The organism is Streptomyces mauvecolor (assembly GCF_039532965.1).
GTDB lineage: Bacteria > Actinomycetota > Actinomycetes > Streptomycetales > Streptomycetaceae > Streptomyces > Streptomyces violascens.
The window spans coordinates 55,598-168,933 of sequence record NZ_BAAASQ010000019.1 but is presented as its reverse complement, the minus strand read 5'-3'; the positions used below and the strand labels follow the sequence as shown (position 1 = coordinate 168,933).

The 113,336-nt window shown below is 70.1% G+C and carries 106 protein-coding genes, 2 tRNA genes and 2 pseudogenes (2 of these 110 running past the window's edge); 43 read left to right on the top strand and 67 right to left on the bottom strand.

The window, feature by feature from the left end; translation table 11 throughout:
* Both ABD346_RS25340 and ABD346_RS25335 read left to right on the top strand, forming a co-directional pair.
* Window positions 1-410, top strand: the end of a protein-coding gene (locus ABD346_RS25340; protein ID WP_344377947.1) for a cytochrome P450. 655 nt of this gene lie to the left of the window's left edge; the window shows 410 of its 1,065 coding nt (coding positions 656-1,065); its start codon lies beyond the left edge, outside the window; the stop codon is at window positions 408-410.
* A gap of 60 nt (window positions 411-470) precedes the next feature.
* Window positions 471-1,013, top strand: coding sequence for a cupin domain-containing protein (locus ABD346_RS25335; RefSeq protein WP_344377944.1), 543 nt, complete (start codon window positions 471-473; stop codon window positions 1,011-1,013).
* A 62-nt stretch (window positions 1,014-1,075) separates the two neighbouring features.
* On the opposite strand, the gene ABD346_RS25330 is transcribed toward ABD346_RS25335, so the two are convergent.
* Both ABD346_RS25330 and ABD346_RS25325 read right to left on the bottom strand, forming a co-directional pair.
* Window positions 1,076-1,510, bottom strand: a complete 435-nt coding sequence (locus ABD346_RS25330) for a VOC family protein (RefSeq protein WP_344377943.1) — start codon at window positions 1,508-1,510, stop codon at window positions 1,076-1,078.
* A gap of 451 nt (window positions 1,511-1,961) precedes the next feature.
* The gene (locus ABD346_RS25325) at window positions 1,962-2,741 is read right to left on the bottom strand and encodes an ATP nucleotide 3'-pyrophosphokinase (RefSeq protein ID WP_344377941.1); all 780 of its coding nucleotides are present in this window, start codon (window positions 2,739-2,741) and stop codon (window positions 1,962-1,964) included.
* 480 nt (window positions 2,742-3,221) lie between these two features.
* Here ABD346_RS25325 and ABD346_RS25320 point away from each other — a divergent pair, with 480 nt between their 5' ends.
* The gene (locus ABD346_RS25320) at window positions 3,222-4,181 is read left to right on the top strand and encodes a glycoside hydrolase family 183 protein (RefSeq protein ID WP_344377940.1); all 960 of its coding nucleotides are present in this window, start codon (window positions 3,222-3,224) and stop codon (window positions 4,179-4,181) included.
* Between the two features lie 27 nt (window positions 4,182-4,208).
* On the opposite strand, the gene ABD346_RS25315 is transcribed toward ABD346_RS25320, so the two are convergent.
* The 3 genes from ABD346_RS25315 to ABD346_RS25305 all read right to left on the bottom strand — a co-directional run bounded on the left by ABD346_RS25315 (window position 4,209) and on the right by ABD346_RS25305 (window position 6,016).
* Window positions 4,209-4,970, bottom strand: a complete 762-nt coding sequence (locus ABD346_RS25315; protein WP_344377939.1) for an endonuclease/exonuclease/phosphatase family protein — start codon at window positions 4,968-4,970, stop codon at window positions 4,209-4,211.
* A gap of 111 nt (window positions 4,971-5,081) precedes the next feature.
* Window positions 5,082-5,360, bottom strand: coding sequence for a hypothetical protein (locus ABD346_RS25310; RefSeq protein WP_344377938.1), 279 nt, complete (start codon window positions 5,358-5,360; stop codon window positions 5,082-5,084).
* A complete protein-coding gene (locus tag ABD346_RS25305; RefSeq protein WP_344377937.1) occupies window positions 5,360-6,016 on the bottom strand; it encodes a GmrSD restriction endonuclease domain-containing protein in 657 nt (218 codons plus the stop codon). The genes ABD346_RS25310 and ABD346_RS25305 overlap by 1 nt, the downstream gene beginning before the upstream one ends.
* Before the next feature lie 384 nt (window positions 6,017-6,400).
* Here ABD346_RS25305 and ABD346_RS25300 point away from each other — a divergent pair, with 384 nt between their 5' ends.
* A complete protein-coding gene (locus ABD346_RS25300) occupies window positions 6,401-7,072 on the top strand; it encodes a DUF4232 domain-containing protein (RefSeq protein ID WP_344377936.1) in 672 nt (223 codons plus the stop codon).
* Window positions 7,073-7,137: 65 nt separating this feature from the next.
* Here the strand turns inward: ABD346_RS25300 and ABD346_RS25295 are convergent, their stop codons facing one another.
* On the bottom strand, window positions 7,138-7,509 hold the full coding sequence (locus ABD346_RS25295; protein WP_344377935.1) for a winged helix-turn-helix transcriptional regulator: 372 nt from the start codon (window positions 7,507-7,509) through the stop codon (window positions 7,138-7,140).
* A 92-nt stretch (window positions 7,510-7,601) separates the two neighbouring features.
* Here ABD346_RS25295 and ABD346_RS25290 point away from each other — a divergent pair, with 92 nt between their 5' ends.
* The 7 genes and pseudogenes from ABD346_RS25290 to ABD346_RS25260 all read left to right on the top strand — a co-directional run bounded on the left by ABD346_RS25290 (window position 7,602) and on the right by ABD346_RS25260 (window position 15,221).
* Complete coding sequence (locus ABD346_RS25290; protein WP_344377933.1) at window positions 7,602-8,441, top strand: SDR family oxidoreductase; 840 nt, start codon at window positions 7,602-7,604, stop codon at window positions 8,439-8,441.
* 229 nt (window positions 8,442-8,670) lie between these two features.
* A pseudogene (locus tag ABD346_RS25285) lies at window positions 8,671-8,733 on the top strand (DUF6086 family protein); the annotation flags it as partial.
* A gap of 268 nt (window positions 8,734-9,001) precedes the next feature.
* A complete protein-coding gene (locus ABD346_RS25280) occupies window positions 9,002-11,764 on the top strand; it encodes an AAA family ATPase (protein WP_344377930.1) in 2,763 nt (920 codons plus the stop codon).
* Between the two features lie 189 nt (window positions 11,765-11,953).
* Complete coding sequence (locus ABD346_RS25275) at window positions 11,954-12,481, top strand: hypothetical protein (RefSeq protein WP_344377928.1); 528 nt, start codon at window positions 11,954-11,956, stop codon at window positions 12,479-12,481.
* Between the two features lie 229 nt (window positions 12,482-12,710).
* Window positions 12,711-13,265, top strand: coding sequence for a LemA family protein (locus ABD346_RS25270; RefSeq protein ID WP_344377925.1), 555 nt, complete (start codon window positions 12,711-12,713; stop codon window positions 13,263-13,265).
* On the top strand, window positions 13,262-14,773 hold the full coding sequence (locus ABD346_RS25265) for a DUF2207 family protein (RefSeq protein WP_344377923.1): 1,512 nt from the start codon (window positions 13,262-13,264) through the stop codon (window positions 14,771-14,773). Before ABD346_RS25270 ends, ABD346_RS25265 begins: the two co-directional genes overlap by 4 nt.
* A 253-nt stretch (window positions 14,774-15,026) precedes the next feature.
* Complete coding sequence (locus ABD346_RS25260; RefSeq protein ID WP_344377922.1) at window positions 15,027-15,221, top strand: superinfection immunity protein; 195 nt, start codon at window positions 15,027-15,029, stop codon at window positions 15,219-15,221.
* 567 nt (window positions 15,222-15,788) lie between these two features.
* On the opposite strand, the gene ABD346_RS25255 is transcribed toward ABD346_RS25260, so the two are convergent.
* Together ABD346_RS25255 and ABD346_RS25250 are read right to left on the bottom strand one after the other, a co-directional pair.
* A complete protein-coding gene (locus ABD346_RS25255) occupies window positions 15,789-16,364 on the bottom strand; it encodes a hypothetical protein (RefSeq protein WP_344377920.1) in 576 nt (191 codons plus the stop codon).
* A 1,060-nt stretch (window positions 16,365-17,424) separates the two neighbouring features.
* The gene (locus ABD346_RS25250; protein WP_344377918.1) at window positions 17,425-17,760 is read right to left on the bottom strand and encodes a hypothetical protein; all 336 of its coding nucleotides are present in this window, start codon (window positions 17,758-17,760) and stop codon (window positions 17,425-17,427) included.
* A 634-nt stretch (window positions 17,761-18,394) separates the two neighbouring features.
* Here ABD346_RS25250 and ABD346_RS25245 point away from each other — a divergent pair.
* Window positions 18,395-19,042 carry a hypothetical protein gene (locus tag ABD346_RS25245; protein ID WP_344377916.1) on the top strand — a complete coding sequence of 216 codons (648 nt, stop codon included), beginning with the start codon at window positions 18,395-18,397 and terminating at the stop codon, window positions 19,040-19,042.
* A gap of 191 nt (window positions 19,043-19,233) precedes the next feature.
* Here the strand turns inward: ABD346_RS25245 and ABD346_RS25240 are convergent, their stop codons facing one another.
* From ABD346_RS25240 to ABD346_RS25230, 3 genes are all read right to left on the bottom strand, one after another.
* Complete coding sequence (locus ABD346_RS25240) at window positions 19,234-19,785, bottom strand: DUF3995 domain-containing protein (protein WP_425583029.1); 552 nt, start codon at window positions 19,783-19,785, stop codon at window positions 19,234-19,236.
* Between the two features lie 394 nt (window positions 19,786-20,179).
* Window positions 20,180-20,731 carry a hypothetical protein gene (locus tag ABD346_RS25235; RefSeq protein WP_344377914.1) on the bottom strand — a complete coding sequence of 184 codons (552 nt, stop codon included), beginning with the start codon at window positions 20,729-20,731 and terminating at the stop codon, window positions 20,180-20,182.
* A 531-nt stretch (window positions 20,732-21,262) separates the two neighbouring features.
* Complete coding sequence (locus ABD346_RS25230; RefSeq protein ID WP_344377912.1) at window positions 21,263-22,372, bottom strand: FAD-dependent oxidoreductase; 1,110 nt, start codon at window positions 22,370-22,372, stop codon at window positions 21,263-21,265.
* A 108-nt stretch (window positions 22,373-22,480) separates the two neighbouring features.
* Between ABD346_RS25230 and ABD346_RS25225 the strand changes: the two genes are divergently transcribed.
* Window positions 22,481-23,161 (top strand): TetR/AcrR family transcriptional regulator, encoded by a 681-nt coding sequence (locus ABD346_RS25225; protein WP_344377911.1) that lies wholly within the window; start codon window positions 22,481-22,483, stop codon window positions 23,159-23,161.
* Between the two features lie 111 nt (window positions 23,162-23,272).
* On the opposite strand, the gene ABD346_RS25220 is transcribed toward ABD346_RS25225, so the two are convergent.
* The gene (locus ABD346_RS25220) at window positions 23,273-23,938 is read right to left on the bottom strand and encodes a nitroreductase (protein ID WP_344377909.1); all 666 of its coding nucleotides are present in this window, start codon (window positions 23,936-23,938) and stop codon (window positions 23,273-23,275) included.
* Between the two features lie 224 nt (window positions 23,939-24,162).
* Between ABD346_RS25220 and ABD346_RS25215 the strand changes: the two genes are divergently transcribed.
* Complete coding sequence (locus ABD346_RS25215; protein WP_344377906.1) at window positions 24,163-24,660, top strand: GNAT family N-acetyltransferase; 498 nt, start codon at window positions 24,163-24,165, stop codon at window positions 24,658-24,660.
* Here ABD346_RS25215 and ABD346_RS25210 read toward each other — a convergent pair.
* The 5 genes and pseudogenes from ABD346_RS25210 to ABD346_RS25190 form a co-directional block, all read right to left on the bottom strand.
* Window positions 24,630-24,845, bottom strand: a complete 216-nt coding sequence (locus ABD346_RS25210) for an acyl-CoA carboxylase subunit epsilon (protein ID WP_344377984.1) — start codon at window positions 24,843-24,845, stop codon at window positions 24,630-24,632. The genes ABD346_RS25215 and ABD346_RS25210 overlap by 31 nt on opposite strands.
* 174 nt (window positions 24,846-25,019) lie before the next feature.
* A pseudogene (locus tag ABD346_RS25205) lies at window positions 25,020-25,274 on the bottom strand (carboxyl transferase domain-containing protein); the annotation flags it as partial.
* Window positions 25,275-25,381: 107 nt separating this feature from the next.
* Window positions 25,382-25,777, bottom strand: a complete 396-nt coding sequence (locus ABD346_RS25200) for a hypothetical protein (RefSeq protein WP_344377905.1) — start codon at window positions 25,775-25,777, stop codon at window positions 25,382-25,384.
* Window positions 25,778-26,523: 746 nt separating this feature from the next.
* On the bottom strand, window positions 26,524-27,357 hold the full coding sequence (locus ABD346_RS25195; protein ID WP_344377903.1) for a hypothetical protein: 834 nt from the start codon (window positions 27,355-27,357) through the stop codon (window positions 26,524-26,526).
* Between the two features lie 223 nt (window positions 27,358-27,580).
* On the bottom strand, window positions 27,581-28,507 hold the full coding sequence (locus ABD346_RS25190; protein WP_344377902.1) for a LysR family transcriptional regulator: 927 nt from the start codon (window positions 28,505-28,507) through the stop codon (window positions 27,581-27,583).
* 71 nt (window positions 28,508-28,578) lie between these two features.
* On the opposite strand from ABD346_RS25190, the gene ABD346_RS25185 reads away from it, so the two are divergent.
* Entirely contained in the window at window positions 28,579-29,325 is a 747-nt protein-coding gene (locus ABD346_RS25185; protein WP_344377900.1) for an SDR family oxidoreductase, read from the top strand.
* Between the two features lie 63 nt (window positions 29,326-29,388).
* On the opposite strand, the gene ABD346_RS25180 is transcribed toward ABD346_RS25185, so the two are convergent.
* Window positions 29,389-30,669, bottom strand: a complete 1,281-nt coding sequence (locus tag ABD346_RS25180) for an MFS transporter (RefSeq protein ID WP_344377899.1) — start codon at window positions 30,667-30,669, stop codon at window positions 29,389-29,391.
* A gap of 85 nt (window positions 30,670-30,754) precedes the next feature.
* Between ABD346_RS25180 and ABD346_RS25175 the strand changes: the two genes are divergently transcribed.
* From ABD346_RS25175 to ABD346_RS25165, 3 genes are all read left to right on the top strand, one after another.
* On the top strand, window positions 30,755-31,099 hold the full coding sequence (locus ABD346_RS25175) for an ArsR/SmtB family transcription factor (protein WP_344377897.1): 345 nt from the start codon (window positions 30,755-30,757) through the stop codon (window positions 31,097-31,099).
* 651 nt (window positions 31,100-31,750) lie between these two features.
* Window positions 31,751-32,434, top strand: a complete 684-nt coding sequence (locus tag ABD346_RS25170) for a DUF899 family protein (protein ID WP_344377896.1) — start codon at window positions 31,751-31,753, stop codon at window positions 32,432-32,434.
* Between the two features lie 404 nt (window positions 32,435-32,838).
* Window positions 32,839-33,279 carry a VOC family protein gene (locus tag ABD346_RS25165; protein ID WP_344377894.1) on the top strand — a complete coding sequence of 147 codons (441 nt, stop codon included), beginning with the start codon at window positions 32,839-32,841 and terminating at the stop codon, window positions 33,277-33,279.
* A gap of 337 nt (window positions 33,280-33,616) precedes the next feature.
* Here ABD346_RS25165 and ABD346_RS25160 read toward each other — a convergent pair whose 3' ends face one another.
* The 3 genes from ABD346_RS25160 to ABD346_RS25150 all read right to left on the bottom strand — a co-directional run bounded on the left by ABD346_RS25160 (window position 33,617) and on the right by ABD346_RS25150 (window position 36,072).
* A complete protein-coding gene (locus ABD346_RS25160; protein ID WP_344377893.1) occupies window positions 33,617-33,898 on the bottom strand; it encodes a hypothetical protein in 282 nt (93 codons plus the stop codon).
* Window positions 33,899-34,461: 563 nt separating this feature from the next.
* Window positions 34,462-35,013: a YceI family protein gene (locus tag ABD346_RS25155; RefSeq protein ID WP_344377890.1), complete on the bottom strand. Its 552-nt coding sequence runs from the start codon at window positions 35,011-35,013 to the stop codon at window positions 34,462-34,464.
* Between the two features lie 261 nt (window positions 35,014-35,274).
* Window positions 35,275-36,072: an NAD(P)-binding domain-containing protein gene (locus ABD346_RS25150; RefSeq protein WP_344377888.1), complete on the bottom strand. Its 798-nt coding sequence runs from the start codon at window positions 36,070-36,072 to the stop codon at window positions 35,275-35,277.
* A 1,045-nt stretch (window positions 36,073-37,117) separates the two neighbouring features.
* Here ABD346_RS25150 and ABD346_RS25145 point away from each other — a divergent pair.
* Together ABD346_RS25145 and ABD346_RS25140 are read left to right on the top strand one after the other, a co-directional pair.
* A complete protein-coding gene (locus ABD346_RS25145) occupies window positions 37,118-37,459 on the top strand; it encodes a hypothetical protein (protein WP_344377886.1) in 342 nt (113 codons plus the stop codon).
* Window positions 37,460-38,043: 584 nt separating this feature from the next.
* Window positions 38,044-39,285, top strand: a complete 1,242-nt coding sequence (locus tag ABD346_RS25140) for a serine hydrolase domain-containing protein (RefSeq protein WP_344377885.1) — start codon at window positions 38,044-38,046, stop codon at window positions 39,283-39,285.
* Here the strand turns inward: ABD346_RS25140 and ABD346_RS25135 are convergent.
* A complete protein-coding gene (locus ABD346_RS25135) occupies window positions 39,213-39,392 on the bottom strand; it encodes a S1 domain-containing protein (RefSeq protein ID WP_381229476.1) in 180 nt (59 codons plus the stop codon). The two genes, ABD346_RS25140 and ABD346_RS25135, sit on opposite strands and share 73 nt — an antisense overlap.
* Window positions 39,393-39,502: 110 nt before the next feature.
* Here ABD346_RS25135 and ABD346_RS38670 point away from each other — a divergent pair, with 110 nt between their 5' ends.
* The 3 genes from ABD346_RS38670 to ABD346_RS25115 all read left to right on the top strand — a co-directional run bounded on the left by ABD346_RS38670 (window position 39,503) and on the right by ABD346_RS25115 (window position 41,097).
* Entirely contained in the window at window positions 39,503-39,811 is a 309-nt protein-coding gene (locus ABD346_RS38670) for a carboxymuconolactone decarboxylase family protein (RefSeq protein ID WP_381229527.1), read from the top strand.
* Window positions 39,812-39,867: 56 nt separating this feature from the next.
* Window positions 39,868-39,941, top strand: a tRNA-Met gene (locus tag ABD346_RS25125).
* A 973-nt stretch (window positions 39,942-40,914) separates the two neighbouring features.
* Entirely contained in the window at window positions 40,915-41,097 is a 183-nt protein-coding gene (locus ABD346_RS25115) for a hypothetical protein (RefSeq protein WP_344377882.1), read from the top strand.
* Between the two features lie 134 nt (window positions 41,098-41,231).
* Here the strand turns inward: ABD346_RS25115 and ABD346_RS25110 are convergent, their stop codons facing one another.
* From ABD346_RS25110 to rpmG, 7 genes are all read right to left on the bottom strand, one after another.
* On the bottom strand, window positions 41,232-41,816 hold the full coding sequence (locus ABD346_RS25110) for a TerD family protein (protein ID WP_344377881.1): 585 nt from the start codon (window positions 41,814-41,816) through the stop codon (window positions 41,232-41,234).
* Between the two features lie 336 nt (window positions 41,817-42,152).
* Entirely contained in the window at window positions 42,153-42,848 is a 696-nt protein-coding gene (locus tag ABD346_RS25105; protein WP_344377879.1) for a class I SAM-dependent methyltransferase, read from the bottom strand.
* Window positions 42,849-43,164: 316 nt separating this feature from the next.
* Entirely contained in the window at window positions 43,165-43,353 is a 189-nt protein-coding gene (locus ABD346_RS25100) for a helix-turn-helix transcriptional regulator (RefSeq protein WP_344377878.1), read from the bottom strand.
* Window positions 43,354-44,183: 830 nt separating this feature from the next.
* Window positions 44,184-44,426, bottom strand: a complete 243-nt coding sequence (gene rpsR, locus ABD346_RS25095) for a 30S ribosomal protein S18 (RefSeq protein ID WP_344377876.1) — start codon at window positions 44,424-44,426, stop codon at window positions 44,184-44,186.
* Window positions 44,427-44,482: 56 nt separating this feature from the next.
* Entirely contained in the window at window positions 44,483-45,634 is a 1,152-nt protein-coding gene (locus tag ABD346_RS25090; RefSeq protein WP_344377874.1) for a CobW family GTP-binding protein, read from the bottom strand.
* Window positions 45,634-45,888, bottom strand: coding sequence for a type B 50S ribosomal protein L31 (locus ABD346_RS25085; RefSeq protein WP_344377872.1), 255 nt, complete (start codon window positions 45,886-45,888; stop codon window positions 45,634-45,636). The genes ABD346_RS25090 and ABD346_RS25085 overlap by 1 nt, the downstream gene beginning before the upstream one ends.
* Window positions 45,889-45,935: 47 nt before the next feature.
* On the bottom strand, window positions 45,936-46,100 hold the full coding sequence (gene rpmG, locus ABD346_RS25080) for a 50S ribosomal protein L33 (RefSeq protein WP_226599269.1): 165 nt from the start codon (window positions 46,098-46,100) through the stop codon (window positions 45,936-45,938).
* Between the two features lie 79 nt (window positions 46,101-46,179).
* On the opposite strand from rpmG, the gene rpmB reads away from it, so the two are divergent.
* Together rpmB and rpsN are read left to right on the top strand one after the other, a co-directional pair.
* Window positions 46,180-46,416, top strand: coding sequence for a 50S ribosomal protein L28 (gene rpmB, locus ABD346_RS25075; protein WP_344377871.1), 237 nt, complete (start codon window positions 46,180-46,182; stop codon window positions 46,414-46,416).
* Window positions 46,416-46,721 (top strand): 30S ribosomal protein S14, encoded by a 306-nt coding sequence (gene rpsN, locus ABD346_RS25070; protein ID WP_226599267.1) that lies wholly within the window; start codon window positions 46,416-46,418, stop codon window positions 46,719-46,721. Before rpmB ends, rpsN begins: the two co-directional genes overlap by 1 nt.
* A gap of 220 nt (window positions 46,722-46,941) precedes the next feature.
* Here the strand turns inward: rpsN and ABD346_RS25065 are convergent, their stop codons facing one another.
* The 7 genes from ABD346_RS25065 to ABD346_RS25035 all read right to left on the bottom strand — a co-directional run bounded on the left by ABD346_RS25065 (window position 46,942) and on the right by ABD346_RS25035 (window position 55,198).
* Window positions 46,942-47,298, bottom strand: coding sequence for a hypothetical protein (locus ABD346_RS25065; protein ID WP_344377868.1), 357 nt, complete (start codon window positions 47,296-47,298; stop codon window positions 46,942-46,944).
* A gap of 676 nt (window positions 47,299-47,974) precedes the next feature.
* Window positions 47,975-48,193 (bottom strand): hypothetical protein, encoded by a 219-nt coding sequence (locus tag ABD346_RS25060; protein WP_344377866.1) that lies wholly within the window; start codon window positions 48,191-48,193, stop codon window positions 47,975-47,977.
* Between the two features lie 371 nt (window positions 48,194-48,564).
* A complete protein-coding gene (locus ABD346_RS25055; protein ID WP_344377865.1) occupies window positions 48,565-49,146 on the bottom strand; it encodes a M23 family metallopeptidase in 582 nt (193 codons plus the stop codon).
* A 572-nt stretch (window positions 49,147-49,718) separates the two neighbouring features.
* Window positions 49,719-50,741, bottom strand: a complete 1,023-nt coding sequence (locus tag ABD346_RS25050) for a helix-turn-helix domain-containing protein (RefSeq protein ID WP_344377863.1) — start codon at window positions 50,739-50,741, stop codon at window positions 49,719-49,721.
* Between the two features lie 90 nt (window positions 50,742-50,831).
* Window positions 50,832-51,875, bottom strand: a complete 1,044-nt coding sequence (locus tag ABD346_RS25045) for a YVTN family beta-propeller repeat protein (protein WP_344377861.1) — start codon at window positions 51,873-51,875, stop codon at window positions 50,832-50,834.
* Window positions 51,876-52,071: 196 nt separating this feature from the next.
* Window positions 52,072-53,256: a hypothetical protein gene (locus ABD346_RS25040; protein ID WP_344377859.1), complete on the bottom strand. Its 1,185-nt coding sequence runs from the start codon at window positions 53,254-53,256 to the stop codon at window positions 52,072-52,074.
* Between the two features lie 421 nt (window positions 53,257-53,677).
* Complete coding sequence (locus tag ABD346_RS25035) at window positions 53,678-55,198, bottom strand: immunity 49 family protein (RefSeq protein ID WP_344377858.1); 1,521 nt, start codon at window positions 55,196-55,198, stop codon at window positions 53,678-53,680.
* A 352-nt stretch (window positions 55,199-55,550) separates the two neighbouring features.
* Between ABD346_RS25035 and ABD346_RS25030 the strand changes: the two genes are divergently transcribed.
* Window positions 55,551-56,267: a Pr6Pr family membrane protein gene (locus tag ABD346_RS25030; RefSeq protein ID WP_344377856.1), complete on the top strand. Its 717-nt coding sequence runs from the start codon at window positions 55,551-55,553 to the stop codon at window positions 56,265-56,267.
* Between the two features lie 157 nt (window positions 56,268-56,424).
* Here the strand turns inward: ABD346_RS25030 and ABD346_RS25025 are convergent, their stop codons facing one another.
* From ABD346_RS25025 to ABD346_RS25010, 4 genes are all read right to left on the bottom strand, one after another.
* Window positions 56,425-57,468 carry an alpha/beta hydrolase gene (locus ABD346_RS25025; protein WP_344377854.1) on the bottom strand — a complete coding sequence of 348 codons (1,044 nt, stop codon included), beginning with the start codon at window positions 57,466-57,468 and terminating at the stop codon, window positions 56,425-56,427.
* A 202-nt stretch (window positions 57,469-57,670) separates the two neighbouring features.
* On the bottom strand, window positions 57,671-57,901 hold the full coding sequence (locus ABD346_RS25020) for a hypothetical protein (RefSeq protein WP_344377853.1): 231 nt from the start codon (window positions 57,899-57,901) through the stop codon (window positions 57,671-57,673).
* A gap of 18 nt (window positions 57,902-57,919) precedes the next feature.
* Complete coding sequence (locus tag ABD346_RS25015) at window positions 57,920-58,291, bottom strand: hypothetical protein (RefSeq protein WP_344377851.1); 372 nt, start codon at window positions 58,289-58,291, stop codon at window positions 57,920-57,922.
* Entirely contained in the window at window positions 58,248-58,472 is a 225-nt protein-coding gene (locus tag ABD346_RS25010) for a hypothetical protein (RefSeq protein WP_344377850.1), read from the bottom strand. The genes ABD346_RS25015 and ABD346_RS25010 overlap by 44 nt, the downstream gene beginning before the upstream one ends.
* Window positions 58,473-59,166: 694 nt before the next feature.
* Between ABD346_RS25010 and ABD346_RS25005 the strand changes: the two genes are divergently transcribed.
* Window positions 59,167-59,847, top strand: coding sequence for a phosphatase PAP2 family protein (locus tag ABD346_RS25005; protein ID WP_344377848.1), 681 nt, complete (start codon window positions 59,167-59,169; stop codon window positions 59,845-59,847).
* Window positions 59,848-59,854: 7 nt separating this feature from the next.
* On the opposite strand, the gene ABD346_RS25000 is transcribed toward ABD346_RS25005, so the two are convergent.
* The 22 genes from ABD346_RS25000 to ABD346_RS24895 form a co-directional block, all read right to left on the bottom strand.
* The gene (locus ABD346_RS25000; RefSeq protein WP_344377847.1) at window positions 59,855-61,180 is read right to left on the bottom strand and encodes a glutamate-1-semialdehyde 2,1-aminomutase; all 1,326 of its coding nucleotides are present in this window, start codon (window positions 61,178-61,180) and stop codon (window positions 59,855-59,857) included.
* 7 nt (window positions 61,181-61,187) lie between these two features.
* Window positions 61,188-61,751, bottom strand: coding sequence for a dTDP-4-dehydrorhamnose 3,5-epimerase (gene rfbC / locus ABD346_RS24995; RefSeq protein WP_344377845.1), 564 nt, complete (start codon window positions 61,749-61,751; stop codon window positions 61,188-61,190).
* On the bottom strand, window positions 61,748-62,968 hold the full coding sequence (locus tag ABD346_RS24990) for a polysaccharide pyruvyl transferase family protein (RefSeq protein WP_344377844.1): 1,221 nt from the start codon (window positions 62,966-62,968) through the stop codon (window positions 61,748-61,750). The genes rfbC and ABD346_RS24990 overlap by 4 nt, the downstream gene beginning before the upstream one ends.
* Window positions 62,965-63,921, bottom strand: coding sequence for a glycosyltransferase family 2 protein (locus tag ABD346_RS24985; protein ID WP_344377842.1), 957 nt, complete (start codon window positions 63,919-63,921; stop codon window positions 62,965-62,967). The genes ABD346_RS24990 and ABD346_RS24985 overlap by 4 nt, the downstream gene beginning before the upstream one ends.
* On the bottom strand, window positions 63,918-65,237 hold the full coding sequence (locus tag ABD346_RS24980; protein ID WP_381229457.1) for an MATE family efflux transporter: 1,320 nt from the start codon (window positions 65,235-65,237) through the stop codon (window positions 63,918-63,920). The genes ABD346_RS24985 and ABD346_RS24980 overlap by 4 nt, the downstream gene beginning before the upstream one ends.
* On the bottom strand, window positions 65,234-66,532 hold the full coding sequence (locus ABD346_RS24975) for a DUF4910 domain-containing protein (RefSeq protein WP_344377841.1): 1,299 nt from the start codon (window positions 66,530-66,532) through the stop codon (window positions 65,234-65,236). The genes ABD346_RS24980 and ABD346_RS24975 overlap by 4 nt, the downstream gene beginning before the upstream one ends.
* The gene (locus ABD346_RS24970) at window positions 66,529-67,554 is read right to left on the bottom strand and encodes an NAD-dependent epimerase/dehydratase family protein (RefSeq protein ID WP_344377839.1); all 1,026 of its coding nucleotides are present in this window, start codon (window positions 67,552-67,554) and stop codon (window positions 66,529-66,531) included. Before ABD346_RS24970 ends, ABD346_RS24975 begins: the two co-directional genes overlap by 4 nt.
* Window positions 67,555-67,557: 3 nt before the next feature.
* Window positions 67,558-68,205, bottom strand: a complete 648-nt coding sequence (locus tag ABD346_RS24965; protein ID WP_344377837.1) for a PIG-L deacetylase family protein — start codon at window positions 68,203-68,205, stop codon at window positions 67,558-67,560.
* The gene (locus tag ABD346_RS24960; RefSeq protein WP_344377835.1) at window positions 68,202-68,996 is read right to left on the bottom strand and encodes a glycosyltransferase family protein; all 795 of its coding nucleotides are present in this window, start codon (window positions 68,994-68,996) and stop codon (window positions 68,202-68,204) included. Before ABD346_RS24960 ends, ABD346_RS24965 begins: the two co-directional genes overlap by 4 nt.
* Window positions 68,993-70,228, bottom strand: coding sequence for a class I SAM-dependent methyltransferase (locus ABD346_RS24955; RefSeq protein WP_344377833.1), 1,236 nt, complete (start codon window positions 70,226-70,228; stop codon window positions 68,993-68,995). The genes ABD346_RS24960 and ABD346_RS24955 overlap by 4 nt, the downstream gene beginning before the upstream one ends.
* Window positions 70,225-71,466: a glycosyltransferase gene (locus ABD346_RS24950; RefSeq protein ID WP_344377832.1), complete on the bottom strand. Its 1,242-nt coding sequence runs from the start codon at window positions 71,464-71,466 to the stop codon at window positions 70,225-70,227. The genes ABD346_RS24955 and ABD346_RS24950 overlap by 4 nt, the downstream gene beginning before the upstream one ends.
* Window positions 71,467-71,469: 3 nt before the next feature.
* Window positions 71,470-72,774 carry an O-antigen ligase domain-containing protein gene (locus ABD346_RS24945; RefSeq protein ID WP_344377830.1) on the bottom strand — a complete coding sequence of 435 codons (1,305 nt, stop codon included), beginning with the start codon at window positions 72,772-72,774 and terminating at the stop codon, window positions 71,470-71,472.
* Between the two features lies 1 nt (window position 72,775).
* A complete protein-coding gene (locus tag ABD346_RS24940; RefSeq protein ID WP_344377829.1) occupies window positions 72,776-74,314 on the bottom strand; it encodes a right-handed parallel beta-helix repeat-containing protein in 1,539 nt (512 codons plus the stop codon).
* Window positions 74,315-74,322: 8 nt separating this feature from the next.
* Window positions 74,323-76,290, bottom strand: coding sequence for a heparinase II/III family protein (locus ABD346_RS24935; RefSeq protein ID WP_344377827.1), 1,968 nt, complete (start codon window positions 76,288-76,290; stop codon window positions 74,323-74,325).
* Window positions 76,287-78,458: a bi-domain-containing oxidoreductase gene (locus ABD346_RS24930; RefSeq protein ID WP_344377825.1), complete on the bottom strand. Its 2,172-nt coding sequence runs from the start codon at window positions 78,456-78,458 to the stop codon at window positions 76,287-76,289. The genes ABD346_RS24935 and ABD346_RS24930 overlap by 4 nt, the downstream gene beginning before the upstream one ends.
* 18 nt (window positions 78,459-78,476) lie before the next feature.
* Window positions 78,477-80,411, bottom strand: a complete 1,935-nt coding sequence (gene asnB / locus ABD346_RS24925) for an asparagine synthase (glutamine-hydrolyzing) (protein ID WP_344377824.1) — start codon at window positions 80,409-80,411, stop codon at window positions 78,477-78,479.
* 3 nt (window positions 80,412-80,414) lie between these two features.
* On the bottom strand, window positions 80,415-82,070 hold the full coding sequence (locus tag ABD346_RS24920) for a Wzz/FepE/Etk N-terminal domain-containing protein (protein ID WP_344377822.1): 1,656 nt from the start codon (window positions 82,068-82,070) through the stop codon (window positions 80,415-80,417).
* The gene (locus ABD346_RS24915) at window positions 82,067-83,434 is read right to left on the bottom strand and encodes a Wzz/FepE/Etk N-terminal domain-containing protein (protein WP_344377821.1); all 1,368 of its coding nucleotides are present in this window, start codon (window positions 83,432-83,434) and stop codon (window positions 82,067-82,069) included. Before ABD346_RS24915 ends, ABD346_RS24920 begins: the two co-directional genes overlap by 4 nt.
* Window positions 83,431-84,711 carry a glycosyltransferase family 4 protein gene (locus ABD346_RS24910; protein ID WP_344377819.1) on the bottom strand — a complete coding sequence of 427 codons (1,281 nt, stop codon included), beginning with the start codon at window positions 84,709-84,711 and terminating at the stop codon, window positions 83,431-83,433. Before ABD346_RS24910 ends, ABD346_RS24915 begins: the two co-directional genes overlap by 4 nt.
* Window positions 84,701-86,017, bottom strand: a complete 1,317-nt coding sequence (locus tag ABD346_RS24905; RefSeq protein ID WP_344377818.1) for a nucleotide sugar dehydrogenase — start codon at window positions 86,015-86,017, stop codon at window positions 84,701-84,703. The genes ABD346_RS24910 and ABD346_RS24905 overlap by 11 nt, the downstream gene beginning before the upstream one ends.
* Before the next feature lie 73 nt (window positions 86,018-86,090).
* Window positions 86,091-87,569, bottom strand: a complete 1,479-nt coding sequence (locus tag ABD346_RS24900) for a sugar transferase (RefSeq protein WP_344377816.1) — start codon at window positions 87,567-87,569, stop codon at window positions 86,091-86,093.
* Between the two features lie 881 nt (window positions 87,570-88,450).
* Window positions 88,451-89,185: an Ig-like domain-containing protein gene (locus ABD346_RS24895; RefSeq protein WP_344377980.1), complete on the bottom strand. Its 735-nt coding sequence runs from the start codon at window positions 89,183-89,185 to the stop codon at window positions 88,451-88,453.
* On the opposite strand from ABD346_RS24895, the gene ABD346_RS24890 reads away from it, so the two are divergent.
* Entirely contained in the window at window positions 89,118-89,297 is a 180-nt protein-coding gene (locus ABD346_RS24890; RefSeq protein ID WP_344377990.1) for a hypothetical protein, read from the top strand. The two genes, ABD346_RS24895 and ABD346_RS24890, sit on opposite strands and share 68 nt — an antisense overlap.
* Window positions 89,298-89,514: 217 nt before the next feature.
* Here ABD346_RS24890 and ABD346_RS24885 read toward each other — a convergent pair whose 3' ends face one another.
* Window positions 89,515-90,492, bottom strand: a complete 978-nt coding sequence (locus tag ABD346_RS24885) for a MarR family transcriptional regulator (RefSeq protein ID WP_344377815.1) — start codon at window positions 90,490-90,492, stop codon at window positions 89,515-89,517.
* A gap of 234 nt (window positions 90,493-90,726) precedes the next feature.
* Here ABD346_RS24885 and ABD346_RS24880 point away from each other — a divergent pair, with 234 nt between their 5' ends.
* The gene (locus ABD346_RS24880; protein WP_344377814.1) at window positions 90,727-91,311 is read left to right on the top strand and encodes a hypothetical protein; all 585 of its coding nucleotides are present in this window, start codon (window positions 90,727-90,729) and stop codon (window positions 91,309-91,311) included.
* 192 nt (window positions 91,312-91,503) lie between these two features.
* On the opposite strand, the gene ABD346_RS24875 is transcribed toward ABD346_RS24880, so the two are convergent.
* Window positions 91,504-91,577, bottom strand: a tRNA-Met gene (locus tag ABD346_RS24875).
* A 220-nt stretch (window positions 91,578-91,797) separates the two neighbouring features.
* Window positions 91,798-92,376 carry a TetR/AcrR family transcriptional regulator gene (locus ABD346_RS24870; RefSeq protein WP_344377812.1) on the bottom strand — a complete coding sequence of 193 codons (579 nt, stop codon included), beginning with the start codon at window positions 92,374-92,376 and terminating at the stop codon, window positions 91,798-91,800.
* 90 nt (window positions 92,377-92,466) lie between these two features.
* Here ABD346_RS24870 and ABD346_RS24865 point away from each other — a divergent pair, with 90 nt between their 5' ends.
* The 5 genes from ABD346_RS24865 (at window position 92,467) to ABD346_RS24845 (ending at window position 95,589) form a co-directional block, all read left to right on the top strand.
* Entirely contained in the window at window positions 92,467-92,913 is a 447-nt protein-coding gene (locus tag ABD346_RS24865; protein WP_344377810.1) for an anthrone oxygenase family protein, read from the top strand.
* A 212-nt stretch (window positions 92,914-93,125) separates the two neighbouring features.
* The gene (locus ABD346_RS24860) at window positions 93,126-93,482 is read left to right on the top strand and encodes an antibiotic biosynthesis monooxygenase family protein (protein WP_344377808.1); all 357 of its coding nucleotides are present in this window, start codon (window positions 93,126-93,128) and stop codon (window positions 93,480-93,482) included.
* 142 nt (window positions 93,483-93,624) lie between these two features.
* A complete protein-coding gene (locus ABD346_RS24855) occupies window positions 93,625-94,098 on the top strand; it encodes a DUF4267 domain-containing protein (RefSeq protein ID WP_344377807.1) in 474 nt (157 codons plus the stop codon).
* A 235-nt stretch (window positions 94,099-94,333) separates the two neighbouring features.
* Window positions 94,334-94,912, top strand: coding sequence for an RNA polymerase sigma factor (locus tag ABD346_RS24850; RefSeq protein WP_344377806.1), 579 nt, complete (start codon window positions 94,334-94,336; stop codon window positions 94,910-94,912).
* Entirely contained in the window at window positions 94,909-95,589 is a 681-nt protein-coding gene (locus ABD346_RS24845) for a hypothetical protein (RefSeq protein ID WP_344377805.1), read from the top strand. Before ABD346_RS24850 ends, ABD346_RS24845 begins: the two co-directional genes overlap by 4 nt.
* Before the next feature lie 56 nt (window positions 95,590-95,645).
* Here the strand turns inward: ABD346_RS24845 and ABD346_RS24840 are convergent, their stop codons facing one another.
* Window positions 95,646-96,566, bottom strand: coding sequence for an alpha/beta fold hydrolase (locus ABD346_RS24840; RefSeq protein WP_344377803.1), 921 nt, complete (start codon window positions 96,564-96,566; stop codon window positions 95,646-95,648).
* A 101-nt stretch (window positions 96,567-96,667) separates the two neighbouring features.
* On the opposite strand from ABD346_RS24840, the gene ABD346_RS24835 reads away from it, so the two are divergent.
* Entirely contained in the window at window positions 96,668-97,246 is a 579-nt protein-coding gene (locus ABD346_RS24835; RefSeq protein WP_344377802.1) for a CGNR zinc finger domain-containing protein, read from the top strand.
* Here the strand turns inward: ABD346_RS24835 and ABD346_RS24830 are convergent.
* A complete protein-coding gene (locus tag ABD346_RS24830; RefSeq protein ID WP_344377800.1) occupies window positions 97,243-97,782 on the bottom strand; it encodes a hypothetical protein in 540 nt (179 codons plus the stop codon). The genes ABD346_RS24835 and ABD346_RS24830 overlap by 4 nt on opposite strands.
* A 450-nt stretch (window positions 97,783-98,232) precedes the next feature.
* Between ABD346_RS24830 and ABD346_RS24825 the strand changes: the two genes are divergently transcribed.
* The 8 genes in view from ABD346_RS24825 to ABD346_RS24790 are tightly spaced (at most 32 nt apart) and all read left to right on the top strand, a layout consistent with a single transcriptional unit that may run on beyond the window.
* Window positions 98,233-99,183, top strand: coding sequence for a 3-oxoacyl-ACP synthase (locus ABD346_RS24825; protein WP_344377979.1), 951 nt, complete (start codon window positions 98,233-98,235; stop codon window positions 99,181-99,183).
* Window positions 99,180-99,452: an acyl carrier protein gene (locus ABD346_RS24820; RefSeq protein ID WP_344377799.1), complete on the top strand. Its 273-nt coding sequence runs from the start codon at window positions 99,180-99,182 to the stop codon at window positions 99,450-99,452. The genes ABD346_RS24825 and ABD346_RS24820 overlap by 4 nt, the downstream gene beginning before the upstream one ends.
* A complete protein-coding gene (locus ABD346_RS24815) occupies window positions 99,433-100,683 on the top strand; it encodes an acyl-CoA dehydrogenase family protein (RefSeq protein WP_344377798.1) in 1,251 nt (416 codons plus the stop codon). Before ABD346_RS24820 ends, ABD346_RS24815 begins: the two co-directional genes overlap by 20 nt.
* Window positions 100,680-101,756 (top strand): HAD-IIIC family phosphatase, encoded by a 1,077-nt coding sequence (locus tag ABD346_RS24810; protein ID WP_344377796.1) that lies wholly within the window; start codon window positions 100,680-100,682, stop codon window positions 101,754-101,756. The genes ABD346_RS24815 and ABD346_RS24810 overlap by 4 nt, the downstream gene beginning before the upstream one ends.
* Entirely contained in the window at window positions 101,753-103,648 is a 1,896-nt protein-coding gene (locus ABD346_RS24805; protein ID WP_344377795.1) for a non-ribosomal peptide synthetase, read from the top strand. Before ABD346_RS24810 ends, ABD346_RS24805 begins: the two co-directional genes overlap by 4 nt.
* 21 nt (window positions 103,649-103,669) lie before the next feature.
* Window positions 103,670-108,982: a condensation domain-containing protein gene (locus ABD346_RS24800; protein ID WP_344377794.1), complete on the top strand. Its 5,313-nt coding sequence runs from the start codon at window positions 103,670-103,672 to the stop codon at window positions 108,980-108,982.
* A 32-nt stretch (window positions 108,983-109,014) separates the two neighbouring features.
* Entirely contained in the window at window positions 109,015-109,962 is a 948-nt protein-coding gene (locus tag ABD346_RS24795) for a 3-hydroxyacyl-CoA dehydrogenase family protein (protein WP_344377792.1), read from the top strand.
* Window positions 109,955-113,336: the 5' portion of an amino acid adenylation domain-containing protein gene (locus ABD346_RS24790; protein WP_344377791.1), read on the top strand. The gene runs 803 nt beyond the window's last position; the window shows 3,382 of its 4,185 coding nt (coding positions 1-3,382); it begins with the start codon at window positions 109,955-109,957; the stop codon falls past the right edge of the window. The genes ABD346_RS24795 and ABD346_RS24790 overlap by 8 nt, the downstream gene beginning before the upstream one ends.

Sequence of the window (113,336 nt, the reverse complement as noted above, 5' to 3'; positions counted from 1 at the left end):
CCCAGCCCGAGCTGGTGCCCCGGGCCGTGGAGGAGCTGCTGCGCTGGATCCCGCACAAGCACGGCGTCGGGCAGCCGCGGATCGCCACCCAGGACGTCGAGGTGGGCGGTGTGCTGATCCGCGACGGCGAGTTCGTCTACGTCTCGTACGTCGCCGCCAACTGGGACGAGCAGGTCTACCCCGACCCCGAACGGATCGACGTCGAGCGCCAGGGGCCGCCACATCTGGCGTTCGGACACGGACCCCACTACTGCGTGGGCCCGCTGCTGGCCCGGATGGAATCGGAAGTCCTGCTGTCCACCCTGATCAACCGGCTCCCGGACCTGCGCCTTGCACTCCCGCCGGAGCAGGTGCGATGGCAGACCGATGTCCTGATCCGCGGGCCGGTCGATCTGCCGGTGACCTGGTGAGCCGACCGTCAGCCTTGCTCGCCCTGCTTGCTTGTCCGCAACTCCGAAAGGCCCCACACGATGACGCTGCCTTTGGTCCCTGACGGCCTGGTCATGGCTCCGGGGGAGGGCCGCACCCTGGTCACCCCGGCACAACAGGTGACGTTCAAGGCCACGGGTGAGCACTCACGAGTGGCCTCCAGCTTCGAGGTCGTCGTCCCGCCGGGGTTCGATGTGGGCGCCCACCTGCACACCCGCAGCGAAGAGCTCTTCTACGTCCTCGAAGGCGAGCTCGACGTCCTCGCCTTCGAACCACTGGTCCGCACCCGCCGCAACTGGCGGGAGTGGGAGTCCCCGACCGGTAAACGGTGCGTCCGAGCCACCGCCGGGACCGTGATCGTCGTCCCGCGAGGCTGCCCGCACGCGTTCGCCAACCTGTCGGACGAGCCTGCCCGGATGTTCTTCCAGGCATCGCCCCCACCCGACCACGAGTACTACTTCGAGGAACTCTTCGCCATCCTCAACTCCGGCCCGAACGTCGACCAGGAAGCCATCGCCGAACTGCGCCGGCGCTACGACATCGAACAGCTCACACCGATGGAGATGACCCCTCCCCCAAAATGAACACACGGCCCGGACGGGCCGGCCCGTGCTGCCGACGCGACCGTCCACTCAGAGGATGATGCTCAGGCGAGGCAGAACTCGTTGCCTTCGACGTCCTGCATCACCATGCACGACTCGTTGTCCTCGTCGGCAGCCAGCAGTTGCACGCGTACGGCGCCGAGCGCGACCAGCCGTGCGCATTCGGCCTCAAGCGTGGCGAGGCGCTCTTCGCCCACGAGCCCGGTGCCGACCCGCACGTCAAGATGCAGCCGGTTCTTGACGACCTTGCCTTCGGGAACGCGCTGGAAGTACATACGGGGACCCGCACCCGAGGGATCCATGCAGGCGAACCATGCGCCCTGATCCTCAGGCGGCAGCGAGCGATTGAAGTCGTCCCACGTGGCGAACCCCTCCGGGGGCGAAGGCGCGACGTACCCCAACACCTCGCACCAGAATCGAGCGACGCGCTCAGGGTCCGCGCAGTCGATGGTGACCTGGAACTTCTTGATCGATGACATCGGCGCACCCTAACAGGCAGCTTGCTTTCCCCCTCGGCAGACTGGGTCGGAACATCAGAGGCAAGCGACCTCCAGAGCCCCTCCGATGGCCTGCCCGGTCACGCGGAGGGCACCCCCGTGGCACCACCGCTGACCCACTCGTTGCGCCCCACGCTTCCCGAACGCCACGATGTCTCCTCAATGCTCTCTCGTGCTCCGCCGGGGAACCCGACGGGCGGTCAGTCTCCCGGCGGCTTCGGGCTCTGTCGGCAACTCGCCCGGAAAGCCGCCCGGAGTAAGCGCGGTTCAGGCCCGCTTCGTCGTGCACCTGGCCGCGGCGACAGCATCGGCCCGGACATCGAGGAGACCTCTCGCCATGGCCGGGCCCTTGGCAGTGATGCTGTGCCGAAGCTACCTCCTGCAGCGCTCGGGTGGAGCTGGGGATCGGGACCGCGCGAAGACGGAGCCCCCGTCAGCCGACGGGCACGGGTGCCGGTGCTGTCAGGTGTTCGGCTCCCGGGGGCACGGGGACGGCGGCGAAGATCGCGTCCTGCTGGGCCTGGAGTTCGCGGGCGCGTTCCGGAGATGTGGTGGGCAGGCGCTGCTCCTCGTAGAGCTTGTGGGTCACCTCCTGGGCGTTCTTGCTGGCGGGCGTGTGGAACTGGACCTCGAACAGATGCTGCGAACTGGGCGCGAGCCAGGCGGAGTTGATGGCCTTGTAGCCCTTTCCGCGGGCCCAGGTGTTGGACCACTTCGTACTGTCATTGCCCCAGGCGGACAGCACCGCCGAGGCGACGGTGACACCCTGGGCGTAGCGGTCGTCCGGCCACTGGAGGGTGTAGCGCACCGAGTCCTTGATCTCGGCCAGCGCTTCGTTGACCTCCTGGCCGGGGTGTTCCTTGAGGGAGGTGGCGACCTTGCGCTTCAGCGAGTCGGGTGACTTGAGGCGGTGGTCGAAGCCGATGACGTCGGCGCGACTGATGCGAGCGGCCGCCTGCACCTGGGGGCTGATGGTCTGCTCGGCCTTCGTCGCCCGGTCGTAGAAGGCGTCGACCGCGGCATTGTCGGCAGGCGTCAGCGACAGGCCCTCACCGCTCCAACCCCCGTCATCCGCAGTCTGGTTGAGGCGGTGGGCCTTGCTCGTCCTGTCGGTCGGAGACTCAGCGGCGGCTCCGTGGACGGAGCCCGCGCTGAGGGCGGCAGCGAGGGCGGCGGCGGTCGCGGCCCGCGAGGCGGTGCGGATGAGGTTCATCAGGGGTGGTCGTTCCTCTCTCGGTGACAGTGACAGCCGTCCGCCGCGCCGGCGAGACACGGGGCGGCGAACGGCCTCTGACGAAAGACCCAACAGGAATCACCCCCTCCAGGTGATCCCGCCACTCGCAACCAGGCGGAATCTGGCTTGATCGCATCGGGCCCCGACGAGATCGGGCCCGATGCGCGAGTCATGCGCCTCAACTGGTGACCGGCTGAGAACCTGGGTCCTGAGCAACGGCGGGCGCGTGTCGGTGAATTCATGTGTCCCTGCCCATCCCGTGTCCTCCGGTGGAGAGTGATCATGCGAACCATTGCGTCCCCCGGAGGGCATGGGGTCCCCTCTTCCAGGGGGGTCAGCCGCAAGTCGTTTCTCCATGCTGCGCTCGGAGCCGTGTTCCCGGGTGCTGCGGGTGTGTATTGGGCACCGAGAGCCGAGGCCGTGACCGGTGCGGCAAGGTCCGGCGCCCCCGCCTTGCGGGTGACCAAGGTTGGCGATCTCACCGGCCCCGGAATCACCACCCGTTTCGGTATGGAGGCGGCCGACCTAGGCATTCCCGTCCGTACGCCCGACGGCCGGCTGCTCTTCGTGTTCGGGGACACCTTCCGTGAGGCGAGGGTGGGCGGCGGCTGGTGGCGCTCGCCGGTCGCCCTGTACGGGAGATCGCTTCTGCTCAGCGACGGTGTGAGATGGACGGGCGCCGTGGGCGGCGAGCAGGCGCAGCAGTTGTGGGCGTACGGGCACGACAGCTCGGTCTTCTCGACCGCGCTGCCCTCCGACGTGATCACCGTCGGCGACACGGTCTATCTGCACGTCATGGTGAACAAAGGTCTGGGCAACGTCGTGTGGACCGAGATCTGGAGCTCGGACGACTCCGGCGCGACCTGGACCCACACCGGGGCCAGATTTCCCTCCGACCTGCACGGAGGCCTGTTCCAGCTGTTCACCTGGGGCCTCGGCGACGACGGATACGTGTACGTCTGCTCCACGGGTTTCCAGCGCGACAAGCCGCTCATCCTGCATCGAGTGCCCAGCGGCCGGATCACTGATCTCAAGGCTTACGAACCCTGGGGAAAGCTCGACGGCAGGTGGGCGTGGGGCAACCCGCCCACCCCTGTCCTGGGAGGGAAGTTCGGCGAGCCGTGTCTGCGGCCGCTCGACGGCAAGTGGATCCTGACCTGGTTCAACGCCGGTGACTACCGCATCGACGGCATCGTCATGGACACTCCCGCGAAGCTGTCCTCCGGCCGCCGCGAAACCTTGATCTGGGGCGGCGAGTGGGGCAGCGAGGACGACTCACACGTCGCCCAGCTGTACGGCGGATACATCATCCCCGGCTCAACACCGGACGACCTGCACCTGTCCGTGAGCCAGTGGAATACCGAGAAGGGATGGCCGTACCGCGTCATGCAATTCCGCGTGCGTGGACTCGGCAGCTGAGTCGGGGGCTCTGGTAGGCGGGGACCACTACGCGGCGGGCACCCGCAGAGCGGCCAGCACGGGCAGGTGATCCGTGGCTGCCCGGAGATCTCGTTCCGCGATACCGGGGAGCCCCATCGGGACCCCGCACCCCAGCACTTCCACCCCTTCCGTCGCGAAGACCGCGTCGATGCGCTGGAGCGGGTCACCCAGCCGGGTGGTGTGCTCCCGCCCCCACGGCTTCGTCGCCCAGCCGTCCTGCAGGGCATCCGCGAGCAGGCCGAAAGTCCGGCCGTCGGGCCGGTCGTTGAAGTCGCCTCCGACGACGGCGTACGGCATGTCCAAGGCCGCCAGCCTCTCCAGGAGCAGTCGGCCCTGCCCGTAACGCTCCTCGTCCTCGACGCTCAAGTGACAGCTGAGCACGCCGAGTCGGGCCCGTCCGAACCGCAGCACGGCGGTCGAGAAACCGCGCTGGTGCAGGCCGGGCGTGCGGGGCAGCAGGACGTCCTCGGTGCGCTCCACGTGGGCACGGAGCGAGGACAGGATCATGGGGCCGGAGGCGGTGGCGCCGCCCGAGACGTACACGAGCTCGGAGGTCCGGGCGAGGCGGGCGGCGGCTTTGCGCCAGCGGAAGAACCGTGGCGCCTCCTGAACGCAGACGACGTCCGGCCGGCAGGCCCGGATCACCCGGGCGAGGGCCGCGACGTCGTCGCGCATGGAGCGGATGTTGTAACTGAGCACGCGCACGACCACCGAGCCATCGGGCTCTGTCGTCGACTGGGGCAGATCCTGCACGCTTCCCCTCTCCATGCTTCCTCTTCCCACCGCGACCGAGCACTGCGGGGCGGCGGTGTCCGGCGGCGCCGAGCCGAGCTTGCCGGCTCGCAAGCAGTGCTCCGAGCACCCTTGCACGTCCCAGGATCAGTCTGGGGCGACGGCGCCCTCGCCGTGTTCGACGGCGGTCCGGACCCGCTCGTGGTACTCCTCGAGTTCGCCGTCGGGGACGCTGACGGGGCTGCCGGTGAGTGTGTACCACTCGTCGGCGCCGGTGTACTGGATTGCGATGTGGACGAGATTGTCGGCCCGGCGGCTGGTCTGGATGGTGAGGTCGCCGGTGATGACGCCGACGTCGTCGGTCATCGCGCCGCCGGGGCCGGCGGCGACCTGGTCGTCGCACACCGCCGGCTCCGGGGTGGGCATCAGCGCTCCGTGCAGGTGTCGAGCATTTTCCCGAGCGCAGCCTTCTCGGCCTCCGTGGCATTCAGCTGATAGACGTGCTTCACGTCGATCCAGGCCCGGGCGTACGTGCACCAGTAGGAGGACAGAGGCGGCTTCCACAGGTCCGGAGTCTGGTCGCCCTTGGACCGGTTGGAGGCCGCAGAGACGGCGATCAGCTGCGAGTGGTCCAGGTCGTTGGCGAACTGCTTGCGCCGGGCGGTGTCCCACCGGTCCGCGCCGGCCCGCCAGCCGGCGGCGAGCGGCACCATGTGGTCGACGTCGACCTGAGAGGCGGCGGTGAGGTCCTTGCCGTCGTACTCGCTGTGCCAAGTCCCTTGCACGGCACGGCACTTGTCGTCCTGGACGATGTTCTGCCCGTCCCGCTGAAGGACGACCTCGCGGGTGTCGCACTCGCCGTACTGCTTCGCCCAGTGCGGGAACTTCGCCCGGCTGTACCCGGTCATCGAATGCGGGGCTTCGATGTTGAGATCGCTGAGCTCAAGGCGGGCGATTTCGGCCGGGGGCGGCTCCGGCAAGGCGCGACGCACAGTGGGCTGAGTTCGTACGGTGAGGGCGCCGGCAGCCGAGGCCGGGGCAGTGGTGGGGGCGAGAGCGGCGGACACGGCGGCGAGAGCCATGGTGGCACGAAGCCACCCGCGAGAAGTGATCATGTATCAAGAGATAGCGGCTGCAGGGAATTGGCCCCGCCTTTCGCCCATGCGAGGGCGCGCCCGCCTGCCGCTGGGTGCTCGCATCACACCCCCGCTCACCGTGCGCTGCGGCCACCGCCACCTCCCTCGGCGATGGCCATAGCGCGTCCCGGTGGGCGTCGGCGGCATGAACTACCAGGAGCAGCAGTGTGATTGACCCCCGATGCTCCGACGCTCGGCAGACCGCAGGCGCCGAGCACCCAGATCCTCGGCCGTGACAGAACGAAGACGTAGCGGGGAACTGCCCGTAACTCGGTGCGAGATACAAATAGTGCCGACCGCACGCACCGCCTTACCTGCTGGGGGATCCCCGTGAAGTTCACCCGTACCGCCGCGCTCGCCGCCATCAGCCTCGCTGCCGGCCTTTCGCTCACCGCGTGCAACAACGGTGACGACTCCGCGCAGGCCCCGTCCGCCCAGGGCTCCTCGTCGGCATCGTCATCGGGCGGCGGGTCGTCCTCGGGCAGTGCTTCGGGCTCCGGCGGCTCGCAGACGGGCAAGGCGAAGCCGGGCTCCGGGACCGGCACGTCGTCGTCCTCCGGCGGCGGGAACGGGGCCGGGACCGGTGGAGGGAAGGGCAAATTCTGCCGCACGAGTGACTTGACCATCGAAGCCGTGGACAGCTCGCCCGACAGGACGACGGGCGACGTCACCGTCCAGATGACCAACAAGGGCGCCGGCACCTGTTCGGTTACGGGTTTCGCGGGTGTCGACCTGAAGGACGCCGACGGTACCTCCGCCCCCGTTGCCCGCGGCCACGAGCAGCCCCGTATCACCGACCTGAAGAACGGCGGCACCGCCACGTTCAGCATCTCGTACCCGGTCGACAAGAGCGGCAAGAGTCTGTCGAAGCCGACCAATATCGTGGTGACGCCTCCGAACGAGACGCACAGCGTGTCCCTGAAGTGGCCCGCGGGGGCGCTCCCGCTGGCCGGCCCCTACGACGACAGGATCCAGGTCCACCCGGTCGGCATAGCCAACTGAACCTGGAACCGCCCTCCAGCGGCGAAGTGGCCGAGCACCGAGGAACTACTCCGCACCAATCCGTACTACTCCGCGCTGGGCTCGGACAGTCGCTGCGTGATCCGGCCGAACAGGTCCGACAGCGGCTCGCCGACATCCTGGCCGAACTCGGTGAGCCCGTAGGTGACTTGGGGTGGTGTCGTCGGTTCGACCGCCCGCCAGACCAGGCCGTCCTCGACCAGTGAGCGCAGGGTCTGCGCGAGCATCTTCTCGCTGATGCCCTGGATGCTGTCGCGCAGCTCGTAGAACCGAAAGTCGCTGCTCCGCAAGGAGAGCAGCACCCAGATGCCCCACTTGCTGGTCACATGGTCGACCACGTGACGTGCGGGGCAGTCGGTGTGAAACACCTCATACCGAGGACCCGTCCCGGCCTGTGTCAGCTGCGCGCCTTCCCTCATGTCCGGAGCTTACCTCTGGGTATGTTCTTACGAAAAGTAAGCCCGACTCCTAGCGTCAACTGCCTCAGTGCACAACGGAGTAGGAGCTAGACATGATCGTGGTGACCGGGGCTACCGGAAACGTGGGCCGGCCTTTGACGCAGGCCCTGGCCGAGGCGGGCGAGCAGGTGACGGCGGTGTCGCGGCACGCGGTGGCCATGCCGGAAGGCGTCCGGCATGTGGCGGCCGACCTGTCCGACCCGGCAAGCCTCACGCCCGCGTTGGACGGGGCGAAGGCACTGTTCCTGCTGCTGTCCGGCGACCTGCACGCCCCTGGAGCCGGGCCTGCCGACATCATCGGCCTGGCCGCGGCCAGTGGGGTCCGCCGGGTCGTCCTGCTGTCTTCGCAGGGCGTGGCGACCAGGCCGCTCGGCCCCTCGCGGGTCGCGCTGCGCGCAGTGGAGGACGCGTTGCGGGAGTCAGGCCTTGACTGGTCCCTCGTGCGACCGGGCGGCTTCGCCTCCAACGCCCTGGCCTGGGCGGAGTCCGTCCGTACGCGAGGGACGGTCGCCGCACCCTTCGGCGATGTCGGGGTGCCGGTGGTCGACCCGTCGGACATCGCCGAGGTCGCGGCGGCCTGCCTGCTGGACGACCGGCACGCCGGCGGGGTGTACGAGCTGACCGGGCCGGAGGTGATATCGCCGCGTCAGCAGACGGAGACCATCGCCGCCGCGCTCGGCTCGCCGGTACGGTTCCACGAACTCACCCGCGCCGAGGCCAGGGCGGCGATGACCCGGTTCGTACCGCCGGAACTCGCCGACGACACCCTGGACATCATCGCTGCCCCGAACCCCGCCGAACTGCGGATCAGCCCCCACGTGGAACAAGTCCTCGGCCGCGCCCCGCGCCCCTTCAGCGACTGGGTCGCCCGCAACATCGCCGCGTTCCGCTGAGACGTCACTCAACTGAAGNGGGGCCTGCCCGGTCATCGGAAGGGCTTTCTGAGGGCAGTTGGGCCCAGCCCTCGGGGTCTCGGTCTGGTGATGTTCGGGATCATGGCGATGTGCAGTCTGGCCCTGGTCCTTCTGGGGCGGCGAAGCGAGACCTGTCGGGGCTTGACGGAGGAGCCCGACGAACGGTTCGCCTCCATGGAACCCGTCGAACGGAGCCTCCCGGCTGTTCATGCGCCAGGTGGATGTCTACCGAGCCGAACTGGGGCTGCCGTGCGGCATCGGACCCATGCAGGTTCGACGAACCGACGGCTGAACTCACCACCGCCCATGCCCGACACGGCATCGAGATTCCCGAGCACACCATCCTGGATCACCGCCCCGGCCCGGCACGCTACGGGGCCGATGCGCGCCGGTGGCGTGCCATGGTGGCGGCGTCTCGGGCGGGCCGGCGACGACTGACACCCCTCCTCGCCGAGGTCAAGGTGATGGCGCATCATCATGGGGTCACTCCGGCCTTCCGTACCTAGCATGTGTCACTGCGGGGCACTGTCAGGGGGGACATGCGAATCGTCGGGCGAGAGACGGAATGCGCGCGGTTGGCCGAAATGCTGGACGCGGCGCGCGCGGGGCACGGACGCAGCGTTGTCTTGCGCGGTGAGCCGGGAATCGGCAAGACGGCGTTGCTCGATCGTCTCGCCGAGAACGCGGACGGGTGCACCGTCGTGCGGGCGACCGGCGTCGAATTCGAGTCGGAGCTGGCCCTCGCGTCGCTGAGCGAGCTGATCGGGCCGCTGTTCGAGGTGCTGCGGGAATTACCGGCCCGGTACGCCGACGTTCTGATGGCTCTCGTGCCGCAGAAGATCGACGACAGTGCGGCGCCGACGGTAGCGGGGGGCGGTCGGCACGCGATCTACGCGGCGACGCTCGCGTTGCTCACCGCGGCTGCCGCGCGCCGGCCGCTGTTGTGTCTGATCGATGATGCGCACTGGATCGACGATGTGTCGGCGGCCGCTCTGTTGTTCACTGCGCGCAGGTTGCTCGCCGACCCGGCGTTGATCGTGTTCGCGACCCGGGACGTCCCCGAGTTCGACGCGCCCGGCATCGAGACACTGCGCCTGGAGGGGCTGAACGAGCAGGCCAGCCTGCGACTCCTGGCCCGCACCGCGAACGTGCCCCCGCTGGTCGGCGCGCGACTGGCCGCGCTGACCATGGGCAATCCGCTCGCGCTCCTAGAACTGCCCCGGGTGCTGCCGTTGGAATCCGCGGCCGGCCTCAGCGAACTGGTCGAACCGCTCCCGACGACGAAGCTCCTCCAGCGCGCTTTCGCGGCGTCGCTGGTGTCGATGCCGACCCGGCAGCGGCAGGCCCTGCTGGTGTGTGCCGCCGCGGGGAGCGCGGAGCTGGAGGTGGTGGCGCGGGCTCTCGATGCGCTCGGCATTCATCTCGCGGCACTGGACGAGGGCACCGTCAGCGGTCTGGTGCAGATCACCGGGCGTACGGTGACGTTCCGGCATCCGTTGATCAGGTCGGCCGTCTACGCGCAGGCGGGGCCGGGTGAACGGTGGCAGGCGCACGCCGCGCTGGCCGACGCGTGCACGTCACCGAAGGACGCGGACCGCAGGGCCTGGCATCTCGCCTGCGCCTCGGTCGGCCCGGACGAACGGATCGCGGCCGCGTTGGTCGCCACGGCTGACCGCGCCCGCCGGCACGGCGGGATCGTCGCGCAGGCCGCTGCCCTCGAACGTGCCGCGGAGCTGACGGGGGAGCCGGTGCTGCGGGCCAGGCGGATCTGCGCTGCCGTGACCATCTGGTCGGCCGCCGGCGCGCTGGACCACTCGGAGGAGTTGCTCGACCAGGCGGAGGTGCTGGCCGGGGACAATGTCAGCGCGCGCATCGAGGTGTTGGGCGAGCGTGCCTACCACGCCGTGCTGCGCGGGCGGACCGGCGACGTCTTCGACGCGCTGGTCGCGGAGGCGGCCGGTGCCGGACCCGAGGACCGGCTGGCGGCCGGCCGCGTGCTGAGCCTGGCCATGAACGCGCCGCTGGCCAGGTGGGATGTCGGCGCGACGCTGGATGTCTGCACCAAGGTGATGACGTTGACCGCCCCGGACGGTCACCCCAACCCCTCCTTTCCCAAGGGGGCCGTGCGCCTGGCGCTTGCGCAGGTGCTCGCCGGGCAGGCGGCGGGCGCGGATCTGGCCAGGGCGTGTGTCGCGGTCTGTGAGCGGCACGTGCCGAACGGGGCGTGTGCCGAACTGGCCGAGGTGCTCATGTACGTCGAGGACTACGACGTGGCGCGCCGCATGATCGATCACGATGTCGCCGCTGCCCGGGCCGTCGGCGACATCGCGCTGCTCGGCTACGGCCTGCGGCGCCGAGCCCAGTTGGAGATCCGCGTCGGCCGGCCGCTCGCGGCCTACTCCGACGCGCTGGAATGCGCAGGCCTCGCCGACGTGATGGCGCAGCCGACCACGATCGCGGCCTCGCGCGCGACGCTCGCCATGGTGTCGGCCGTTCTCGGCCGTGCGGACGACTGCTCGGCGCATGCCCAGGAGGCGATGCGACTGTGTCCCGACGACCTCGAGACCGCGGCACGGGTCCGGTACGCGGTGGGCCTCGCGGCGCTGGCAGGCGGCAGGATCGATGACGCCGTCGTCGAACTGGGCCGCGCGGACATGATGCTACGCGCCGTCGTCGAGCCGGCCGTCGTTCCCGTGGCCGCCGACCTGGCCGAGGCGCTGGTGCGGGCCGGCCGGCCCGACGAGGCGCGGCGCGTGTTGGACCGGCTTGACGCCGCCGTCGCCGCGACGGGCCGACGTGGCCGACGGGCCGCGGCCCTGCGGTGCCGCGCGCTGCTGGCGCGTGGCGCGGGCGCGGGGCCGCTGTTCGACGCGGCACTCCAGGCGCACCGAGACGTCGACGAACCGCTGGAGAGGGCCCGAACCCTGCTTTGCCAAGGCCAGTGGCTGCGCCGCTCCAGACGTCGCCAAGATGCCTACCAGCCGCTCGCTGCGTCGCTGGAGGTCTTCGAGTTGGCCGAGGCCAAGCTGTGGGCCGAGCAGGCCCGCCACGAACTGACCGTGCTCGGCCTGCGCACCGTACCGAGTGCCGGCCGGCCGGATCTGGGCGTGCTCACGCCACAGGAGTGGCGGATCGCGTGGGCGGCGGCGCAGGGGCGGACGAGCAGGGAGATCGCGGCCGAAGTGCTGCTGTCCGTACGCACGGTGGACTACCACCTCGGCAACGTCTATCGAAAACTGGGCGTCTCGTCGCGCCGGGCCCTGATCCGGCAGCTCGGCGGATCCGCAGAACTACCGGCCTGACACCCGATCATGGCAGGGGCCGTGCCCGCCGGAAGGCGGCCACGGCCCCTTTCCGCTGTTCAACGGCCGTCCATTTTTGTCTGTCAGCCCTACGGATCCGCAGGGCGTGGCGGCTCAACACACTGGGTTCCATCGAGACCGGGTTCTCACTCGACCCATGTGTCTCGCGCCGATGCAAAGGGGAGTGCAATGAGGACAAGCAAGTTCCCGGGGAGGGCCGCGGCCTCGGCCGCCGCCGTTCTCGCCGTCGTGTTCGGGTCGACGGGGGCGGCCCATGCTGTCGGTGGGTCTTCGCCGGCCGCTTCGTCGCACGACGTTTCTTCGGTCCATGGGCGTCTGGCGGCCCCCGGAGCGACGCTGACCGATGCGTCGATCACGTTCTTCACCCTCGACGACAACAAGGACAGCGACACACTGCTGTCCATTCAGGTTCTGGACCGCAACAACAAGGTGGCCGCCTCGGCGACCGGATTCTTCGGACAGTTCGGCGACGGCACGACCCGCCCGGTCACCCTGAAGGTACGGGCGGGTTTCTCCTGGGATGCATTGCAGGCAGGTCATTTGAAGCTGAACATCCAGCCCCACGGTGACGACACCTGGAAATTCGGGTATGAACTCGACCTGAACTTCTCCGACGGGGATTTCGCGCCGACCATCGAAAGCCGGCTGTCCCTGAGCGAGGACAACAAGACGCGCCTCGACCCGCTGCAATTCTGAGCGGAATACGGCCGCCACGATCTACGGCTGCCCTGCGCCAGGATCAGGGACGCGTGCTCCTCCGCCTCTTCCGAGGGGGAGGAGCACGCCGGTGACATCTCCTGCCCGGGCGGCTTCATACCTTCCCGTGCGGCGCGGTGCTCGCAGAGGATTAAGATCTCCAAGTTCGGCCGGGGGGTCGATTCATGGATTCTTTCCTTTTTTGGGGGGCGACACCGTGGGTGTCATCGTGGGCGCAGTCATCGCCGTACTGATCGCCGTACTGGCCTGGTGGCTGGTGCGTACCTACAACCGGCTGGTCCGGCTGCGCAACCAGACGCAGGCGTCCTGGGCGCAGATCGACGTCCAGTTGAAGCGGCGGCACGACCTGATCCCGAACCTGGTCGAGGGCGCGCGGGGCTATGCCGCGCACGAGCGCGCCACGCTCGAAGCCGTTGTCGCCGCGCGCGGGGCGGCCACCGACAGCGGACTCGGGGTCATGGACAAGGCGGCCGCGGAGGACGCGCTGACCGCGTCCCTGGGCAGGCTGATCGCGCTGGGCGAGAGTTATCCGCAGCTGAAGGCCGACCGGCATTTCGCCACGCTGCAGGACGAGCTGACCACTGCCGAGGACAAGATCGCCTACGCGCGGCAGTTCTACAACAGTGCCGTGCAGAGCTATCACAGCGCTCTGGAGAGCTTCCCGGGCAACATCCTGGCCGGACTGGGTGGCGCGCACACGCGCAGGGACTACTTCGAGGCAGGCGCGGCTCCGCAGGACGCGGTGCAGGTGAGATTCGCGTGACGTTCGAAGCGGAGATGTACTGGGGCGGCGCCGCCCTGATCGGTGCGTGGCTCGCGGCGTTCGGGCTGGCCCTCGCGGCCACCAGCAACGGAAGGGTGGAATCCGGGCCTGCCACGCAGGAGTTCGGGCCGGACCCGGAGTCCCCGGCCGTCGTCACGCTGCTGGCGAACCGGTGGCGGTCCGTCGACCGTGCCGCCGCGGCCACCCTCCTGGATCTCGCGGCCCGCGGTCTCATCGAGGTGCGCCAGCCCGACGACGACCCGGGGCGTAGCACCGTGCACGCCACCGGCAAGGACACCGGGCCCCTCATGCCGTACGAGCGGCGCGTCCTCGACCGTGTCGTGGAACGCGCCGGGGACACGGGCGCCCCGATCGGGGCCATCGCCTTCCGCGCCGAAGAGCGGGCCAAATCCTGGAACACCGAACTGCGCCAGGAGATCGTCGCGGAGGCGCGGCTGCGCGGGCTGTCCCGCGCCCGGTTCGCACCGCTGCTCGCCGGCGCGTTGTACGCGACCGCCTTCGCCCCCGGTGCGCTGTTCGCGGTGGCCGTCGTCTCCGGGGGACACGGCATCCGGGGCGCCGTACTGATCGGTGCCGCGCCGGCGGTCGCCCTGATGTGGCTGCTGGCCCGGGTACTCGGTGAGCGGGCGACCCCGCGCGGGCTCGAACGGGCGGGGCACTGGGCGGGAGTCACCGCCTGGCTGCACGCACACGAGGAGTTCGCCCAGCTGCCGCCCGCGGCTGTCACGGTGTGGGACCGCTACCTCGGCTACGGAACCGCCCTCGGCGTCACCAGCCGGGCCGGACGTCTGCTCGGCTTCGACGCGGGCGACAAGCGCCGGGTCTGGTCCGCCTACGGCGGCACCTGGCGTCCGGTGCGGATCCGCTACCCCCGGCTGCGCCCCGGCTTCGGGGCCGCCACCCCCCGACTGCTGCAACTGGCCTGCGCCGCAGGCGTGGTGGCCGCGGGCCTGTGCCTGTTCGCGCTGCTGCGGCAGCCGGACTGGGCGGTCACCGGCGGTCTGGACACGACCCACTCCCTGCGGCGCCCCGGGCTGGTCCTGAGCGCCGGCTGGGTGGCCGTCGCGCTGCTCGGCGTCGCCGTCGCGGGGCGCTTCAACCGCTGGATGCTGTTCATCGCCTTCCTCGCGATGATGCCCGGAAACTTCGCCGGCTCCCACGAGTGGCTCGACCGGGCCATGGGAGAACCGCTGGTGGCCGAGACCGCCGCGGTCGTCTGCTTCGGCGCGCTGGCCGCGTACTACCTGGCCCTCGCCGTACTGGAGCGCCGCGCTCCGCGGACCGTCACCGGTGAGGTGCTGCGCATGGAGCCGCGCAGGCGCGAGAAGGCGCCGCGCTTCCTCGCGCTGGACACGGGCGACGGGGACCGGACCGTCGCCTGGGCGCTGCCGCCAGGTGTGTCGGCTGTCGCGCCGGGCAGTACGGTGCGCCTCGAAGTGTCACCGGCTACGCGGTCGGTGCGCTCGGCGGCCGTGGTCACAGGCTGATCGGCGAGCACGGCACGGCTGCGCCCTGGGTATGGGGGTGAACCTGGGGCCGTACGCCGGGCCTGTGCGTGGAAGTGCGGCCGCCATGAGCGCTGGTCGGCCTGGTGGCCGTCGTGGCCCGGATGTGGTCGAGGATGGGGCCGCCCCCACCCGTCAGCGACCTGTGCCGGGGTACTGCATGGGTACGCTGGGCCGGTGGTTTGGTGAAAGGTAGTCAAGGAGGCAGCTGGCGGTGTTCGGGAACATAGGACCGGTGGAAGCCGTCCTGCTGACTGCGCCGGCCTTCGCGTTCTACCTGCTGCCGACGTACGTCGCGTTCCGCCGAGGCGTGCACAACCGTTGGCTGGTGTTCGTCATCGACATCGTTCTGGGAGCGACCTTCCTTGGGTGGTTGGTGGCTCTGTTCCTGGCAACGCGCCCGGTTCAGCCGCGACGGCTTCCCGCCTGATCCGGGGCCAGTCCGGCCTGACCGCACGCTGCCCTGTCCCGCGGGCGGGTGCTCGGAGCCGGCGGTGCGGGAGGTTCGCACAGCGTGCAGCCCCCGGCTGGGCGTACGGGCAGGGGCGTGTCGAGCCAGTAGGCCTCGGAGAGGGAGGCGAACGATACGGGGGTGCGGCTGTGCGCACTGGGAGAGGTCACGCCTGTTCAACGGAGCTGCTGGGTGCCCGGGCACGAAGGCGCGGTACGTTCGGGCCGCGGACCGTCGTTTTCCAGCCGTAATCCGCGGCCGGTTCTGGCAACGGGGCATGGCGACCATGAGGTTGGCGCTCCACGGCCCCGTGAACGCCTCCCGGTGACCGCGATCGTGGCGCAACGCGCGCCGGGCACAGATGGGCGGGGCAGCGGCGACAGAGCCCGGCCCGCCGGTGGCAATCATGGCGGAACTCCCTGCATGACCGGCAGGCTTGGAGGTCCCGGCAGTCCTAGTAGTGCTCTCCGCGGCGCGGATGGACCTCGGAGCCGAGGCCCGGTACTCACAGCTCGCCGTCGTCGCCGGCGCTGATGTCCCAGGCGGTCACTTCGTCCGGGCAGGTGGTGCCGCGAGCGCGCAGATCGGTGATGACCACGCGGGCAAGTTCGGCAGCCGCCGCCGGGTCGGACTCGGGCAGTTCGGTGCGCCACCCCAGCGGTGCTCATCCAGTTCGCGCCAGCCGCGCGCCCGCATGCGGGCCGCGCGCTCCGGCGTCTGCTCGTGGTCCCGGTCGTCGATGCAGGCATGGAGTTCACGGCCCGTGTCCGACGGAGCGTAGGACAAGATCATGCTGCGCCCCCGGTCCCGCGAAGCCCAGATGGTGCACGCCACCCAGTCGCCCGGAGCCTGCACCGGCATGTGCTCTGCCCACGAGGCGAGCATCCCTGACAACTGCTCCTGGGCCGACTCCCCATCGTCGGCCGCCGCGTGCCCGTTGAAGGTCCAGCCAGGGTCACTGCCCGGGCCCTTACGGTCCAACTGCCACGTGTAGGGGAGAAGGCCCCGGTCGAGTTCCCAGAACTCGTCCTGGGCGAACGCCGAGGCCCTGCGCACGAACAGGGTCGCTTCACCATGGTCCCCGGACAGCAGCAGCGTCCGCTCGTCGTTGCTCCACCGCACACTGGGCCCATGCGTCGTTCCGCCAGCAGTGTCGGCGGGCCGACGCGCGCCACGATCGCCTCGTAGACCGGCTGCAGCGCCTCACGACGTTCGACCAGGCCGCCCCGCGATTCATGCGTCAGGATCGTGAACGGGCGATCCAGCTCGGCATCGTCACCGCTGAGGAGGCTCTCTGCGAGATGGCTGCGGCCCGACATGCATGTCCCGTGCTGTGTGTCATGACGATCAGCTTCGCAGCCGCCACTGACAACGCCCCCGACATGTTCGGTCACGTACGAATCCGTCGTGCACCTGGTCGAGGACCCGAAGACTGACAACGGTTACGCGTTCGAGCCGGCGAACCCGCTCCTCCGGGCACCTGGTGATCGAATCGCTTTCGAAGGCAGCGGGTTTGTCGTCGTGCGGGTCGGCGATGAGAGGCTGACGCCCACCGGCGACTGGTGCACTCGTTGCCGGCGCGGAGCTGGGCGCCGTCGGTAGAGGCGGCTTGCACGGTGCCCTGATGTCACCTTCGGAGACTGGCGCGAACATGACCGTCCGGATGGGGGTTTTCCGGATTTGGAGGAGGCTCGCGGGCGATTCTGTGCCCAGACCAAGGAGGCACTCGACTCACCGGTCCTGAAAATCCTGCGCCACCCTCATGGGGGACAGCCCGCGCACCTTGGCCGCTCCCTGGTGATCTTCTACGGAAGGGGTGCTCAGCGGCTGTATCGGCTACACAGCGGTATCTTCGGCCCGTACCGCCTGGGGAAGCGCCTGAAGGCGGCGCTCGGTCGCACACCGGGCGGACAACACGGCCTCGGCTTCGGGCTGTTCTGTGCGTCTGGGCGATGGCCCGTCGGCGCCGGTAGCTGCGGTGTCTGTGGCAGCGAGGGTGTGTCCACCCTCCCGGAGTGGCGGATCGCCATCCGCCCTGTCCGGTACCAGCGCCTGAAGAGGCTCAGCGCGGGCCTTGTCCTGGCCCGCCTCTCCTGGGGTTGTCGAGTTCAGGCGTCGTCCGTCCTCACGCGCGCCACATCGCCCGGGCGCGAGGCGGCCGACGGGCCCTCCGAGCGAGTGCTCAAGCCGGGGGCGCGGCCGAGTCTCCAACGAGGCGCTCTACCAGGGGGAGACGGAGGTCGGAGGGGTCCTTGGAGACGTGGACGCTGGCGGACCCACTGGGGAGGTCGGTGATCCGGTGTTCGGTGGATTCGAGGAGGACGTGTCCCCTGCAGTTCTTCTGCCGGTGGATGCTGGCTCGGTAGCCCGGGGGAAGCTCGATGGTCTTGATGTCCCGCGCCAGGTTGACGCACGCGTTTCCCGCTCGGGGACCGATGGTCAGGACGCCGTCGCCAGCGGCGTGGGCGGCCGGGGTTACCAGCAGGGGCGCCAGGATGAGTGGGGCCGTGAACAGCATTTTCTTCTTCATGGCCTGACAACGAAAAAGTTCCGCTGAGGAAACCGACCGGTGGGCTGTCCGCTCGCTCCCTCCTCGCCGAACGAGGCGTGCCCAGCGTGGTGAGTGGGTGCTCGGGGCTGCTGGGGCGCCGCGGTGCCCCGGTCCGCGCGGGTGACGGCAGGTGGACCGCACCCCGGCGTGCGCCGGAGCCGCGAACAGTCCAGCCGCTTCTCTTCGGCCGGGATCACATCGGCCCGGCCGTAACTGCCACAGAACTCGTCTGCCCAGGCATATCGCGCCGGGGTCGCACCCGATGCCGCCCGTCGTCCGTCGGCGCAGGACGGGTTCCTCTGCCATCGGTGCTGCGACCGGTTACCGGGCGACGCCTCTGCTGCGGTGGCCACCAGCAGATCAGGAACCTGTGGGCGGTAGCCGGCCCGACCATCTCCGGGGAACTCCCGAGCACGGCAGTTTCGTGGCTCTTTGCCTCGACGCGCACTTCATCCACCCTCAGCACCTTCACACAAGCGCTACCCACCTGCGCCGGCACAAGCGAACGCCAACTGGAGGTTGGTCGGCGTTGAGTACCTGAGTACGGAACTGAGTACGACAGCTCAGGACCGTGCCCGGCCGGGAGCCGGATGCTGAGAGCATGACAACACCGCCTTCCGTCTGCCCGCCGCCCCTGCCGCCGACGCCCCTGCTGCCTCATGGGCAGCGGCGAACCCGGCCCGCCTGGACCGTCGCCGCCCTTTGCGCGCTGGTTCTGGTGCTTCTTGCCGGGGCGGCGGTGTGGTGGCTGACCAGGGACGACGACAGTTCCCCGCTGGCCGGGCGGCCGCGCGTGACGGACACCGCGGCCGGGCTCTCGTATGCAGTACCGGAGGGCTGGAAGAGCAATGACGGCAAGAGCCTGATCCAGGCTTTCACTTCCTCGATCACCATGAAGGGGCCCGACGGCCACGGCGGAGCCGTCGTGCTCGCCGGACGTGGCGGGCCCGTCGACGAGTCCACGCTGCGGCAGAGGACGGAGACGGCGGCGCGCTCCAACGCGGAGTTCTTCTACCCGGACGGCAATTCGACGGTGGAGGAGTCCCGGGCCACGAAGGTGAGTGGCCGTTCCGCCTACACGGTAGTGCTGAACACGCGCGACGACAGCGGGAGGGCAGGCCGGCTGAGGCTCACCATCGTCGCGAAGAGCAGCGACCAGTCGGCCTTCCTCCTCGGAGTCACCGAGTCGCCCGAACCGCCCGCCAATCGCGAGGTCGACGCGGTCCTGGCCAGCGCCGCGGTGGTGTAACTGCCCAGGTGTCGCCCCTGTGCCGCCTGCCGGGGCCTTCTCGCCTGGTTCGATGCACTTCGCTCGGTGTCGAGTAGCCCCGGCGGACCAGATCGTCAGCGAAGGGTGCTGTCCAGGCCCGCTCCAACGCCGGTGATCACCAGTCACCACTCTCGATCGAATCACCCGAGGCCGACATCTACGCGCGGTCGTCAACCGATCCCGCCGACGGTCGCTGCCAACGACAGGAGCGCCGCGCCCAGCGCCCCCACAGCCGCGTAAAGTCGCTCGCGCAGGGCATCCTGTCGCCGGACATACCGGATGGTGGCTGCGGCGAAGGCCAGACCGCCGACGATGAACCACGGCCCCCACAGGTAGAGGTACCAACGGGTCAGCCCGGCCAGGTCGGGCGCGGCGGAGAGTGCGCCGGCCTCCACCAGCACTCCGTGGGCAACGAAGAGACAGCCGTGCCAGACGAGCAGCACCGTCGCGCCACCTCCGCAGAACACCAGGAGACGGCTGATCCATGTGCCACGCCGGCGCGTCAGGCCGATCCCCAGCACCGCCCCGAAGAGCTTGAGGAAACCGGTCACCCACAGGACAGTCACGAACCATGTCACCCGGTCATGAGCGAGCTTCATCAGCGACGGCGCCACCGTCGACTCGGCGCCGAGGGTGCTGCCCATCGCCCAGACGAAACTGGGCACTGCGAACAGCAGCCCCCACGCCGCCGCAGCGTGCCCCGGCCATCCTCCCGGCTCCAGCCGTCCTCCCGGCCCCGGACGGGACGCCCGGCGCTGGGACCGACGCGCTGCACCGTCCACGGAACACTTGATCGTCATGACTCCATCGTGACGGGACTGCGACGACGAGCCGTCATCCCGACAGATGATCAACCTCCCCCGTGCGGGCTACCTCGCAACAGCCCTGCGGCCGGGGCGCAGAGGAACGGACCCGCAACCTCAAGGATCAGTTGCGGAACACCCTTTGCACACCAGCCGGGGCCGGATGTGAATGAGGACTTGCCGTAGCCCCGGCACCGATCGGCTCATGGCGTACGTACGTCAGCCGAAGGGGAGTTGGAGGTGAGCGACAGCCGGCCTGGCGGGGGGAGTCGGACGTCTCCGCAGGTTGGTGTCGTGCTCGATGGCAGGGGTTTCAGGACGTCAGGTCGCTCAGGATGTGGGAGGCGACCCATATCGCCCACAGCAGGGGGAGTACAGCGGCCAGGGAGCTCACACGCCGCAGTACCGGTGCACCGGGGAGGAGTTGCCGACCCGGCTGTCCGGGGATGGGGGCGGGCAGTTTGTTGATGTGGGCGAGCGTGAAGCGGTTGATGATGAGGGTGCCCGGGGTGAAGAGGACCAGTGACAGGGGCGACCACCAGCCCTGCCACATCGTGCTGCTGGTCACCTCGCGGTAGATCGCGAGACCGCACGTTCGGCAGAACGGCCCGTCCACGCGCGAGAACCGCATCCACATCAACACGCCCTGATGCGCCCGGAACGTCGCGAACGCCGCCGGGAGCGCACCGCAGAGCCGGCACGTCAGAGGCGGGGCCACCAGGGTGGGCGACAGCGGAACGGCCCCGGGCAGGGGCGGCCCGAACGAGCCGGCGGGCGGCGCGGTGGGGTGCGGGTATGCGGGCTGCGGCGCCATCGGGTGGGGGAGCGGGAAGGCAGAGGAGTCCTGCGGGTGGGGGCTGGTCACGGCATGCGTTCCTCGGTCGGTGGGACGGGCTCGGGCTCGGCCGACGGGCCGGACGGGGTGGGGTTATCGGGTGGGGAGCCGGCCGCCATGGGCGGCTCGGAGGTCCGTCATCCGCGGACCGCGCAGGACTGCACGACTGGCTGTACGACAGGGCAGCAGCCCAGGTGCTGAAGTGACAGGGGCGAGACAGGCCTGGGCATCGTGGTCGTATGCGACGAACACCGCACGTATGTCCAGAACGTGGAGGCGCGCGATGCGAGGGGCTCCGCGCGCATCCCGGCGTAGAGACCGGGGGAGGCGAACGGCAGACAGACCCTCGCCGTGTGCCCGGCCTCGCTCCTTGTCATGATCGCCACACTAGACATCACCGGTCCCCCCGCACCTGAGTACTCCTACTCAATCCGCCGGCGGGTGTTGGCGGGTGGAGCCGAGCGGGAAGGCTCTCGCCTCGGTGGTGCGGTACGTCGCTGCGAGCGTTGAGCATGAGCGCGCTGGTGGACGGCCGGTCTCCTGGTCGTATGTCGTTGCCCTTCAGCCGGGCTGGAAGAACGCGAGTAGCTTCTGGGCGGCGTCCGGCGACGTCAGCAATTCCTGCATGTCCGCGGACATCCGGGCGGCAGCACTGGTGCGTTCGAACATCTCGCGTTCGTATTCCTTGACGGCGGCGGGGAAGTCGTCCGGGTGCGCGGCGAGCGCGAGACCGAGGAGGGCGCCGTCGAGCAGTGCCATGTTGGCGCCTTGGCCCACCGGCGGCATCAGGTGCGCGGCATCGCCGAGCAGCGTGACGGCCGGCGTCGACGGCCAGGTCAGGCCGACCGGGAGCGTGGTGATCGACCGCGGCACGACCGAGTCGTCGCAGGCCGCGATCAGTGCGGTGAACCGTGAGTCCCAGCCGGGGAGCAGCTCGATGAGTTTTGCCCGGGCGGCGGCCGGGTCGTCGAACGGGATCCCGCTGGTGGCGAACCAGTCCTCGGCGGTGTTGTAGAAGCTGAGGCCGATGCGAACACGGCCGTCGCCGTTGCGCTGTGCTCCCAGGGATATTCCGCCGCCGAGCACCCAGTAGTTGCCGCGCCCGACCATCGCCGCGAGATCGGGGTGTGTGCGGTCGATATCCGGGATGCCGACCTCGACGACGTTCTGGCCGATATGCGTCGGGCGGGCGTCGGTGAGCAGCGCGCGGACCCGGGACTGCGCGCCGTCCGCACCGACCAGCAGGTCGTACGTCGCACTGCTGCCGTCGGCGAAGTGCAGTCGGCCGTGGTCGGCGGATGTGAACGCGTGCCCCCAGCGCACCACGTTTTCGGGGAGGGAGTCCAGCAGCAGGTTGCGCAGATCGGCGCGGTCGACCTCGGGGCGATCGAGCGGGGCGTCGTCGGGTGTGTCCTCCTGGAGCAGCAGGGTGCCGTCCGGCTCGAGAAGGCGCATGTCCTGGCCTTCACCCCGGGCAATCGCGTGGAACTGGTCGATCAGGCCGGCCTCGCGCAGCGCCCGCTGGCCGGAGTGGATGTCGAGCATGCCGCCCTGACCGCGCGCATCGCGTGACGATTCACGCTCGTACACGACGGCGTCGATGCCGTTCACGTGCAGCACGCGGGCCAGGGCCAAGCCGCCCAGACCGGCTCCGACAATGGCGATGGTCATGGGTGCCGTCCTCCTGCTCGGTATGACTCGAACGGCTCGACAAAGATCGATCGATACGCCGCACTGGTCGATACACTGTATCGCTCGATGCGGTGTATTGTCAGCGGCATGTTGGTGTGGGAGAGGCCGGAACCGCCGAATCGACCCGTGCCGGCCCCGTTGAGCCGGGAACGGATCGTGCGAGCGGCGATCCAGCTGGCCGACGCGGACGGCCTGGATGCGGTGTCGTTGCGCAAGGTCGCCACCGTGCTGGACGTCCGTCCGATGAGGCTGTACGGCTACATCGCCGGCAAGGAGGAGCTGCTCGACCTGATGGTCGACGCCGTCCACGCCGAGATCCGGCCGGTCGGAGACGGCTGGCGGGAGGTCCTCCGGTCTCTTGCCGAAACCACTCGGCACGCCGTTCACGAGCACGAATGGCTCGCGGATCTCCTGGGTGGCCGACCTCAGCTCGGGCCGCACGCGCTGGCCACAGGAGAGGCCGTGATGGCCGCGCTGGGCGACGTCGACGTGGACGCCGTCATGCCGGTGGTCTCCTCAGTCAATGCGTACGTGATCGGCGCCGTGCGTCGCGAGACCGCCGAGCGGCGTGCCGAGCGGGCCACCGGGATGGACGAGAAGCGTTGGCAGGCCACACTCGGGCCCTACCTGGTGCGGACCTTCGCCACTGGCCGGTTCCCCGCGCTCGCCAGGGTGGTGCGCGATGCCGCCCACCTGGACGCCGACCAGACCTTCCAGCTCGGCCTCGACTTCCTGCTCGACGGCATCGAAGCCCGCATCGCAAGGTGACGCGCGGCCGCGGGACCGGACAGGTCGGCAGCGGGAGGAAGCGGCGCTTCGGTGTGGACGCTCAGCGACCCGAACCGACGACCGTCACCGATCAGTTGGCCGTACTTCGCTTCACACTCCGATGAAGCTCACTGTTTCTGCCATGTCCGCCCGCCCGGTGCGCGGACGAGGCGCGCCTTCCTTCTCGAAGCCCACCGCGACACCGCAGAACAGCATGAGTCCGTCATCGGCTCCGACTATGCGGCTGACGGTCTTGCGATACATCGTCCACATCACTTGAGGGCAGCTGTGCAGCCCCTCGGCCCTCAGTAACAGCATGACCGTCTGCAGGTACATCCCCGCGTCCCCCCACTGCCCGGGCCCCATCTCCTGGTCGAGGTAGCAGAACACCACGACCGGCGCCCCGAACGCCTCCGAGTTCAGGGCGGCGATCTTCCTGGGCCGGTCGGGGTCGTCGCGCTCGATTCCCAGTGCCTGGTAGCGCTGGGCTGCGGCGGCGGAAAACCGTTCCAGATACGGCGAGTTGAGTTCGGCCGGGTACATCAGGTACTCGCGCTCGTCACCCGGGTCTCCCGCCAGGGCCCTGGCCGTCGCGCGGCTCTTCAGTTCGGCCAAGGGCTCGCCGGTGACGACATACACGTGCCACGGCTGGAGGTTCCCGCTCGACGGAGCCCGCGTCGCCGCAGCCAGCACTCGTACGAGCACCTCTTTGGGCACCGGCGTATCGCTGAACGCCCGTACGGCCCTGCGGCTGTCGACGGCTTCATACACATCCACGTCCATCCGCCCTCTCACCCCATGATGTGCAGCGAAGACACGAGGATGAGCATCGCACCGGGCAGGCAAACCGGACGCAACTGTGACGCTGCCCAGGGCTTTCACGCTGTCCAGGGCCCGGAGCGGATCGGGGGACAAGGCCTGGCAGACTTGTCCAACGTCCGGAACGCCGGGCCCAACCCCACGCGGCCCCGAGACTCGTGGCCTGAAGGAGGACGAGCAACGTGAAGATTGCGGTGGACGACCTCTCCGGCCCCGAGATCGCCCATTTCCTCGACGAGCACGTCCAGCAGATGCAGTCCATCACGCCGCCGGAGAGCAAGCACGCCCTCGACCTTGATGCCCTCCGCAAGCCCGGGATCACGTTCTGGTCGGTGAAGGACGGCGACACTCTCGTGGGCTGCGGCGCCATCAAGCGGCTCGACGCGGGTCACGCGGAGCTCAAGTCGATGCGCACCGCGCCGATACGCAAGCGGAGCGGGGTCGCGTCCCTGCTGATGGAGCACATCATCACCGAGGCCACCCGCATGGGCTTCTCCAGGTTGAGCCTGGAGACCGGCACGGCCGAGTTCTTCCTGCCCGCCAGGAGGCTGTACGAGAAGTTCGGGTTCGCCCGCTGCGAACCGTTCGCCGACTACGAGCCCGACCCGAACAGTACGTTCATGACAAGGAAGCTCCGAGCGACCGGCTGTCAGGACTGCCAGGAATTGGGCGCCTGGTGATCAGGGGTGCGCCAACCTGCCTTTGAACGCCCGTGCTTGGCCGGCGGGGTGTCGGTGTAGGCGGTGGCGCGGGCGAGGAGGACCGCGGTGATCGCGGTGAGTTCGTCGGGAGCGGCCTGGCCTCGTTCGACGCGTACGACCGTATTGCGCACGATTTCATCGCTTATGACGGTGATGGCATTCATGGCGTGAACTCCCTTGCTGTTGCGGAGAGTTGTCGTGTGGACCGGACAGCAGTCGTCGACCGGGTCCCGCTCGGCCGCGTAGTGCGGATGCATCGCCTCGGCGATGTACTCATGGCCATCCGGTGTCATGTCCGCCGCCGGATCGCGGAACGCCTTCGACTCCGAGGCGATGCCGCCGGGCGGCACCCTCGGCACCCATGACTGAGATCTCGTTCGTCGGCCAGGTATTGGTGAGGTCGGCGCCGATGGACTGGGCATCCACCACGATGTACGCGCCGCCGTGGGCCTGGCGCAGGATCAGAGAGATCCGCGGCCCCGTCGCGTTGCAGTCCGCGTACAGCCGCTTCGCGCCGTGCCGGATCCCATCCTGCTCCTGCGATCCCCGTGCAGGAACCTGGATGCGTCCAAATGGGTGACGGTGGGGCTGTTTGGTTTGGTCCGCAGAGCGGACGGCGGATCTTCACGACTTCGGGACGCGCCAGAGCACACCTGGGATTCGAACGCTGCGTGAGAGTCGCACAGGCGGCCTCGACGGCTCAGTGACCGCCCGTGTGCGGGCCCATGGGGCGTGGCAGCGGCTGACGCCAGTCGCCCAGCGCCGTGAGGAGAAGACGGCGGGCGAGCGTACGCATGCCGTCCCACGCCGGATCTGTGGCCAGGGCGCTGCCCCAGAGGCCGGAGCGACACGCGGCATCGATCTCGCCGAGGCAATGGGCGATGGCCTGAAGATCGCGCAGATTCTTGGGCTCGAAGACTCCGCGCTCCGTGAGTCCTTCGGAAATGCGGCAGAGGAGCTCCACCTCTTCGACGACGGACTCCGTCTTCAGCTCATGCTCGCCCAGCCAGGCAAGCTGATCCTGGGGGTCGGCTGCGAGGAGGGCCATCCACCGCAGCGTCCACGTGCGCATGTGCATGTCGCCGAGATGGTTCATGCCTGCATGATCACACCTGGCTCCCGCCACACGGGCGGCCTGTGCATCGCAGGTCCGCCGCCAGTCCTCCGGCCGGAATGTGGTCTCCACAGCGGCTCGGCTCGTTCCCCGCTCGGTCGGCGACGAGGACGCCGTGATCGCGCACCCTGGCCACCTACGGTCACCAGCCGGAGGTCCCGCACGCGCCGCCCGGGCTGTCGTCGACGCCGTCAAGGCCGAAGATCCCCCCATGCGCCTTGCTGCTGGGCAAGGCTGCGTACGACATCGCCACCGCCAAGCTGGGGACACCCTCAAATCCACTTTCGACAACTGGCGGGAAGCGACGCTCAGAGCCGACCCTCCTCTGGAGCAGACCGCGGGCTGAGGGCCCGCATCACCTACAGCAGGGGCTGTCACTGGACACCTACACCTCGGACACCTGGCGGTGCCCGGATGACAATCCGTAGGGATCCGTAGGGTTCGCCGCCGGTCGAACACCGCCGCGATGGGCGTTTGTTGTTCTGCCCGAACAACTCGGCCGTCTGTGTTCGTACGCCTTCGCGGTGCTGACGTCCTGCGGCGGTCGCGCGCCTCTCCGGGGTGGCCCCGCCGAGCCGCCCCTGCGGCCGTACCGCCGGAAGGGCCGTCGGTGCGGAACCAGGCCCTGCCTGGCGATCCGGCTGAACTTGGCTGCTCACGCGGCGAGTTGGGTGGGGCGACGGCCGATCGGCTACGTGGTGCGACGCGCGATCCTGTGGCGGAGGTGCTCAGCGCGTGGATCCTGAGCCGATTGGCCGGCGGACCTCGTTGCGTACCTTGACGGTCAGCTCGGCAGCCTGGGCGACGTCGATGTCGGAGGGGTTCTGCCCGGCTGAGGCGGGGCTGACGACGCCGACGCTTCCCACGGTGTTGCTGTCGCCCCAGGCGCACATCGGGAACGTGACGCTGAAAGCACCCTGCGACTTGGACAGTACCTGGCAGGTGATCTTGACGTCCGAGCCTGCGGGCGTGGCGTCCTTGGGCGGCGTCACGATGGTGGCGCCGTCCCCTTCCCGGGCGCCCCGCAGCATGCTGTCGCGCTGTTTGGCGGGGTTCTTCACCCTGCCGTAGACGCCGGAGAAGACCAGCGACGTGCCGTCGCCCTTGGCTCCCGAGTACTGGCCCGCGGCGCCCTGGGGATCGCGGATGTCCCGCTGCGAGGCGTTCTTGAGGCTCTCCTGGCTTTTCTCGGTCAGGTCCTGCGCCAGTGTGTACTGGCCGTTGAGGAGCGTGGGTGGCACGGTGAGCCGGTACTTCGCCTCGGGGAAGCCGCCGGCCGCCCCGGCGAGCTTGCTCACTGCGAAGCCCAGACCGCCGAGCATCACCAGAACGATGGCGATGATGCCGATCACCAGACCGGTGCGGTTCCTGCGCGGGGCGGGTGGCCCCATCGGGGGCATTCCCCAGCCCTGCTGCTGCGGGAACGGCTGCTGGGGAAAGCCCTGTTGGGGGTACGGCTGCTGCGGCCAGGGCTGCTGTACTCCGTAGGGGCCGGGCGTCGGCTGCCCGGGCGGCGGGGCGCCGTACGGGCCGGGGGACTGCGGCGAAGGCGGCATGTTCATGCCGCTGACGCTACTTCACCTCGGCCGACGCGCGGCGGGCGGCCCGGATCGGCGAGTCCGCCCCCGGTTGGGCGCCAAGCCGCTTGCCGGTCACCGAGCCGGGTATGGCGGGCGTACGACGGCGCCCATCGCTCGACGGGGCAGGGTGCGGTGGTCCCGGTAGTCGATGCCGTACGGAACCGGCCGCAGAAGTGGCCAGTTCCGTACCGTCGCGATCCCGGGATCACCGACATTCGCCGCACACACCCGCGGGTCCGCCCTGCTTCCCTACCACCGCGACTGCCGCATCGGTGAAGGCGCGGACACGGCCGGTCTCCACCGCCGTGCGCCAGACCAGGCCGTACTCCAGCGGTGGGGCGTCGGTGAAGGGGACGTAGACGATGTTGGGGCGGGCGTAGTACCGGGCCTCATGCGCGGCGGCCGGATGCACCCCTCGCCCTGCCCCGACCAGGGCGAGGAGCTCTTGCCGGGTCGCGGCCTCCTCGCCGCGCACGACGGGGAGACCGCCGGGGGTGGTGCGGGGCAGCAGGGCGTCGAGCCAGTAGTCCGGTACGGGCCCCGAGAGGCCGAGCACTTTGTCCCTGGCGAGGTCGTCGAGGCTCACCGAGGGGCGGCGCGCGAAGGGGTGCCGGGTGGAGACGATGAGGACACGGCGGTCGGAGATGAGGACGGGCCCGGTGGACAGGTCGGGCTCGACGACGGGGAACTGGGCGAGCAGCAGGTCGAGTTCGCCCTCGCGCAGCAGTCGGAAGGGGTCGGAGAGCGGAGCCTCGTGCAGGACGACGTCCCCGGCCTCCGGGTGGTTCGCGCGGTACGCGGAGGCGGCGAAGAGCACCAGTTCGCCGGAGAGGGGACTGGTGAACCCGACCCGCAGCGGCTCGGTGAGACCGCGCCCGGCGGCGACGGCACGGGCGACGCCGTCCTTGATCAGCTGGTAGCCGGGGCGTACGTCGTCGAGGAGCCGCTGCCCGATGGGGGTCAACTCCACACGCCTGCTGGTCCGTTCGAAGAGCGAAGCACCGATCCGCCGCTCCAACTGCTTGACGGTCTGGCTGACCCGGGCCTGCGAGACATGCAGCCGCTCGGCCGTGCGCCCGAAGTGCAGTTCGTCGGCGAGGGTCAGAAAGATCTCCAGGTCACGGCGTTCCATAACCCTGAAGTTATCAATCGCTCCGAATTCCGCCGTTGTTCGCTCCCGCGGAACCCCCGAAGCTGAACGACATGACCACCACGAACACCACACCCACCACCGTCCGCCCCCTCGCCGTCATCACCGGAGCCAGCTCGGGCATCGGTGCCGCCACCGCCCGGACTCTCTCCGCACTCGGCCACCCCCTGCTCCTGCTGGCCCGCAGGGTCGAGCGGATCGAGGCGCTCGGCCTCCCTGACACCCTCGCCCGCTCCGTCGACGTGACCGACGCCAAGGGGATGGCCGCCGCACTGGCGGAGGCCGAGGCCCTGTACGGCCCCGTAGACCTGATCGTCAACAACGCGGGCGTGATGCTGCTCGGCGAGGTCGCCCGGCAGCCTGCCGACGAGTGGGAGCGGATGTTCGACGTCAATGTGCGGGGCTTGCTGAACGGGATACGGGTGGTCCTGCCCGGGATGATCGAGCGCGGACGCGGCACGGTGATCAACGTCAGCTCGGTCGCGGGCCGCAGGACCTACGCCAACCACACGGTGTACAGCGGCAGCAAGTTCGCCGTGCACGGCATTTCCGAGAGCCTGCGCGAAGAGGTCGCCGGCAACGGAGTCCGCGTCGTCACCATCGCCCCCGGAGCCGTAGAGACCGAACTGCTCTCGCACACCACCGACGAGGCGGTGAAAGCGGATTACCAGGCCTTCAAGGACTCCATCGAGGTGCTCGCACCCGAAGACGTGGCGACGGCCATCGGCTATGCGTACCAGCAGCCCCAGCGCGTCACCGTCCGCGAACTGGTCCTGGCGGCCACGGCCCAGGCCGCGTGAGGTCTAGGGTCGTGCGCCGCTCCGCCTTCGACTGGCCCTCGAGCGGAGGGACTGCGCGCGGTGTCAGACGTCGGACGGCGTTGGGGCACTGGCTGATGCGCGGTGCCGGGCCACGATGAGGACGAGCAGCAGGAGCAGGCACAGTACGGCGACGCCGCAGGCGAAGTACTGCACGGCGGTGAGCAGTCCGGTCGCGGTGGCGAGGAGGCCGACGCCGATGACGGGCAGGCCGACGCCGAGGTAGATGATCACGTAGAAGCTGGACAGCACGTCGGCGCGGCGGTCGGCCGGAGTTGCTCGGCTGACCGAGGTGAGACCGCCGAGGAACGCCAGGCCTTGACCGGTGCCGGCGATGACGGTTGCGGCGAGCAGCAGGGGCAGCGAGGAGAGCGCGCCGGCGAGGGCGAGAGTGGCCAGGCCGGTGGCCAGCAGGGGGAGGCCGGTGAGTTCCAGGGTTCGGGCGGGCCTTGCGTAGCCGATGAGCTGGGCGAGTGCGGAGCTGAGCAGCATCGTTGCCACGGCCGCCCCGCCGAGCAGCAGATTCCTGCTGCCCGACAGCGTGGCGACGTAAGTGGGTACGAGGGCGAGGAACAGCCCGATCACGGCGAATGCGAGATGGCAGGCCGCCCCGCTGGTTGCGAATACCGCTCGCATGGCAGGGGGGATCTCCGGGCGACGGGGGTGCCACCGCGTCGCAGAGCGTCGTGTGGGGAGGGCGAAGACCGCTGCCGCCGCCGGTACCAGCAGCACGATCTCTGCCGCGAAGGGCAGGACGTGTGGTGCTGGGGCGTATTGGGCGAGCGCGCCGGCCAGTACGGGCCCAAGTCCGAGGCCCGCTACGGAGGTTACGGTGGAGACCAGTGCCGCTTTGCGATGGTTGCGGGTGGGTTCGAGTTCCGTGAGGGCCGCTGTCAGCGGCCCCGAGGCGGCGCCGAGTGCCGCTCCCTGGAGGACGCGGGCGGTGAACAGCCACGCTGTGCTGGTGGCGAGGGCGAAGAGCAGCGACCCCAGTGCGGCCACGACGACGGCCGGCAGCAGCACGCGGCGATAGCCGAGTGCGTCCGCGGCCGGGCCCGCGATCAGCAGCGAGGGGATCAGCGCGGCCACGTACGCGGCGAAGATCAACGTGATGACCAGGGGCGAGAAGCCGAATCGGGCTGCATAGCCCCGGTATAAGGGCGTCGGCAGGTTCGTTCCGGTCAGCAGAATGAGCAGCGCATAGGCCGTGGCCCAGAACCGCCACCGCCTTCCCGGCGCGGGTTGTCCGTCCAGGTCCGCGCTGTGCGGGTGGGACAGGCTCGCGGATCGGTTGCGTCGGGCGGTGGCGAGGCGATCGAACGGCATCCATTCCTCCAATGGCGGCATGTTCGGGATGCGTGAACATAGCAGATGTTCGCACATCCCGAACATGCTTGGTTATGCTGGAGGCATGGCCAGTCGCACCGCAACCAGACTCGTGCACCCCGACCGCAGGGAACTGCGCTTCACGACGGTGCTGGCCGCCCTTGGCGACCCCGTCCGGCTGGCCATCGTCGCCCGCCTCGCCGACGCCGGGCCCGACGGTGAACTGGCGTGCACGACCTTCGCGTTGCCGGTCAGCAAGTCCACCCAGAGCGGCCACTTCAAAGTCCTCCGCGAAGCGGGTCTCATTCACCAGCGGAACGAGGGAACCCGGCGCCTGAACCGGCTACGCCGGGACGACGTCGACGCCCGCTTCCCCGGCCTCCTCGACATCGCCGTCCCGCAGGGCCGTGAGGTCATCACCAACTGGTGAGCGGGTCGACGCTGGTCGCCCAACGCCCATGGCTCCCATGGGCGTTGCGCACCGGCTGAGCGGGTGCGGCGCGCGTACGTGGGAGGTGTGGTGCGCATACAGGGCGCCCGAGGGAGTGGCGTGCGGAACAGGCGCCCCTTCGACATGCTCGCGGGCGCGCCGGAACTGTGCACACCCGGAGCCCGGCGTAGCCGCCTGGACGATGTCGGCTGCTGCGGTCGGCCCGATGTCGTGTCCCGGCGGATGGCGGCGCGAAGCACGACCGCGGCGAGTGCCGGCAGCATGACAGGGGCGCGGTGGCGCACCCCACAGTGGACACCCCCAGTGACGGCTGAATCGCGGCACCCGGCGCCGCTCACGCAGTGATGTCGAGCCCCGCCGTTCCGCCGGTTCACCCGCTTGGCCGAGTTGGTCTGATCCGGCTAAGCCCGTTCGGCATTGATGCCACGCCGGGGCTGGGATCCGGTTGTCACATCCGGTCTCCGCCGTACCGGTCGGCCTTCTTGAGGCCACTCGCGAAGTAGCGCAGAGCAGGCCTTCAGCTCAACTGTCGGCGGACCGGTAGCCGCCATAAACTCGAAGTACGGGTTCGCAGGCGTGGGAAATGAGAGCTGGTGACCGGGACCGGGGGAGGGCACCCCAGGAGGCACCATGTGGCGGCACACCAGGCTGACCGACGAGTCGGCGGACTACCTCGAAGCCCGCGAAGAACTGCGCCTGGCCGAGCTCGACCTCATGCGCCACCGCGAGCAGGTCGCAGCCCAGCGACGTGCACTCCCTCAGGGGCCGCCCGTCGACGACTACGTCTTTATCGAGGGCCCCGCGGACCTCGACGCCGGAGACACACCGCTCCGCGAGGTCACGTTGAGCGAGTTGGTCACTGCCCCAGACCGCCCGCTGATCGTCTACCACCTCATGTACGGCAAGCTGCAGACCGACCCCTGCCCGATGTGCACCCTGTGGATCGACGGCTTCAACGGCATCGCCCACCACATCTCCCGTAACGCCGACTTCGTCATTGCTGCGGCCGCCGACCTCCCTGCCCTCCGGCAGCACGCCCGCAACCGCGGCTGGCACCGGCTCCGGCTCCTGAGCTGCGGCGACAGTACGTTCAAGTACGACCTGGGCAGCGAGGACAAGGACGGCGGGCAGGACTCCACCATCTCCGTCTTCACCCGCGACAGCGACGGCAGACTCCGCCACTTCTACTCCGCCCACCCGCGCATGGCCGACGACATCGGCGAGCGTGGCATCGACCTCCTGGCCCCTGTCTGGCACCTCCTCGACCTGACGCCGCAAGGCCGCGGTGACTGGTACCCGAGCCTCGACTACTGACCAGTGCCCACTGCCCACAGACGACCGACGGTGTCGGCACCACCCATGAGTCACGTCAGGTCAGCAGCACGGCGCATGCTCTGGGCGGCCGAGCTGATGCACAGGACTGCCGTACGCAGGTGAAGAACGCCCTGGACCGCCTGCTTGCGGCGAGCTGGATGATCCGACACGACGAGTGAATCGGGCCAGTCCGGTGGAGGCAGAGACCGGATAGGGGGAGATGCTCGGCGGACGGGTCTCCGGACATACTTGAGGGTGTCTCGGCTGTCGCTCGACGGTTCCAGGTGATGTTGGACGGTTCTCCCGACTCCGCCCCCTTCACGCATGTCGAGAATGGGCCGCCGGCTCCGTCCTCGGTATATCAGTGGCTTCAAAGAGCCGCGCAACGCAGAGGGAGAACCGTCATGACGCTTCAGCGGATGGACAACATCGGCATCGTTGTCGAAGACCTGGACGCCGCCGTCGCCTTCTTCACTGAACTGGGCATGGAGGTCGAAGGCAGGGCGCAGATCGAGGGCCTCTTCGCGGATCAGGCCGTCGGACTCGACGGAGTTCGCAGCGACATCGCGATGATGCGGACCCCGGACGGCCACGGCAAGCTGGAGCTCGCGCAGTACCACACCCCCGCGGCGATCAGGGATGGATCGCACAACCCGCCGCCGAACACGCTGGGCCTGCACCGGGTCATGTTCGCCGTCGATGACATCGACGACACCATCGCCCGCCTGCGCTCGCATGGCGCCGAACTAATCGGCGAGGTAGCGCAGTACAAGGACATCTACCGTCTCTGCTACCTCCGCGGCCCCTCTGGCATCATCCTCGCCCTGGCCGAGCAGATCAGCTAACGGCCCTTCGCGGAGGGCCTGCGCGCGATCAGACCGATGCGCTGGATGGATGAGGAGGGCAGTCGCGAACGCCCCTCCTCGTCCAACTCCGATGCGAGTCGGCGCTTCCCACTGCCGTGTCCTACGAGACGCGGCGAAGTCTGCCCCGGCCGACTACCGTGATCGCCATGCGGTCGAGTGCGGGATCAACCGCTTCAAGAGCCACCGTGTTGTCGCCACGCACTACGTACGGTCCGCGGTCCGCTGTGAGGCGACCGTGCTGGTCGCGGCGATCAACGAATGGCTATGCCCCTGTCTCACGCGTCATCACGTATGTGTTCCCGATGTCGGGATCGCCTTAGAAGAAGAACAGCTTCAACTCGTCGTGCTGATCGCGGTCCACGTAGAAGGACCACGCGTATGTCGATGGGGGTTCAGAAGCCGAGGTGTCAGTGACCGTCGCGGGGGAACGGCTCTCCACTCGGGTCCGTGCCGTCAGCGCGAGTCGGACGACCTGTCCGCCGTCGGCGTCTGGCAGTTGCCAGGTTCCCGTACCGGAGAGGCGCCAGCCGTCGTCGAAGTCGAAGTCCTGCCCGTCGAGCTTCTCGAAAAGAGCCGTTCCGTCCTTGCGAAGCACCACACGGGTACCCTCGACGTTTTCCCAGTTCCCAGTTCCCAGCGACTTCGGCCGCCGTGGCGTCGTGGATCCCTGTTCCCTCGTAGTACTGATAGGGGCCGGCGCATGCCGTCAAAGCGGCCAAAGCCACCATCGAGCCGCCGAGAGCCGCCCCCTACGCTCGCAGCCTGCTTCCGCCCGCCACCAAGACCTCTCCCACCCTCAGCCCGCCTCGGCCAACCGATAGGAGTGGGCCGCGACGAGCTACCTTGTCAGACTTATTGAACGCGTTCAACTCTGCGGCTGGAGAGGCGGTGCGTACTACCCGAGGCTTCCTCGTGAGCGGGGGATGCGGCAGTACGGGGAGAAGAGTCCGAGCGAGGCCGGTCGGTGTGGAGCTGCGCCGAGTCCCGTCCTGGTCAGTGAGGTGTCGAGGGTGCTGTGCCGCCCGGCACCCTCTCGGCGTGTGCCGCGAAGGTGCCGGGCGGCATTTGACCTGGCTGGCTGACTGACTGCGGGTCGGGGCGGCGCGGTCGCTTCCTGGGTGGTTGGGCCTGCGTCGGTGTGCGGCGGGGCGGCCCGGGGGGCTAGCCCTGCTTGATGGCGGAGATGTCGAATTCCAGGACGACTTTGTCGCCGACCAGTACACCGCCGCCTTCCAGGGCCGCATTCCAGGTCACGCCGAATTCCTTGCGGGAGATGGTCACCGATCCCTCCAGGCCGACCCGCAGATTGCCGGAGGGATCGACGGCGTTGCCGGTGTATTCGAAGTCGATGGTGACCTGGCGGGTGGTGTCCTTGACGGTCAGATCGCCGGTGACGCGGTATTCGGTTTCCGAGCGCGGCTCGACGGCGGTGCTGCGGAAGGTGATGTCGGGGAAGTTGGGGGCATCCAGGAAGTCGTTGGTGCGCAGGTGTTGATCGCGCTGTTCGACGCCTGTGTCGATGCTCTCGGTCTTCAGCACCACTTGGGCACTGGAGCGGGACGGATCGGTGCCGTCCAGGTGGGCAGTGCCCTCCAACTCGTGGAACGCGCCGCGGACCTTGGTCACCATGGCGTGGCGGGCGACAAAGCCGATACGGGTGTGGGCCGGGTCGAGGATGTAGTCCCCGGTGAGTTCTGCGATGCTGACGGACATGGTTGAGGTGCCTCCGAAAGACCGGGATCCCGGGCGGGGTTACGCCCGGGTCATTCGGGATCCACGCTAGGGCGCGATTGATGCCATTCCCGGCCGGACGCACGGGGCGGCGGCAGAGTGCACTCCGATCAGCGGCTTGGAACCGTCAGCCCGCCGCTGCCCGCTTTCCTGTCCGCCCCTCGACACGGATTCCTGCCGACACGGATTCCTGGGGCACGGTGGCACGATGCCGGGCAACGAGCCGGTGGGCTCACGGTCGATTCACCGGGGCCGCCCAGAGTGCGGGCCTTCGGCCCCGGGCTGCTTCAGGTCAGCGAGCAGGCCATCGAGGGCGTTTTTGAGGGCTTCGGAGTTGGCCTCGTCGAACCATCTGGTGCGGATGCGTTCATTGTTGCCGTTCGGGGTCTCGTGGTCACCAGCGAGTTGCTGCAGCGAGCGGGATTCGTCGCCCAGCGTCCGGCCGACTCCCTGGAAGAGGCTACGAAGGTAGCGGTCCGCGTCGTCGGAGGCGATGCCGTGGCCGGCGGCCCACATCGTGAGCGTGGCCAGGTATGCATAGTGGGTGGTGAGCGTCCCCGTCAGAGCGGAGAAGACGTTGAAGGCCGTCTCGTGCGCGACCGGCAGTACGCCGCCCAAGGGCTCGAAGAGGGAGTTCACCGCCGGGTGCGACGGCCATGTGACCGTGACGGAGCGGCGTTCACGTATGGCAGGCAAGGGGATGGCTCGCACCAGCGGGGCCTCAGTGGCGAGCATCTGGCGCAGGTCGTCGTTGCCGACACCGGCCATGACGTTGACCAGCACCTTGTCACCGGCCACCCTCAGACCCGCCAGTGCTTCGCGCCGGTCTTCCCGGCGTACGGCGATGATCACCAGCTCGGAGCGGTCCACCACCTCCTGGTTGTCGGCGCACACCTGCACGGTCTCGTAGCGTCCGGCCAGTTCGGCGGCAGTGCGGGCTCCTCGCGGGGAGAGAAACACTTCCGGCCTGTCCCCGTCGCACAGGCCCGTCACCATGGCCCGGCCGATCTCACCTACTCCGATGATTCCGATGCGCTTCACTACGACTGCCTCCGTGCTGCGTGTGGTGGACGTGACTGGGCCGATTGTGACACCGAGGGAGCGGCCACAGGCAAGGGAATTCACTGCGGTGTGGAAGTGGGCGCGTATCTCCCGAGCACGGTCGCCGCAGGGGAGGATGATGCCCTGCCAGGCCTTGGAGGCTCCCTTTTACCCTCCCTCTTTCTGCACATCACAGCGCGTGGAACGGTGTTCGATGGAGGCTTGCTGATCTCTCCGTGAAGGCCTGGCGGAGACGCTGCGCCGCGGTGGCCGATCCTGTTGCCCTGGCGTGAATGGCGCAGCTGATCTGGCTCAGCCGATCCTCAACTGCCTTCATTTTGGCGAGGCATTGCGAATAGCGTCGACCAGACCAGCGGAGTGGACCTCATGACCGGAGCCGCTCTGCGGAGAAATCACTGAGAACGTCGGGGGAATTCTTCCGTATGCAAGGGCACTGCATCGGCCAAGACCGTCGTTGCAGGGAGAGCAGTCTGCCTGGCCTCTCTTGCCTTACTTGAAAGGTGCAGCCATGCCAGTAAAGATTATCGCCATACTGGTCTGGGCGGCTGTGCTGGTCGGAGCTGGTCGGAGTCAAGATGCTCCTCAGGGACGTGGAATGGGCTCATTAGGCGGCTACCTTTGCTCTGGCGGGTACGTACGTCTTGATCATCAACAAGCTGGGCAGCGCCGGTAGTCGGAGCAATCGGCCGTAGGTCGTGGACTGCTCCTTGCGTGAGTGGGCGGCCGTTGTCGTCCCAGAACTGGTGAACTCCGCGCGTACCAAGGGGCCCATGCCATCGCGCAAGCGGCTCCATGCCTTGCATGAGTTCCAGCATTCCTTGACCTCGCAGTCACCATGGCCTGTTGCAAGAAGCCAGCGAAAGCCACCGCGTGAGATCTCCTCCGAGCGGGACAGGCCTATGCCGCGGCAGTCGTGAAATTCGGCGTGTCACGGAGGAGTTGGGGCATATTTCGCACTAGTTTTCATGGTCGTACGAAGTCGATCAACTTCTGATCGCTTCCGTTCGACCTACCGGAGACAAAATTGCGCAAGCTTCGTAAGGCCGCCGTTGTGATCGTCGTACTGGGCAGTGTTGGCCTCCTCGGCGCCGGTACCGCGAACGCCCATGGTGGGAGCCGTGGCGGGACGAACTCCTTCTTCGGCAACGGCGAGGGCGGCGGCAAGGCCGGCGGGAGGGGGGACATGTTCAGCGTCTCCCAGTCCACCCAGTGCCGGTCGCACGACCTGAACATCGACGTCCTCGGTTCGGTCGGCGTCCTCAACGGCGTACTCGGGGGCGCACTCAACGGCGAGGGCAACGCGGGTGCGCAGCAGAGCAAGCTGGGCTCCAGCATGGGTTGCAACAACGCCGCCTTCGAGAAGTAGGGGCAGGTAGTGGTCCCGGTGCCTGGCCGCTGTCCGGGCACCGGGGCTCACCGCACCCGGTCCACGCGGCGTCTGGGTGCTGCCGGACGCTCCGGATGACCATGACCATGACCATGACCATGACCATGACCATGACCGCGGCCGCGACGTTCGCGGTGTGGCCTTGCGGCAGGCCGCGTACACGGGAGAACGCGACCTGAGCTTCCTGGACTGGGCCGGCTTCGCTCCCTCTATGCCCACTGGGCTACACCCAGAGCACGAACGACGGCCTCAGCTGGTCCAACTGGGCCGAGGCCAACGCCTACTGGAACAACTTCACCGGCGACCCGACCGCGAGCTACGACCCGAGCACCGGAGTAGGTGACCTCGCCGGACCGCGCAGGCCGCCTCGCCTGGCTTCCCGTGTTCGTCGCGCCCCTCTCGCGCTGTCAGTCCGTCCGGCACGCGTACGGATGATGTCGGCCATGCGGTGTACACGTGGGACGGCGAACGCCGGGGATCCTGGGGCTGTCCCCACCCTCGATCCGGGTGGTTGCCCCATCGCGCTGCCCTGCATGTCCCGGACACCATGAAGGGGGCGCAGGATGACGCGTCATCTTGAGTACGACGTGTGGCGCCACACCATGACCGGCACTCATCTCAAGGACGCACACATGGCCCGATCCCGACGCGCGCTGGGCGGCCTGCTCGCACTGGTCGCGGTGGCAGGCGGCACGGTATGCGCGCGCGGCGACGACACTTCGGCGTGGCAATACGCGGCGCACGCCACCCTCGACGACGCCAGCACCGACCATCACGGGCTCCGTGTGGTCCTGCACCGGCTGACCACGGAGGACGGCGATCCCGGTGCGCTCGTCGCATTGGGGGGCCGGGCCGGCGGCGCGGTGCTGACCAGCGGCGTCGCGGATGTGAGGAGCCACGCGTCGGTGCGCGGGGACAGCCGGTTCCGGATAGGCAGCATGACCAAGCCGTTCGTCGCGACCGTGGTTCTCCAACTGGTGGGCGAGGGCCGCGTGGCCCTCGATGCACCGGTGGAGCGCTACCTGCCCGGCGTCGTCCGCGGTCACGGCAACGACGGACGCAGGGTCACGGTCCGTCAGCTACTCCAGCACACCAGCGGCATCCCCGACTATTTGGACTACCTCAAGCCGGAGGATGTCCTCAACGATCCATTGGCGCACTACGACACCCGCGACCTAGTGAAGCTCGCGCTCTCCCACCCCCCGGCCTTCGAGCCCGGCGCCGAGTGGCGCTACTCCAACACGGGTTACCTGCTGGCCGGCATGCTCATCGAGCAGGTGACCGGCCACCCGTACGGCGACGAGATCCGCCACCGCATCATCGAACCGCTCGGCCTGCGGCAGACGGCCGTGCCGGACGACGCCGCGGAGATCCGCGGGCCGCACGCGCGGGGCTACGCCCGGCTGGGCAAGGACGCGCCGCTCAAGGACATCACCGCCCTCAACCCCACGGTCGCGGGCCCGAGCGGCGCCATGGTCTCCAGCGGCCCCGACTTCAACCGCTTCCTGGGCGCACTCCTGCGCGGCAAGCTGCTTGCCCCGACCCAGCTCCACGAAATGATGAGGACCCGCCCGACCGGCGACCCGGGCGGCGGGGCCTACGGTCTCGGCCTGGAGAGCCACCCGCTGCCCTGCGGTGGCCTCGCCTGGGGGCACGACGGCGGCATCCCCGGCTACCAGACCACGGGCGCCGCCACGGCCGACGGCAGGCAGGCCACGGCCATGGCGAACCTCTACCCGGGTGGTACGGACGCCCAGAACGACGACATGACATCCGCCGTGCAGACGGCGCTCTGCGGGTCCTGAGTGACGCCGAAGGGCACCTGCCGGCCCTCCTCCAGCGACCCGAACCCGGCCGAGCCGGCGGCGGAGCAATGGACGAAGACACCGGGCCCTCCACCGCCCTGGTACACGAAATCGGACCCCTTCTCGGCGTTGCACCACGTGACCTGCGGAAGCGCGTGTCCGCGGTGACGGATCTGCGGGGTGTGCTGCCCGCATCTAGAGCGGTTCCTCCGCCCCGCTGGCGAGCCCGCCACCGGGGTGGACTTCAAGCGCCTGGCCACGGTGCACACCTTCGGAGACGCGTGGCTCACGCACCGACGTCCTGGACACCCTCACCCGCGCTCTCCTGTCGGTGACGATCGCGGCGACACTCGGCACCCTGGAACCCCTGCGCGGCCAGCTCCGCATCACGCTCAGCAACGGGGTGAGTCCGAAGGAGATCGTCGAGGTGTCCATCCATATCGAGGCCTGGGCCGGAGCCGCCCGCGCCTTCGAGGGCTATCAGGTGGCTCTGCAGGTCTTCGAGGAGAAGGCGAAGTACGTGTAGTACGAGCCCGAGTGGTCAGGGCTCCGCCGTAAGTGGCGTAGGGTTGGGTTTACCGACGCGGGGTGGAGCAGCTCGGTAGCTCGCTGGGCTCATAACCCAGAGGTCGCAGGTTCAAATCCTGTCCCCGCTACTGCTGAAGTGGCCCGGACCCCTGTGGACCCGGGCCACTTTGCGATCCTGTCCGGCCGAGCGTCGGCGTCTGCGCCGCCGACACAGCGCGAGGCGGCAGGCCGCCGCCCTGGCCGCTCGCACGGCGGGCCAGCGAGGCGGCAGGCCGCCGCCCTGGCCGCTCGCACGGCGGGCCGACCAACGAGCGTTCACAGGCCTCCGACCGGAGAAGGCCGACCAGGCCGCGAACCGTATGAGGAAGGGCCGTCAGGACGGCCGACCCGCCCGCTGCGATACCGGTCTCTACCGCGATACCGGTCTCTACTGGGATCGCAATCCGTGGAACGTGGAACGGCCGATCAGCAAGCCAAAAGTCCGGCGCGGCGCGGCCACCCGCTACGAGTGCGACAAGACATCCGCAAGGCAGCCGGCAGGGCTCCAGGCCGGAGACCCGATTATCCGGGGTCGCAGTTTTCACCCCTTCTAATGATCTCAACGTCGAATGATCGCGGCCGAACAGGCACTAACGCGGGCTGGGGCAGCCACGGGGAAGGAGACCGCAAATTCGGGTAACTGGCGCGTGTCCATCCACCCGCTTGAGCAGTCATACGGCAGCTTGGACCAGTCACCGAGCCGCCACCCTCAACTATCACAACAGCAAGGGGAAATGCCCGATGCGCCGTACCGCCGCAATCCTCCTCGGCACCGCCAGTCTCCTCCCCATCATCATCAAAACCGTCACCGCACTCGGAGCCCTCAGGTGACATCGGTGAAGCCGCCGACAACGTCAGCGTGCAGGAGAACCTTGGGACCAGCCTTGCTGCGCGCCGAGTGTTCTGGCGTGGCCTCTGCATGACGACGGCATTCATCCGGCATGTTTCCCCGGTGCTCCATTGGGGTGGGTGACGTGCCTGATCACTGCCCCTCCCGGTTAGGAAAGCGACTCGATCAACTGCCGAGCCGAACACCACGCTCTCCTTGGAAGGCATAAAAACATGCGCCGCATCACCGCAGTGCTTCTGGGAACCGCCGCACTTCTCGGTGTCCTCGCCACCCCTGCCATCGCCGCGCCGGGCGTCGGCAACACCTCCGCGACCGTCCAAACCCTCCTTGCCACGGCCCAAAACACCATCACGGGAGCCCAGGTGACCATCGGGAACATGACTGGCGGCCTGTAGCCCCGGACCCGAAAACAACACCCGCCCTCGCGCTGCCCCAGCCACGGGGGCGGGCATTTCTGTTCGCCAGGCCCCCGACGGCATTCTGCCGACGCGTGCCCGAGCACCACTCCGGTGCCCGGGTCGCAGTCAGGCTACTTACTGACGGCGAAACGCATCAGGGCATGCTCGTCACCCTGCTTGATCTTGCCGGTCACATTGATCACTTCGAGCTTCCAGGAAGCCCCGGTCCGCGTGGCCTTGGCCACGGCGCAACCGTTGTCCTGGGTCAGCAGGCTGGGCCAGATGTCGGCGACCTGCTGCGAGCTGCCTCCGGTCGCGTCGTACACCTTGAAGCTGATGTTGCGGGCCTTCTGGAAGGAGCTGCCCTTCTTGAATGCGGCGGCAACGAACACGATCGACGTTATGTTGGCGGGAACCCGCGCGAACTCGACCGTGACGGTTTCGTCGTCGCCGTCGCCACGGCCGGTCTGGTTGTCACCGCTGTGGACCAGGGAACCGTTGCCCATCGGGTCCAACGAGTCGAGTCCCGCCAGACGCACCGGGTCTGCGCCCTGCATGGCGATGGCGATCAGGTCGAGATCGGTGCCCGTCTTGCGGCGAAGCAGACCAACTACCCCACCGCTGCTGCCGGATGTGGGGTCCCAGGACACACCGAGGGACAGATGAGTGACTCCGTCCAGGTCCGCAGGCCCAGTTTCCTTCGTCAGCGTGATCATGCGTCAGTCATCCCCTGATAGTCGGTAAAGGACCATAAAGAACAAAGTGTGCACAATGCCCTGACGGGGCCGCACAGCGGGTCCGGTTGCGAGTACTGCGCCGCACCGGGACGCCTCGATGGCTTCACCGCGCCGATCCCCGTACCGTCGATCCCCGCACCGCCGTGCCCCGTCCCGGAGACCTGACCGGCCTCCGTACGGTTCGGCTCCTGCCCCCCGTCGGGGAGATGAGTGGCTGAGCCGGGCGGGCGTGGTGGCCCCCATGCCGAACGGCGGCGTGGAGGCGAGAGGGTGTGGGGACCTCCATGGTGATTTTTGGCATCGTCTTGAGAGCGGTCAGGGCCGCAGGAGTCTGACCGCGAGGAAGCACGGAGCCTGGTGGAGCTTGTTGTAGGCGGTTTCGTCGAGTTCTCGCAGGCCGGGAGTCGGGCGAGGTTCGATGAGTTTTTCCAGCATGAATCCGGCGGCCAGCAACTCGCTCAGGAACGTTTCCAGCGGCATGCGTTGGTAGTGGATCGCCAACGCGCCCCCGGAGAGAGTGAGGTCGACCCAGTCGTCGGCATAGTACGAGCCGCCGAATTTCTGCCAGTCGGCCGTCGGGTGGGTCGTCGAGACCAGCAGCCACCCGCCAGGGCGCAGGACGCGTCGTAGTTCGCCGAGGAGGCGCGGCCGGTCGGCGATATGGTGGAGCAGCAATGCGCATACGACTCCGTCGAATGACGAGTCGTCGATGAAATCCAGCGGCTCCTCCGCGTTGTGGAGGTGAAGTTCGGCCCGGTCGCGCAATCGCTCCCGTGCGTGACTCAGCAGAGTCGCGCTACCGTCGATTCCCGTCACCTCCGCGCCACCCGCGAGAAGTTCGGCCGCGTAGTGCCCGGCCCCGCAGCCGACATCGAGAAGCTTCAGCCCGGCAACATCCCCCGCGAGTGCCAGCATCGCGGGCCGGTCGGTGTACGCGTTGTAGGGGCTGGTATCGGCGTTCTTTGCGAAGTAGTCGCCGAGTTCGTCGTGGTACGCGGTCTGGGCAGGCACCGTGACAGCATCGCGTCGGCGGCCTCCAACCGCGAGGGGTTTTGCGCAACCGCAACCGCAACCGCGACCGCCACCTCGACCCCGCGACCGTGGTCCTGGCTTCCTGCGCCGCCATCGTCCGACCATGTGCGCCCGGTCCCGGATACCCGGACCTCCTCACCACGCGGACCGGTCTGGCGGCCGGATTGCCGATCACTGAGGCGCCGCGGACCGCTGCTCGGCCATGGCATTGCCCTTGCCAAGGCCGCCACCTTGACCAGTGGCTACACCGCTCGCGAACGTGCGGGCAGGGTGGGCAGGGCAGGAAGAGGCCGGGTCACCTGCGTGTTGCGGTGTCGGAAGGCAGTCCGGCGAAGCGGCCGAGGTGTGAGACGCCCCAGCCGTAGGCGATCGTGCCGACGGGGTCGGTGGAGGCGAGGATGTCCTCACGGATCCGGTCGAGCCGCCGGGTGCGGACGTACGACGTGGGTGAGATCCATCTGTGGCGCGGGCGCATGAGCGGCATCACCGACGACCCTGGCATTGCCCAGGTTCCAGGCGCCCTCCAGGAACGCCCTCCGCACCGGGCGGCGCACCACCGATTCCGGCACCGATGCAAGGGGGCCGATCTCCTCCACCTGGCTGGCGCCTCCGGCAACTTCGGTGGAAACAGGGCGGGTTGGGCGTGGGGCAGGACTCTCGGCTCCACACCGTTCTCCGTCAGGAACACGTACGCCTGACTGCCCGAGATGGGTACGAGGCCGGCCGTGTCGGTCTTCCCTGCGAACCGGTGGATCCCGGTGGACCCACGACGGGCGGGGGCACCAGGGCCTGCCAGGCCATCTGCCGATGAGAGCCGAGCGAGGTCTCAAGGCTCAGCAGGCCCCGCATCGACGAGCTGAACCCGTCCGTGCCACCCAGCAGTGAGGCCCTCCGGACCACCCCGTCCGACAACCGTACGCGGACCAGCTCGCCCTCCTGATCCACCGAGGCGATGGCCGTTGCGTGCGTACCAGCACGCCGCACCGCTCGGCTTCCGCGTACAGGATGCGGTGCAGTAGGGGGGCGCGCGATAGCGGCCATCCCCGGCTGCCGCGCACCGATCAAGCGCGGTAATGGGACCTCGCCCGCGGGTTCGCCGTGCACGGCCACGTGCGTGATCGTGCTCATGCCGGAGCCCTCCGCCAGACACCTCTCCGAAAGCCCCGACTCGGCGAGGGCGCGCAGCGAAGGACCGGTCAGGCACAACCCCCATCCGGGCCGTAATCCGCCGATCAGGTGGGTGGGGGGAGGGAACCTCCGGCGGCCCGCTCTGCTGATGGCTCGGTCGAGCGGGTCCAGGAAGGTCGGTCGGTGTCAGCCTCGCTGGCTGTAGTAGGGGAGGAGCGCCATCTCGCGGGCGTTCTTGATGGCCGCGGCGAGCTGTCGTTGCTGCTGTGCGGTGACGTGGGTGACGCGGCGGCTGCGGATCTTCCCCCGGTCGGAGATGAACCTGCGCAGCAAGTCGGTGTCCTTGTAGTCGATGTAGGTGATGCCGGCTGCGATGAGGGGGTTGGAGCGGGGCTTCACCGGCTTGCGGCTGTTGATGGGACGGGTCATGTGGGTTCCTCGGGTGGTGGGTTGGAAGGTGGATTGCCGGCTACGAGGATGTTGGATCACGCGGCGTCGAGCAGGGAGTCGAAGGCCGCGGGCAGGTGTCTCCAACCCGCAGGTCCGGCCGCGTACTCGGTGTCGGTGAGCAGGCAGGAGTCGAGGAGTTCCTCGATGCCGGTGCGGTCGAGGCCGGGGGACGTGAAGACGAGGTGCTGGCAGCGGTCGCCGTGTTCCGGGTGCCAGTCCAAGGCGGCGGCCGCTCGGCGCACGGGTGGGACCAACTCCCATGCGGCGTCGGGCAGGGAGGCGAGCCAGGGGCCCGCGCTTTCGACGCAGAGTGCGCCGCCTGCGGCGTCCCAGGCGAGGAGGGTGTCGGGGCGGTCGGCGAGCCAGAACCGACCTCTGCTGCGTGCGGCCGCGCAGCACAGATCCTCCAGCGCCTGGTAGAGGCGTTCGGGGTGGAAGGGCCGGGTGTGGTGCCAGACCAGGGTGGTCACTCCGGCTTCGTCGGCCTCCTGGGGCAGGAGTGCGCAGGCGGGATGCTGGGCTGCGGCGGCCGCTTCCACGTCGAATCCGGCGAAGGCCAGCCGCGCGAGTTCGCCGGACGACGTGTCGACGTGGCGGGCGGTGGGGTGCAGTTGGGTCAGCAGGGCGCGGTCCTGTTCGTCCACCTCCTCGCCGTCCACGAGGGCGAGCACGGGTGCGTATTCCAGTTGACGCGCCCAGGTGTCGCCGATGGTGCGCTGGTCGGTGGCGGCCGCGGCGAGTCCGGCTTCGGCGAGGTCGTCGCCGTTGGCGAGGTAGGGCAGGACCAGAGCCGGGTCGACCGCGGTGATCACGTTGGTGAGTCTCAGGTCGTCGCCGCTGTGGGCCGCGACCACCTCCGCCATCGCCTTGGGCTCGACCGAGTCCCACAGTTCGACGATCGCGAGCCGGGCGATGCCGTGGCCGGCCAGGCGCTCCAGTTCGGGGACGAGGTCCTCGCGCAGGGCACAGCAGGCGCAGTCGTTGAACAGCGGGGCTTCGCCCGACGACAACTCGCCCGAAGCGTCACGGACTTGGCGCCGCACCATTCCCTGGCCGGCGGTGGAGAGGTCGTGGTGCAGGGCGACGCTTCCCGGTACTGCCTTGAGCAGGCGGTCGACGACGTGCCGGCGGGCGTCGGTGTGCAGGCCGCCCACGATGACGACCGGCAGGCGGTCTTCCTCGCGCATCATCGGCCCTCGAATCGGGAGTAGCGGCGCTCGAAGCGCTCCACCCGGCCCGCAGTGTCGAGGACACGTGCCGTACCGGTGTAGAAGGGGTGGCTCGCGGAGGAGATCTCGACGTCGACGACGGGGTAGGTGTGGCCGTCCTCCCACTCGATGGTGTGGTCGCTGGAGAGCGTCGAGCGTGTGAGGAAGGCGAAGTTGCCGGCCTTGTCGCGGAAGACGACAGGACCGTACGCGGGGTGGATACCAGGCTTCATGGCGGGCCTCCTGGGGTGGTGGGTGTGATCCGGGTGCGTTGGCCGGGTCAGCGTTCTTCGCGGAAGTCGACGTGTCGCCCCGCGACCGGGTCGTACTTGCGCAGGACCAGGCGGTCCGGGTCGTTCCGGCGGTTCTTGCGGGTCACGTAGGTGAATCCGGTTCCCGCGGTGGAGCGGAGTTTGACGATCGGGCGTAGCTCGTTGCGTGCCATGGGGCTACTATATGGGAACGGTTTCCATTATCAATAAGGACTCCGCAAGAACTCGCCCAAGGAGAGGCAGGTCACTTCTGTGTCCGCTCACTGTCAACTGACCGGCGCCAAGCCCGGCTTCGGCAACCACATCTCCCACTCGCACCGGCGCACCTCCCGCCGCTTCGACCCGAACGTCCAGCGCAAGCGGTACTGGCTGCCCAGCGAGGGCCGCCATGTGCGCCTGACGCTGAGCGCCCGCGCCATCAAGACCATCGACGTCATCGGCGTGGAGGCGGCCGTCGCGCGCATCCGCGCCCGGGGAGGGAAGGTCTGATGGCCAAGCGGAGCAAGATCGCGAAGAACGAGAAGCGCAAGGCCGTCGTGGAGCGGTATGCGGCCAGGCGGGCCGAGCTCAAGGAGCTCATTCGCCGCCCGTCCTCGACGGAGGAGCAACGCAGCGCCGCGATCGCCGAGCTGCGCAGGCAGCCGCGCGACGCCAGCGCCACCCGGGTGCGCAACCGTGACAGTGTCGACGGCCGGCCCCGGGGGCACCTGCGCAAGTTCGGGCTCTCCCGAGTCCGCCTACGGGAGCAGGCCCACGCGGGCCTCCTGCCGGGCGTCACCAAGTCCTCCTGGTAAGGACCTTTGTCCGTCATGCGAGACGGAGGGGGCGTGGGGCGCGGCTGTGGTGGCCGGTCGCGCCCCCGCTCGCGGCGCTACCGGCAGATGCGGACGCAGTCCCGGCGTGCACATGGGCGCGGACGGGGCGAGGTCGGCAATGGAAGAGCCTGTCGGCGATATCGGGCCACCGCGTTGTCCCATTGCGCCCAATGATGTTCTGCAGCAGCCGAAGGGCTGTTCAGTGGCGGTCCGTCAGGAATACGGAGCGCAGCTTGAGGCGGTCCGTGGCAGGGTGCCCGTGGGGCCTCAGGGTCCAGGAGTCGCCGGTGCAGTTCGGCTCGGTGAACACCATCACCCAGGTGTCGGTGTTGTTGTGCGGGGCGAACGCGGGCTCGGTAGAGCCCGGGTCGGCGACCTCCGGCAGGGTGATGCAGCCGGGGCTGACCGGGTCGTGGAGTGTGACCGACTGGGGCGAGCCGTCCAGGCCGGCGAACCTGTAGGAGAAGTCGCCGGTCGCGGCGCTGGCCGACGTCGGTACGGTCACCAGGAGGGCGAGGGCGCCGAAGGCGGCAGCGACGGCGGTACGAAGACGCATGACACAAGCTCCTTTGCACAGGTCGGGGTTGCCGGTCGAGCCTGCCCCGGCGACCTGTGGCAAAGGCGGATTCCGGCGAGTGTCACCCCAACGGGACGCGCAGGAACGATCTTCTTTGGCCCATGTGAGGGATGGGGGTGCGATCGCTCCCATAGTGCACGGACTGCCGACGGCTGGTACGAGGCACTCAACTCCGCGACAGGGCATGGCGATTGAACACCGCGTGCTTGGGGCGCAACACAGGACGCCGCGGCGAAGACCCCCGGCACCTGCCGCGACACGGAGACCGCAACGTGAGTGCTGGTTGTCCTTCAGGCGCCGAGCGAGAGTTCGCGCTGCTCCTGCTCCTGGCGGTCTTGAGGGGGGTCTGGAACGACGGCAGGGCCCCGTTCCATGTCGGGGCCCTGCCGTTCGTGCGCCTACCGGGGGGCAAGGACTGGACCGGGGCAGATTCCGTTTGGCTGCCCGACGCGGCACCGGGGCGGGCGCTCTTGGGAGCGCTATGCGTATTTGCCCATCACGGTGCTCGCCGACCTGTGCATCGGCGGTCCACTGGCCCGCCCCTCCTGGCCCGCCTCTCCTGACGCGCCATCCGTTCGGGCGCGTGTCGTTGAGGCGCGGCCCCGCGGCGCTCGTCCAGGCAGTGTGAGGGTCGGCCCGTTCCGGTGAAGGGAGGTCAGTCCTGGTCGATCATGGTGGATCCGCTGGGGCCATTGCCGAGTCCGCTGGGGCCGTTGCCCATGGACTGACCTGCGCCATCGAGGTTGAGCTGCATGGTGCCGTCAAGGGATGACGACGAGGGGGGCATGGCGTCGTCGGCGGTGGCCATGCCGGCGCCGCCGAGGACGGCGGTAGTTGTGAGGGCGGCTGCGATGAGGATGGATCGGATGCGCATGTGTTCTCTCCTGATTGGTCAGGGACGCCGTGTGTCAACGTCCAACTGAAGGCATGCGCGGAAGGGCGAGGTGTTACGCCGGTTCCGGAAGAACTGCACCCGACCAGGTCAGCCCGGCGGAACCCGCGCGCCGGCCCGGCCGAGGATCGCCACCTGCATCACCGGGTTCTACCAACACCCATCGGCTGCCCGGCCTGGGGCGAGTACCGGGGCCCGCCACGATCGGCTACGAACACGACCACCGGGGCGATTCCGAACCTGGGCTGTCTCCGGTTGGAGGTGACTGACAGAGGCGGACATGCGCTCAGCGCGGCAGCCAGGCCCCCGGCGACCTGGCGATCCGCCCGACCGGCGACCCGGCGCGGCTGTCGTCAGTCGTGGATCGTGACGCCGCGCCGGGCCAGATAGCTGACGGGGTTGACGTCCGAGCCGTATCCGCGCCGGGCCCGGATCTCCAGGTGCAGATGCGGGCCGGTGGTGCGCCCGGTGCTGCCGCTGTCCCCGATGTGGGCCCCCGTGGGGATGGGGGCGCCCTTGTGCGTGTGGATGCGGTGCAGATGGGCGTAGACCGCGTAGTGCCCGTCGGGCATGCGGACGGTCACCGCGTTGCCGTACGCCCCCGACCGGGCTGCGAGGACCACGGTGCCGCCGCCCACCGCGTACACCGGCGTCCCGCGCGGCACCGCGAGGTCGACGCCCGTATGGTGCCCGCCGGCCCAGTTGCCCCGGACTCCGTAGCGCTCGGTGACCCGGTAGCTGCGTCGCAGCGGCAGCACGCCCTTGGTGGGCGGACCGAACCGGGGCGTATCGTCCGGCAGCTCGGCTTCCGCCAGGGCGAGCGCCTCCTCGAACTCGGCGTCGTACTCGATCAAGCAGGCGTCATCGGGGGGCGCGGTGTCCTCCGGCGCCGCCATCCCCACGGTGAAGGTGCCGCCCAGCAGCGCCATGGCCATACCCAGAGCGTCACGTCGTGTGGTGCCCGCTTCACGCGGGCGTTCTATGTGGTAGCCCATGCCCGTCAGGACATCGCCAGTGGGCCTCACTCGCAACGCTGGCTGGGCCGTACGAGTACGACGACACCCCGGGCCGGGGGCGCGGCGTGACGACAGACGCGTTGTCGTTCTTCGGTTGTGGGCATGCCAGGCGTGGGCAGAGGTCGTGGGCGCGCCGGACGGGTGCACCCGTCCGGCGCACGGACGGGAAGGAGTGCCGCGCCAAGGCGGTGTTCTGGCCTTGCCGTCCCTGCCGGGGCGCCCGGTCCTCAGTCTTGCTGGAGGCACCTGAGGGAGGAGGAGCGCCAGGAGCGCAACCGTGGCCGCTGATCCTGGACGGCTCCGGCCTCCATCGGCGCGCCCTGGAACAGGCGGGCGCCGGAATCGGCCCGCGACGGGCCAGGCAGATGCGTTCCTCGTTCGTGACCGTGGCTGTCCCTCTGCCGATGAGGGTTGGAGGCTTGCTGGCTGTCCTCAACGATGAGCAGTACGCCGCATTTGGGCACCGGCTCCCGCGGGTCCTGCAGCCGGCCTTACAGCCACCCTCGCCGTGCTGCCTGAACTCCTGCCTGAAATCTGCTCGTTGCTGCCAGCCGGCCCAACAGCACCGACATCCGCCGCCGCAGGCTCCGCTCACTGATGCGGAGTTGGCGCGCGATCGCCTCGTCCTTCAGACCCGCCGCCAGCATCGCCAGCAGCGCGTCATCCGGTGCCGGCGCCGGTGCCCCTGCCGACGCAGACGGCGCGCCATTGCCGATTCGTGCGCGGTCCATCGCTCCCAGCGGAGCGCCCCGTTCCCACAACTGCTCGAACAGGGCCACCAGCGCGTCCGTCAACGCCGAGTGGCGCACCAGTACCGCGCTGTCCATCATCCGATCGGTACGGGTGGACAGGGGCAGCAGCGCCCGCCGCCGGTCCGCGATCACCAGCTTCACCGGCACGCTCGGCAGCACTCGTATGTGCTCGCCGAGCTCCGACAGCCGCTGAGCCTGGCGCCAGCCGCCATCCGCGGCCAGAACCTCCGTGGCGTGTACGGCCCTGCACTCGACGCCACGCTCCAGGAGGCGCTGCATGGGGGCCAGGCTGTCATCGGCCGGGTCCAGGAAGGGTGGGCCGACCAGAGTCAGGAGCTCCTTCTCCGTGCCGGCCAGCAGATCCTGTACTCGGGCATACTGCGCTGTGCCGCCCCGTACCACCTCGGTCAAACGCCCCGGGTCGTCCCGAAGTTGGGCTTCACGGTACTCGGCGGACAGCTCGTCCACCGACTGCCGCATGCGGTCCAATTCCGTGCGGCGGCGCCGCAGCAGCGCGCCCAGGGCCACCTGCGGATCCGCCGACACCCACACGCCGGCGTCGGCCCCAGCCGCATCGTCGCGGGCACCGGTGTCGACAGCCGTGACCAGGCCGAACCCGGCCAAGCCCCGCAGCGCGGTTCGCACCTCGGTCTCCGCAAGGCCTGTTTCCGCCGCGCACTCCCGAGCCGTGCCTCTGCCGAGCCGCACCAGCGCCCGGTACACCCGCTCCTCGGCCTGACCCAGCCCCACCGCTTCCCACACTCTCGCAGGTTATCCGGCCGCCGCCGGTCCCGACAGAATCCGGCGGCGGCCTGGACAACCGTCAGCCGCAGCGCGTCCGTGCGGAGTGGGTCAACCGGTCGTCAGGGCCAGTGAGGTGGCCTGGGGCAGCCCGTCGGCGTCCAGGGTCGCGGTGGTCCGGCCGGCCCGCAGGTCGATCGAGGTGATGCCGCCCTTGTTCTCCTGCGCCTGGAACAACTGCTTGCCACTCGGCGCCAGAGCCAGCGTGCCGAAAGAGTCCGGCACGGCGATCCGCCGGACCTTCAGAGTGCGGGTGTCCACCACCGAGACACTGCTCTTCGCGGTATTGGCCACCAACAGGCTCTTGCCGTCCCTCGACAACTGCGCCTTGAACGGCTGCCCACCGACCTGTGCCTGGCGGGGCTTCGCCGCCGGATCGTCCACCTGGTACACCGAGACGGTGCCGCCGTAGTAGTCGGTGGCGTACAGCGTCTTGCCGTCGCGGCTGAGCAACACCTCGCGAGGGGCCTTGCCGCCGGTGTATGAGGCCGTGACCTGGTAGTTCGACAGGTCCATCCGGTCGATCCGGTTCCTGGAGTAGATGCCCAGGTACGCAGTCCTTCCGTCAGGACTGATCGCCACGCCCTGCGCGGGTGCACCGAGGCCGACCGTCCTGACGACCTTGCCGGCCGTGAGGTCCACCACCGACAGGGACTGCGCGACCATGCTGGTCACGTACGCCGTCCTTCCGTCGGGGGAGAGCGTTATGGCGTCGGCGTCCACGCCCAGCGGGATCTCGTTGAGCAGCCGGTGCCCGACCAGGTCCGCCACGGACAGCGTGCCGCTGTGGTGGTTCGCGAGGTAGGCGGTGTGCTGGTCCTTCGACAGGGCGATCGCCCAGGTCTCGGCCAACTTGCCGATGCCGAAGCGTGCGAGCTCTTTGCCGGTGGTGGGGTCGATGCCGACCAACTCGGTGTTGTCGTCCTTGCCGACGGTGCTCGGCGTGGTCCACAGCGTCTCGTGGCCGGAGCCGTGCCGGCCATGCTGGACGTTGCCCGGCCCGGCTGTGGCCTGCGCGCTCATCGGCGCCGCACAGACCAGCGCTGCCGCGAGCGCGGCGGCGGCAGCGAGGGTGCTCCGACGTGAACCTCTCATGGGGTCCTCCAGTGGTGGGGGTGCGAGTCTGCACCGCACGCTAGACAGCGTGCTGACGCACTGTCGACGGCTGCGCACCACCGACCTGGCCGCAACCGGTCTCCGGCCGAACCCGGCCATGAGGAGCCCGTGGAGGGTGAAGTCCCGGCTTCGAGCACGGGATGCGCCGGCCGAGGAGCGGAGCCGCGCGGCAGCCCTAGGCATGCACCCCGGCGGCCCGAAGAAGGCGGATCGCCGCGACTCGCTGGTGGCGCGGACGGTCTTCGGCCAGGAGCGCTCGCAGCTGCTCTCGCGGTACGTCGCAGGCCCGAGGCAGCAGGGCCTTGGTCGACTGCCGGACCACATCCGCCGACGGGTCGTTCAGGAGCGGTCGTACGTCGGCGACGCTCACCGCCTCCAGCGCCCGCAGCCCGGCCACCGCGCAGGCGCGCACCCCGGGAGCCGGGTGCGCAAGGAGCGCCCGGACCAGGTCCGTGTCCTCGCACGCTCCGCATTCGCCGAGGCCCGCCGCGGCGGCGGGCCGGGCCGTGGGGTCGGTGCACATCGCACGGTACAGCGGTGCCGGGTCGGTACCGCCCTGCCGCAGCACCCATCGGGCGCACGCCCGCACCAGGGCGGACCGGTCTGTGAGGTACGGCTCCGCGTCGGCGTGCCGCCTGGCCCGGTGCAGCGCGGTCACCCCCGCCGACCTGACCCGGGGCCGGCGGGAGCCGAGGAGCGGCGCCAGGATCTCGGCGAACCCGTCGAAGATGCCCTCACCTGTGCCCTCGCCAAGTGTGGCGACGGCCGCGTTGGCACACAGGTCCTGCACCACGACGTCGGGGTGGCGGGCGGCGGTGCGTGCGAGCCGCGCACCGGGGAGCAGCCGCCGCTCGACGGACACGCGGTGCGCGAGGCGGGCTGTGGCCCGGTCGCCGCTGTTGAGCAGCGCCTCGGCTTGCGAGGCCGGGCCCGTGCGCAGCACCCCGGTCAACAGGTCCTGGGCGAAACCGCCCCGGGACCTGCGGCCGACCCGCAGGATCAGTGCTGCGTGCGCGGCAAGCTGGTGCGGGGGCGCCTCGGCCAGGAGCGCGCGGGCCCCTGCGCGTACCGGACCCGCCCAGTCCGCGCAGCGGATGACGACCAGCGCAAACAACGCGGGCCGCTCGCCGGAGCGGCCGAGCGCAGCCGCGCGGATGTGGCCGTCGGGATGGCAGAGGGCCAGGGCGAGTTCGGCGTCACCGGGCTGCCGCGGCCAGGTGACGGTGGGCAGCGGCGCATTCCGTTTCCAGCTCAGCAGCCGCCCGGACGGCGAGGCCTTGGAGTGGAGCAACTCCGGCCGGGCCCAGGCCAGTTCACGCACCCCGAAGTCGAGGCCGATCCAGGATTCCGGGTCCGTCACATCGAGCGCCTGGTCCAGGGCAACCCCGGCAGCCAGCCTCCTGGCGGCATCGTACGACTGGTTATCGCTGGTCGGCAGGGGGGAAGCCTAATCAGCCACGTGCTGCCGCGATCCGGTGCCCCACGGCGTGGACCGTCTCGTGGATCTGAGGTCTGGCCCGGGGAAACGGATGAGGTTCTCGCCGACGCCGGTGTGGCCACGTAGGTCACGCGGGCTGTGCTGCTACGGGCGAGGACTGGACGTTCGGGCATCGTCCAGGGCCGTGGCTGCGGTCCTGGATGCTGGACGGTGCGCCGATCGCTGAGGATGCCCTGCCGTCACGGCAGGGCATACATGCATGGCGCCGAGGCCGCGCATGGGCAGACAGGGCGCTCGGTGAACGACCGCCCACGCCCGGCTGCGGGGGGTGGGCATCAGGTGGTCAGATGTCCTCGATGCGCTCGCGGTTGAGGAGATAGGCGGGCAGATGGGCCTGCTGCCGGTCGAACGGGATGTCCCAGTCGAAGGCGAGGCACGCCATCGCGAGCGGGCCGAGTGCTACGTGGGCGCGTGGCGCGGTGGATTCGCCCCAGAAATCCGCGTGGTCCTTCAGCGCTTGGGTGAGAGTGGTGGCGAACCCGGCCTGGTCGCCGGTGATGAGGCGGTGGAAGAGAGCGAACGGCTGGTAGTCGATCTGGTTGATGAAGTCCTTTGGCGCGTGGGTCACGGCGTCCGGCATGGACGTCTTCATGGTGGCGGTCAGTGCCTGCACCGAGTTGTCCATGGGGCCGTTCGAGAGGTAGGTCCGCAGGGTGTCGATCCAGTGCAGGACGTACTCGTCGACCGAGTCGTCCTCGCGCAGCCGCTCCAGCGGCACCTCGCACAGCCGGCGGATCCGGTCCATCTTCCGGCACACGACCGCCAGGTAGAGGGCATCCAGCCAGCCCCGGGCTTCCGCCGGCGGTTCGGCACGCAGGGCGGGGAGGGAGGCGACGAGGCCGTCGCCCAGGTGGCACTCCTGCGGCTCGGCACCGGTGAACCGCGCACAGCCGAGCTGCAGTGCGGTGGCCCAGGCGTACCAGGTGCCGACGTGCGCGGCTTGGGGATCGTCGGCGCAACGGGCGTGGGCCAGGGCGACGGCCGCGCCGAACGCCTCACCGAGCCGGGTCTCGTCCTGTGCCAGCCCGTCGATCAACTCCGCTGTGAAGCGCGCGAGTTCGGCATCCTGCGGTGCCTGGGACGCCATGCGGGTAGGCAGGCGCCCGGAGTGGTCGAGGCGCGTCAGACCCTTCACCAGGGCGAGCAGCTGCGGCGGCAGGTCGAAGGAGAAAGTGCGGGTGTCGGGGTCGATGACCGTGAGCGACGTGAGCCGGCCGCGGTGCCACCAATAGACCCGCGGGGACAGCGCGGCCCTGCCACTGTCCTCGTACGCGCCCAGCGCGTATGTGGCCAGCCTGTTGAGGCCGTCGACCACGGAGCCGTCGGCGATCGGGTAGTAGACGAAATTGTGCCGGCTGGGCACCACGACGAGGGCGCCGTCGTCCGGGAGCGGCTCGCCGCCGGCCTGCCGGACCGCTTCGGACAGGTACAGGGCCTGACTCGCCACGAAATGCGAGTCGCCGTAGACGGTGTGCAGCCGGACCCCGTCTTCGAACGGCACTTCGTCGTGCTCGACGGGAACCCGCATGAGGTTCGCGTACGCCGCCGCGCCCAGTGCCTCGATACCCACCCGCTCCACATCCCGGTCCGTCAGGATGCGTACGCTGGTCGGCCGGTCCAGGGCGTACGCGAAGACGAGGCTCTCGGCCACCACCCGCGCGTACCGCAGGGCTCCGGCTATCTCCGGGTTGAGCGAATCGAGCGCCAACAGCCGGACGTGCGCGCCCCGCAGCAACTCCTCGACGCTCTCGTCACCCTCGTCGGAGGGGTGTGGGCCGGACTCGTGTACGTGCTGGGATGTCATCCCGGCAACTCTACGAGGTACGCGCACGGAGATGGGGTGCCAGGCCACCCCGTCAGGGCGACGCCGCCGGCCGGGCGTGTTCGGCCGAGGGCAGGCGTTCGGGGTACGTATGCGACCCCCCTCCGTCGCATCAAGCGACAGTTCCCCTGCCTCGCCGTGGTCGCAGGGACGCACCCTCGCGGCTCTCATGGAACTGGTCGAGGCCCGCGACGGCATCTGGAACGACAACAGACTTCTGCGTCTGCTGGCGGAGCATCCCCATGCGGACCGGTCCCGCCCCGATGGTTTCCGGCCAGTAACATGACTGCTCTCAGCCGATCGGCGGGATCATCCGAGGAGGGGGAGCAGCGCCATGGCCGTACTCAAGAGGGCTGGACTCGACGGGAGGGCCGCCTTTCGGTGCCTGCTGTTCCTGGTCGGCGCAGCAGGGCTCACTGGCGAGGCGTACAGCAGTATCGCCGATCCGGGCCCTGCCGACTTCTGGATCTACTTCACGTTCCAGTCCAACCTGATCCTGGCGATCTGCTTCGGCGCCCTCGCCTGGAGCGGCCTGCGCGGCGGCCGCGCGCCGTCGCCTGTCGTCAAGGGTGCGGCCACGCTCTACGCACTGATCACCGGGCTGGTCTTCAACCTCCTGCTGGCCAACCCGGCCAGCCCCTTCTACACCGTGCAGAAGGAGTCCCACTACCAGTGGGACAGCGTGCTGCTCCATGTGCTCGCGCCGCTGATGGCGCTCGCCGACTGGCTGCTGTTCGGCCCGCGCGGACAGCTGCGCGGACGGCACGCCCTCTACTGGCTCGGCTACCCGCTGGGCTATCTCGGGTTCGCGCTGATCCGCGGTGCGATGGTGGGCGGCGACACCCGCTACCCGTATCCCTTCCTGGACCTCACCCAGCACAGCGGACTCATGGTGACCGTCAACTGCGTGTGCCTGGCCGTCTTCTTCTATCTCCTCGGGCTGGGACTGGCGGCGGCCGACCGGCTGGTCGGCCGCCGCGAGGAGCGCCGGGCGGGCGAGCCGGACGAGGCGCGGGCCGTGTTGGAACCCGTTTCGGCGGATCCCGGCTGAGCCGAGCATCCGGGCGGCCGAGGCAGCCGCCCGTGGGACGCACATGTCAGGCCCGGATCCAGTATCGGAGTCCGGGCCTTCGTGTTTGTTGTAGACGGACATGGAGGGCCCAGGGGCACTGCGGATCCCGGAGGCGCGACGGGCCCCCAGGGAAACCTCAGTCGACCGGGCCCTGCATGTGCTCGCTGATCCACTGGATCATGCCGCCGGTATCCATGTTCGGGAGGTATGTCGCGCCGTTGTGCTGGCCCCCCTTGATGACATGGAGTTTGGTCTTGACCGGGCCCTTGCCGTACTGGGATATGAAGCTGTCGATCTGCTTCTTGTCGTTCGCCTCGCCCTTGCCGTCGCCGATCTGGAAACCGAGATAGACATCCGGACCGCCGCGCTCGATGAGCTTCGGCGCGAGGACTCTTGGGTTGTTCGCCGCCTTTTCCTTGTCGTGCCCCTCCCACAGCAGGGAGTCCGGAACGATGTCGGGGCCATTGGCGATCACTGCCTTGAACTTGTCCGGCTTCTGCAGCACGGACTTCAGGCCGGCGAAGCCGCCTGTGGAGTTCCCCATGAAGCCCCAGCCGTCGCGAGCCTTGATCGTACGGAAGTTGGCTTTGATCAGGTCGGGGACGTCCTCGGTGAGCCAGGTTCCCATTTTGGGCTGACCGGGGATGTCGCTGCCGTCCCAGTACCGGCCGGGGTGCGGGGAGCCCTTCTTGTCGGTGTCCTCCGGATTGAGTACCGGCATGGCCAGGATGAATGGCAGGCTCTTGCCCTCCTTGACCCACTTGGCTATGGATGACTCCAGTTTTATGGTCCCGTTGTCAAATCCGAAGTAATTGTTCGGGAACCCCGATCCTCCGGGCAGGGCGATCAGTACAGGAAATCCGCTGTTCCTGTATTTCGGATCGTCGAAGTACTCCTTGGGTGCCCACACCCAAACCTTGCCCGTGAACCCCGACTTCTGTCCCTTGAGGGTGGTGACACTGATCTTGCTGCCGTCATCGGCATGCCCGGAGATCTCGAAGGACGCCTCGGGGCCCGTCGCCATCTGCGCCTTGGAGTCGGCGGCCTGGGCGCCGTCGCCGCGACCGGACTTGGCGAAGGAGATGCTGTCGCCCTTGTCGGTGAACGGCGGTATCTCGTAGTACTCCATGACCTGCCAAGCAGCCACCCCGAGGCAGGCTGTGCCGACGACGCCGATCACCCAGCCCTTGGTGCGGGAACGCCTGCGGCGGGCCGGTCGTGAGCCGCTCTGGGGCGGCTGGGTGAGCGTCGGAGGGTGCGTCATCGGGAGCCTGTTCCTCGTCTTGTACCGCCCCTCGTCGCCGTGGGGCAGGAATGCTGGTCGCGCATCACAAGACGACAAGGAGAGAGGGACGGTTGCATTGTGTGACACTTCGCCCATCTCATCCGAGGCCGATGTCGCTCGGCGCCCCCCGTAGGGGTAGTTCCCCTCGTGCTGTCCCGCGGCCGGGCCGCACGCGGAATCCGCGCGGCGGTGGACAGCGCACCTCTCTGTCGTCCGGCCGGAGGACGGCGGTGATGGCCGCGGCGATGCCGAGTGTGCCGATGAAGGAGATGTTGGAGACGGCCAGGCCGGCCAGCGCGATGATGACGGCACGGCCGTTGGTGGCCACTGCCTGGCCGCCGCCGACTTACTTCTCGGCGGCCAGGAGCACCAGGGTGCCGCATGCGACGGTGTATCCGAGGAGTCCGATCCAGGCGCCGCGGTAGCTGAGGCGTTCCGCCCGGGCGGGGGAGCCTCCCCCGATCGTCCAGCGCCAGGAGAGCACGGTGGCGACCACTGCCGCGAGGAGGAAGGTCAGGGTCGTCAGGTGGAGGCAGTCGATGAGTGTCAGGCCGTCGGTGCTGGTGATCACCGTATTCGCCTGTTGCATGGTGAGCACCGCCACGAAGAGTGCTCCGCCGAGAACGGCGAGTCGGTTGTACAGGGCGTCCAGCCGCTCGGCGGGGCCCAGTTCCTCATGGCGGAAGGACAGCAGGAACGTGGAGGTGGCGACGAGCACGGCGAGGTAGATCCGGGGCGGTGAGGAGCACCTCGATCCGGTGGTGGTCGAAGGGGGAGTCGCGTACGTCCCAGTCCTGCCGGAAGGCGCTCTGCAGCCGTACCTGGTCCAGGACCTGGCCACCCTGCGCGATCACATGAGGGTCCGTCGTGTGGGGCTCGTCGGCGTTGGAGTAGGACACGTGCGGCAGGGGGTCGACACTTCGGTCCGGGCACAGGGTCCACAGCCACAGCCGGGCGGAGAACCGGTCCTTGGCGGGATCGATGTCGTAGAGGTCGCTGAGGTGGGTGCCCAGTTCGCACTGCGCGACGATGGCGCGGGCGGCCGGAGCCGCAGCAGCGGGAGAAACGCTCAGCAGCCAGATGGTCAGCGCGCAGAGAAGCGCGAACAGAACGGCGGCAGGGGTGGGAATCGGAGTGAGGGAACGCGGTCGCTGGAGAGGTTCCGCAGCCCTGGAACACCATCGTCGCCCGTTGCCGCAGGACCGGACAAGGCCGGCCGACCACGTACGTCGGTGTGGGTGATGCCATGCAGCGCTGTTCGCTCCCGACGTTCGAGGAATCCAGCCTCCGGCTCAGGGAGTACGGCAGCGTCCGCCGCGCGTGAAGGCGGTGGTGGTCGGGCCTGCCGTGCAGCCCCGGCATGGGCGGAGGGCCGTGTCTGCTCCCGGCCGTGGGTGTTGCGGGTTCCGCCTTCGTAATGCCCCTGGTTCTGCGGGAAGTTGGAGGATGGGAGGGCTTTCCCGGCATACGCTGAACGCGCACGTGGGCTCGTTCGGCCAGCTGCAGAAGGGCGGCGACAGACTTGCTGCGGTGCGAAGGACGGCTGTATCGATCACGGCAAGGAACGGCAGGCCGACCGGGCGCGGTGGGCGTATGACCGGCGAGCCTACGCCCGCGGTGCCGCCACAGCTGCGCGCGTGGCTCGGGCTCATCGCGGCCCTCGCCGCGGCGGTGGTCGTCGTGCTCGGGGTCCTGTACGCCGGCCACAGCGAGCCCGGCATGGTGGACAGGTGGGTCCAGCCGGCGGTGGACGATGTGCGGCCGCCGTGGCGGCAAGTCGCCCTGGCCATGGACTTCTTGGGGGAGCCCGCCGGAGCGGCGACGCTGGTCGTGGCCGCTGTGGCAGGCTGCCTGCTGCTTCGGTGTCCTCGCGCAGCGGCGCTCGTCATGGCCGGCGCCGGCATCACCCTGGGAATGGCGGCGCTGCTCAAACACCTGGTGGGGCGCACCATCCACGGCGACGGCAACCTGTCCTACCCGAGCGGCCACACCGCTTTCGCCACCGCGCTCGCTCTCGTGGTGGCGCTGCTCGCGACCGGGCGGTTCGGCCTCGGCAGGACGGCCGGCAGATTGGTTGTGTTCGCCTCGGCACTGGTCGCCGGCGCCGCCATGGGCTGGGCGCAGGTCGCCCTGGGCGCGCACTACCCGACCGACGTCCTCGGCGGCTGGTGCACCGCGCTGGTGGTGATTCCGGCGACCGCCTGGCTGATCGACCGGGCGGCCGACCGGCTGGGCGATCGGACGGCCGACGCCGGTCGGCGGGAACGTCGATGACGTCGCGTCACACCCGGCGGCGGAACACGGGCTTCACCGGCCGCCCGGCCAGCCAGGGGGTGGGGTCACCGGAGTCGAGTGCCTTCCGGTACACCGCACATGCCTGGCTCACCACGTCGATGGTGCGGTCGACGTCCGTGTCGCTGAGCGCGCTGCTGACCACGAACGACGGGGCCAGCACTCCGCCCGCGAGCAACCGGCGCAGGAACAGGGTGCGGTACTGCTGCGACGGCCGCAGGTCCTCGTCGAGGGTGGCGAAGACCAGGTTGCTGGCCCGGCCACGGACGACGATGTGGTCGGCGACGCCCGTGGCGGCCGCGGCCTCGCGGACGCCCGTGGCCAACCGCTCGCCGATCGCATGCAGTTGAGCGGTGATGCCCTCCTCGACATACGTGGTCTGCACGGCCATCGCGGCTGCCAGAGAGTGCGTTTCCGCGCCGTGCGTCGTGGACAGCAGGAACACCCGGTCGCCGGAGTGGCGCAGGCCGCCCCGCTCCATCAGCTCCCGGCGCCCCGCAAGCGCGGAGACGGCGAACCCGTTGCCCAGCGCCTTGCCGAACGTGGAGAGGTCCGGGACGACTCCGTACAGGCCCTGGGCGCCGGCCTCGGACCAGCGCAGGCCGCTGATCATCTCGTCGAAGATCAGCACGCAGCCATGCCGGTCGGCCAGTTCGCGCAGGCCGGACAGGTATCCCGGCGGAGGTTCGGTGAGGCCGGCGGGTTCGAGGATCAGGCAGGCGACCTCGTCCTGGTACCGGGTCAGGAGCTCCTCCGTCGCGGCCAGGTCCCCGTAGGGGAACGCCACCGTGAGCTCCGTGGTCGCCGCCGGAATGCCCGCCGACATCGGCGTCGTACCGATGAACCAGTCGTCGACGGAGAAGAACGGCTGATCGCCGCAGATGGCCACGCGCGGGCGCCCGGTGACGGCGCGTGCGAGGCGCACCGCGGCGGTGGTGACGTCGGAGCCGTTCTTCGCGAACTTCACCATCTCGGCGGTCGGCACCGTGGCCAGGAAGCGTTCCGCGGCGGCGAGTTCGACGATGGACGGACGGACGAAGTTGCTGCCGCGGTCCAGCTCCCGCCGCGCCGCCTCGATCACACGGGGGTGCGCGTGGCCGAGGCTGACCGACCGCAGCCCGGAGCCGTACTCGATGTAGCGGTTGTCGTCGACGTCCCACACGTGGGCGCCGCGGCCGTGGCTGATGACCGGAGCCAGGTTCTCGGGGTACTGGTCGTCTCCCTTGGCGTAGGTGTGCGCGCCGCCGGGGACCAGCGCGTGCAGCCGCTCGTTGGCCCGGCGCGACCGGGGCAGCGGGAACTCTTCGGTGTCCAAGCCGACTTCACCCCTCCTTGTGCTTCACGACATGCTTCAGGACCTCGGCGAGGCTCGGTGCCTCCCTGTCCCGCGGGGACATCGATGTGACCGGCAGCGGCCAGGGAATGGCGAGTTCCGGGTCGTCGAAGGCGATCGTCACGTCCTCGGCCGGATCGTGCGGGCGGTCGATCCGGTACGAGGTGTCGGCGGTTTCGGTCAGCGCCTGGAAGCCGTGGGCGCATCCCGCCGGGATGTACAGGGTCGCCTGCGTGTCGCCGGTGAGCTCGAAGGAGGCCACGTTGCGGTAACTCGGTGAGTCCGTCCGCAGGTCCACGACGACGTCGAAGATCTTCCCGTACGAGCACCGCACCAGCTTGGCCTCGCCGTTGCCGGAGCGCAGGTGCAGGCCGCGCAGTACGCCCCGGACCGAGCGGGACACGCTGTCCTGGACGAAGGCGTCCGGGTCGAGGCCCACCGAGCGGACCACGTCGGCGTCGAACGTGCGGCAGAAGAAGCCGCGCTCGTCGGCGTACGGCGTCGGCAGGAACAGGAACGCCCCGTCGATCGCCGGGACTTCGATCGCTTTCATGGTGACTCCTGCAGGGCGTGGGCGTGGCCGGCCGTCGGGAACAGGGCCGAGGTCAATGCGCCGAATTGGTGGTGGAGCTGCCGGACGGCGACCAGATTCCGCTCGGTGAGGGTCCGACGCAGCTCCGCCGACCGCTGCTCCAGCGCCCGGAATTGCTCCAGGAGCCGGTCGGCGTCGACCTCGCCAGCGGGGTGGCAGTACGCGGCAAGGCCCATCCGGGACATGAGTGCGTCGCTCTTCGCCGCATAGCTGAGTGCGAGGGTCGGCACGCCGACCTTCAGCGCGCAGACGAGGTTGTGGTAACGGGTCGCCACCACGGTGTCGGCGGCCGCCATCTCGTTCATGAGGTCGGCGAGCGAGGCGGTCTCGGCAGCGGTGACCAGCGGCGAGTCCACCGCGTCGAGGATCGAGGCGACCACCGGCGCGTCGCACGCGTCGCCGGTGAGCAGCCGGACCTGCCTGCCGTCCTCGACCAGTGTGCGGACGAAGCGAGTTGTCCCGTCGAGGTAGCGCCGGTGGATCTCCTCGGCCCGGGCACGGTCGTCGTCGCTGCCGTGGAAGTCCATGACGCCGACGCAGACCGGGCCGCCCGGCGGATCCGAGGGCGTGCCCGTCCGCGGCGTCGGCAGGGCGAAGGCGAGGTCCGGGCAGACCTCGTCGCGCGAGGTGTCCACGCCCATCTCCCGCATCGCGTCGCGGGACAGGTCGTCCCGGTAGGACCGGTACGTGGCAAGCCGCGCCGACCAGCGCACCAGGGCCCGGGTCGGCCGCTTGCCGATCGGAGCGGCGCCGACGCCGACCAGCGCGACCCGGGTGCCGAACAGCCGGCCGGACGCGCAGAGCAGGAACAGCGCGTACGGGAAGCCCCACGGCCGGAGCGGCAGGGTGGCCTCCAGGACGCCCATGCCCGGCACGATCACCACGTCGTGCCGGCGCACCCAGACGGCGGTGCGGACGGCATCGACGAGTTTGCCCAGACCCTTCCCCGTGATCGCGCCTGCCCGCGACGCGGTCCGGTACTCCCCGCGGTACCAGTGCAGCCGCGTCGCGGGGATCTTGAACCGGGCCGTGACGACCTCGGGTCCACCGCACAGCGCGTCCACGGCCGCCTCCGGGTGCTCGGCTCGGAGGTAGCCCAGTACGGCTTCCAGCGACCCGTCGTTGCCGAGGTTGCCGGAGCCCAGCAGACCGAACACCCCGACGCGCACGGGCGTCATGACTGCGTCCCCTCACGGTTCTCACGCCCGGCGACGAGGGCGTCGACGGAGACGGTGATCCGCGCGGGGTCGACCGGGGCGCGGTCCTCGACCCGCTCGCCGACGCCCGGCCGGGCCCGGCTGGTCATCCACGCGGCCAGGTGCCGGTAGCACGCGCGCCGGTCGGCCGGGGACAACGGCGCCCGCCGGATCGCGGAGGCGAAGCCCCAGACGTACTCGGCGAGCAGCCGGGGCGTCGGGTGCAGCAGGCCTGACCGGCGCGGGTCCAGGTTGACGCACCGGGAGCGCTTGGAGGGGTTCGCCCGCTCGGCACGGGTGGGATGGTCGCGGCGGAAGTACAGCAGCTCCGGCACCTGGTGGAAGGGCCCGTGCAGGACGATCTCGGCGACGAACGCGCGGTCGGCATGGTGGTAGCTGTCGTGCGGCTTCACCCGGCGCAGCGTGTCGGCGCGCATCACCCCGTAGAAGTCGTCACCACCGGGCTCGAACAGGAAACTGCGGAATCGCTCCGGCGCGTGCCGCGAGTCGGTGGCGATCTTGTACTCGTACGGGACCTTCACCTGTCCTTCGCCGTCGATGACCGCCTGACCGGAGTGGGCGAGGATCACGTCAGGCCGCTCGTCGAGGGCCTCGACGCAGCGGCGCAGCAGGTCCCGGGCGTACAGGTCGTCGTGCGAGGCCCACTTGAACAGCTCGCCGCGGCACTCGGTGAACACGTAGTTGTGGTTCGGCGCGGCGCCGATGTTCCGGGGCAGCCGCAGGTACCGGATACGGGAGTCGCGGGCCGCGTACCAGCGGCAGACGACCTGAGTCCCGTCGGTCGAGGCGTTGTCGGAGATGACCAGCTCGAAGTCCTCGTAGGTCTGGCCGAGCAGGGCGTCGAGAGCCTGGGCAAGGTACTCCTCGCCGTTGTACACGGGCAGGCCGATGCTCAGCCGGGGGTGGGCGGTCATGTCGTCCTCGCTTCGGGGGTGGTGTGGTGGTGGCCCTCGCGCAGGGCGGACCGCAACTGCAGCCACCACACGGCCGAGCCGCAGACGGTCGCGGCGGCGACGCCCCAGGCCGAGCCGACCGTGCCGGCCACGGCCGCTCCGCCGAGCCCGCCGCCGACATAGAAGGCGGACGCGAACATCTGGCAGCGCAGGCTGCGCCGGGCCGCGGCGAGCGCACGCAGCCCGGCCGCCGCGCCGGTGCCCAGGCCCGCGCCCGCGACACCGAGCGTGACCGGCACGATGAGCGTCGAGGCAGAGCTCCAGACGTCGCCGAGGACGAGCTCGCCGAGCCGGTCCGGTATCAGCAGCAGCGCCGCGCCCCACAGCAGCGCGGCGACGGCCTGCACGCCGCCAAGGGCGAGACAGAAGACGCCGAGGCGGTGCGGGGTCCGGCGCAGTACCCGTGCCGCCTCCGCGACGGTGACCAGTGAAAGACCCATCAGCACGGCCATGAACGGGCCGAGCAGAAGCTCGGCGCCCCGCACCACACCCACCGCGCCGACCCCGACGATCACGCCGAGCCCGTACGCCCGCAGTTGGCCGGCGCCGCTGACGCCGACGTTCTCGACCAGGTAGCGGCAGCCGAGGTCGCGGTGTTCGCGAAGCCACTCGCGCGCTTGGGTCATCCGGGGCCGGATGCCGGACTGGAGGCAGCCGTACGCCGCGGCCACCGCTGCGGACGCGCCCCAGGCGAGCACGAAAGCGGCCACGCTGCCCACGCGGGCCGCCACCACCATGGCGGGGACGAGCGCGACGCCCCACACGATGTCGTTGACGAAGGCCTTGCGCCCGGTGCCGGCGGCGAAGAACGCGTACCGCCAGGCGTCCTGCAACAGGAGACCCGGCAGCACGAACCCGAGGCAGGCGAACGCGGGCCCCACGCGCCCGCCGAGAACGAGGCCGGCCGCCACACAGGCCGCCCCGATGGCACCGCCGACGCCGAGCGCGGTGCCCGACGACCGGGCCACCGCCCTGCGCCAGGACCAGTCCGGCACGCCGCTGAAGCGCACCACGAGAGGGTCGGTGGCCAGGCCGCGGGAGACGCTGAGCACCACGCCGTAGGTCACCCAGGCCAGGCTGAACACGCCGAACGCGGTCAGCCCCAGCGAGCGGGCGACGTAGATCCCCACCACGAAGTTGGACAGGCTGGAGGCCGCCTGGTCGGCAAGGCCCCAGGACAGCCGGCCGAGGACGGCCCGCTTGGCGGTCCGCCGGGCGTGCCGGGCCGGGGCCGCCGCTGTCGTCGTCTTCTCCCCCTTGGTGGCCATCGGCGTCATGCCTCGATCAGCCCGGCGCCGCGCAGGGCGTCGGCCGCGACGGCGACGGTGTCGAACGGCAGCCCGGACCGCTCGGCGACGTCAAGGAGACTGCGCTCGCCGTCGGAGAGGCTGAGCACCCAGAGCATGGCCATCTGGGCCTGTTTCGCGTCGCTGCGGCCGCCGAGCGAGTCGTACAACCCGCGTCGCCCCAGCTGCGGTTCGCCGTAGGGGCTGAGGTTGACGTACCGCCGGTTGCGGTCGAGGACGGCGAACGCCTCGCGGCAGACGGCGAGGGTGTCCGCCATCGCCTCCGGCGAGACGAAGCCCGGGTTGTCGGCCGAGGTGTGGTACTCGGCGTAGCCGGCGTACGGGGTCCGGCTGAGCGAGCCCACGCCGAGATCGAACCCGGGCGAGCAGTACTGCCGCTCGTCGTAGCCGTACGGAGTGAACTCCGTGACGCGGTGCGGGCGTTGGGAGGCCGACAGCACATGCCGCATCACCCGGTCGATCTCCGCGTCGCCGCGCCTGCTCTGCTTGTACGTCAGTCGGCCCCGGTCGCCGGCGCAGGCCAGCACCAGACCGTGCTTGATCCGGTCGATCCGCTCCTGGTTGCGGGCCAGCCAGGTGATCGCCCCGATGGTGCCGGGCGCGTAGATGAACCGGTAGGTGTAGTAAGGGGTCTGCTCCGCCAGCGCGCGGGCCAGGAACGTCGCCACCGCGATGCCTGCCAGGTTGTCGTTGGCCAGTGACGGGTGGCAGGTGTGGCAGGAGACGATCACCTCGTCGGGGACCTGCCCGGGGATCACGTGCTCGGCGTAGGTGAGGTGGCCGTCCGTGAGGGTGGAGTCGATGCGCACCTCGTACTCGCCGTCCGCAAGTGCGTCCAAGGTCGCCTGGGCCAGGCAGAAGCCCCACTCCGGTTCGTAGTAACTGGTGCGGTACGGGATCCAGTTCGGGTGGTCCGGCAGGGTGTGCAGGTGCGGGCGGAGTTCGGCCAGCGGCATGGTCCGCGACACGGGCACGCTGTAGCCGAGCACGTGCAGGCTGGACGCGGCGAAGTCGACGACCCGGTTGCCGGCGGTGTCGGCGATGTACGCGTCCCGGATGTTCCACTCCTGGGGCACGGTCCAGTCGAGCACCTGCGTGCCGGTCGCCACCTCGTGCACCCGCAGCGGCAGGTACTCGCCGACGATCTCCAAGGTGGCGCGCACCCCGTCGCCGGTGATGCTCCGGCACAGCGGGTACAGCCGCTCCACCAGCGCGTGCATGTGCTCGCCGGCCGAGGGCATCGGCTGTTCGCCGGACGCGGTCATCGGCGCCACCGCAGGGTTTCGTCGACAGCGCCGGCCTCGGACGCCGCGCGCAGCACGGCCAGGCGGGTGAAGCGTTGCTCGAAGTCCTCCCGGGTCAGCCCGAACTTCCGGTAGGCGTCGGCGAGTTCGAGCGCGCCCCGCTTCACGGTCCACTCGCAGTCGAAGCCGGGCACCGCGGCGCGGAACCGGGAGAAGTCCACCCGGTAGGAGCGCGGGTCGGCGCCGGTCTCGCCGGTGATCACCACCTTCGAGCCGGAGACCGCCTCGGCGACCTGCTCGGCGATCTCGGCGACCGTGACGTTGTTGGTCTCGCTGCCGATGTTGAACGCCCGGTCGTGCACCGCTTCGCGCGGCGCGGTCAGCGCGGCCGCGAAGGCCCGTGCGATGTCGGCGGCGTGCACCAGCGGACGCCAGGGCGTGCCGTCGGACATCACCAGGACCTCCCCGGACAGCAGCGCGTGGCCCACCAGGTTGTTCAGCACGATGTCGGCACGCAGCCGGGGCGAGAAGCCGAAGGCGGTGGCGTTGCGCATGAACACCGGCGTGAAGTCGCCGTCGGCGAGCGCGTGCAGGTCGTCCTCCACCCGCACCTTGGACTCCGCGTACGGCGTCACCGGGCGCAGCGGGGCGTCCTCGGCCACCAAGTCGTCGCCGCCGGCGGCGCCGTAGACAGAGCAGGTGGACGCGTACAGGAAGCGCCGCACTCCAGCGTCCCTGGCCAGCCGGGCAAGGCGTACGGAGGCATGGTGATTGATGTCGTACGTGAGGTCCGGCGCCAGCGATCCCAGCGGGTCGTTGGACAGCGCGGCCAGGTGGATCACGGCGTCCACCCCGGCCACGTGGTCGGGCGTGACGTCCCGCAGGTCCACCCGGGGCCCCCGCGGGTCCGCGGGCGGCGGGCCAAGGACGCAGTCGGCGAACAGGCCCGAATCGAGGCCGACGACGTCGTGTCCGGCGGCCGTGAGGACCGGAGCCATCACGGTGCCCAGGTAGCCCTGGTGTCCGGTCAGCAGTACGCGCAAGGTTCAACCCCCCAGATTGAGCGTGAATTTGGTGACGGCGAACGCCTCGGCGTAGCGCGCATGGCATTCGATGCCGCGGATCCGGGCAAGGCCGAGGAAGGCTTCCCGGTCGTACCAGGGCCGGTGGCGCTGCGAGGGATAGTGCTCCTGCAGCAGCCGCACCTTCTGCTCGGCGATCTCTGTCGACAGCGGCTGGTACGCCGACGGGCGGCCGAGATCGCCGTCCCACTTGACGATCTCGTAGCCGAGCACGAGGTGGTCGCGGAACGCGGTGGTCACCAGCTTCGCCAGGCCGCGGTGGTCCTGGTGCGCGTCGTCGGTGCGCGGCGCGAGGACCAGGTCCGGCTCGCTCCGCAGGCGCAGCTCCTCGACCGAGGCCTTGGCCTCCTCCCAGTGCGCGGGCATCCGGCCGTCCGGCAACTTGAGTACGGTCAGCCGTAGTTCCGCGCCCGGGCAGAGGGCGGCGAGCGCGGCCTCCTCCTCCTGCTCCCGCTCGCTGCCACCGCCGGAGAGCACCAGCGCGTCGATGCGGATGCCGGGCTGCGCGAGGCACATCGCCAGGAGCGTGCCGCCGGCGCCGATGGCGATGTCGTCGCAGTGTGCTCCTACCGCGACGATCCGGTCCAGGGGCCCGGCCCCGAGCCGGATCATGCGCCCACCCCCGCGCCGTCGCGTTCCCACACGGCCCACGGGCGGTCGCCCCGGGCGTACGCGTCGTCGAGCGCGGCCCGCTCCTTCACCGTGTCGGTCGGCTTCCAGAAGCCGCGGTGCTGGTGCGCCACAAGCCGTCCTCGTTTGGCCAGTTGGGCACACCCGTCGGCGACCAGGTCCCCGTTCTCCGGGATGTGGTCGAAGACTTCCTGGCGGAGCACGAAGTAGCCGCCGTTCTCCCACAGCGGCAGTTCGCTCACCGCGGTGATGCCCCCCACCAGGCCGTCCTCGCCCAGGTCCACGCAGTGGAACGACGACTGAGGCGGCACCACCATCATCGACGCGCCCGCGTCGCGCCGGGTGAACTTCTCGATCATCTCCGGCAGGGGGGCGTCGGTGAGCACATCGGCGTAGTTGGCGAGGAACATCTCGTCGCCGTCCAGGTGGTGTCGCACCCGGCGAAGGCGTTCCCCGATCGGTGACTCGATGCCGGTCTGCGCGAACGTGATCGTCCAGTCGGCTATGTCGGTGGACAGCAGCTCGGTCTTCCCGCCCCGCAGCACGAAGTCGTTGGACGTCGTCTCCTCGTAGTTGAGGAAGAAGTCCTTGATGTGGTGGGCCCCGTATCCGAGGCACAGGATGAACTCCGTGTGCCCGAAGTACGCGTAGTACCGCATGACGTGCCAGATCAGTGGCCGCGGGCCGACCATCGCCATCGGCTTGGGCATGTCGTCGGACGCCCCGCTGCGCATCCGCAGCCCGTATCCGCCGCAGAACAGAACGACCTTCACGGCTTGACCTCGACAATGCTCAGTTCCGGGATGGGAAAGACCAGGCGGCCGCCCCAGTCGTGCACGAAGGACAACTGCCCGACCAGCTCGTCCCGCAGGTTCCACGGCAGGACGAGCACGTAGTCGGGCCTGTCGGCGGCTATCCGCTCGGGCGGCAGGATCGGGATGCGGGTGCCCGGGGTGAACCTGCCGTGCTTGTAGGGGTTGCGGTCGACCGTGTACGGGAGCAGGTCGGGCCGTATGCCGCAGTGGTTGAGCAGGGTGTTGCCCTTGCCGGGGGCGCCGTAGCCGACGACCCTCTCACCGCGCTCGGCCGCCTCGATGAGGAACTTCAGGAGGTCCCGGCGCACCTTGGCCACCCGGGCCGTGAACTCGGTGTACCCGGACAGCTCCCGCAGCCCGGCGGCCTTCTCCCGGGCCAGCACGTCGGCCACGCCTTGGGCCGGCTCGCCGGCGACCTCGTTCGGCCTGGCCCACAGCCGGATGGAGCCGCCATGAGTAGGCAGCAACTCGACGTCCACGAGGGTGAGTCCGCCGCCGGCCAGCGCCCGGATCGCGGACGCGACCGTGTAGTACTGGAAGTGCTCGTGGTAGATCGTGTCGTACTGGTTCTGCTCGATCAGGGTCAGCAGGTGCTGCACCTCGATGGAGACCCAGCCGTCGTCGGCGACCAGGGCGCGCAGCCCCTGCGTGAAGCCCACCACGTCGGGGATGTGCGCGTACACGTTGTTGGCCACGACCAGGTCCGCCGGGCCGTGCTCGGCGCGGACGGCCGAGCCGGTGTCCGGGCCGAGGAACGCGGTGAGTGTCGGCACACCCGCATCGCGCGCCGCCGCGCCGACGTTCACCGACGGCTCGATGCCGAGGCAGCGGACCCCCCGGTCCACCACATGCTTCAGCAAGTACCCGTCGTTGCTTGCCACTTCGACCACGAAGGCGTCGGGACCGAGACCCACCCGCTGTACGGCATCGGCGACGAAGGTGCGCGCATGCTCCACCCAGGAGGTCGAGTAGGAAGAGAAGTACGCGTACTGCGTGAACGTGTCCTCCGGGGTGATCAGCGGAGGGATCTGAGCGAGCCAGCAGTCGGTGCAGACCCGCAGGTGCAGCGGGTACGCGGGCTCCGCCTCGTCCAGTTGGTCCGCGGCGAGAAAACTCTCGCACGGCGGGGTCGCGCCGAGGTCGACGACGCTCTCCAGCGCCGCCGAGCCACAGAGTCGGCATCGTGTCATCTGTTGTCCCCATCCCCCCTGCTCGCGCGGGTGTCCCCGCCGCGAGCCTGTGCTGACCGCACCGCGATCGCGGTGCGGTACTCCTCCACCAGGCGTTCGAGGCCGACGGCCGGGCTGAACCCCTGCTCGTAACGGCTCCGGGCCGCCCGGCCCATCTCCCGGTTGCGGTCCGGCTCGGCCGCGATCCGACGCAGGCAGGACGCGAGCGAGGCCGCCTCGCCTGGCTGGTGCAGCAGCCCGGTCACTCCGTCCTCGACGAGTTCGACGAAGGCGCCGTGACCGGCGGCGACGGCCGGGACCCCGGCCGCCATCGCCTCCACGACCACCAGGCCGAACGCCTCCAGCCACGTCGAGGGAGCCACCACGGCGACCGACCGTGCGATGGCCTTCTGACACTCCGCCGTGTCGTACAGGCCGACGTAGCGCACGTCGTCCCGGCCCGCCGCCCAGGCCATCACCTCTCGTTCCAGCGGCCCCGCGCCGGCGATCACGAGCGGCACGCCCACACCGCCGCCCGTCGCGATCTCGTCCCATGCGGCCATGAGCAGCCGCACGCCCTTGGCCTCCGCGAGCCGGCCGAGAAAGAGCACGTGCTCGCCGTCGGCCGTCCGGCAAGTGCCGGGTTCCGGCACGAAGTTGTGCTTGACCGCGAGCAGCTCGGATGGCATGCCCGCCCGCACCAGGACGTCACGCTGCGCCGCGGAGATGCAGAGGAACCGCTCCACGCCCGACCACCAACGCCGGCGATTGACCGACAGGCTGATGGCGAGCGGCACCGTCGCGAGACGGGAGTTCCGGTAGCAGCCGTGCCGGACGGCGGGCAGCGGCGCCGACCCGACGCACTCGGTGCACGGCCGGCCGTCCCGCTGCAGCGTGCCGGGCGGGCAGATCTGGGTGTAGTTGTGCAGCGTGGCGACGGCGGGCACACCTGCGTCGGCGCAGGCGGCAAGCACCGCGGGCGACAGGAGCGGGAAGACGTTGTGGAGGTGCACCACGTCCGGCCGCGCGGCGTGAAGGCGGGCGGCGAGTTCCCTGCGGACCACCGGGTTCCACGGTACGAGCAGCGGCACGGCCGCCTTGCCCGGCAGGGAGCGGGTGGCGATGTCGTCGCTGCGCCGCTCGAACACCTCGACCCGGTGGCCGGCCGCGCGCAGCAGCCCGACCTCCTGGTCGACGACCTTGTTCTCCCCGCTCGGCTGCGCCGAGGAGTAGCGGTTGTGCACTACGAGGATGTGCATGCTTCAGGTCACCTCCGATCCGTTGGCCCAGCGCGGGAGATGCCGCCGAGGGACTGCGGGCGTCGATGGGGGAGCGGCCGCGGCGGGTGCCGCGAGGAGCGAGGCGGCCACGGCCAGATGCAGCAGATACGGCGAGGCGTCGCCGAGGCCGGCCTCGGTGTACGACGCGATCGCGCAGTAACTGATCAGGAAGATCGCACAGGCCCTCGACAGCGACGGTGGCCGCAGCAACGCGACGCCGGCAAGAACGATGATGATTGCTGCGACCAGCCCGATGCCGGTCAGGCCCTGCTCGTTGTAGACGGCCAGCCAGCTGTTGTCGATCGGCAGCCCGCCGAACGACTTGTCGCCCAGGCCCACGCCGAACAGCTGTTCAGAGGTCGTCCGGGGGGCCGCAAGCAGGGCGTCCCAGACCTTTTCCCGACCGGTGAGGCTGGAGAAGTTCTCCTGGCTCTGCCCGCGCAGGAACCACGCCTGCAACGCGGAGCTGAACCCCACCGCGGCCACGGTGGCGCACAGCACCGTCCACGTGAAGAACCGGCGGGCCGCCGCGCTGGTCAGGACGAGCGAGCCGATCGCCAACGCCAGCCCGACGACCAGGCCGAGCGTGGCCGTCCGGGTATGGGTCAGCGCGAGCAGGACCAATGACGGCACGACGACCACCGCCGCACTGGCCTTGTCGGTCCGGTGGCCCAGTACGAGCAGCACGGCGAGCCCGATGATCACCGCGGCGTACTGGCCGATCTGCGGCGGCGTGAGCGGCCACAACGCGCCGACGAGCCGCCCGCCGTAGAGGTCGGGCATGGCCGCGCCCGGTGAGACGACCAGGCCGGCGGCGACCGACGCGAGCACCGCGAAGTACATGCGGATGTGGTGCCGGACGAAGGTCACGCCGCCGTCCCACCAGCGGCTGAGCAACCACAGCGTGGCGACGAACAGGGCCAGCCGGGCGCACCGGAACAGCGCGCCGAACCCGGACTCCAGGTGCGCGCTGGAGATCACGCTCGGCACCAGCAGCAGGGTGAGCAGGAACAAGAAGGCGCCGGCTTGGATGCGCAGCCGGAGATTGAGAGCGAGCGCCAGAGCGAACGCGCCGACCAGTGAGCCCATGGTGACCAACTGGATGAGGGAACGGGGCAGCGGGACGATGGTCTGCGCCCCGGCGGAGCCGAGCGTGTTGAGGACCAGCAATCCCCAGATGACTCCTACGGTCCTCGGTGCGCCGGCCGGGTGCGGTTCGGCGCCGAGCCGTGCGCCCGCCGTGTCCGGTCCGCCCGGCGGCCCACCGGGCATCGGGTTCCCGTCCATCTCAACCACCGGCCCGCGGGGCGAGGGTGCTGCCCGTGTCCTGCCGGTACGGCGTGGCCTGCCACTGCCCGAAGTCGAGCACCCGGCTCGGGTCGTGGGCGACGAATTTCCACGGTCCGACGTAGACGTTGTCGTGCCAGCGGTTGTTCTGCTCGAGGGTGATCGCCTCGGCCACCCTTTCGCCCTGGTACGGCGACCAGTCGGGGTAGGTGCCGTAGTTGGCCAGCACCGCCATGCGGTCGCACTTCTCGGTGCACTTGACGACGGACGTGTCCAGTACGAAACGGTTGTCGTGGATGTCCACCCGCTGGGTCTTCCACCGGCAGTCGGTGTACAGCGGTGCGGCGGCGATCGCGGGCCTTGCACACCGGTCGGGCTTCGGCACCAAGAGCGTGCAGACACCGGACGAGGTGTTGGCCGGGCTGTTGCAGAACCGGTCGGCGTTCTCCCACAGGGTGATCCCGGACCAGTTGTTCTCCAGCACGTTCCGGGAGATCTCGATCTTGTCCGTGCGGGCTTTGATCCGCGGCTCGCCGCCGGACTCCGACACATAGACGGCCGGATAGGGGAAGGTGTCGCCGCGGTCGGCGTACTTGCGGCCCTCGACCCAGTTGTTCCGCAGGAACGTGTTGTTCCGGACGACCGCGTTGTAGCTGGTCTCGTAGATCAGCGCGGCACCGTCGTTGGCCTCAAGCACGTTGTTCTCGATGAGGAAGTCGTTGTTGTCGGTGTCCGCCCACAACCCGGTTCCACGGTTGTCGTGCACCCAATTGCCGCGTATGTCGGCGCCGTTGACGGCCCAGAACTTGACGCCTCCGGTGCAGCCGCAGCCCGGCTTCCGCCGCTCCCAGTCGTCGGTGTTGTTGGCCGCGATCTCGTTGCCCTCCACCACCAGGCCGGTGAGGGGGGCACCGGCCTTGTACGCGTTCATGCCGTACTGGCCGTTGCCGCGCAGGCAACTGTCGCGGACCTGCTGGCGGGCACCGGCCATCAGGCCGGCGCCGGAGTTGTTCTGGATCGTCGCGTGCTCGATCACCCACCCGTCGGCCGATTCATGGTTGACCACGCCCTCGTCCTGCGGCGCGACGAATCCCTCGACGGTCAGGTAACGGATGGTGACGTTGCGGGCGGCGCCGCTGAACGCGTACTGGTTGGTCTTCCGGCCGTCGAGCACCGCGCCCGGCGCGCCGAGGTAGCTGTCCCCGTCCTTGGGGATGATCTGGGCGTAGCGGTCCGCTTCGAGCGTGTGCTTGCCCGGGCGGAGCCAGAACGTGGTGTTCGGGGGGCTGTTCCTGGTCTTCGCGGCCAGGTCACCGACCACCGCCGGGTCGACCGTCACCGCTCCGGCCGGCGCGTTCGCCGGACCGGCCGCAGGCTTGGCGCACACCCGGGCCACGGACGTGGAGGGCGCACCGGACGCGGAGGGCGTACCGGACGGTTCCGCCGGAGTGTCCGATGTGCTCGTACAGCCGGTCGCCGCCAGCAGGGCCAGCGCCAGCGGTGCCGCCGTCCCTGCCCAGTGCCGCCTCTTGATTCCCACGCGCCCCCCTAGCCGCGGAACCTGAGTACGGTCGTGAACCCCTGCGCGCCGTCGGCGAAGCCGGTGCCGACCAGCGTGGTGGCGGGTTCCTTGCGCCCGAAGCCGGGGGAGTACCAGCCCAGCGGCGGGTCGCTCTCGCCGCGGTGCGCCCGCCAGCTCAACTGCCCGGGCAGGTCGAGCACCGCGGAGCGGTCCTCGCCGTCCCGGGTCCAGGTGAGCACGGCCCGGTTCCCCACGAGGTCCGCGTCGATCGTCGGGCCGAGATGGAACGCCAGGTGCACCGCCCGGCGCGGGCCGCGCACCTCGTCGACCACCCGCAGTTCCTGGCTCGCGGCGGTCAGTTCCACCTGGCGGCGGTGCACGGAGGGCTGGTAGCCGTCGTGCTCGGCACACCAGCGGGCCACCCGCCCGCCGGATGTGTCCGCGACCAGAACGCGGCTGCGGGCCTGCCGGGTCCACAGGAAGGGGCCGCCGGAGACGGACTGGTCACCGCCGTCCAGCTGCAGGGTGTTGTGGCCGAGGGTCGAACGGAAGTACTGCCGCCACTCGGGCTGCCCGTGGTAGCAGAACGTCCCCGGGTCGGCGAACACGTCGACCCCGTCGTGGCGGACCTCCACGGACAGCGCGTCCGCGTGGGCATGCGCGGCGATGGACAGGAAGCCGTGCGGACCGCCGTCGCAGCGGCACCAGATCTCCCCCGGACCGCGCAGGATGGTCATGCCCGCGTCGGCGAAATGGGCCGGTCGCTGTGCCGGGCGGGCGACGGATGATGCGGTTCCATTTTTCGGGTACGGGCGGATGAGCGCGGCGAGGAGCGGGGTGCGCACATCGGTGCCGGCCACCTCCGGCCACCAGGCGAGCCGGCCGAACACGGCGTCCCCGGTGGCCAGGAGCGAGCCCCAGCGGTCGGTGCCCGTGCCGTCCACGACCAGACCGTGCCCGTCGTCCGCGTCCCCCTGGCGCGGCGGCCGCAACCGGCCGTCCACGACGGCCGCGAGCGCGTCGGTCATCCGCAGCAGCACCAGCCGGATGGACTCGGGGACCGGCACGCCGGCGGCATCGGCTTCGGCCACCGCGACCAGGCCGAGCTCCAGCACAAGTCCGTGGTATTCGGTGGCCAGCTCGCGGTTGAGGCCGGAGGCGAAGGTGTTGGCGCGCAGGTGCCGCTCCAGCGACCGCAGCGCTGCGAATCGCCAGCGTGCCGAGCAGGGGAACCATCCGAACGCGCAGGCCGCCGCGAACTGTCCGGCGGTCTCGGCGACGACGTGGTTGTTCGCCGAGGACCCCCGGCTGGGGAAGGCGGCAAGCCAGCGCTGATGGTGCCAGATCTGGTTCACCGCCACCGGGTTGCCCTCGAAGAGCCCGGCCGCGCCCGGCCAGCCGTCGAGTAGGCGGCGGATCCACACCCAGGAAAGGAGCCGGATGCCCAGCTCGATGCCGCTCGTCCAGTGCACTCCGCGCAGCGGCGGGTTGGCCTCCCACCAGGACCTCAGATGTTCGGCCACGCGCTCGGCGTACCGTTCGTCCCCGGTGACCGCGTAGGCGGCGGCGAGCACGGTGAGGTACTGATGCCGGGACAGCTCCCAGATCTGCTTGATGTCGCCGACCGCGTCTTCGCTGCGGTACGGCACGTCGAAGGCGTAGCCGGCCGGCGCCCGGCGCCCGGTCTTCGGGTCGCTCGACCAGTCCGGGGCGGCCAGGTCGTCGCGGACCACCCCGAAGTACTCGGCGCGCCCGTACATCAGCCGGTCCGCCTCGGCGACGAGACGTTTCGCGGCGTCCGGAGGTATCGCGGCAAGCGTCCCGGCGGGCAGTACCGCCGTGAACCGGGTGCCGGAGACGCGCGGGCAGTTGGGTAACGACGACCGCCACCGCCGTCTGCGCACCGCGTCACCCACCCGGCCGCCGACCTCCCGCGGACCCATCCGGGAAAGGCGGCGCAGGTACCAGCCCGGGCTTCCCGAGATCACGGTCATCGAGCCCTCGCCAACGTCACCGGGGCGCCGCCGGCCAGGCCGGCCTGCACGGCGAGGGTGGCCGACGTGGTGGTGGCAAGCGACTCCAGCGGCACCGGCATCGGCCCGCCGGTCCGCACGGCCTTGACGAACGCGGCCAGCTCGGCGTTCTGTCCCTTGTCCCTGGCCTTGGGCAGCCGCGAACTGACCCACTTCCCGGCCCCGTACACCGAGGCACGGACGAAGTCGTCGAACCGCAGCACCCTGCCGTCCGCGAGCAGGTCGAGGGTCTCCTTGGGGAAGCCGGCCGCGCCGGTGGTGACGTAGCTGATGGTGGCGGTGGACCCGTCCGGGTAGCGCAGCACGACCTGCAGGTCCTCGTTGCCGGGCGTGGCGACCGCGTACACCGAGACCGGGTCGGCTCCGAGGAGCCAGCTCGCCGTGTCGATGAAGTGCCCGCCCTCGCCGGCGAACCGCGAGCCCTCGGTGCCCTGCCGGAGGTACCAACTGCCGTGCTGCAGGCGGCCCGCGTTGACCAGGTAGCGCAGGCTCGCCGGACCGGTCCGGGCGCCGAAGCGCTTCCTGGCCTCTTGCAGCAGCGGCGCGAAGCGGCGGTTGAAGCCCACCTGAAGCCGGTCGTTGCCGGACTCCTCCACTGCCGCGAGCACAGAAGCCAGCTCGCCCTCGGTGAGGGCGAGGGGCTTCTCCACGAACACCGTCTTGCCGGCGAGGAGCGCTCTGCGGGTCAGTTCGGCGTGCGAGCTGTGCCGGGTGACCACGAACACCGCGTCGATGGACTTGTCGCCGAGCACGGCGTCGAGGTCGGTGGTCGCCTCGGCGAAACCGAACTTCCGCTGCGCGTTGGCCGCGGACAGCGCGGTCGTGGTGACGACGGTCGACAACTCGACGCCGTGGCGCTGTGCCAGGTGCGGAAGCAGCATCGACGTCGCGTAGTTTCCCGCGCCGACGAAGGCCAGGCGTACTGGCGTCCTGGCGGCCCGGGCTGGACTCCGCTTCACGTTCACCGAGGGAACGGCCACCGTCTGAGCCTCGGCTTCCACCGTGTGTCCGGGGTACCGGAACAGCACCGCCACGGCTTTGAGATCACCGTCCTTCAGGCGCTGGTAGGTCTCGACGGCGTCGTCGAAGTCGGCGATGTGGGAGACCAGGGGCTCCACGTCGACGCTGCCGCGCGCGAGGAGACCGAGGAAGCACGCCAGGTTGCGGCGCTCGGTCCAGCGGACGTAGCCGATCGGGTAGTCCCGCCCGTCGAGCTCGTACTCCGGGTCGTAGCGCCCCGGGCCGTACGAGCGGGAGAACCGGACGTCGAGTTCCTTCTCGTAGTACGCGTTCCACGGCAGGTCCAGGCGGCACTTGCCGATGTCGACGACCCGGCCGCGGTCCCGGCAGAGCCGGGCGGCCAGCTCGACGGGCTGGTTGCTGCCGCCGCCGGCGGCCAGGTACACCTGGTCCACGCCGTGGCCGTCGGTGAGTTCGGCGACGGCGGCCTCCACGGCGGCGGACGCGGGGTCGCCGCAGACCGCGGCGCCCAGGCGTTCGGCGAGCTCGCAGCGCGCCGGGTCGGGGTCGACCCCGACGACGCGGACCCCCGAGGCGGCGAGGAGCTGCAGTACCAGCTGCCCGATCAGCCCGAGGCCGATGACCAGAGCCACCTCGCCGAGCTGCGGCTCGCCCTGACGGACGCCCTGCATCGCGATCGACCCGACGGTGCCGAAGGCCGCGTGCCGCGGCGCGAGGCCGTCCGGTACCGGGGTGTAGAGGTTCTTCGGCACCCAGTTCAGCTCGGCGTGCAGCGCGTGCTCGTTGCCGGCGCAGGCCACCAGGTCGCCGGCCTTCACGTCGTCGATCCCGGTGCCGACCTGCTCGACCACCCCGCACAGCGAGTAGCCCAGCGGTGTGTACGAGTCCAGCTTGCCCATCACCTTGCGGTAGGTGGCGGGCACTCCGTTGGTGGCCACGCTCTGCATGACCTTGGCCACCTGGTCCGGCCGGGAACGGGCCTTGCCCAGCATCGACATGCCGGCCTCGGACACCTTCATGAGCTCGGTTCCGGTGGATATCAACGAGTAGGCGGTCCGGACCAGGACACCGCCCGGCTTGCATCCCGGTACCGGCACGTCGAGCACCGCCAGCTCGCCGCTCTTGTAGTTCTGTACGACCTGTTTCACCCGAACTCCTCTGAATTCCTAAGCCGTCAACCGAGTGCGCTGGCCGGACCCAGAGGTCGCGTCGCGATACCAGTACTCGAGGGTCAGCACGTGCCACAGTTGCTTGGAGAAGTCCCGCTGCCCGGCGGCGTCCTCGGCGACCATGCGCGCCAGCGCGTCGCGGCGCAGGAGCCCGGAGTTGACGAGCACGCCGTCGTTCACCACCTCGCGCACCAGCGGTGCCAGATCCCGGCTCATCCAGGCGCGCAGCGGGGCACTGAACAGGCCTTTGGGCCGGTACACGATCTCCCGGGGCAGGACCGAGGTGGCCGCCTCCTTGAGGACGGCCTTTCCCTGCCGTCCGACGATCTTGCGATGGCCGGGCACGGCGAACGCCGCCCTGACCACCTCGACGTCCACGTACGGCACCCGCACCTCGGTCGACGCGGCCATGCTGGAGCGGTCCGTGTACGTGAGGTTCAGGCCCGGCAGGAACATCCGGGCGTCGCCCAGGCACATGCGGTTGACGAAATCGTCGAGGTCATTGTCCTGGTAGACGTCCGCGTGCTCGGTCAGCACGTCCTCGACCGTCCCGGCCAGGTCAGGATCGACCAGGGCGAGCAGTTCGTGCTCGTCGTACAGGGTGTAGCTGCGCCGGAACGCGGTCTCCTCCGGCAGATCGGCGAAGGAGAGGAACCGCTTCGCGAAGCGCACCGACCGGTACCCGCGGCGGGCCGTGGCGACCGGCAGCCTGTCCACGGTTGCCGATATTCCGCGCCGCAAGGGCCTCGGGACGCGCTGGTAGCGCAGCGCGAGCAGGTTGGCCAGGTGCTTGCGGTAACCGGCGAACAGCTCGTCGGCACCCATCCCCGAGAGCATCACCTTCACGCCGGCCTCCCGGGCGGCCGAACAGATCAGGAAGGTGTTGATCGCGGCGGGATCGCCGATCGGCTCGTCCAGGTGGTACGTCATCCGCGGCAGCAGGTCGAGCACGTCCGGGGCGATCTCGATCTCGTGCAGGTCGACGCCGAACCGCTCGGCCACCTGCCGGGCGTAGCGCAGGTCGTCCGGCATCGCCTCGAACCTGGCGTCCTCGGCGCGGAATCCGATCGTGTAGGCGGAGATCCCGGGCCGGTCCCGGGCCGCGAGTGCGGTCAGATAGCTGGAGTCGAGGCCGCCGGAGAGGAAGGTCGCCACGGGTACGTCGGAGAGCAGGTGCTGCCGGGTCGACTCCTCGACGATGGCGGCCAGGTCCGGCTGCTCGCCGCTGCGGGCCCGCTCCTGGCCCTCGGCGGCGATGTCCTTCAGGTTCCAGTACCGGCCGTGCTCCACCCTGCCGTCGGGCCGGATCTTCAGCCAGCTTCCCGGCGGCAGCTTCTCCGCCTCGCGGAACGCGCAGCGCGAGTCCGGCACCCAGAAGTACAGCAGCGAGGCCACCAGCGCCGCCTCGTCCACCTGCAGTGACCCACCGGTGGCGGTGGCGAGCGCCTTGAGCTCGGAGGCGAACATCAGGCCGGGACCGCGCCGGATCAGGAACAGCGGCTTGATGCCCAACTGGTCGCGGGCCAGGACCAGTTCACCGGTCCGCTCGTCGAAGATCCCGAACGCGAACATGCCGCGCAGCCGGGGCAGGCAGTCCGTGCCCCAGCGCCGCCAGGCTTCGAGCAGCACCTCGGTGTCTGAGGTCCCGCGGAAGCGCACCCCGGCGGCTGTCAGCTCGGCCCGCAGCTGGGGCGCGTTGTACAGCTCACCGTTGTACGTCAGGGCGAGTCCGTCCGAGACCATCGGCTGGGCGCCGGTCTCGGACAGGTCGATGATGGCCAGCCGGCGGTGCCCGAAGTGCACTTCTGCGTCACCGGCGGGGTGGCTGTATCTGCCCGCTCCGTCCGGACCGCGGTGGGCGAGGGTGTCGGTGAGCCGGTCGGTCACGGCCTTCCCGTCCGGCCATCGGTAAGTCCCTGCGATGCCGCACATGTTCTACCGGGCCTCCTGGTCGTTGTCCGGGACACGTCCCCGAGCTCTCAACTCCTCCGCCAGCCTTCGGCCGGGAGGGGCCCCCAGAGCAGGGGAGGCCCCACTGGCGGGCGTCGGCGGCCGTTCCGTCCGCCGCCGGTCCTCCCCCACTGCCTCAACGGCGTGGGTGGGGGTGCCCCCAGCGGTAGCTGGGGGAGTACCCCCAGCGTTCTGCCGTGCCGGCCGTACGTCGTGGCCGCGCAGCGCGGTGTGCAGCCCGTCCCACAGCGTGCCGTCGGTCCGGTCACGCGGATCGGGGTCGATCAGCACCACACCGGTCACCGCAATCCCCAGGTCCGCGAGCTGTCGCGCCACGGTGTGCAGCCATGCGGCGCCGGCGTGCCCCGCACGCACGACGAGCACGGTCCGGGTACCGAGGTAGGGGAGGTCGGTCCATGCGGTGCCGGGTGCGACCGAGCCGACGCCGAACCGGTACTTCCCACCCGACACAGCCGCGGCCCGACCGCCGTTGACCACGGCCGGGCCTCCTGGCTTCTGGCGGCGGTGGGCGAGCGGCAGGCCGGGCAGACCATCGATGATCACCACTGGCCCGTCCGACGCCAGCGCCTCGGCGAGATCCAGGGCGATCACGCTCGCGCTGCGCGCACAACCCAGTTCGAGCAGCGACACCCGTTCCGCGGAGTCGCGCACGGTGCGGGCCAGGGTTGCGGTGAGCCGTTCGCGTGGCGCCGGGGTCCGTCCGCGCCGCCACAGCGTTGCCGACGGGCGGGGTGTGCGGCGCAGCTCCGCGATGACCGAGGCGCCCAGGTTCGCCGCGATCTCCCGGCGCAGCACGGGGCGGTCCGCCACCACCGTGGCGACCGCGGCCACCGCGAGGCCGAGGACGAGGCCGAGGACGAGCCCGATCGCGGCGTCGGTGCCGGCGGCCTTGGGAAGGGAGTGCGGCACCGTGCGCGGGCCGTCCACGATCTGGGTGCCGGCGATGAGCCTGGGCGTGCCGGTACGCGCGTCCGCGGCGCGCTGGTCGAAATCCGTGATCCGCGAGGTGAGTTCGGCCCGGCGGGCGAAGAGCGACTCGATGCTCGCCGACGCTTTCGGGTCGTTCCCCGGCGATCGGTCCCCGATCGCCTTGTTGACCTGGGCGAGGTCGCCCTGAATGCGGTCACGCTGGTCGAGCAGGGCCTTGGCCTCGGCCGCCGCGGCCTCCTGCATCCGGCTCACATGGTCCGCGACGAACGCATCGGCCAGCGCCTTGGCCCGGGCCACCGCGTCCGCGTCGCTGGCACCGGTCACATCGATCTGCAGCAGGTTGTTGGTCAAGCCGGTCCCGCGGTAGTCCCGTATGAAGTCCTCCGGCTTTTCGGGGGACTTGAGGGCCTGCAGAGCCTTGTCGGCGATCCGCGTGGTCCCCAGCAGGGCGACGTCGGTGCGGATCAGCGTTCCGGGATCGTTCGGCTGGTCCGCCTGATGCGCGACCAGCACCTTGGCCACCGCGGACGGAGGCGGCGGCAGCAGGACCGCTATCGCCGCGCCGACCAGCAGCCCGAGCAGAGCCATGGAGGCCCAGAGGCGGCGGCGCCTGCGGACCGACACCACCAGTGCCTGGAGGTCGAGGAGCGGAGCGGCAGCCGACGACTCCGAAGTCTTGCCCGGCGTCACACAGACCCCCCTTTCTCGTGGCCGCGCACCGCGAGTGCCGAAGTGGTGTTGTCCGGGGGCTGGTCGGCGGGTCGCGTCGGACGGGCCCGGACCGCGACGGCGGCGACGACGCCGACGACCTCATGCCCTGCGTCCGCACACGCCTCGGCGACGGCGGCGAGCTGCTCCGCGGTCCAGCTGCCCGGGCTGAGCACGACCACGGCACCGGATTCGGCGTCGCGGTCCGGCACCATCGGCAGGGACGCCGAAACCCCCACCACGCGCAGCAGCGGACCGCTCTTTGCCTCCGCGGCGAGCTGCCCGGCGGCCCGGCGGGCGATGTCGTCTCCGTCCAGTACGACGACCAACAGCCGCCGGGGAGAGGGGAGTCGGTCCCTGAGGCGAGCGCACACCCGCTGGTAGCGGATCCTCCGGCCGGCTTCGTCGCCGGACATCCACGGGGCCGGTATGTCCCACCGGGTGTCGATGCCCGTCAGCCGGCGGAGCCCGGCCTGCGGGCGCACGCCTTTCGGCCGGTGTGCGGGCCGTTCACCAGGTACGTCGACGGTGCCGAGCAGCACCGAGCCCAATGCTGCGGCGATCTCCGGTTCGGTGCGCAGCCGGCGATTCATCCGGGCGGCCGTGAGATGGCCGACGACTGCGAGGAGGAAGAACAACAGCGCCCCCGCGACGATGAGCTGCACCCTCGTCGGCGGGGCCTGGCCGGCCGGCCGGGCCGCGGGGCCCATGACAACCATGCCGGCCTTGTTGGCCGCCGGGTCGGTCTGGTCCAGTTTCTTCATCGCTTCCTGCAGCGTGGTGCGCAGCTTTTCGAGTTCGGTGCGGGCCTGCACGCTCTCCACGGTCTGCCCGGGGTTGGCGGCGTTGGCCAGGTCGGTGATGCGGCGGTTGGTGTCCGCCACCTGCTGCCGCAGCGCGTCGGGCCCCGTAGCCGTGCCGGGGTCGGTGCTGTCGCCCGCGATCCGCGCGGCGAATGTGACGAACTGCTGGGCCAACTGGTCGCAGAGCCGCTGCGCGCGCTCCGGGGTGTCGGCCGTGCCCGAGATCTTGATGATGTTTCCGTCGGAAGTACTGGCGCTCACCCGGTCCTGCAGCTCGCCTGCGCTGACGTCCTTCCAGCCGAGCGCGGCGGCCGCGCGGTCGACCACCGCCGAACTGGTCGCGATCTCCGCCTGAGTCAGCAGCGAGCGCTCCTCCCACTGCCCCGGCAGCAGGACCGATGCCGACGCCGTGTACCGCGGCGGAAACAGCATCGAGGTGCCGTAACCGACGAGCGCGCCCACCACGGTCAGGATGGCGAGAAGCCGCCAGCGCCGACGGAGAATCCGGCCGATCGTGACCAGGCGTATCGTGTCGTCGCTCAACGGCGCGGCCTCCACCCCGTCCGCACCGGGGCGCCCGCCGGCGCCGGAGCGTGGTCACGGCAGGCGGCGGCATAGGCGGCGAGCAGCGACTCCTGGGAGTTCCGCCAGGACAGCTGCCCGCTGATCCGCTCCTGGCCGATCCTGCCCATCCGGGCCCGCTTCTCCGGATCGTCGAGGAGCAGCGCGATGAGCCCGGCGAACTCGGCCTCGTCGTTGGCGGGCGCGTAGACGGCGGCGTCACCGGCGGAGACGCGCGCCTCCCGGAGGTCGAAGGACACGATCGGCCGCCCCATCGCCATGTACTCCAGGACCTTGTTCATGGTCGACACGTCGTTGAGCGGATTGCGCGGGTCGGGGGAGAGGCACACATCCGCGGTGGACAGGTAACGCACCAGGTCGGCGTCCGGAATGCGCCCGGTGAACTGCACCTGCTCGGAGAGTCCGAGCCGCCGCGACAGCTCCACCATCGCGTCGAAGGCGTCGCCGGAGCCGACGAACACGGCGTGCCAGTCGGTACGCCCCAGCTCGTCGCGCAGCTTCGCAAGAGCGCGCAACGCGTAGTCGACGCCGTCCTGAGGGCCCATGACGCCGAGGTAGCACAGCAGATGGGGCTTGCCGCGCTTCAACTCCGGCTCCGGCGGGACCGGTCGGAAACGGTCGGTCCGGGGCGCGCTGCGCACCACGAAGACGTCCTCCGGCCGCCGACCGCCGCGGCGCACCGCGACGTCCCGGTAGCTCTCGTTCGTGGCGAGCACGACGTCCGCGGCCCGGTAGGTCAGCCGTTCCAGCGCGCACACGGCGCGGTAGAGCAGATCCTCGCCGCGGTCGAACCGGGAGAGATACAGCTCCGGTACCAGGTCGTGCTGGTCGAAGACGAACCGCGCGCCGTGCCGCTTCAGCCACAGCGCCGGAAGGAACAGCAGGTCCGGCGGGTTGCAGGCGTGGACCACGTCGACCGGGCCGACCTTGCGGGCGAGCCGGGCCGTGTGCCACAACGCCGATCCGTACTCCCGCAGATAGCCGGCGGGCCCTCCGGTGGCCGCGCGCAGCGGGTAGCGGTGGATCCGCACCCCGTCGGTCAACGCCTCCGGCTCCGTGTCCCGTTTCTCCCCCCGAGGACAGATGACGTGCACCTCCCAGCCCGCGTCGCGCAGCGTCGTGCACTCCTGCCACACCCGCCGGTCGAACGGCACCGACAGGTTCTCCACGAGGATCAGCGCGCGTCGGCCGTGCCGGTCGTCGCCGGCCGTGTCTTCGGACGATGTGTCACCAAGCAAGGCCCACGTACCCCGGTTCGGCCCGGCGCGCGTCGGCGTCAGGAAGGTGGATGAGGTCGATCAGCACGGGCCCTTCGCCATGGGGCAGTGCCGAAAGGACGGCCGGATCCCTGCTCCCGACCAGGCACACCTCGGCGTGTTCGAGCACCTCGCCGACGGACTCCGCGAGGAGTTGCGCGAGGTGCGGCAGCCGGGTCTCGATGTACTCGCGGTTCGCGCCGAGCAGCCGCGAGAGGTTCACGTTCGGGTCGTAGATCCGCAGGTCGTAGCCCTTGCCGAAGAGCCTCTCCGCCAGCTCGACGAGCGGGCTCTCGCGGAGGTCGTCGGTGCCGGGTTTGAAGGAAAGACCGAACAGGCCCACCCGGCGTTTGCCGGTGCGCTCGACCAGTTCCACCGCGCGCTGCAGATGGTCGGAGTTGGAGGGCAGCACGTGGGCGAGGATGGGCACCGAGACGTCCGCCCGCCGCGCCGCGTGGACCAGGCTGCGCAGGTCCTTGGGCAGACAGGAGCCACCGAAGGCGAAGCCGGGCCGCAGGTAGGCGGGGCTGATGTTCAGCTTGCGGTCGGCCAGGAACACGTCCATCACCTGGTGCGAGTCCACCCCGAGCGCCTGGCACACCGCGCCCAGTTCGTTCGCGAAGCCGATCTTGAGGCCGTGGAAGGCGTTGTCCGCGTATTTGATCGCCTCGGCCGTCGGGACCGGCACCCGGAACACCTCGCCCGGCAGGTCGTCGTACAGCGCCGCCACCATGTCGCCGCTTGCCGGGTCGAGTTCGCCGATGACGGTCTTCGGCGGATCGAGGAAGTCCCGCACGCTCGTGCCCTCGCGCAGGAACTCCGGGTTGACCGCGACCCCGAAGTCCACCCCGGCCGTGCCGCCGGCGTACTTCTCCAGGATCGGTACCAGCAGATTCAGGCAGGTGCCCGGGAGCATGGTGCTGCGGAACACGACGGTGTGGCGCCCGCCCCGCTCGGCCACCGCGGCGCCGATCTGTTCGGTGACGCGTTCCAAGTAGGTGGTGCACAGGCTGCCGTTGGGCTCCGACGGCGTGCCCACGCAGACCAGCGACACCTCGCTGCCCCTGATCGCCTCGCGGACGTCGCCGGTGGAGCGTAACGCCCCGGTCCGTACGACCTCGGCGATGAGCTCGCCGATCCGCTCCTCGACCACCGGGGCCCTGCCGTCGTTGACCAGGTCGACCTTGACCTGGTTGACGTCCACCCCGATGACCTCGTGCCCCATGCCGGCCAGGCACGCGGCCGACACACAGCCCACGTAGCCGAGCCCGAAAACACTGACTCTCATGACCCGTCCCTCCCCCCAGGCAGGCCCTCGTGGCCTGCGGTCCGCGCACCGGCCGGACGACGATCCCCGCGCATCAGTACGCCCCCTGGCCGTAGAGCACCGCACGCAACGTCTTCCACAAGATCACTGTGTCCAGCGCGAGCGACCAGTCCTCCACGTACCGCAGGTCGAGGCGGACCGCCTCCTCCCACGGCAGGTCGCTGCGTCCGCTGATCTGCCACAGGCCGGTGAGCCCGGGTTTGACCAGCAACCGCCGCCGGATGTCGGGGCCGTACGCGGCGGACTCCTCCGGCAAGGGAGGGCGCGGACCGACCAGCGACATCGATCCGGTGAGTACGTTGAAAAGCTGCGGGAGTTCGTCGATCGAGTACCGGCGCAGCACCGCGCCCACCCGGGTCACCCGCGGATCACGGCGGAGCTTGAACAGAAGTCCTGCACCCTCGTTGCGGTCGGCCAGCTCGGCACGTGCCCCGTCGGCCCCGGCGACCATGGTGCGGAACTTGAGAATGGTGAACTCGCGGCCGTCCTTGCCGACCCTGCGCTGGCGGTAGACCGCCCCGCCCCGGCTGTCCACAAGGACGAGCAGCCCGACGAGCACCATCAGCGGCGCGAACAGCATCAGCAGGATCGCTGCCCCCATCCGGTCGACGACCTCTTTGACCGCACGGCGGCCACCGGTGAAGGTCGGCATAGTGACCCGCAGCAGCGGGATTCCGAGCACGGCATCGACGTGCAGCCGCGGGCCGGCCACTTCCATCAGCACGGGAGCCACGACCATCTCGGCGTCACTGCCTTCGAGGTTCCACGCCAGCCGCTGCAGCCGGTCCGGTGACCAGTGCGGGTGCGGTGTGACCGCGACGACCCGGTAGCCGCCGCGGCGGACGTGGTCGGCGACGTCCGTCAGCGGGCCGACGACCGGCACCCCGTCCACCTGTTCACCGTCGAGCCCGAGGCCGTCGGTCGTGCACACCGCATCCACCCGCCAGCCGAGGTGCGGGAACTTGCGGGTTCGGGCGATCAGGTCGCGCAGGGTGTCCGGGCTACCGGCAGCGAGCACCGGGCGCAGGCACCGTCCTTCCTTCCGCTGTTTGTGCAGCCACAGGCGCAGCAGATACCGCTCGATCATGGTGATGAGCGCGATTGCGGGGATCGCGACGAAGATCCACAATTTGATGTTGCGCGAGGTGAGGGCGATCCCGCCGAGCGCCAATACGACGACCGCCGTGAACAGTGAGCGTCCGAGCCGGCGGAATTCCTCGGCGCCCTGGCCGAGCAGGGCCGGAGCCCATGCCCGGTTCACCGCAAGCGCACCCAGCACCAGCAGCTCGGTGCCGAAGGCGAGAATTCCCCATTTCTCATGCCAGTTGGCCGCGTCCCGGACCCCGAAGAAGCTGCCGGTCGCCGTCACGACGATGGCGGTCGCCACGGTATCGCTGGTGATCACAGTGCGGCGATACCGCTGCTCCCAGTCGATGGCGGGCCGGCTGATTGCCCCGTCCGCCGGACGTCTTCGCGCCGACGGAATAGGGCTGACTAATTCCCCCTGCCGCACAGGACCCCCCAGGTCACCAGTGGTTCGACGTGCTCGCCCAACACAGTCCCTCCCCCCACGGGAGGCCCCCGCCTCCCCGCACTCTCTCCCCTCGGGGGCCCCGCCCCCGAATGGCACCCCGGCCATTTCGGTGCTGCTTGAACAACTCACCCCACCCGCAGCGGACTTGTATGCCCGGCCAGGCTTTCGCGGTGCGCGGAACCCGTCGAAACCTCGGGTGCTCCCCGCACCCAAGATCCCCTGTCGGGCTCCAAGAATTGATCACCCCGACGTCTGGCGCCGGGGACGCGACTGATGGCTGTCTGTAGCGCCGGATCTATAGATCATTAACGGTTGTCAATGGTCGTCTCGTTCCTGAGCAGCTGAAGCACGGACAACTTAGACCACCGGAGACAATATGTAGAGGGGTTGTGTGCAATTCGTGCTCAGGTTTAAGACGGAATCCACCGGCGGGTGACCGCATACGGTGGCTTGATGTCGCCGTGCGCTCCAGCTCCCCGCCCGGCTCGCGGCACCACTTGTGCGCGACGGTGATCGGCGAGCCCTGCTGATGTTCGCGCTCGCGAAGTCGAGCTGTCCAGGGGCTTGGTCAGTGCTTGCCATGGGACCGGCAGCGGGCGGGCGCGCGAAGTGCGGCGCAGGCGTGCATCGTAGGGTCCGCGTCCCGCTCTGCGGAGGTTGTGCCGCCTTGGCGACCTCCGCAGCTTCTTCGGCGACCTCCCCCGCAGCGTGCGATTCGGCTCGTAGCCGCCTCGTGCGACGGCGGGACCCGCCCGGGTCCCGCCGCTCTCGGTGGCCCCGCCCAGGGGGAGCAGACCGTGCTCACTGAATTAGGTCAGCCAGTAGCTGGGCGACTTCATGATCGGTAGAGATACGGCTTCTCACTTGCACTGGCCGATGTGCGGTTCGTTCAAGGTGTTGCCCGACTTCCGCAGGTTGGGTAGGTTGCCGGCGCAGTGCAGAGGAGCCCCGACCCGGTTGCCCTCGAACTCTGGGACGAGGGCCTCGGGCAGCAGTCCGCTGCCGCTGTTGTCGTTGATCGTCACAGGCGCCGACATGGTGGTGGACGAAACCTCAAGGCCGCCGGTGTTGCGGTCCAGCGTCAGCGGGGGCCTGAAGGTGTTGCCCCGGCAGTCCACCCCTTCGCCGTCGCCCAGCAGCATGAAGCCGCTGGTGCTCGTGAGGATTACCGGCCCGTCGAGGGTCGAGTGGCAGATGGTGACGGCGAGTGCGCCGTCCGAGCTGACCGGTCCATTGATCTCCGTTCCCGACAGCGCCGGCGCTCCGCCGGGCCGTAACTCCACCGGGCCGTTCTGCCTACCGCCGGGGGCGATGCACAACGACTGGTCGGCGGCCACGGTCAGCGGGCCGTCGTGGTCCGTGATGCACGGCCGGCTGAAGCCGACAGTGGCGATGGCGGGCGCGCCCGTGGTACTCGCCGTGAACACCGGGTCGCCGCTGTAGGTGGCGGTGATGGCGTGGTCACCCGGCTGGAACTTGGTGGTGGAGAAGGTCGCTTGGCCGTTGTTCAGCGGCACGGTCGCCAGCATGGTCGTCCTGTCCGAGAAGGCGACCGACCCGGTCGGGGTGCCCGCGCCCGGGTCGGCCGAGGCCACGGCGGCGGTCACGGTGACGGCATGGCCGAACAACGGGGTCGCTGTGGCCGTGCTGAGCGTGATCGAAGTCCCGCACTGGAACGTGATGATCGCCCTGCCGTTGCGTGGTTGACACCCTGGAGGAGCGAGACGCCGGTCGCCGATGGCACCGCGTAGCCGCTGCCGCCGCCACCGCCGCTGCCGGGACCGCCCGCACCGCCGTTGCCGCCTCTGCCGGGGTTGGCCTCGCTGGTTGATCGGGTCGAGGTCGATGCCCGGGGTGCCGGGGCCGCCGTTCAGGGTGTTGGGGTTGACGTGACCAGCCGTGGTTGGCGCCGTTACCTCAGCCTTCACCAGTCCCTGGCGTCGTCCGAGCCACTGAGCAGGTCCATACCGAGGCGGGTCGGGTGATGGTGAACGGTCTGAGTGTTGCGGAACGTGGCAATCAGGCCGGCTTCGCGTAGGGCAGTGGCCTGCCGGGAGGCGGCGGCAGCAGACAGGCCCAGGACCGCCGCGAGCTCTCCGGTGGTCAGGGCCGGAGCCTCGACCACGGCGGCCAATGCGGCCGCCCTGGTGGAGCCGAGCAGTGCTGCCAAGGCCAGGCTTGGCGCGCGCGATGCGGGATCACGGGCAAGGACAACGTTGGTCGCCGGGTACGTAATGGTGACCGAGTCGGCAGCAGGGTTGATGCTGATCCCGATCGCGAGCGCCGAGGGCTGAAGAACCAACGGGCGGCCTTCAAGCGGCTCGTGGCAGTCGTGGATGGTGTTCAGAGCCAGCACTGACCCATCCCAGTGCAGCATGGGGTGCAGGGTGCGCAGCATGGCATCGATACCGGATGTCGCAGCCCGGGTGCCGGCTTGAGCCGAGGCGGTATGCACAACGGAGGTGATCCGGCGTCGGAACGGATCCAACGCGATGGCCTGGAAGCCGGAGATCAGCTGGCCCAACGCTCTGTACGCGGGAGGATGTCCATCGGCCAGAGCAGTGGTGAACGGTGTCAGGGCACGGGCTCGAGCCAGGTCACGCACGTGGAGCGCGGTGCCGGTGGAGTCGGGATCGATGGCCGGGTGGGCCGGCGCGGCCTGGGCGGGACGGGCGGCCAGGCCGGAGAACGTCGGCAGATGCGCCGGGGTATAGAGATCGAACAGCCTGGAGTAGCTCGGGTTCCAATTGCGGGCGACCTCCCGCCGCCACTGTGAGAGATGACTGGCTCGGGTCCGGTTGGCCAGCACGGCCCCACCCAGGGCGAGTTCATAGCCGAAGTCGGGCGAGTCAGCGATCTGCACCCGTTCCAGATCATCGGTGCCAAGGAGTATCCGTATCAACCTGAGTCCCCCAACTCGAGCCCTGCGTTGATGCCCTGAGCCTTTGCGCGCGGGCGCAAAAGCGTAGTCGGACGACCGCCGGCGGGCAATCGTAGAGGCACTGAGCGACTACGGGAACGGCGTTCCGGGCATCCGCCCCGGCGCTGTGCTCAGAACGAGGGCGCCAACCACCACCGCGTGGTTCAAAAGCCGTCGCACCTTCCAAGTCACGGACAGGAACAGGGGAACCACGGGATGATCAAGAAGCTCGCACTGCTCGCCGCAGCCGCCGGAATGCTCGTCGTGCCGCTGGCGGGGACCGCGTCAGCGCAGACCACCCTCCGCCAGCCGGCCAAGGCTGAGCAGATCGCACCGGGCAAGCTCGGCAGCGTGGTGCGCTACACCGTGACGAACGGGCACCGCGACTATGGCGACACGCCCGTGTCGTCGCGCACGGCCCTCAACTGCGGCGTGATCAACATCGGGCTGCCCGGCAACATCTATTACGGCGGTGAGTACGCTGGGCAGGTCGAGCAGCAGTACAACACCTGCAATGGGCAGGCGTCCGCGCACTGGCAGTGGGCGGGCGGCTTCCAAAACTCCCACCCAGGCGCGTGGGTGGACGTCTACATCATCTCCTACTACGGCGGCCAGGTCGGATACGGCGGTGCGTACACCTACACCAAGGACGTCTCAACGGCCACAGTTGACATCCACTCGGCGAACCCGGACGCCTGGCACGCGCAGGCGATCGTGAACGGCTGCGGCTCCTGGGCGAAGGGCACCGAGCACTGGTACGGCGGGCAGGACTGGGACGGCCCGCACTCAGGCGGCTGCTGACCCTACCCGGGAGGATAAGGTGCGAGGCCGGTGCGTCGACCAGACGTATCGGCCGGACCCGCACTGTAGAGACGGCCGTTGGTGCCGCGAGCCCGGCATGACCGAGGACACGCTGCCGCCCGATCACCTTCACCGTGCGCCCGTACGACAGAAGAGGCCCGGATCCACAAGGATCCGGGCCTCTTCGTTCAGTAGCGGGGACAGGATTTGAACCTGCGACCTCTGGGTTATGAGCCCAGCGAGCTACCGAGCTGCTCCACCCCGCGTCGGTGAACACAACCCTACGCCACCGACGCCCAACCTCGAACCAGCTTTGCCTGAACGTCCATGCGGCGAGGTCAAGCCTGTACGCCGAGATGAGCTCTCCCGACCCTGTCCCCGCACTCGTCGGGCGTGCGGCATCGATTCCAAGGGGTTCAGTGGTCATAGATGGTGTCAGTGCGGCGATGACCGGCTGGCCGCGAAGCGTGCTCGCGCATTGGAGTGTCAGACGATGGCGAGCCGTTCCACCAGCAGTTCCACCCTCGACTCGGTGTCCTCCGGCGGTAGCCGTCCCGCCCGGGTCAGGGTCGCAAGGCCGTGCAGGGACGCCCAGAACACCTCGGTGAATTGCCCCGGGGCGACGCCGTCCCCGGCGACCTCGCCGAGGGTCTCCAGCAGCGCGGCAAAGGCGTCCTTCAGCGGCTCGGGGGTGTTCTCCTGCGCGAACGCCAGGCCGCCGTCGAGCCGGAACAAGGCGTCGTAGACCGCCGGGTTGCGTGCGGCGAAGTCGAGGTAGGCACGGGCGAGGGCGGTGACCCGCTCGCGCGGACTGTTCGCGCCGGAGGCCGCGGCCCGCACCGTCACGGCCATCTCGGCGGCGCCCTCGACGGCGACGGCGCCGATGATCTCGCGTTTGCCGCGGAAGTGGCTGTAGAGGACGGGCTGGCTGTATTCGATGCGCTCGGCGAGCCGACGGGTGGTGACCGCGTCCCAGCCCTGTTGCTCGGCGAGTTCGCGGGCCGTGGCCACGATGAGGCGCTCGCGCTCCGCCCGCTCTCGCTGCTTGCGTTCCTGTACCGACATGATTCGATCCTAGCATCGCTAGACAATCGAGCGGCAGCAGTACTAGCGTTGCCTCATCAGCTAGCGGCGCTAGATGTTGGAGGAGTCATCATGCTCAACGCACTTGAGGTGTTCACCACGGTGGCCGTCGGCCTGATGGTGGGGGTGGAGTTTTCCGTCGCCTTCGTCATGAACCGGATCTTCAACGCCCTCCCGGAGGACAGTGGTCAACTCGGCCGCGCCCACGGGGGCCGGATGCTCGGCGCCGTGATGCCGGTCTGGTACATCGGCTCACTCGTCCTCGTCGGTATCTGGGCCGTTGCCGGCCGGCATCACCACGGCACCGGCCTCGTCATCACCGCCGGCGCGCTGCTGATGCTCAGCGTGATCATGTCGATCCTGCTGCTTGTCCCGATCAACAACAGGGGCAAGACGTGGACCCCGGAGAACCGGCCCTCCGACTGGAAGGAGCAGATGAACCGCTGGGACCGCTACCACTATGTCCGTGTCGCCGTCATCATCGCCGCCTTCGCCCTGCTGGTCGCCGCCCTCACCTGAGGTGGCGGGCTCACCCGCCCGGTCGTCAGCCGCAACCGTTCGGCCGCGCGCCCGAAGCGCGGCACCTCCATCCACGTCCAGGACCCGGACACCAACACCCTCGAACTCCGTTGGTATCCCCAGGACTCGGGCACCAGCGACACCCAACCGACCAATCGCGAGAGGGCGTACCGCACACGGCCAACCTGCAGAGTCTCGACCCGCACACGCCGATGTTCGCGCAGTTCAAGGAGGAGACCGGGCCCATCGTCCTGGCCAACACCTTCTTCGTCCCGAAGGAGCGGACTGAAGCGTTCCTGTCGCTCTTTCGGAGGCAGGCGGAGTTCATGAAGGCCCAGCCGGGATTCGTCTCCCTGCAGATGCACAAGGGAACGGCGGACAGTCGTCTTCTGATGAACGTCGGGTATGGGAGTCGACCGAGGCGCTCGCCGCAGCGTTCGGCAGCCCGGAGTTCCAGCGCATGGCGTCCGAGTTCCCCGACGACATCGTGTCGTACCCGCACATCTTCCAGCAGATCGACGTATGACACGGCAGCTGCAGCCGGGGGAGGGCAGCCGGAGAAGCCCTGAGGAGTCCACGCCGCCCCCGCCTGCATCCAGCAGGTTGGAATCACCCACTACGTCGATCCTGTGTGGCCCGATCATGCCCCACACGACTCGGCAGGCTCCACGAAGCTCACCAAGCCGACGAAGACTCGCGAGGAGAAGAACAATGCCATTGAAGAAGATCAACACTGTTCTGGCCGCCGCCTTCATCCTCTTCATCCTCTGGTTCGGGACGGAGTTCATCCTGAGTCCGGAGACGACGGCGCCGGGCTTCGGCCTGCCGAGCTGGCCGTCCGGCGATGGCGGCGGCTTCCTGATCATCAAGGGAATCCGCGATGTCGTCCTGGCCCTGGTCCTGGGCGTCCTGCTGGTGACGGGCCACCGCCGGGCGCTGGGCTGGGCGCTGCTGGTGGAGGCCTTCGCCGCGTACGGCGACATGGCCACTGTGCTGGCCCACCACGGCTCCGTGGCCACCGCGCTCGGCGTCCACGGCCTGACCGCGACGCTGATGGTGGTAAACGGCCTGCTGATAATGCGCGAGACCCGCACGGTGGCGGCCGCTCCCGCAACGCCCGGTCGGCTCCGCGCTTCCGGTGGCACTGGCCTGGCTGAAAGGGTTCGGCCAGCCCGCTCCGCTTGACCACCGTCAGCACCGTCAGCAGGGGCCCGCCCCGGATGCGTAGTGCCGCGTGCCGCCCGGAAGAGTGGCCGCATGACCATCTTTCGCTGTGCCGACTGCCAGCAGTCCGTGAACGGCGAAGTGGTGCCGGGGTAAACAGGGACGGACAGGTGCCGGGGGATGTAACGCTTTCGGGGGCTGCGGCCAAGTAGAGATGTAAGGCACCACACGCCCGGCCTGCCCCAAGGAGCCATCCGTGCCAGCGGAGCATCCCACAGCACCACCCGTGCGCGACCCCGCCGGGTTCGCCGCGTTCTACCAGCAGCAGTTCGACACCGTGCTCGGCTTTGTCACCCGCCGCGTCGACAGCCCGCATGTGGCCGCCGACCTCACCGCGGACATCTTCGTCGCCGCGCTGGAGCACGCGCACACCTACGACACCCGGCGCGGCGCGCCGATCGCCTGGCTGTACGGCATATCCCGCAACGTCATTTCCGCACACTTCCGGGGCAGCGCCCGCGAACAGCACGCAGTTGCCCGGATCAGCGGCCGGCGGCTGCTGGACGACCAGGACATCGGCGCCATCGAGGGAAGGATCGATGCGGCCCGCGCCGCCCGGCAGATGGCGGCTGCCCACGCCGCGCTACCCGATGCGCTGCGCGAGGTGCTGGACCTGGTCGTCCTGGACGGGCTGACCACTCGCGAGGCCGCGCAGGCGCTGGGCATCACCTCGACCGCCGCCCGGGTCCGGCTGCACCGCGCCCGCAAGGCCCTGCAAGCCACCGAGCAGACCCGTACCGACTCCCGCGAAGCCGTTCTGGAGGCCACCCAGTGAACGCCCCCCTGCACTTCAAGCAGCAGCTCGCGGACGAGCTCAACGCCCGCGCGACCACCCTGACCGCCCCGCCCGGCCCGGCCGGCCACCGTGTCTGGAGCCGCGCCCCACGCCGGCGGCTGACCTTCACGCTGGGTGCCGTCGCGGCCGCCGTCGCCGTGGGTGTCGCCGTTCCGCTGGTCGGCGGGACGCACGACCAGCGGGCTGCCGACGGCCCGTCTGCCGCGCCGACTGCGCACCGCACCAAGAGCGGCGGCATCGACATCGTCAATGCCGACTACGTGGTGAAGTCCATCCCGGACGGCACGATCGCCGTGCAGGTGATGAGCCCCAAGGGCATCCCCGGGCTGCAGGACGCCCTGCGCCAGGCGGGCATTCCGGCAGTGGTGACGGGTTTCTCGACGTCGTGCAAGGCCACGGTCCATTACGACAACAGCGTCGATCCCCTGAAGGTGTTCCCCCAGCCCGGCGCGGACAGCGGGATCAGCGGGCACTACTCGCTGATCAGGCCGAGTGCCGTCCCGAAGGGGGAGCACCTGTTGTTCGTGGCGACGACGGGACTGCACGGGCAGGTGGGGACCCTGCAGATGTCGGTGGTGCGCGAGGTGCCCACCTGCGTCCCGGAGTCCGACAACGGCATCGGCGAGGGATACGTCCCGCCTGGCACCAATCCGTAGGCGAGTAGGCAGGCCAGGGCCCTGCATGGCGCGGCACCCGGTCCTTGCCGCGGCGGTTACGCCCGGGGCCAGGTCCGGTCGAGGAAGTCCGCGATCAGTGGGGCGATTTCCGGCAGCCGGTCCTCCAGGGCGAAGTGGCCCGTTTCGAAGAGGTGCAGTTCGGCGTCCGGTACGTCGCGCAGGTAGGCGCGGGCGCCGGGTTCCGGGAAGAAGGGGTCGTTCGTGCCCCAGGTGATGAGGGTCGGCGGGCGGTGCTCGCGCAGCCAGGCCTGCCAGGCCGGGTAGGCAGCGACATTCGACCGGTAGTCGTAGGCGAGCGCGAGCTGCGCCGCCGTGCGGCCGGGCAGGTCCAGGAAGTGCTGGTCGAGCAACCAGCCCTCGGGCGCCACCAGTTGGGGGTCGAGGGTGCCGCCCTCGTACTGTCCGCGGGTGGCGTCGAGAGTGAGGAGCCCGCGGATGGTCTCCTCGGCGCCGGGCAGCTCGGGGGTGAGCGCGATGAACTCCCTCGCCCCGTCGGACAACCCCTCTTCGTATGCGTTGCCGTTCTGCACGACGAGGCCGGCGACCCGCTCCGGGTGGCGCAGTGCGAGCCGGAAGCCGACCGGGGCGCCGAAGTCGAAGACGTACAGGGTGAAGCGCCGCAGGCCCAGGTGTTCGACGAAGCCCTCGGTGATGTCGGCGAGTCGCTCGAAGCTGTACGTGAAGCCGGTGGGGGCTTCGGTGTGGCCGAAGCCGGGGTAGTCGGGGGCGATGAGCCGGTACTGCGCCCCCAGGGTGTCGATGAGGCGGCGGAACTGGTGCGAGGCGGACGGGAATCCGTGCAGGAGCAGCAGCACGGGGGCGTCGGCGCGCTCGGGCAGCGACTCGCGGTAGAAGACGTCCACGCCGTCGACCTCGACGCGGCGGTGGGCCGTGCGGGCGGGGACGGCGATGCGGGATGCGGCTGCGGGGCTGTGCGGTGCGGCGGACGTCGTCATGTCACATGCCTCCATGGCGGGAAGATGCATTAGTTATCCGGTGGAGGCAGTTATAACCCTGACTCTTCTAATGGGTCAATGGCTGCATGTAGCATTAGGGCATGTCTGAGAGTGAGCTGCTGACCGGGGAGCCCCTCGTCCTCGACCTGGTCAACACCCGTCCCGTGGAGGGCGGTTGCCGCAAGGACCTTCTCGCGACCCCGGAGCAGTTGGCCGCCTGGCTGGCGCTCCAGGCGCACCGTCTCCCCGAAGGACTCGCCGAGGAGATGCCCGACGAGGCCGACCTGGCCCCGGTGCGCGCCGTACGGCAGGACGCCGAGACCGCCGTCCGGGCGCTTCTCGACGGGGACGCCCCGCCCAGGGCTGCCCTGCATCGGCTCACCGGCGCCCAGCGCGCGGCGCCCCCCGTGCGCGCGCTGCTCTGGGACGGCACCGCCGTGACCGCCGTTGAGCGTCGTGAGGGCCCCCTGGGCGTCCGCATCGCCGCCCTGCTGGCCGAGGCCGCCGCCGACCTGCTCACCGACCCCGCGGCGCTGGGCAGGGTCAAGCAGTGCGAATCCGACGCCTGCGTCATGCTCTTCCTGCCCGCGCATCCCCGCCGCCGCTGGTGCTCGCCCACGCGCTGCGGCAACCGGGCCCGTGTGGCGCGCTACTACGAGCGACACCGCGCCGAGGGCTAGAGCCTGCTGGGAACATGCGCCGGCAGGGTGACCTGCGGCGAGTGGCGGAGGTCGCGGTACCCCTGCGCGTTCGGGCCGAAGCCCGAAGCGACCGTCTGGGCCCGCTGTTCCGCGTCGTACGCCGCCACTTCGACGACGACCTGGCGGACCCGGCCGGAGACGCGTCCGGTGTGGATGAGAAGCAGCAGCCGTTTGCCGAACAGCGGGCCCAGGCCCAGCCGGTAGAGGTGCACGGGCAGCCGTGCCGGCGTACGGCGTCGGCCGGCCGCGGCGCCGACGAACGGCGCGGCGGGCATCCAGTCGTTGAGGCGCAGCCCGAGGAAGCGGTGGGCGTGGTCGACGCGCAGCGCCTCGGTCCAGGCACGGCCGGCGGTGTACGAGACGATGTCCACGACCTCTTCCGGGTCGTGGCCGAGCGCGGCCCAGCGCCGCCGGGGCAGCCAGGTGGCCGCCAACACACCGGCCAGGATGCGCAGCGTGTACGCCCTGACCGGGATCGGCCCCAGGCGCCACACCCCTTGGGACGGGCTCGGCACATACGGCAACTCCGTGAACACACAACTGATCCGGTGAGCAGGAACCCGGCTCGGGTCGGGACGGACTCGCCCGACGGTTACATCGGCCAACGAAGCGTCCGGATGTCGCACAGCTCTGCGAAATCTGTCGTCCGGCCACGGCCCCGAGGGCGCGACCCGAGCCGTGCACCAGCCCCTCGCACGCCCAGTAACCCCCCGCAGTGACAAGGGGGATTGGGTGCTGTCAGCGGCCCGTCAGTTGCCCTCGTGAGAATCGGGGACGTCGCGACGGATTCGACTCCGGTTCTTGAGCAGGTGCCCCCCACCGTCCTGTCCAGACGGTTGTTCCACCCGCGTCGAACCGACCTCGGCCGACCGCACTGACCCCTGAGACGAGAGGGAACGACCGTGTCCCAGCAGGCCCTCCAGCATGGCGCAGCCTCCGTCGCCATCCGCAGCGCCGCCTGGTACATGCCCGAGCACACCCTCCCGATCGCCGATGTACGAACGCTCGACGAGACCGAGCGAGCCACCCGCGACGGTCTGGGCATCGACACGGTCCGGGCCGACGACCGGCTGAACTCCGTCACTCTCGCGGAACGCGCGGCGCGCCGGGCGCTCGAACAGGCGGGGCTCGACGCGCGGGACCTGGGCGCCCTGGTGATGGTGGAGTCGCGGGTCCAGGAGACGTTCCTCAGCTCCGAGGCGACCCGGCTCCAGCACCGGCTCGGCGCCGACCACGCGACCACTTTCTCGGTCGGCGGACTCGGCTGTGTCTCGATCACCCCGGCGCTGCTGACGGCCCGCGGACTGCTGGCCGCGGACCCTGCCCTCGATGATGTCCTGGTCGTGCACGGCAGCAAGCCGGCCGCCGCCCTGCGCTACCGCCACCCCGTCACCGTGAACGGCGACGCCGGGCAGGCGCTGCTGCTCTCCCGCAGCGGGCGCACACGGGTACTCGACATCATGCAACTGACCAACGGGCGGTACTGGGACCTCTTCCACGTCGACTACCGGGACCGCCCCACCACCCAATGGCGTGAACAGTGCACGGAGCCCAGCACCTACACGTTCCGCCTGGCCATGGAGACGCGCAACCGCCTCTCCGCGATGCTGGACGACCTGCTGCGGCGCAACGGAATCGGCCGGGGGGACGTCGCCGGCTTCGTCAGCCAGAACCTGTCCGCCGGGAGCTTCACCTTCCTGGAGGACGCCCTGGACATCGAACTGCTGCCGGCCTGCCGGGAGAACCTCCGGCAGTTCGGACACCTCGGCCCCAACGACGTCTTCCTCAATCTCCGCACGGCACTCGACCGCAAGGAGCTGGCCCCCGGCGACCTCGCGGTCCTGATCAACGTGAGCCCGGTAGCTGCCTGGAGTCTGCTGCTGGTCGAGACAGGTCCCCAGGAGGACACGGCATGAACGACGTCACCTCGCAGATCACCGCCTTTCTGAGCGCGGCTCTTCGTCGGCAGGTCGAGCCGGACGACGACTACTTCGCACGGGGCCTCGCCGACTCACTGTTCGCACTGGAACTGGTGACCTTCGTCGAGAGCCACTTCGCCCTCACCGTCGAGGTCGAGGACCTGGACCTGGACAGCTTCAGGACCGCCCGCCGCATCACGGAGTTCGTCCGGCGCAAGACCGCGGCGCCCGAGTCGGGAGAGGCACATGCAGCCGAGGCTTCCTGAAAGCGCCCCCGACGGCACGACGACGGGGCTGCCGCCTGCGGAGCCCGTGCACCCCGTGGACCTGTCGCGGGTCGCGGCCGATCTGGCGGCCGACGCACATGACCGCGCCTCCCGTTGGGACCAGGACGGCGGACTGCCCGATTCGGTGCGCAGAGAGGTCGCCGCATCGGGACTGCTCGCCGCGGACCTGCCCAGGCGGTACGGGGGCGCAGGCCTCGATCCGCTCACGCTCGGGGAGATCACCGCACGGATCGGCGGTGAGTGCAGCGCGCTACGCGGGCTGCTGACCGTACAGGGCATGGTCGCGGCGGCCCTGCTGCGCTGGGGCACCGAGGCGCAGCGGGCCGACTGGTTGCCCAGGCTGGCCGCCGGTGAGCTGACCGCCGGCTTCGCGGCGACCGAGCAGGGCGCCGGCAGCGCGCTGGGGTCGGTGGAGACCCGTATCGAGGCGTCGGCCCGGCCGGACCACCAGGAGCTGGTCGTGAGCGGTCGCAAGAGGTGGGTCACCTTCGGCGCGGTCGCCGACGTATTCCTGGTCCTCGGCAGGTACGAGGGAAAGCCGGCCGCGGTGCTCGTGGACGCGGACCGCGCCGGTGTCGAGCGGGAGCCGGTGAACGGCCAGTTGGGCATGCGGGGCGCCCGGATCGCCCATTTGTCCTTCGACGGCGTGCGGGTGCCCCGGCGTCAGCTCGTCGCCCCTCCCGGCCTTGGGCTCTCCCATGTGGCCGGCACCGCGCTCGACCACGGCCGGTTCACGGTCGCCTGGGGATGCGTGGGCATGGCGGACGCGTGCGTCGAGGACGCGGCCACCCACGCCGCGGTCCGCCGGCAGGGCGGCATCCCTCTGGGAGACCACCAGTTGGTCCGGTCACTCCTTGCCAGGGCGGCGGTGGACGCCGCCGGGGCCCGGGAACTCTCGCGCAGGGCCGCGGAGGCGCGGGCCCTTGGCCCGGGACACGGGGTGGCGGAGACGCTCATGGCCAAGTACGCGGCGGCTTCCGCTGCGGCGACGGGCAGCCGCGACGCCGTGCAGGTGCTCGGCTCGGCCGGCTGCGCGCCCGACAGCAGGGCGGGCCGTCACTTCCGGGACGCCAAGGTCATGGAGATCATCGAAGGAGCCCAGCAAGTGTCCGAACTGCACATAGCCGAGCGGTTGTTGCGGCGCTTCGGCGATGCCGCACGCGGCCCGGATCCCGCCGTCGAGCGCCGGCTTCCCGGGGAGTCGCTGTGACGGCGGCGTCAGGCGCGCCCACCGTCAAGTGCCTGGTCTGGGACCTGGACGACACCCTGTGGGACGGGGTGGTGCTGGAGGGCGACGATCCCGTCCCCTTCCCCTCGGCGCTCAAGACCCTGGCCGAGCTGGACCGCCGCGGCATTCTGCATGCCGCCGCGAGCCGGGGTGAACGCAGTGTCACCCAACGCCATCTGACGGAGCATCGGCTGGCCGACTGGTATTGCGCGACAGAGGTGGGCTGGGGCGCCAAGTCCGCCGCGGTGCGCCGGATCGCGAAGGCGCTCAACATCGGTCTCGACACCATCGCGTTCGTCGACAACGACCCGCTGGAGCGGGCGGAGGTCGCGAGCGAACTTCCCATGGTCCGCTGCTACCCGGCGACGGAGGTAGGACAGCTCCCGCAATACCAGGAGTTCCGGCCCGAGCACATCACCGCGGAGGCCGCCGGGCGACGTCGGCTCTACCAGGCAGAGTGGCGACGCCAGGAGGCCGAAGGGGAGTTCGCCGAAGGACGCCAGGCTTTCCTCGACTCGCTCGATCTGGTCATGGAGGTCCGCCCGGCCACCGAGGAGGACCTGTCCCGGGCCAGCGAGCTGACCGTCCGCACGCACCAGCTCAACAGCACGGGGCTGACGTACGGCATCGACGAGCTGCGCCGGCTGAGCTCCTCGCCGGACCATCAGGTGCTGCTTGCCACGCTCCGCGACCGCTTCGGCGACTACGGGATCATCGGCCTGGCCGTCACCGCACTCGTCGGGCGGGACTCGGTCCTGCGGCTGATGCTGATGTCCTGCCGAGTCGCCTCGCGGGGCGCCGGAAGCGTGCTCCTGCACCACCTGATCCAGCAGGCGCTTGCGGCGGGCCGACGCCCCGTCGCGCACTTCGTCCCGACCGAGACCAACCGGAACATGCTGGTCACGATGCGCTTCGCCGGCTACGGGGCGACGGCTGCCGACGAGGACCGCCTCGTACTCGCTGTGGATCCGGAGCGTCCGCTGCCCAAGGCTCCCGGACACACGCGCGTGATCGCCGGTCCGGCACACACGGCACAGGAAGCGAGTCAGCGATGACCCGGGATGCCGGTGGCACCGATCGGTTCGTTCCCGCGGACGCCCCGACGGAGGTACGTCCGGTGTGGGCCGCGTTCCGGAGCCAGGTGGTCAGGACACCCGAGACGACCGCGCTCATCATCGGCGGGATCTCGCTGACGTATCGCGAGCTCGACCAGGCCTCGGCCGGTCTCGCACAGCTGCTGTGGCAGCACGGGCTGCGGCCGGGCCGGGTCGTCTGCGTCCGGACGCAGCAGAGCGCCCTGTCCGTGATCGCCATGCTCGCGGCACTGCGCACCGGGTCCACCTGGGCGGTCCTGGAACCGGACCTGCCCGTCGGAAGGTTCGAGGCGCTGTGCCGGGACACCGACTGCGCGGTGGTCCTGAGCGAGGGCGATGACGCCGTGCCGGCCTCCGTGCTCTCGGCGATGCCCGCCCCGCCGGCCGTCGTGGATGCGGCGGGCCTCGATCCGGCGCGGCTCGTCGAGGCGGGCCGCGAACTGCCCACCGACCCGTACCCACCGGTCCCCGAGCAGAGCCCCGCCTACGTCGCCTACACCTCGGGATCCACCGGTGTGCCCAAAGGCGTGATGGTCGGCCGGGACCAGTTCGCGGCGTCGATCGGCTGCCGTGGGCCGGTGTACGGCACCGAGCGCTCCGTCTTCCTGATCGCGTTGCGGCTGTCCTTCGACGGGATACTCGGCGGCATGTTCTGGTCGCTCACCGGCGGCCACACGCTGGTCCTGCCCGACCCCCGACAGCTCGTGCAGGTGGGGCAGTTCACCCGACTGGCCAGGGAACACCGGGTGACACACCTGTTCAACATTCCCTCCTACTACCGGGCGGTGCTCCAGGATCCCGGCGGCCTGCCCGACACACTGCGGATGGTGGTGGTGGGGGGTGAGGAGTGCACCCCGGGGATGGTGGCCGCGCACCACGAGCGGTTGCCGGGGGTCCGGTTCGTCAACGAGTACGGGCCCACCGAGACGACCATCGCCTGCACGGTGGAGACCGATCCGGACCCCACCGGGGACCGCATCCCCATCGGGCGGCCCTGGCCGGGAACGCGGGCCCTGGTGCTGGACGAGCGGCTGCGTGAAGTCCCGGCCGGGCAGCGGGGCGAGCTCTACGTCGGCGGCTCCCTCGTGGCACTCGGCTACGCGAACCAGCCGGCCCTGACGGCCGGGCGATTCGTCGCGGACCCGTACGGGCGGCCGGGCGGGCGCCTCTACCGCACCGGGGACATCACGAGCGTCGACGAGCGGGGCACGCTGCACTACCACGGCCGAACGGACGACCAGGCCAAGATCCGCGGTGCGAGGATCGAACTCGGCGAGATCGCGAGCGTGCTGGAGAGCCATCCGGGCGTGGCGCAGGCCGTGGTCCTCTGCGAACGCGCCGGGCAGGACGAGCCGCAGGTGATCGCCTTCGTACTGCCGACACCCGGCAGCGGGCCGCCGGATGCCTCGAAGCTGCGCGAGCACTGCCGAGGCCGACTGGTGGAGCAGGCCACACCGAGCCTGTTCGTGCCGGTCGACCCCATCCCGCTCGACCGCAGCACCAAGGCGGACCGGGCCGCGCTCCGCAGGCTGATCCCGGCAGGCCGACAGGCTTCCCCGGGTACCGCGGGCGGGGACTGGAGCGGCCACCGGCTCGCCGTCGGCCGGATCTGGGCGGAGGTCCTCGGGCACTCCGGCTCGGGCCCGGACGACAACTTCTTTGCCGTCGGCGGGAGTTCGATGAAGGTCATCGACCTGCACGACAGGCTGGACAAGCGGTGGCCCGAGGCGCTGCGGGTGGGCGAGCTGTTCGACCACGTCACCATCGCCGCCCAGGCCCGGCGCATCGCCGACCACCTGGGCGAGCGCGCGCACGGCGAGGAACCCGCCCCACCGGCCACCTACGAGCTCTGACACACGCGAAGGAGAGGTGACATGAGCGGTACGGACGTGACACGCGGCAGACCGGCCGTCGCGGTGATCGGCATCGCCACACGCTTCCCGCAGGCGGACTCCCTCGCCGCCTTCCGGGCGAACCTGCGGGCGGGGCGGGACTCCGTGCGCCCGATCTCTGCGGAACGTATCCGGACCACAGGGCTCGATCCCCGCAACGACTATCCCGAACAGGGCTACCTCGACCGGATCGACCTCTTCGACCACCAGCACTTCGGTCTGTCCCGGCGTGAGGCGGAGGTGACGGACCCGCAGCACCGGCTGGCACTCCAGCTCACCGAGGAGGCGCTGGAGAACGCCGGATACGCCCCGTCCGGCCTCCGCGACAGCCGGACGGCGGTGATCTTCAGCTCGCCGGGCAACGGCTACGCACCCCTGGTCCGCGAGCACGGCACCCTCGGCATGAGCGGAAACATCCCCTGCGCCCTGCCCGCCAGGATCTCCCACCTCTTCGGTTTCACCGGCCCCTGCTACGGCGTGGACACCGGCTGCAACGGCTCGCTCGTCGCCGTCCACCAGGCATGCCGTGAACTCGCCGACGACGACGCGGACTACGCCGTCGTGGGCGGGGTGAACCTGCACCACGTCGTGCGGCCGTCGGCCGCGGTGGCCGACTTCCCGGGCATCGCCTCGCCCACCCGCCGCTCCCGCGCCTTCGACCGTGCCGCGGACGGCGCGGGCGCCGGCGAGGGCGGCGGGGTGGTGCTCCTCACCACGCTGGAACGGGCGGTGGCGGAGGGCGCGTTCATCCACGCCGTGATCCGCGGCAGCGCCGTGCTGCACAACGGCAGGCACTCCGCGACCATCAGCACCCCGAGTGCCCGCTCGCAGGCACAGGCCATCACCAAGGCCTGGCGCAATGCCTCGCTGGACCCGGCGACCGCCGGATACATCGAGACACATGGCTCGGGCACCCGGCTCGGCGACGCGGTGGAGGCCGAGGGCCTGGCCCTGGCCCGTCCCGACGGCGACCGCACGGTGAAGGTCGGCTCGGTCAAGACCAACATCGGCCACCTGGACCACGCCGCGGGAATCGCCGGGCTGATCAAGGCGGTCCTCAGCGTGCACCACGGCGAGCTGTATCCGTCGCTGCACTTCGAGGAGCCCGCCGACGAGGTCGACCTCGCAGGTGCCCGCCTGGAGGTCGTCACCTCGCTCCAGGAGTGGGACGACGAGACGCGACGGGCCGGCGTGAGCTCGTTCAGCCTCGGCGGCGTCAACGCGCACTGCGTGGTGGAGCAGCCCCCGGCGACCGCCCCGGTACACCTCCCCGCCGTCAGTGCCCCGCAGCTGATCGCGGTGTCCGCCCGCAGCCGGGCCGACCTGCTCGCCCAGTGCGAGCAGCTGTCGCTCGAACTGCGCCACGCCGCCCACCCGTTGGCCGACGTGGCGCGGACGCTGAACGAGGGACGGGACCACGACCCCCACCGCGCGTGCGTGACGGCCCGGGACACCTCGGAGCTCGCGGCACGCCTGGCCGCCGAGGTCACCTGGCGTCGGCTGGAAGCGGCCGAGGCGGCTGCCCTCGGCTCCACGGCAGCGCCCCGGGTGGTCTTCCTGCTCTCCGCGGACGCCACGCCCTACGAGCCGCGCGGTCAGCAGCCGGACCCGTTGCCGGACGAGCTGCCCGCACCGGCCGACCGGGCCGCGATGATCGGCGGGCAGCTCGCGACGTACCAGCGCCTTGTCCGGGCCGGCGTTTCGCCGGACGGGCTCATGAGTTCGGGGATCTCCCGCTACACCGCCCGGTACCTGCGGGGCGATCTCAGTGCCGACGACACCGCCGTGCTGCGGCGAGCGCACAGCGGGCAGGACCCGGCGGTGGCGGGCGACCCGCTGCGGGTGGAGCAGCTCCACGCGGCGGCGGACGAGCAGCTCTCCCGAGGCCCCGTGGTGTTCGTGGAGCTGGCCTCCCGCGGCGAGATCAGCGACCGGCTCACCGCTCACCTCCACGCCCGCCCGGAAGCCCGCGTGCTCCGCCTGCGGCCCGGTGCCGCCGACGCCGAGGCCGCCGTCCTGGAGCTCCTGGGCAGGCTGTACGAGGAAGGCGTCGGCCTGGACTGGCCGGCGTTGCGGGCCCACCCGTCGGCGGGCCGCGTTCCGCTGCCGGGACATCCGTTCACCGGCGTTCGCTGCTGGGCCAGGCCCCTCGGTGAGGTGGTGTCCTTCGACGAAACACCCCAACGGCCCCCTGCTCCGGCTCCCGTTCCGGTGCCTGCGCCCGCGCCTGCCTCCGAGGAGGCGGTCCGCACGCCCGGCGAGCCGAGGACCGAAGGGTCCCGGACCGTACTGGACTGGCTGCGGGACACCCTCGTCGAGCTGCTGCACGCGGATGACGTCCCGGCCGACGCGGACTACTTCTCCATCGGCGGCAACTCCGTGATCGCTCTCCAGCTCGTGGAGCGGGTTCGAGTACGGCACGGGGTCCGGCTCAAACTGGCGGACATCTACGACCACCCCGTCGTCGGCTCGCTCGCGGAGGCCATTCAGGAGCGGGCCCCGCACACGCCGGCGACACCCGCGCCACGCCCGCCGAGCGCCGCCGACGCGCCGCCGGCCCCGGTCGCCCGCGAGGTGCCCGACCCCGAGTTGCCGCCGATCGTCCCGGGCGGCGAACCGGTGCTGTCGTACGGGCAGGAGCGCATGTGGCTCCACCACCAGGTCGACCCGACGACCACGCTGTACAACCTCCCCGGCGCCTCCCGGTACCGCGGCCCGCTGGACGTCGAGAAGTTCCGGCTGGCCTGGGAGGACCTGGCGCGGCGCCACGAGGTGCTGCGGTCCAATCTCGTCGAGGCCGACGGCAGGCCCGAGCTGGTGATCCGGCCCGAACTGGGCGACTTCTTCACGTACTTGGACGTCTCGGGCGAGGACGCCCCGGTGACCTCGGCCGGCGCTGTCGTCACCGCTGCCACGCGCCAGGGCTTCGACATCGCCGGCGAGCCGCTCGTACGGGTGACCGTCGTGCGGCTCGGCGACGACGACCACATCGTCTGCTGGTGCATGCACCATGCGGTGAACGACGGCTGGGCTCCGCAGATCCACCTGCGGGACCTGCTGGAGTTCTACACGGCCCGCCTGGAGAACCGGGCCGCCGGCATCGAGCCGCTGCCGGTGCAGTACACGGACTACGCGCGGTGGCAGCGCGAGCTGGTGGCCGGCTCCCGCCTCGACGGTGAACTGAGCTACTGGCGTGAGCGGCTGAGCGACCCGCCCACGCTGGAGCTGCCCACCGACCGGCCGCGCCCCGGCCGGAGGGACTTCGCGGGTGCGACCCACGGGTTCACCATCCCGGGCGCCCTGGTCCAGCGGCTGCGCGAGGTGGGCGCCCAGGAGAGGGCCACGCTCTTCATGGTGCTGCTCACCGCGCTCAACGTGCTGCTCGCACGGCGGTCGGGCCAGCGGGACATCGTCGTCGGCACCCCGACCATCGGTCGTAGCCGGCCCGAGCTGTGGGACCTGCTCGGCTTCTTCAACAACACGATCGCGCTGCGCTCCGACCTGTCGGGCGACCCGACCTTCCGCGAACTGCTGCGCCGGGTGCGCGGGGTGGTGCTCGGCGCCCTCGACCACCAGGAGATCCCGTTCGACCAGGTCGTGCGCGAGGTCGCGGTCGACCGTGATCCGAGCCGCAACCCGCTCTTCGACGTGATGTACGTGCACCAGACGCTGCCGCCGGCCGCTTCCTTCGGCGAGATCGCCGTCGGACCGGCACACGACCCGGACGTCATCCCGCATTTCCCCGGACTGCCCCCCGGCACCGCCAAGTTCGACATCTCGATGGTCGTCGGCGAGCTGGCGGACAAGGACGAGATCGTGGTCATGATGGAGTACGCGACGCAGCTCTTCGACGCGGACACGATCTCCGCCCTGTCCGAGGCGTTCATCGAGCTGCTGTACGCCGTCGCGGACGACCAGGACACGTGCTTCGGTGACCTCCCCGGCGGTCCTTTGCCACCCGTCGGACCGGGCACGCGGCCTGCCCCGGTGGCTCCGGTAGCCACCCCCGTTGTCAGCTGCCTGGAACTGCGCGGCGAGGTGCGGCTTCCCGTGCTCCGCACGGCGCTGGAGGAACTGGCGGAGCGGCACGAGATGGTGCGTGCCAGGGGCGTCGAAGCCGCCGGGCACGGCTCGTCGCTCGGCGACGGGTTCCTCACCACCGCGGACGTCTCCGGCGAGAGCGAGCCCCTGTTCGCAGCCAGGGAGATCGCGCAGGCCGAGGCCGCACTCGTACGCGATCCGGCATCGGGCCGCCGGCTCCACGCGCTCCTCGCGACGACGGGCCCGGCCGAACACGTCCTGCTGGTGACCACCCACCAGCACGCCTACGACGGTGGCCGGCCGGACGTGTTCTTCCGGGATCTGCTCGCTTCGTACGGCGCCCGTCTGGACGGACACCGCGCCGAGCTGCCCGGGCTTCCCACGCCGCCCGGCGAGTACACCGCGCCCAGGTCGGGCCCGGCAAGAGAGGTCCAACTCGCCTACTGGAGAAGGACATTGAGGGGACTGGCCGACTGCGCGCCGCCGCTGGACCGGGCCCGGCCCGCCCAAGGCACCCGCGCCATCGCCACCGTCGGGTCCCGGATTCCCGGCGACCTCGCCCACGCGGTGTCCCGTTCCGGGACCAGGGAGAGCGTGCTGGCGGCCGTCGCCGCCCTGCTCGCCCGGCACACGGAGGCGGGCGAGGCGCTCATCGGGCTGACCGGATCGGCGCTTCCTCTCCATGCGGCCCGGACTCGGGTGGATCCCTTCACGCGGAGCCTGCCGCTGCGTCTGGACCTGGCCGACGACCCGTCCTTCGAGGAGCTCACCGACCGGGTACGGCGCGCCGTCACCGGCGCGGAGCAGCACCGGGACGTGCCGCTCGCCGACATCGTGCGCGCGGCCGGACTGCCCGACGAGCCGGGCAGGGCGCCCCTGTTCGACGTGGCGTACGCCTACCAGGCGTTGTCGGCGACACTCGGCCCGGCAGCCGGGGTGGCGGCGGCCCCCGTGCGGTGGCCCGGCACGGACGCGGGACGGCTCACGCTGCCTCCCGGCCGCAGCGATCTCGACCTCTCCTGGTCCGTCGTCGAAGGGCCGGGGCGCGACGAGCTGTCCGTCTCGTTGGACTACCGCACCGAGCTCTTCGACCGGTCGAGTGCCCGGGCTCTGCTCGACGGACTGCTCGTGGTGCTGCGTGCGGCCACCCACGCTCCTGGCGCACCACTGTCGAGCCTGTGGTCCGTCCGCCCTACGACCAGCGCAAGCACACCCGCGAAGCCGACCACGGCACGGCCCGCGCACACCGTCTGACGCGGCTCGGACTACGAAGGAGACCTGCAACAGTGGGCGATCAGACCGATGTTCAACACACCGCGCAGACCATTGTGGACGGGTCGCTGGTGGGCATCGTCGGCGCGGGCACGATGGGGATCGGTGTGGCGCAGTGCTTCGCCGAAGCCGGCCTCCCCGTGGTCGTCGTCGACAACGACCACGGCGCGCTGGCCTCGGGACCGGACCGGCTCCGCGCCGGGATCAGGACGGCCACGCTGCTGCGCCGCGGGGCCCGGCAGGTGCGGGCGGGCGCGCCCGCACCCCGCGCCGAATCCCTTGTGACCTGGTCCGCCGAGCTCGCCGACCTGGCGGCCGCTCTCCTGGTGGTGGAGTGCGCCCGGGAGGACGAGGACATCAAGGAGGGGATCCTCCGCGAACTGGACCGGATCTGCGGGGCCGAGGCGATCTTCGCGTCCAACACCTCATGCATCCCGGTCGGTCGCCTCGGCTCCTTCACCGGGCGCCCCGACCGGGTCATCGGCACCCACTTCATGAACCCTGCGCCGCTCAAGGACGCGGTGGAGGTGATCCGCGCGCCGGAGACCAGCGATCTCACCCTGGAACGCACCGAAGGCTTCCTCACCCACATCGGAAAACACGCCCTGGTGGTGCGCGACGCCCCTGGCTTCGTGACGAACCGGGTGCTGATGCTCACGCTCAACGAGGCGGCGGCCGTGCTGGGCGAGGGAACCGCCGACGCCGAGACCGTGGACCGGATTTTCCAGGACTGTTTCGGCCATCCCATGGGGCCGTTGCGCACGGCCGACCTCATCGGTCTCGACACCATCGTCGACTCGCTGGAGGTGCTGCGCCGGCACACCGGAGAGGACCGCTTCAAGCCCTGCCCGCTGCTGTCCCGTCTCGTCGCCGAAGGCAGGGTGGGACGCAAGTCGGGCAGCGGCTTCTACCCGTATGCGCCACAGCACCTCGCCGCGCGGGGACGTACCGGCCGTGACTGACCGCGAGGGCGCGGCCGCCGACACGTCCGCCGCCGGACACGACGCCTGGCACGAGGTACGACACGCTGGTTCCGGGCCCATCGCCCCGGGCAGCCGGATCGCCCAGCTCGTGGAGATCCAAGGCGACCTGGACCTCGACACGCTGCGCAAGGCGGTAGTCCATGTCGTGGCCGAGATCACCGCACGGCCGGTACGCCTCGCCGGCGAGGAACCGGACGGACCGACTGCCCCTGCGAGCTCGGACAGCCTGCCGCTGCCCGTGGTGGACCTGAGCACGGAGGCGGACCCGCGGGGCGCGGCCGACGCGTGGACCCGCGCGGCGCTCAAGCGGGGAGCGGAGCTCGCACGCGGCGGCCAGGAGACGAGGCACCTCTCGTCCACCCAGGCGTTGCTGCGGCTCGGCCCGGACCGCCACCAGTGGTTCCACCAGCACCCCCGGATCAATGTCGACCGCTTCGGCTGTGCGCTGATCACCCGCCGGGTCTCCGAGGTGTACACCGCGCTCGCCGAGGAGCGCCCGGCCGCCGACGGGGCCCTGGCCACCCCGGCCCAACGGGCCTCGGCAGCGGCCGGGTACGCCGGGTCTCCCGCGCAGGCGGCCGACCGCGCCTACTGGCGCCGCCAGTTGGCCGATCTCCCCGAGCCGGTGACCTTCGCCTCCGCTCCCGCCCGGGACGCCGGCTGGTCACGGGCACCGGTGAACTCCCGCCCGGTGACGCTCGGCACCACCGACACCGAACGCGTACGCGCCATCGCCCGCTTCGGCGGAGTGCCGGTACGGGCGGTGCTGTGCGCCGCCTTGGCGGCCTACACCCACCGGCTGAGCGGCGCCACGGACGTGGTGATCGGCCTGCCGGTGGACGGCCGGCCGAGCCGGGTGAGCAGGCGCGTCCCGGACGCGAGCGACCACATAGTGCCGCTCCGGCTGCCGGTACGGTCTGCCACCACCTTCGCCGAACTCGTCCAGGACGTCGCCCGGAAGTCGCGCGAGGCGGTCCGGCACCAGCGCCTGGGCCACCGGGGTCTGTGCCGCGCGGCCGGGGTGCCGGACGACCGGCCCCGGCTGTACGGGCCGATCGCCGACATCCGCACCCCAGGAACCCATGTGCGGTTCGGCGAACTGTCCGCGGTGGTCCACGACCTGGTGCCCGAACCGGTCCACGACATACGCGTCGTACTCGACGACGATCCCGTGAACCAGCGGTTGCGGATCGTCTTCAGCGGTGCACCGGACCGCTGTCGCGCCGCCGAACTCGACGCGCACGCCGAGCGTTTCGGACGCCTGCTGGCGCTGGCCGTGGCAGGCCCGGGGGACCCGCTGGGCAGCTTCGACCTGCCGGCGGAAGACGCACCGGCGGCCGCTTCCGGGACGAGCGGCACCGTCTCCTCCGGAGTGCCCCGCCGAACGCTCACCGACCTGCTGGAGAGCGTGGCCCGGAGCCACCGCGACGCGGTCGCCGTCATCGGCGCCGACGACAAGCTCACCTACGCGCAGCTCCATGAGCGTGCCAACCGGCTGGCCCGGCTCCTGATCGACCGGGGTGCCGGCCCGGAGTCGGTCGTCGGGCTGCTGCTCCCGCGGTGCACCGGGACACTCGTGGCCATGCTCGCGGTGCTCAAGGCCGGCGCCGCGTATCTGCCGCTCGATCCCGCCTACCCCGCCGAGCGGCTCCGCTTCATGGTCCGGGACGCGGCACCGGTCTGCGTGCTCACCGACACCGCCACCGACACGTACGCCGCGGACATCGCGAGCCCGCGGACCACGACCATCCGGCTCGACGACCCCGCGATCGTGGGGGAGTTGGAGCACTTCCCGCCCACACCGCCGAACGACACCGACCGGCCCGAGCCGCTGCTGGCCTCGCATCCCGCGTACGTCATCTACACCTCCGGCTCCACCGGTAGGCCCAAGGGGGTCGTGGTGCCGCACCATGGTGTGGTCGCGCTGGTGGAGTGGGCGGCCGCCGGATTCGGCGCCGAGTCGTTGACACACGTGCTGGCGGCGAGCTCTTTCAGCTTCGACGTGTCGGTGGCCGAGATCTTCCCGGCACTGGCGGGCGGCGGCAGCGTCGAGCTGGTCGACAACCTCCTGTCGCTGCTCGACGGCGACCCGCCGCGCTGGTCGGGCGGCCTGCTGTGCGCCATCCCGTCGGTGTTCTCCCAGCTGCTGGAGACCGGCGGTCTCCAGGTGTCGGCCACGACGCTCTCGATGACCGGTGAGGCGCTCTCGGCCACCCTCGCCGACCGGATCCGGGAGATCATGCCCGGCACCCGGGTGCTCAACGTGTACGGGCCCACCGAAGCCACCGTCCATGCCACCGCGGCCACCGTCCAGGCGGGTGACGGTCCTGAGCCGAAGGGCGCCCCGCCCATCGGACGGCCGCTGGACCACGTACGCGCCTACGTGCTCGACAGCTCGCTGCGCCAGGTGGAGGCCGACCGCCAGGGCGAGTTGTACCTGGCGGGAGACGGCCTTGCCCGGGGATATCTGCACCGGCCCGGGCTGACCGCGGAGCGTTTCGTCGCCGACCCCTTCGGCCCGCCGGGCGAGCGGATGTACCGGACCGGTGACTTGGCCCGTCGGCGCTCCGACGGCCTGCTCGACTTCCTCGGCCGCGCGGACGCCCAGGTCAAGGTCAACGGCTTTCGCATAGAACTCGGCGAGGTGGAGGCGGTGATCGCCCGGCACCCCGCCGTCACCGAGGTCATGGCCTGTGTCCGCAAGGGGCCGAGCGGCGAAGCCCGCCTCGTGGCCTACCTGGTGCCCGCGCAGGGAGCCCGGATCCCCGGCCGCCACGCGCTGCGGGACTGGGTGGCCGAGCGGCTGCCGGCCCATCTGGTCCCGGCCGAGCTGATGGCCGCCTCCGCGCTGCCGCGCATGGGCAGCGGCAAGCTCGACCGCGAGAAGCCGCCGACGGGTCCACGGCCGCTGGAGGTTGACCCGTCCCCGGATTTCGGCCGGGGGGACGCCCATCTCGCTTCGCTCGCCGCCGGAGCGGGGCAGGAACGCGTGGCGCGGGGGTTCCGCGAGGTGCTCGGACTGTCCGAAGTCGCCACGGACGTCAGCTTCTTCGACCTCGGCGGCGACAGCATGATGTCGATCCAGCTGTTGAGCCGACTGCGTCGGGAGGGTCTTGTCCTCACACCGCAGGACATCTTCGAGCACAAGACGGTCGCGGCGCTGGCCCGGGTCGTGCGCGAGGCGAAGGATACGAAGAGCACGGAGGCCGTGGAGCGTACGAACGCGGAGGACGGAGGGCGGGCGGCCCTGCACGGGCCGGACACCACCACCGAAGCGGTGCCACGGCGTCGAGGCGACCGGGAGACGTCCGAGGAAGCCGGCAGCGGAGTCCTGCTGCCGCTGCGGGAGGCCG

Excerpts from the sequence above, each read along its gene's own strand:
- ABD346_RS24880 (WP_344377814.1), top strand. The coding sequence starts at position 90,727 with ATGATCAAGAAGCTCGCACTGCTCGCCGCAGCCGCCGGAATGCTCGTC.
- ABD346_RS24905 (WP_344377818.1), bottom strand. The coding sequence starts at position 86,017 with ATGAGAGTCAGTGTTTTCGGGCTCGGCTACGTGGGCTGTGTGTCGGCC.
- ABD346_RS25185 (WP_344377900.1), top strand. The coding sequence starts at position 28,579 with ATGACCACCACGAACACCACACCCACCACCGTCCGCCCCCTCGCCGTC.
- ABD346_RS25085 (WP_344377872.1), bottom strand. The coding sequence starts at position 45,888 with ATGAAGCCTGGTATCCACCCCGCGTACGGTCCTGTCGTCTTCCGCGAC.
- ABD346_RS25190 (WP_344377902.1), bottom strand. The coding sequence starts at position 28,507 with ATGGAACGCCGTGACCTGGAGATCTTTCTGACCCTCGCCGACGAACTG.
- ABD346_RS24820 (WP_344377799.1), top strand. The coding sequence starts at position 99,180 with ATGAACGACGTCACCTCGCAGATCACCGCCTTTCTGAGCGCGGCTCTT.
- ABD346_RS24870 (WP_344377812.1), bottom strand. The coding sequence starts at position 92,376 with ATGTCGGTACAGGAACGCAAGCAGCGAGAGCGGGCGGAGCGCGAGCGC.
- ABD346_RS25295 (WP_344377935.1), bottom strand. The coding sequence starts at position 7,509 with ATGAGGGAAGGCGCGCAGCTGACACAGGCCGGGACGGGTCCTCGGTAT.
- ABD346_RS24950 (WP_344377832.1), bottom strand. The coding sequence starts at position 71,466 with ATGCACATCCTCGTAGTGCACAACCGCTACTCCTCGGCGCAGCCGAGC.
- ABD346_RS25245 (WP_344377916.1), top strand. The coding sequence starts at position 18,395 with ATGACAACACCGCCTTCCGTCTGCCCGCCGCCCCTGCCGCCGACGCCC.
- ABD346_RS25325 (WP_344377941.1), bottom strand. The coding sequence starts at position 2,741 with ATGAACCTCATCCGCACCGCCTCGCGGGCCGCGACCGCCGCCGCCCTC.
- ABD346_RS24865 (WP_344377810.1), top strand. The coding sequence starts at position 92,467 with ATGCTCAACGCACTTGAGGTGTTCACCACGGTGGCCGTCGGCCTGATG.
- ABD346_RS24815 (WP_344377798.1), top strand. The coding sequence starts at position 99,433 with ATGCAGCCGAGGCTTCCTGAAAGCGCCCCCGACGGCACGACGACGGGG.
- ABD346_RS24855 (WP_344377807.1), top strand. The coding sequence starts at position 93,625 with ATGCCATTGAAGAAGATCAACACTGTTCTGGCCGCCGCCTTCATCCTC.
- ABD346_RS24935 (WP_344377827.1), bottom strand. The coding sequence starts at position 76,290 with ATGACCGTGATCTCGGGAAGCCCGGGCTGGTACCTGCGCCGCCTTTCC.
- ABD346_RS25110 (WP_344377881.1), bottom strand. The coding sequence starts at position 41,816 with ATGATCACGCTGACGAAGGAAACTGGGCCTGCGGACCTGGACGGAGTC.
- ABD346_RS25090 (WP_344377874.1), bottom strand. The coding sequence starts at position 45,634 with ATGCGCGAGGAAGACCGCCTGCCGGTCGTCATCGTGGGCGGCCTGCAC.
- ABD346_RS25155 (WP_344377890.1), bottom strand. The coding sequence starts at position 35,013 with ATGTCCGTCAGCATCGCAGAACTCACCGGGGACTACATCCTCGACCCG.
- ABD346_RS25335 (WP_344377944.1), top strand. The coding sequence starts at position 471 with ATGACGCTGCCTTTGGTCCCTGACGGCCTGGTCATGGCTCCGGGGGAG.
- ABD346_RS25180 (WP_344377899.1), bottom strand. The coding sequence starts at position 30,669 with ATGCCGTTCGATCGCCTCGCCACCGCCCGACGCAACCGATCCGCGAGC.
- ABD346_RS24965 (WP_344377837.1), bottom strand. The coding sequence starts at position 68,205 with ATGATCCGGCTCGGGGCCGGGCCCCTGGACCGGATCGTCGCGGTAGGA.
- rpsR (WP_344377876.1), bottom strand. The coding sequence starts at position 44,426 with ATGACCCGTCCCATCAACAGCCGCAAGCCGGTGAAGCCCCGCTCCAAC.
- ABD346_RS24945 (WP_344377830.1), bottom strand. The coding sequence starts at position 72,774 with ATGGACGGGAACCCGATGCCCGGTGGGCCGCCGGGCGGACCGGACACG.
- ABD346_RS25275 (WP_344377928.1), top strand. The coding sequence starts at position 11,954 with ATGAGGACAAGCAAGTTCCCGGGGAGGGCCGCGGCCTCGGCCGCCGCC.
- ABD346_RS24890 (WP_344377990.1), top strand. The coding sequence starts at position 89,118 with ATGGTCGTCCTGTCCGAGAAGGCGACCGACCCGGTCGGGGTGCCCGCG.
- ABD346_RS25100 (WP_344377878.1), bottom strand. The coding sequence starts at position 43,353 with ATGCCGCTCATGCGCCCGCGCCACAGATGGATCTCACCCACGTCGTAC.
- ABD346_RS24985 (WP_344377842.1), bottom strand. The coding sequence starts at position 63,921 with ATGACCGCCCACCCCCGGCTGAGCATCGGCCTGCCCGTGTACAACGGC.
- ABD346_RS25330 (WP_344377943.1), bottom strand. The coding sequence starts at position 1,510 with ATGTCATCGATCAAGAAGTTCCAGGTCACCATCGACTGCGCGGACCCT.
- ABD346_RS25305 (WP_344377937.1), bottom strand. The coding sequence starts at position 6,016 with ATGGCTCTCGCCGCCGTGTCCGCCGCTCTCGCCCCCACCACTGCCCCG.
- ABD346_RS25030 (WP_344377856.1), top strand. The coding sequence starts at position 55,551 with ATGGCCGTACTCAAGAGGGCTGGACTCGACGGGAGGGCCGCCTTTCGG.
- ABD346_RS24825 (WP_344377979.1), top strand. The coding sequence starts at position 98,233 with ATGCCCGAGCACACCCTCCCGATCGCCGATGTACGAACGCTCGACGAG.
- ABD346_RS25165 (WP_344377894.1), top strand. The coding sequence starts at position 32,839 with ATGACGCTTCAGCGGATGGACAACATCGGCATCGTTGTCGAAGACCTG.
- ABD346_RS25230 (WP_344377912.1), bottom strand. The coding sequence starts at position 22,372 with ATGACCATCGCCATTGTCGGAGCCGGTCTGGGCGGCTTGGCCCTGGCC.
- ABD346_RS25045 (WP_344377861.1), bottom strand. The coding sequence starts at position 51,875 with ATGAGAGGTTCACGTCGGAGCACCCTCGCTGCCGCCGCCGCGCTCGCG.
- ABD346_RS25310 (WP_344377938.1), bottom strand. The coding sequence starts at position 5,360 with ATGCCCACCCCGGAGCCGGCGGTGTGCGACGACCAGGTCGCCGCCGGC.
- ABD346_RS25195 (WP_344377903.1), bottom strand. The coding sequence starts at position 27,357 with ATGAACATGCCGCCTTCGCCGCAGTCCCCCGGCCCGTACGGCGCCCCG.
- ABD346_RS25035 (WP_344377858.1), bottom strand. The coding sequence starts at position 55,198 with ATGACATCCCAGCACGTACACGAGTCCGGCCCACACCCCTCCGACGAG.
- ABD346_RS24955 (WP_344377833.1), bottom strand. The coding sequence starts at position 70,228 with ATGACACGATGCCGACTCTGTGGCTCGGCGGCGCTGGAGAGCGTCGTC.
- ABD346_RS25280 (WP_344377930.1), top strand. The coding sequence starts at position 9,002 with ATGCGAATCGTCGGGCGAGAGACGGAATGCGCGCGGTTGGCCGAAATG.
- ABD346_RS25315 (WP_344377939.1), bottom strand. The coding sequence starts at position 4,970 with ATGGAGAGGGGAAGCGTGCAGGATCTGCCCCAGTCGACGACAGAGCCC.
- ABD346_RS24800 (WP_344377794.1), top strand. The coding sequence starts at position 103,670 with ATGAGCGGTACGGACGTGACACGCGGCAGACCGGCCGTCGCGGTGATC.
- ABD346_RS25055 (WP_344377865.1), bottom strand. The coding sequence starts at position 49,146 with ATGGCCATGGCGCTGCTGGGCGGCACCTTCACCGTGGGGATGGCGGCG.
- ABD346_RS25210 (WP_344377984.1), bottom strand. The coding sequence starts at position 24,845 with ATGAATGCCATCACCGTCATAAGCGATGAAATCGTGCGCAATACGGTC.
- ABD346_RS24840 (WP_344377803.1), bottom strand. The coding sequence starts at position 96,566 with ATGACGACGTCCGCCGCACCGCACAGCCCCGCAGCCGCATCCCGCATC.
- ABD346_RS24980 (WP_381229457.1), bottom strand. The coding sequence starts at position 65,237 with ATGACGCCGATGGCCACCAAGGGGGAGAAGACGACGACAGCGGCGGCC.
- ABD346_RS25115 (WP_344377882.1), top strand. The coding sequence starts at position 40,915 with ATGCGCCGCATCACCGCAGTGCTTCTGGGAACCGCCGCACTTCTCGGT.
- rfbC (WP_344377845.1), bottom strand. The coding sequence starts at position 61,751 with ATGAAAGCGATCGAAGTCCCGGCGATCGACGGGGCGTTCCTGTTCCTG.
- asnB (WP_344377824.1), bottom strand. The coding sequence starts at position 80,411 with ATGTGCGGCATCGCAGGGACTTACCGATGGCCGGACGGGAAGGCCGTG.
- ABD346_RS25065 (WP_344377868.1), bottom strand. The coding sequence starts at position 47,298 with ATGCGTCTTCGTACCGCCGTCGCTGCCGCCTTCGGCGCCCTCGCCCTC.
- ABD346_RS25200 (WP_344377905.1), bottom strand. The coding sequence starts at position 25,777 with ATGAACCATCTCGGCGACATGCACATGCGCACGTGGACGCTGCGGTGG.
- ABD346_RS25250 (WP_344377918.1), bottom strand. The coding sequence starts at position 17,760 with ATGCTGTTCACGGCCCCACTCATCCTGGCGCCCCTGCTGGTAACCCCG.
- ABD346_RS25175 (WP_344377897.1), top strand. The coding sequence starts at position 30,755 with ATGGCCAGTCGCACCGCAACCAGACTCGTGCACCCCGACCGCAGGGAA.
- ABD346_RS25005 (WP_344377848.1), top strand. The coding sequence starts at position 59,167 with ATGACCGGCGAGCCTACGCCCGCGGTGCCGCCACAGCTGCGCGCGTGG.
- ABD346_RS24835 (WP_344377802.1), top strand. The coding sequence starts at position 96,668 with ATGTCTGAGAGTGAGCTGCTGACCGGGGAGCCCCTCGTCCTCGACCTG.
- ABD346_RS24805 (WP_344377795.1), top strand. The coding sequence starts at position 101,753 with ATGACCCGGGATGCCGGTGGCACCGATCGGTTCGTTCCCGCGGACGCC.
- ABD346_RS25170 (WP_344377896.1), top strand. The coding sequence starts at position 31,751 with ATGTGGCGGCACACCAGGCTGACCGACGAGTCGGCGGACTACCTCGAA.
- rpsN (WP_226599267.1), top strand. The coding sequence starts at position 46,416 with ATGGCCAAGCGGAGCAAGATCGCGAAGAACGAGAAGCGCAAGGCCGTC.
- ABD346_RS24975 (WP_344377841.1), bottom strand. The coding sequence starts at position 66,532 with ATGACCGCGTCCGGCGAACAGCCGATGCCCTCGGCCGGCGAGCACATG.
- ABD346_RS25060 (WP_344377866.1), bottom strand. The coding sequence starts at position 48,193 with ATGCGCATCCGATCCATCCTCATCGCAGCCGCCCTCACAACTACCGCC.
- ABD346_RS24990 (WP_344377844.1), bottom strand. The coding sequence starts at position 62,968 with ATGACGCCCGTGCGCGTCGGGGTGTTCGGTCTGCTGGGCTCCGGCAAC.
- ABD346_RS25140 (WP_344377885.1), top strand. The coding sequence starts at position 38,044 with ATGACGCGTCATCTTGAGTACGACGTGTGGCGCCACACCATGACCGGC.
- ABD346_RS24860 (WP_344377808.1), top strand. The coding sequence starts at position 93,126 with ATGTTCGCGCAGTTCAAGGAGGAGACCGGGCCCATCGTCCTGGCCAAC.
- ABD346_RS25225 (WP_344377911.1), top strand. The coding sequence starts at position 22,481 with ATGTTGGTGTGGGAGAGGCCGGAACCGCCGAATCGACCCGTGCCGGCC.
- ABD346_RS25290 (WP_344377933.1), top strand. The coding sequence starts at position 7,602 with ATGATCGTGGTGACCGGGGCTACCGGAAACGTGGGCCGGCCTTTGACG.
- rpmG (WP_226599269.1), bottom strand. The coding sequence starts at position 46,100 with ATGGCACGCAACGAGCTACGCCCGATCGTCAAACTCCGCTCCACCGCG.